This is a genomic window from Psychromarinibacter sp. S121 (assembly GCF_049801035.1).
Classification (GTDB): domain Bacteria; phylum Pseudomonadota; class Alphaproteobacteria; order Rhodobacterales; family Rhodobacteraceae; genus Psychromarinibacter.
The window spans coordinates 1-111,371 of the sequence record NZ_JBNAGE010000001.1 but is presented as its reverse complement, the minus strand read 5'-3'; the positions used below and the strand labels follow the sequence as shown (position 1 = coordinate 111,371).

The 111,371-nt window shown below is 66.3% G+C and carries 109 protein-coding genes and 1 riboswitch (1 of these 110 running past the window's edge); of the genes, 56 read left to right on the top strand and 53 right to left on the bottom strand.

All coding sequences use genetic code 11. The features are described from left to right. Both ACP156_RS00545 and ACP156_RS00540 read right to left on the bottom strand, forming a co-directional pair. On the bottom strand, positions 1-289 hold the 5' portion of the coding sequence (locus ACP156_RS00545; RefSeq protein WP_425049332.1) for a hypothetical protein. Its footprint begins 5 nt before the window's first position; the window shows 289 of its 294 coding nt (coding positions 1-289); its start codon is at positions 287-289; the stop codon falls past the left edge of the window. Next, on the bottom strand, positions 286-1,536 hold the full coding sequence (locus ACP156_RS00540; RefSeq protein ID WP_425049331.1) for a Zn-dependent hydrolase: 1,251 nt from the start codon (positions 1,534-1,536) through the stop codon (positions 286-288). Before ACP156_RS00540 ends, ACP156_RS00545 begins: the two co-directional genes overlap by 4 nt. A gap of 445 nt (positions 1,537-1,981) precedes the next feature. Between ACP156_RS00540 and ACP156_RS00535 the strand changes: the two genes are divergently transcribed. Next, a complete protein-coding gene (locus ACP156_RS00535; RefSeq protein ID WP_425049330.1) occupies positions 1,982-2,596 on the top strand; it encodes a TetR family transcriptional regulator C-terminal domain-containing protein in 615 nt (204 codons plus the stop codon). A gap of 223 nt (positions 2,597-2,819) precedes the next feature. Next, positions 2,820-3,221, top strand: coding sequence for a hypothetical protein (locus ACP156_RS00530; RefSeq protein WP_425049329.1), 402 nt, complete (start codon positions 2,820-2,822; stop codon positions 3,219-3,221). 69 nt (positions 3,222-3,290) lie between these two features. Here ACP156_RS00530 and preA read toward each other — a convergent pair whose 3' ends face one another. From preA to ACP156_RS00510, 4 genes are all read right to left on the bottom strand, one after another. Further along, a complete protein-coding gene (gene preA / locus ACP156_RS00525) occupies positions 3,291-4,595 on the bottom strand; it encodes an NAD-dependent dihydropyrimidine dehydrogenase subunit PreA (protein ID WP_425049328.1) in 1,305 nt (434 codons plus the stop codon). Positions 4,596-4,649: 54 nt separating this feature from the next. After that, positions 4,650-5,984 carry an NAD(P)-dependent oxidoreductase gene (locus ACP156_RS00520; protein WP_425049327.1) on the bottom strand — a complete coding sequence of 445 codons (1,335 nt, stop codon included), beginning with the start codon at positions 5,982-5,984 and terminating at the stop codon, positions 4,650-4,652. Between the two features lie 172 nt (positions 5,985-6,156). Then, a complete protein-coding gene (locus ACP156_RS00515; RefSeq protein WP_425049326.1) occupies positions 6,157-6,969 on the bottom strand; it encodes a hypothetical protein in 813 nt (270 codons plus the stop codon). Between the two features lie 4 nt (positions 6,970-6,973). Then, on the bottom strand, positions 6,974-7,807 hold the full coding sequence (locus ACP156_RS00510) for a glycosyltransferase family 2 protein (RefSeq protein ID WP_425049325.1): 834 nt from the start codon (positions 7,805-7,807) through the stop codon (positions 6,974-6,976). Between the two features lie 236 nt (positions 7,808-8,043). On the opposite strand from ACP156_RS00510, the gene accB reads away from it, so the two are divergent. From accB to aat, 3 genes are all read left to right on the top strand, one after another. After that, positions 8,044-8,547: an acetyl-CoA carboxylase biotin carboxyl carrier protein gene (gene accB / locus ACP156_RS00505; RefSeq protein WP_425049324.1), complete on the top strand. Its 504-nt coding sequence runs from the start codon at positions 8,044-8,046 to the stop codon at positions 8,545-8,547. 1 nt (position 8,548) lies between these two features. Next, complete coding sequence (accC, locus tag ACP156_RS00500) at positions 8,549-9,895, top strand: acetyl-CoA carboxylase biotin carboxylase subunit (protein ID WP_425049323.1); 1,347 nt, start codon at positions 8,549-8,551, stop codon at positions 9,893-9,895. Between the two features lie 203 nt (positions 9,896-10,098). Continuing rightward, the gene (aat, locus tag ACP156_RS00495; RefSeq protein WP_425049322.1) at positions 10,099-10,749 is read left to right on the top strand and encodes a leucyl/phenylalanyl-tRNA--protein transferase; all 651 of its coding nucleotides are present in this window, start codon (positions 10,099-10,101) and stop codon (positions 10,747-10,749) included. Here the strand turns inward: aat and ACP156_RS00490 are convergent. The 7 genes from ACP156_RS00490 to ACP156_RS00460 form a co-directional block, all read right to left on the bottom strand. Further along, positions 10,713-11,249 carry a DUF2155 domain-containing protein gene (locus tag ACP156_RS00490; protein ID WP_425049321.1) on the bottom strand — a complete coding sequence of 179 codons (537 nt, stop codon included), beginning with the start codon at positions 11,247-11,249 and terminating at the stop codon, positions 10,713-10,715. The genes aat and ACP156_RS00490 overlap by 37 nt on opposite strands. Then, complete coding sequence (gene mlaD / locus ACP156_RS00485; RefSeq protein WP_425049320.1) at positions 11,246-11,716, bottom strand: outer membrane lipid asymmetry maintenance protein MlaD; 471 nt, start codon at positions 11,714-11,716, stop codon at positions 11,246-11,248. Before mlaD ends, ACP156_RS00490 begins: the two co-directional genes overlap by 4 nt. 3 nt (positions 11,717-11,719) lie before the next feature. Then, positions 11,720-12,103: an NADH:ubiquinone oxidoreductase subunit NDUFA12 gene (locus tag ACP156_RS00480; protein ID WP_425049319.1), complete on the bottom strand. Its 384-nt coding sequence runs from the start codon at positions 12,101-12,103 to the stop codon at positions 11,720-11,722. A 138-nt stretch (positions 12,104-12,241) separates the two neighbouring features. Further along, positions 12,242-12,838 (bottom strand): 2-hydroxychromene-2-carboxylate isomerase, encoded by a 597-nt coding sequence (locus ACP156_RS00475; RefSeq protein WP_425049318.1) that lies wholly within the window; start codon positions 12,836-12,838, stop codon positions 12,242-12,244. Positions 12,839-12,955: 117 nt separating this feature from the next. Then, a complete protein-coding gene (locus tag ACP156_RS00470; protein ID WP_425049317.1) occupies positions 12,956-13,339 on the bottom strand; it encodes a RidA family protein in 384 nt (127 codons plus the stop codon). 4 nt (positions 13,340-13,343) lie between these two features. After that, entirely contained in the window at positions 13,344-14,609 is a 1,266-nt protein-coding gene (gene clpX / locus ACP156_RS00465) for an ATP-dependent Clp protease ATP-binding subunit ClpX (protein WP_425049316.1), read from the bottom strand. A 143-nt stretch (positions 14,610-14,752) separates the two neighbouring features. Beyond that, positions 14,753-15,391, bottom strand: coding sequence for an ATP-dependent Clp protease proteolytic subunit (locus ACP156_RS00460; RefSeq protein WP_425049315.1), 639 nt, complete (start codon positions 15,389-15,391; stop codon positions 14,753-14,755). A 157-nt stretch (positions 15,392-15,548) separates the two neighbouring features. Between ACP156_RS00460 and ACP156_RS00455 the strand changes: the two genes are divergently transcribed. The 5 genes from ACP156_RS00455 to ACP156_RS00435 all read left to right on the top strand — a co-directional run bounded on the left by ACP156_RS00455 (position 15,549) and on the right by ACP156_RS00435 (position 20,167). Further along, positions 15,549-15,881, top strand: coding sequence for an ArsR/SmtB family transcription factor (locus tag ACP156_RS00455; RefSeq protein ID WP_425049314.1), 333 nt, complete (start codon positions 15,549-15,551; stop codon positions 15,879-15,881). Continuing rightward, positions 15,878-16,372, top strand: a complete 495-nt coding sequence (locus ACP156_RS00450) for an SRPBCC domain-containing protein (protein WP_425049313.1) — start codon at positions 15,878-15,880, stop codon at positions 16,370-16,372. Before ACP156_RS00455 ends, ACP156_RS00450 begins: the two co-directional genes overlap by 4 nt. Positions 16,373-16,493: 121 nt before the next feature. Next, a complete protein-coding gene (deoC, locus tag ACP156_RS00445; RefSeq protein WP_425050797.1) occupies positions 16,494-17,486 on the top strand; it encodes a deoxyribose-phosphate aldolase in 993 nt (330 codons plus the stop codon). Beyond that, positions 17,483-17,806, top strand: coding sequence for a hypothetical protein (locus ACP156_RS00440; RefSeq protein WP_425049312.1), 324 nt, complete (start codon positions 17,483-17,485; stop codon positions 17,804-17,806). Before deoC ends, ACP156_RS00440 begins: the two co-directional genes overlap by 4 nt. 15 nt (positions 17,807-17,821) lie before the next feature. Then, a complete protein-coding gene (locus tag ACP156_RS00435) occupies positions 17,822-20,167 on the top strand; it encodes an aldehyde dehydrogenase family protein (protein ID WP_425049311.1) in 2,346 nt (781 codons plus the stop codon). A gap of 156 nt (positions 20,168-20,323) precedes the next feature. On the opposite strand, the gene ACP156_RS00430 is transcribed toward ACP156_RS00435, so the two are convergent. Further along, positions 20,324-20,572: a DUF167 domain-containing protein gene (locus ACP156_RS00430; RefSeq protein WP_425049310.1), complete on the bottom strand. Its 249-nt coding sequence runs from the start codon at positions 20,570-20,572 to the stop codon at positions 20,324-20,326. 72 nt (positions 20,573-20,644) lie between these two features. Between ACP156_RS00430 and ACP156_RS00425 the strand changes: the two genes are divergently transcribed. From ACP156_RS00425 to ACP156_RS00415, 3 genes are read left to right on the top strand one after another with little or no spacing between them, the layout of a single operon-like run. Then, positions 20,645-21,757 (top strand): class II histone deacetylase, encoded by a 1,113-nt coding sequence (locus ACP156_RS00425; RefSeq protein ID WP_425049309.1) that lies wholly within the window; start codon positions 20,645-20,647, stop codon positions 21,755-21,757. A gap of 49 nt (positions 21,758-21,806) precedes the next feature. Beyond that, a complete protein-coding gene (locus tag ACP156_RS00420) occupies positions 21,807-22,385 on the top strand; it encodes a nitroreductase family protein (RefSeq protein ID WP_425049308.1) in 579 nt (192 codons plus the stop codon). Then, positions 22,370-23,104, top strand: coding sequence for an EI24 domain-containing protein (locus tag ACP156_RS00415; protein ID WP_425049307.1), 735 nt, complete (start codon positions 22,370-22,372; stop codon positions 23,102-23,104). The genes ACP156_RS00420 and ACP156_RS00415 overlap by 16 nt, the downstream gene beginning before the upstream one ends. Here the strand turns inward: ACP156_RS00415 and ACP156_RS00410 are convergent. Next, the gene (locus ACP156_RS00410) at positions 23,037-23,330 is read right to left on the bottom strand and encodes a DUF1467 family protein (RefSeq protein ID WP_425049306.1); all 294 of its coding nucleotides are present in this window, start codon (positions 23,328-23,330) and stop codon (positions 23,037-23,039) included. The two genes, ACP156_RS00415 and ACP156_RS00410, sit on opposite strands and share 68 nt — an antisense overlap. Continuing rightward, positions 23,330-23,734 (bottom strand): methylmalonyl-CoA epimerase, encoded by a 405-nt coding sequence (mce, locus tag ACP156_RS00405; protein ID WP_425049305.1) that lies wholly within the window; start codon positions 23,732-23,734, stop codon positions 23,330-23,332. The genes ACP156_RS00410 and mce overlap by 1 nt, the downstream gene beginning before the upstream one ends. Before the next feature lie 214 nt (positions 23,735-23,948). On the opposite strand from mce, the gene ACP156_RS00400 reads away from it, so the two are divergent. Together ACP156_RS00400 and ACP156_RS00395 are read left to right on the top strand one after the other, a co-directional pair. Next, the gene (locus ACP156_RS00400; RefSeq protein WP_425049304.1) at positions 23,949-24,668 is read left to right on the top strand and encodes a response regulator; all 720 of its coding nucleotides are present in this window, start codon (positions 23,949-23,951) and stop codon (positions 24,666-24,668) included. Between the two features lie 79 nt (positions 24,669-24,747). Next, positions 24,748-25,224 (top strand): hemerythrin domain-containing protein, encoded by a 477-nt coding sequence (locus ACP156_RS00395; protein WP_425049303.1) that lies wholly within the window; start codon positions 24,748-24,750, stop codon positions 25,222-25,224. Positions 25,225-25,266: 42 nt separating this feature from the next. On the opposite strand, the gene ACP156_RS00390 is transcribed toward ACP156_RS00395, so the two are convergent. Beyond that, positions 25,267-25,977 carry a GNAT family N-acetyltransferase gene (locus ACP156_RS00390; protein WP_425049302.1) on the bottom strand — a complete coding sequence of 237 codons (711 nt, stop codon included), beginning with the start codon at positions 25,975-25,977 and terminating at the stop codon, positions 25,267-25,269. Between the two features lie 80 nt (positions 25,978-26,057). On the opposite strand from ACP156_RS00390, the gene ACP156_RS00385 reads away from it, so the two are divergent. Next, positions 26,058-26,234: a hypothetical protein gene (locus tag ACP156_RS00385; protein WP_425049301.1), complete on the top strand. Its 177-nt coding sequence runs from the start codon at positions 26,058-26,060 to the stop codon at positions 26,232-26,234. 9 nt (positions 26,235-26,243) lie between these two features. Here ACP156_RS00385 and ACP156_RS00380 read toward each other — a convergent pair whose 3' ends face one another. After that, positions 26,244-27,539, bottom strand: coding sequence for a flavin-dependent oxidoreductase (locus ACP156_RS00380; RefSeq protein WP_425049300.1), 1,296 nt, complete (start codon positions 27,537-27,539; stop codon positions 26,244-26,246). Between the two features lie 288 nt (positions 27,540-27,827). Between ACP156_RS00380 and ACP156_RS00375 the strand changes: the two genes are divergently transcribed. Beyond that, the gene (locus tag ACP156_RS00375) at positions 27,828-29,222 is read left to right on the top strand and encodes an amidohydrolase family protein (RefSeq protein ID WP_425049299.1); all 1,395 of its coding nucleotides are present in this window, start codon (positions 27,828-27,830) and stop codon (positions 29,220-29,222) included. Between the two features lie 20 nt (positions 29,223-29,242). Here the strand turns inward: ACP156_RS00375 and ACP156_RS00370 are convergent, their stop codons facing one another. Further along, a complete protein-coding gene (locus ACP156_RS00370; protein WP_425049298.1) occupies positions 29,243-29,635 on the bottom strand; it encodes a RidA family protein in 393 nt (130 codons plus the stop codon). Positions 29,636-29,859: 224 nt separating this feature from the next. Between ACP156_RS00370 and ACP156_RS00365 the strand changes: the two genes are divergently transcribed. From ACP156_RS00365 to ACP156_RS00320, 10 genes are all read left to right on the top strand, one after another. Beyond that, positions 29,860-30,852, top strand: a complete 993-nt coding sequence (locus tag ACP156_RS00365) for an ABC transporter substrate-binding protein (RefSeq protein ID WP_425049297.1) — start codon at positions 29,860-29,862, stop codon at positions 30,850-30,852. 84 nt (positions 30,853-30,936) lie between these two features. Then, entirely contained in the window at positions 30,937-31,722 is a 786-nt protein-coding gene (locus tag ACP156_RS00360; protein WP_425049296.1) for an ABC transporter ATP-binding protein, read from the top strand. Further along, positions 31,719-32,573 (top strand): ABC transporter permease, encoded by an 855-nt coding sequence (locus ACP156_RS00355; RefSeq protein ID WP_425049295.1) that lies wholly within the window; start codon positions 31,719-31,721, stop codon positions 32,571-32,573. Before ACP156_RS00360 ends, ACP156_RS00355 begins: the two co-directional genes overlap by 4 nt. Further along, entirely contained in the window at positions 32,573-33,832 is a 1,260-nt protein-coding gene (locus tag ACP156_RS00350; protein ID WP_425049294.1) for a cytosine deaminase, read from the top strand. The genes ACP156_RS00355 and ACP156_RS00350 overlap by 1 nt, the downstream gene beginning before the upstream one ends. Next, the gene (locus ACP156_RS00345; RefSeq protein ID WP_425049293.1) at positions 33,832-35,232 is read left to right on the top strand and encodes an FAD-binding oxidoreductase; all 1,401 of its coding nucleotides are present in this window, start codon (positions 33,832-33,834) and stop codon (positions 35,230-35,232) included. The genes ACP156_RS00350 and ACP156_RS00345 overlap by 1 nt, the downstream gene beginning before the upstream one ends. Before the next feature lie 34 nt (positions 35,233-35,266). Next, entirely contained in the window at positions 35,267-35,848 is a 582-nt protein-coding gene (locus ACP156_RS00340; protein WP_425049292.1) for an NAD(P)H-dependent oxidoreductase, read from the top strand. Positions 35,849-36,049: 201 nt separating this feature from the next. Further along, positions 36,050-36,676 (top strand): NAD(P)H-dependent oxidoreductase, encoded by a 627-nt coding sequence (locus ACP156_RS00335; protein ID WP_425049291.1) that lies wholly within the window; start codon positions 36,050-36,052, stop codon positions 36,674-36,676. Beyond that, positions 36,673-37,593: an isopenicillin N synthase family dioxygenase gene (locus tag ACP156_RS00330; RefSeq protein WP_425049290.1), complete on the top strand. Its 921-nt coding sequence runs from the start codon at positions 36,673-36,675 to the stop codon at positions 37,591-37,593. Before ACP156_RS00335 ends, ACP156_RS00330 begins: the two co-directional genes overlap by 4 nt. Beyond that, positions 37,590-38,381, top strand: a complete 792-nt coding sequence (locus ACP156_RS00325) for a creatininase family protein (RefSeq protein WP_425049289.1) — start codon at positions 37,590-37,592, stop codon at positions 38,379-38,381. The genes ACP156_RS00330 and ACP156_RS00325 overlap by 4 nt, the downstream gene beginning before the upstream one ends. A 116-nt stretch (positions 38,382-38,497) precedes the next feature. Further along, a complete protein-coding gene (locus ACP156_RS00320; protein ID WP_425049288.1) occupies positions 38,498-39,037 on the top strand; it encodes a cobalamin biosynthesis protein CobQ in 540 nt (179 codons plus the stop codon). Between the two features lie 7 nt (positions 39,038-39,044). On the opposite strand, the gene ACP156_RS00315 is transcribed toward ACP156_RS00320, so the two are convergent. The 3 genes from ACP156_RS00315 to ACP156_RS00305 all read right to left on the bottom strand — a co-directional run bounded on the left by ACP156_RS00315 (position 39,045) and on the right by ACP156_RS00305 (position 41,606). After that, positions 39,045-39,761 carry a FadR/GntR family transcriptional regulator gene (locus tag ACP156_RS00315; protein ID WP_425049287.1) on the bottom strand — a complete coding sequence of 239 codons (717 nt, stop codon included), beginning with the start codon at positions 39,759-39,761 and terminating at the stop codon, positions 39,045-39,047. After that, a complete protein-coding gene (locus tag ACP156_RS00310) occupies positions 39,762-40,775 on the bottom strand; it encodes a four-carbon acid sugar kinase family protein (RefSeq protein ID WP_425049286.1) in 1,014 nt (337 codons plus the stop codon). It lies immediately after the preceding gene. Between the two features lie 87 nt (positions 40,776-40,862). Beyond that, positions 40,863-41,606, bottom strand: a complete 744-nt coding sequence (locus ACP156_RS00305) for an SDR family NAD(P)-dependent oxidoreductase (protein WP_425049285.1) — start codon at positions 41,604-41,606, stop codon at positions 40,863-40,865. 205 nt (positions 41,607-41,811) lie between these two features. Here ACP156_RS00305 and carB point away from each other — a divergent pair, with 205 nt between their 5' ends. From carB to ACP156_RS00290, 3 genes are all read left to right on the top strand, one after another. Beyond that, positions 41,812-45,150, top strand: coding sequence for a carbamoyl-phosphate synthase large subunit (gene carB / locus ACP156_RS00300; RefSeq protein ID WP_425049284.1), 3,339 nt, complete (start codon positions 41,812-41,814; stop codon positions 45,148-45,150). Positions 45,151-45,235: 85 nt separating this feature from the next. Further along, positions 45,236-45,616 (top strand): hypothetical protein, encoded by a 381-nt coding sequence (locus tag ACP156_RS00295; protein WP_425049283.1) that lies wholly within the window; start codon positions 45,236-45,238, stop codon positions 45,614-45,616. Positions 45,617-45,624: 8 nt separating this feature from the next. Continuing rightward, positions 45,625-46,779 (top strand): DSD1 family PLP-dependent enzyme, encoded by a 1,155-nt coding sequence (locus ACP156_RS00290; protein ID WP_425049282.1) that lies wholly within the window; start codon positions 45,625-45,627, stop codon positions 46,777-46,779. Between the two features lie 196 nt (positions 46,780-46,975). Here ACP156_RS00290 and ACP156_RS00285 read toward each other — a convergent pair whose 3' ends face one another. Next, positions 46,976-47,539, bottom strand: coding sequence for a gamma-glutamylcyclotransferase family protein (locus ACP156_RS00285; RefSeq protein WP_425049281.1), 564 nt, complete (start codon positions 47,537-47,539; stop codon positions 46,976-46,978). A gap of 73 nt (positions 47,540-47,612) precedes the next feature. After that, a riboswitch (glycine riboswitch) is annotated at positions 47,613-47,700 on the top strand. Positions 47,701-47,842: 142 nt separating this feature from the next. On the opposite strand from ACP156_RS00285, the gene gcvT reads away from it, so the two are divergent. From gcvT to gcvP, 3 genes are all read left to right on the top strand, one after another. Next, positions 47,843-48,973, top strand: a complete 1,131-nt coding sequence (gene gcvT, locus ACP156_RS00280) for a glycine cleavage system aminomethyltransferase GcvT (protein WP_425049280.1) — start codon at positions 47,843-47,845, stop codon at positions 48,971-48,973. 16 nt (positions 48,974-48,989) lie between these two features. Beyond that, a complete protein-coding gene (gene gcvH, locus ACP156_RS00275; protein ID WP_425049279.1) occupies positions 48,990-49,349 on the top strand; it encodes a glycine cleavage system protein GcvH in 360 nt (119 codons plus the stop codon). A gap of 76 nt (positions 49,350-49,425) precedes the next feature. Continuing rightward, positions 49,426-52,275: an aminomethyl-transferring glycine dehydrogenase gene (gene gcvP / locus ACP156_RS00270; protein WP_425049278.1), complete on the top strand. Its 2,850-nt coding sequence runs from the start codon at positions 49,426-49,428 to the stop codon at positions 52,273-52,275. A 60-nt stretch (positions 52,276-52,335) separates the two neighbouring features. Here the strand turns inward: gcvP and ACP156_RS00265 are convergent, their stop codons facing one another. The 3 genes from ACP156_RS00265 to ACP156_RS00255 all read right to left on the bottom strand — a co-directional run bounded on the left by ACP156_RS00265 (position 52,336) and on the right by ACP156_RS00255 (position 57,134). Next, positions 52,336-54,525 carry a DEAD/DEAH box helicase gene (locus tag ACP156_RS00265; RefSeq protein ID WP_425049277.1) on the bottom strand — a complete coding sequence of 730 codons (2,190 nt, stop codon included), beginning with the start codon at positions 54,523-54,525 and terminating at the stop codon, positions 52,336-52,338. Between the two features lie 139 nt (positions 54,526-54,664). After that, on the bottom strand, positions 54,665-55,960 hold the full coding sequence (locus ACP156_RS00260) for a DUF2254 domain-containing protein (protein WP_425049276.1): 1,296 nt from the start codon (positions 55,958-55,960) through the stop codon (positions 54,665-54,667). Positions 55,961-56,093: 133 nt separating this feature from the next. Next, the gene (locus ACP156_RS00255; protein WP_425049275.1) at positions 56,094-57,134 is read right to left on the bottom strand and encodes a LacI family transcriptional regulator; all 1,041 of its coding nucleotides are present in this window, start codon (positions 57,132-57,134) and stop codon (positions 56,094-56,096) included. A 173-nt stretch (positions 57,135-57,307) separates the two neighbouring features. Here ACP156_RS00255 and ACP156_RS00250 point away from each other — a divergent pair, with 173 nt between their 5' ends. From ACP156_RS00250 to xylA, 10 genes are all read left to right on the top strand, one after another. After that, positions 57,308-58,537, top strand: coding sequence for an ABC transporter substrate-binding protein (locus ACP156_RS00250; RefSeq protein WP_425049274.1), 1,230 nt, complete (start codon positions 57,308-57,310; stop codon positions 58,535-58,537). A 92-nt stretch (positions 58,538-58,629) separates the two neighbouring features. Continuing rightward, complete coding sequence (locus ACP156_RS00245) at positions 58,630-59,595, top strand: carbohydrate ABC transporter permease (protein ID WP_425049273.1); 966 nt, start codon at positions 58,630-58,632, stop codon at positions 59,593-59,595. Between the two features lie 4 nt (positions 59,596-59,599). Next, positions 59,600-60,529 (top strand): carbohydrate ABC transporter permease, encoded by a 930-nt coding sequence (locus ACP156_RS00240; RefSeq protein WP_425050796.1) that lies wholly within the window; start codon positions 59,600-59,602, stop codon positions 60,527-60,529. Positions 60,530-60,647: 118 nt separating this feature from the next. Then, positions 60,648-61,733, top strand: a complete 1,086-nt coding sequence (locus tag ACP156_RS00235; RefSeq protein ID WP_425049272.1) for an ABC transporter ATP-binding protein — start codon at positions 60,648-60,650, stop codon at positions 61,731-61,733. Between the two features lie 69 nt (positions 61,734-61,802). Then, a complete protein-coding gene (locus tag ACP156_RS00230; RefSeq protein WP_425049271.1) occupies positions 61,803-62,549 on the top strand; it encodes a sugar phosphate isomerase/epimerase family protein in 747 nt (248 codons plus the stop codon). Between the two features lie 11 nt (positions 62,550-62,560). Next, on the top strand, positions 62,561-63,700 hold the full coding sequence (locus ACP156_RS00225) for a Gfo/Idh/MocA family protein (RefSeq protein ID WP_425049270.1): 1,140 nt from the start codon (positions 62,561-62,563) through the stop codon (positions 63,698-63,700). 4 nt (positions 63,701-63,704) lie between these two features. Beyond that, positions 63,705-64,754, top strand: coding sequence for an L-glyceraldehyde 3-phosphate reductase (mgrA, locus tag ACP156_RS00220; protein WP_425049269.1), 1,050 nt, complete (start codon positions 63,705-63,707; stop codon positions 64,752-64,754). Positions 64,755-64,854: 100 nt separating this feature from the next. Further along, positions 64,855-66,459, top strand: coding sequence for a glycoside hydrolase family 43 protein (locus ACP156_RS00215; protein ID WP_425049268.1), 1,605 nt, complete (start codon positions 64,855-64,857; stop codon positions 66,457-66,459). Between the two features lie 143 nt (positions 66,460-66,602). Further along, entirely contained in the window at positions 66,603-67,448 is an 846-nt protein-coding gene (locus ACP156_RS00210; RefSeq protein WP_425049267.1) for a LysR family transcriptional regulator, read from the top strand. 161 nt (positions 67,449-67,609) lie between these two features. Continuing rightward, a complete protein-coding gene (gene xylA / locus ACP156_RS00205) occupies positions 67,610-68,908 on the top strand; it encodes a xylose isomerase (RefSeq protein ID WP_425049266.1) in 1,299 nt (432 codons plus the stop codon). 3 nt (positions 68,909-68,911) lie between these two features. Here xylA and ACP156_RS00200 read toward each other — a convergent pair whose 3' ends face one another. Then, positions 68,912-69,880, bottom strand: a complete 969-nt coding sequence (locus ACP156_RS00200; protein ID WP_425049265.1) for an endonuclease/exonuclease/phosphatase family protein — start codon at positions 69,878-69,880, stop codon at positions 68,912-68,914. A gap of 209 nt (positions 69,881-70,089) precedes the next feature. Here ACP156_RS00200 and ACP156_RS00195 point away from each other — a divergent pair, with 209 nt between their 5' ends. The 4 genes from ACP156_RS00195 to ACP156_RS00180 all read left to right on the top strand — a co-directional run bounded on the left by ACP156_RS00195 (position 70,090) and on the right by ACP156_RS00180 (position 75,794). Continuing rightward, positions 70,090-72,288, top strand: coding sequence for a hypothetical protein (locus ACP156_RS00195; protein WP_425049264.1), 2,199 nt, complete (start codon positions 70,090-70,092; stop codon positions 72,286-72,288). A 141-nt stretch (positions 72,289-72,429) separates the two neighbouring features. Then, entirely contained in the window at positions 72,430-73,698 is a 1,269-nt protein-coding gene (locus ACP156_RS00190) for a lipopolysaccharide biosynthesis protein (RefSeq protein WP_425049263.1), read from the top strand. Positions 73,699-73,701: 3 nt separating this feature from the next. Beyond that, entirely contained in the window at positions 73,702-74,559 is an 858-nt protein-coding gene (locus ACP156_RS00185; RefSeq protein ID WP_425049262.1) for a sulfotransferase domain-containing protein, read from the top strand. Beyond that, entirely contained in the window at positions 74,553-75,794 is a 1,242-nt protein-coding gene (locus ACP156_RS00180; protein WP_425049261.1) for a hypothetical protein, read from the top strand. Before ACP156_RS00185 ends, ACP156_RS00180 begins: the two co-directional genes overlap by 7 nt. 7 nt (positions 75,795-75,801) lie before the next feature. Here the strand turns inward: ACP156_RS00180 and ACP156_RS00175 are convergent, their stop codons facing one another. The 11 genes from ACP156_RS00175 to ACP156_RS00125 all read right to left on the bottom strand — a co-directional run bounded on the left by ACP156_RS00175 (position 75,802) and on the right by ACP156_RS00125 (position 86,951). Then, positions 75,802-76,896, bottom strand: coding sequence for an acyltransferase family protein (locus ACP156_RS00175; RefSeq protein ID WP_425049260.1), 1,095 nt, complete (start codon positions 76,894-76,896; stop codon positions 75,802-75,804). Between the two features lie 4 nt (positions 76,897-76,900). Then, positions 76,901-77,686 carry a WecB/TagA/CpsF family glycosyltransferase gene (locus tag ACP156_RS00170; protein WP_425049259.1) on the bottom strand — a complete coding sequence of 262 codons (786 nt, stop codon included), beginning with the start codon at positions 77,684-77,686 and terminating at the stop codon, positions 76,901-76,903. Positions 77,687-77,879: 193 nt separating this feature from the next. Then, complete coding sequence (locus tag ACP156_RS00165; RefSeq protein WP_425049258.1) at positions 77,880-80,060, bottom strand: Wzz/FepE/Etk N-terminal domain-containing protein; 2,181 nt, start codon at positions 80,058-80,060, stop codon at positions 77,880-77,882. A 122-nt stretch (positions 80,061-80,182) separates the two neighbouring features. Further along, a complete protein-coding gene (locus ACP156_RS00160) occupies positions 80,183-80,506 on the bottom strand; it encodes an SH3 domain-containing protein (RefSeq protein WP_425049257.1) in 324 nt (107 codons plus the stop codon). Positions 80,507-80,622: 116 nt separating this feature from the next. After that, entirely contained in the window at positions 80,623-80,895 is a 273-nt protein-coding gene (locus ACP156_RS00155) for an amphi-Trp domain-containing protein (RefSeq protein WP_425049256.1), read from the bottom strand. A 15-nt stretch (positions 80,896-80,910) separates the two neighbouring features. Further along, entirely contained in the window at positions 80,911-82,227 is a 1,317-nt protein-coding gene (locus ACP156_RS00150) for a metallophosphoesterase family protein (RefSeq protein ID WP_425049255.1), read from the bottom strand. 27 nt (positions 82,228-82,254) lie between these two features. Further along, complete coding sequence (locus tag ACP156_RS00145; RefSeq protein ID WP_425049254.1) at positions 82,255-82,941, bottom strand: histidine phosphatase family protein; 687 nt, start codon at positions 82,939-82,941, stop codon at positions 82,255-82,257. Then, on the bottom strand, positions 82,934-84,007 hold the full coding sequence (locus ACP156_RS00140; protein WP_425049253.1) for an HprK-related kinase B: 1,074 nt from the start codon (positions 84,005-84,007) through the stop codon (positions 82,934-82,936). Before ACP156_RS00140 ends, ACP156_RS00145 begins: the two co-directional genes overlap by 8 nt. After that, the gene (locus tag ACP156_RS00135; protein WP_425049252.1) at positions 84,004-84,885 is read right to left on the bottom strand and encodes a GAK system ATP-grasp enzyme; all 882 of its coding nucleotides are present in this window, start codon (positions 84,883-84,885) and stop codon (positions 84,004-84,006) included. Before ACP156_RS00135 ends, ACP156_RS00140 begins: the two co-directional genes overlap by 4 nt. Beyond that, positions 84,878-86,509, bottom strand: coding sequence for an aminoglycoside phosphotransferase family protein (locus ACP156_RS00130; protein ID WP_425049251.1), 1,632 nt, complete (start codon positions 86,507-86,509; stop codon positions 84,878-84,880). The genes ACP156_RS00135 and ACP156_RS00130 overlap by 8 nt, the downstream gene beginning before the upstream one ends. Next, complete coding sequence (locus ACP156_RS00125; protein ID WP_425049250.1) at positions 86,496-86,951, bottom strand: NUDIX domain-containing protein; 456 nt, start codon at positions 86,949-86,951, stop codon at positions 86,496-86,498. The genes ACP156_RS00130 and ACP156_RS00125 overlap by 14 nt, the downstream gene beginning before the upstream one ends. A gap of 71 nt (positions 86,952-87,022) precedes the next feature. Between ACP156_RS00125 and ACP156_RS00120 the strand changes: the two genes are divergently transcribed. Then, positions 87,023-88,204, top strand: a complete 1,182-nt coding sequence (locus ACP156_RS00120; RefSeq protein ID WP_425049249.1) for a GAK system CofD-like protein — start codon at positions 87,023-87,025, stop codon at positions 88,202-88,204. 69 nt (positions 88,205-88,273) lie between these two features. On the opposite strand, the gene ACP156_RS00115 is transcribed toward ACP156_RS00120, so the two are convergent. Genes ACP156_RS00115 through acnA form a run of 4 tightly spaced genes read right to left on the bottom strand, consistent with a single transcriptional unit; the run spans position 88,274 to position 93,504 of the window. Next, on the bottom strand, positions 88,274-88,987 hold the full coding sequence (locus ACP156_RS00115) for an isochorismatase family protein (RefSeq protein ID WP_425049248.1): 714 nt from the start codon (positions 88,985-88,987) through the stop codon (positions 88,274-88,276). Positions 88,988-89,015: 28 nt separating this feature from the next. Continuing rightward, a complete protein-coding gene (locus tag ACP156_RS00110; RefSeq protein ID WP_425049247.1) occupies positions 89,016-90,380 on the bottom strand; it encodes a dihydroorotase in 1,365 nt (454 codons plus the stop codon). Further along, positions 90,377-90,781, bottom strand: coding sequence for a nuclear transport factor 2 family protein (locus ACP156_RS00105; RefSeq protein ID WP_425049246.1), 405 nt, complete (start codon positions 90,779-90,781; stop codon positions 90,377-90,379). Before ACP156_RS00105 ends, ACP156_RS00110 begins: the two co-directional genes overlap by 4 nt. Beyond that, the gene (acnA, locus tag ACP156_RS00100; protein ID WP_425049245.1) at positions 90,778-93,504 is read right to left on the bottom strand and encodes an aconitate hydratase AcnA; all 2,727 of its coding nucleotides are present in this window, start codon (positions 93,502-93,504) and stop codon (positions 90,778-90,780) included. Before acnA ends, ACP156_RS00105 begins: the two co-directional genes overlap by 4 nt. 133 nt (positions 93,505-93,637) lie before the next feature. Here acnA and ACP156_RS00095 point away from each other — a divergent pair, with 133 nt between their 5' ends. Both ACP156_RS00095 and ACP156_RS00090 read left to right on the top strand, forming a co-directional pair. Next, positions 93,638-94,318 (top strand): GntR family transcriptional regulator, encoded by a 681-nt coding sequence (locus tag ACP156_RS00095; RefSeq protein WP_425049244.1) that lies wholly within the window; start codon positions 93,638-93,640, stop codon positions 94,316-94,318. Next, positions 94,315-95,226: an isocitrate lyase/PEP mutase family protein gene (locus ACP156_RS00090; protein WP_425049243.1), complete on the top strand. Its 912-nt coding sequence runs from the start codon at positions 94,315-94,317 to the stop codon at positions 95,224-95,226. Before ACP156_RS00095 ends, ACP156_RS00090 begins: the two co-directional genes overlap by 4 nt. 95 nt (positions 95,227-95,321) lie before the next feature. On the opposite strand, the gene ACP156_RS00085 is transcribed toward ACP156_RS00090, so the two are convergent. The 3 genes from ACP156_RS00085 to ACP156_RS00075 form a co-directional block, all read right to left on the bottom strand. Next, complete coding sequence (locus ACP156_RS00085) at positions 95,322-95,507, bottom strand: hypothetical protein (protein WP_425049242.1); 186 nt, start codon at positions 95,505-95,507, stop codon at positions 95,322-95,324. A 213-nt stretch (positions 95,508-95,720) separates the two neighbouring features. Continuing rightward, positions 95,721-96,674 carry a tripartite tricarboxylate transporter substrate binding protein gene (locus ACP156_RS00080; RefSeq protein ID WP_425049241.1) on the bottom strand — a complete coding sequence of 318 codons (954 nt, stop codon included), beginning with the start codon at positions 96,672-96,674 and terminating at the stop codon, positions 95,721-95,723. Continuing rightward, on the bottom strand, positions 96,671-98,113 hold the full coding sequence (locus ACP156_RS00075; protein ID WP_425049240.1) for an FAD-dependent oxidoreductase: 1,443 nt from the start codon (positions 98,111-98,113) through the stop codon (positions 96,671-96,673). The genes ACP156_RS00080 and ACP156_RS00075 overlap by 4 nt, the downstream gene beginning before the upstream one ends. 309 nt (positions 98,114-98,422) lie before the next feature. Here ACP156_RS00075 and ACP156_RS00070 point away from each other — a divergent pair, with 309 nt between their 5' ends. The 3 genes from ACP156_RS00070 to ACP156_RS00060 are packed head-to-tail and all read left to right on the top strand — an operon-like array spanning position 98,423 to position 101,094. Then, the gene (locus ACP156_RS00070) at positions 98,423-99,145 is read left to right on the top strand and encodes an SDR family NAD(P)-dependent oxidoreductase (RefSeq protein ID WP_425049239.1); all 723 of its coding nucleotides are present in this window, start codon (positions 98,423-98,425) and stop codon (positions 99,143-99,145) included. Beyond that, entirely contained in the window at positions 99,142-99,588 is a 447-nt protein-coding gene (locus tag ACP156_RS00065; protein ID WP_425049238.1) for a tripartite tricarboxylate transporter TctB family protein, read from the top strand. Before ACP156_RS00070 ends, ACP156_RS00065 begins: the two co-directional genes overlap by 4 nt. A gap of 3 nt (positions 99,589-99,591) precedes the next feature. Beyond that, positions 99,592-101,094, top strand: a complete 1,503-nt coding sequence (locus ACP156_RS00060; RefSeq protein ID WP_425049237.1) for a tripartite tricarboxylate transporter permease — start codon at positions 99,592-99,594, stop codon at positions 101,092-101,094. Positions 101,095-101,116: 22 nt separating this feature from the next. Here ACP156_RS00060 and ACP156_RS00055 read toward each other — a convergent pair whose 3' ends face one another. The 3 genes from ACP156_RS00055 to ACP156_RS00045 are packed head-to-tail and all read right to left on the bottom strand — an operon-like array spanning position 101,117 to position 104,095. Beyond that, on the bottom strand, positions 101,117-102,625 hold the full coding sequence (locus ACP156_RS00055; protein WP_425049236.1) for a tripartite tricarboxylate transporter permease: 1,509 nt from the start codon (positions 102,623-102,625) through the stop codon (positions 101,117-101,119). 3 nt (positions 102,626-102,628) lie between these two features. Beyond that, a complete protein-coding gene (locus tag ACP156_RS00050; protein WP_425049235.1) occupies positions 102,629-103,105 on the bottom strand; it encodes a tripartite tricarboxylate transporter TctB family protein in 477 nt (158 codons plus the stop codon). 21 nt (positions 103,106-103,126) lie between these two features. Then, on the bottom strand, positions 103,127-104,095 hold the full coding sequence (locus tag ACP156_RS00045; RefSeq protein ID WP_425049234.1) for a tripartite tricarboxylate transporter substrate binding protein: 969 nt from the start codon (positions 104,093-104,095) through the stop codon (positions 103,127-103,129). 288 nt (positions 104,096-104,383) lie between these two features. Between ACP156_RS00045 and ACP156_RS00040 the strand changes: the two genes are divergently transcribed. After that, the gene (locus ACP156_RS00040; RefSeq protein WP_425049233.1) at positions 104,384-105,313 is read left to right on the top strand and encodes a dihydrodipicolinate synthase family protein; all 930 of its coding nucleotides are present in this window, start codon (positions 104,384-104,386) and stop codon (positions 105,311-105,313) included. A 144-nt stretch (positions 105,314-105,457) separates the two neighbouring features. Continuing rightward, a complete protein-coding gene (locus ACP156_RS00035; RefSeq protein ID WP_425049232.1) occupies positions 105,458-106,258 on the top strand; it encodes an IclR family transcriptional regulator in 801 nt (266 codons plus the stop codon). A 34-nt stretch (positions 106,259-106,292) separates the two neighbouring features. Here the strand turns inward: ACP156_RS00035 and ACP156_RS00030 are convergent, their stop codons facing one another. Next, on the bottom strand, positions 106,293-106,952 hold the full coding sequence (locus ACP156_RS00030) for an RraA family protein (RefSeq protein ID WP_425049231.1): 660 nt from the start codon (positions 106,950-106,952) through the stop codon (positions 106,293-106,295). Further along, the gene (locus ACP156_RS00025; RefSeq protein WP_425049230.1) at positions 106,952-107,677 is read right to left on the bottom strand and encodes a FadR/GntR family transcriptional regulator; all 726 of its coding nucleotides are present in this window, start codon (positions 107,675-107,677) and stop codon (positions 106,952-106,954) included. Before ACP156_RS00025 ends, ACP156_RS00030 begins: the two co-directional genes overlap by 1 nt. Positions 107,678-107,854: 177 nt before the next feature. Here ACP156_RS00025 and ACP156_RS00020 point away from each other — a divergent pair, with 177 nt between their 5' ends. Beyond that, complete coding sequence (locus ACP156_RS00020; protein ID WP_425049229.1) at positions 107,855-108,673, top strand: SDR family oxidoreductase; 819 nt, start codon at positions 107,855-107,857, stop codon at positions 108,671-108,673. A 76-nt stretch (positions 108,674-108,749) separates the two neighbouring features. On the opposite strand, the gene ACP156_RS00015 is transcribed toward ACP156_RS00020, so the two are convergent. The 3 genes from ACP156_RS00015 to ACP156_RS00005 form a co-directional block, all read right to left on the bottom strand. Further along, on the bottom strand, positions 108,750-109,358 hold the full coding sequence (locus ACP156_RS00015; protein ID WP_425049228.1) for an alkylhydroperoxidase domain protein: 609 nt from the start codon (positions 109,356-109,358) through the stop codon (positions 108,750-108,752). Positions 109,359-109,372: 14 nt separating this feature from the next. Further along, entirely contained in the window at positions 109,373-109,942 is a 570-nt protein-coding gene (locus ACP156_RS00010) for a CMD domain protein (RefSeq protein WP_425049227.1), read from the bottom strand. 18 nt (positions 109,943-109,960) lie between these two features. Continuing rightward, positions 109,961-111,371: aminotransferase class V-fold PLP-dependent enzyme (locus ACP156_RS00005; RefSeq protein ID WP_425049226.1), on the bottom strand; the 1,411-nt coding region annotated here is incomplete at its 5' end.

Sequence of the window (111,371 nt, the reverse complement as noted above, 5' to 3'; positions counted from 1 at the left end):
CCTTCGCCGTTGCCGGGAACAGCGCCGCCATGCGGGCGTATTCCTCAGGCACGCCGTTCACCATTGCGACCACCACGCCACCCAGCGCGACATGGCGCAGGACGGGCAAGGCGTCGGCGGACGCGGGGTGTTCTACAGCCAGCCCGGCATCCTGCCGATCCGCCAGTTCGGGCAGCACCTCTGCCATTCCCGGCAGAACCGCGCCCAGCATCAGCGCGCTGGCCATCTTCGCCCGCCGGGCGTCGGCCGCCGTGATCTGTACTTCTTCGAATTCGGGCTCGTCGCTCACTCGACTATCTCCGCCGTTTCAACGACCGCATGGAACAGGACATCTGCCCCGGCGCTTGCCCATTCCCGGCTGATCTCTTCCGCCTCGTTGTGCGACAGCCCGTCCACGCAGGGGCACATGACCATCGCCGTCGGGGCGACACGATTGATCCAACACGCATCGTGGCCGGCGCCGGAAATGATGTTTCTGTGCGAGTATCCAAGCCGTTCGGCCGCGTTACGGATCGCCGAAACGCAGGTTTCGTCAAATTCCACCGGGTCGAAACCGCCGGTCTTCTCGAACGCCACCTCAAGCTCCATCTCGTCGCAGATCTTCTTGGCGCCCGCTTTCATGCGGGCCTCCATGTCCTCGATCACCGACAGGTCCGGCGACCGGAAGTCCACCGTGAAGACTGCCTTTCCGGGTATGACGTTGCGGCTGTTGGGATAGATGTCGATATGACCGGCAGCACCGACCGCGTCGGGCTTGTGCGACCACGCAATCTCGTCGACCAGTTCCAGCACGCGCGCCATGCCAAGCCCCGCATTGCGCCGCATCGGCATCGGGGTCGAACCGGTGTGCGCCTCTTTGCCGGTGATCGTCACCTGCGTCCACGACAGTCCCTGCCCGTGGGTGACGACGCCGATATCCTTGCCCTCGGCCTCTAGGATCGGGCCCTGTTCGATGTGCAACTCGAAGAAGGCGTGCATCTTCCGCGCGCCGACGTTCTCTTCACCTTTCCAGCCGATCCGCTCCAGCTCTGCGCCGAAGGTCTTGCCCTTGGCGTCTTCCCGGCTGTAGGCCCAGTCCTGTTCGTGAATGCCTGCGAACACACCCGAGGCCAGCATCGCCGGGGCGAACCGGGTGCCTTCCTCGTTGGACCAGTTGGTCACGACAATCGGATGCTTGGTCTTGATGTCGAGGTCGTTCAGCGAGCGCACAACCTCCAGCGCGCCCAGCACGCCCAGGACTCCATCGAACTTGCCGCCGGTCGGCTGGGTGTCGAGGTGGCTGCCAACATAGACGGGCAGCGCATCGGGATCAGCGCCTTCGCGGCGGAAGAACATGTTGCCCATGGTATCGACGCCCATGGTCATTCCCGCCGCCTCGCACCATTTCTGGAACAGGGCGCGGCCCTCGGCATCCTCGTCGGTCAGGGTCTGGCGGTTGTTGCCGCCCGCGACGCCCGGACCGATCTTGGCCATCTCCATCAGGCTGTCCCAAAGCCGCTCGCCGTTGATGCGAAGGTTCTCTCCTGGTGCCGCCATGATTGTTTCCTTACTTCAAGCCTGCTGTCGGTTCAGCGCAATTTCGCGCCGATATTGTTCGTTTCTTCATGTTTCCGCAGCCGCTGCGCCCGATCCGACCGGCGCTGGGCCGACCCGCCTGAGGCGCGTTGACGAAGCCATGGCCACCAAGCCCCGCGCGCCCCAGGACTGTGCGGCGCCGGCCCTTGGTACGCGCCGCGTCCCGCAAACCATCGACGGCGGCGAACACACCCATCCGCCTAGCCCCGCACCGCGCGGCCCGCACGGATTTGCGGGGCGACGGTGGTGTCGGCTGTCGGGTCAGGCGCCACGGCGGATCTCCGAAACTGGCTGCAAAAGGTTTGACCAATTGGTCAGGAAGACGCTACCACGGCTTAATGGGACGTCAAGAACATTGCGGTGCGGCATCTGGCCGTCGCAAACCTGCCCAGAAAAAAGGATAAAAATGGACGGAAAAGCGCCCCGGACGCGCATCCAGGAAAAGAACACCGCGGCGATCCTTGAAGCCGCGCTCGAAGTCTTCTCGCAAGCGGGGTTCCGAGGCTCCACGCTCGACCAGATCGCGAAGACGGCCGGGCTGTCGAAACCGAACCTGCTTTACTATTTCCCGTCCAAGGAAGCCATTCACGTGGCGCTTCTGTCCGGCATGCTGGACCTGTGGCTGGGTCCGCTGCGCGCGGTCGAGGCCAGCGGCGATCCGGTCGAGACGATCCTTGGCTACGTGCAAAGCAAGTTGCAGATGGCTCGCGAATTCCCCCGTGAAAGCAGGCTGTTCGCCAACGAGATCGTGCAGGGCGCGCCGCGCGTGCTGGGCATCATCGAAGGGCCGCTGAAGGAACTCGTCGACGAGAAAGCCGTGCTGATCCGGGGCTGGATCGCCGCCGGACGACTGGCACCGGTCGACCCGCATCATCTGATCTTCTCGATCTGGGCGACGACCCAGCACTATGCGGATTTCGACGTGCAGGTGCAGGGCATTCTCGGCCCCTCCGAAGCCCGCTTCGACGACGCCGCCGCCTTCCTCGACCACCTGTACCGCAGCGCGCTAACGCCTCGTTAACCACCCTCACGGTTTCATCTTGCTGTTAACGATTTCGGGCGGCCACCCGTCGTATAGTCATGCCTGATCGTAATCCGAGTGCAGGAGCAACAAGATGGGTGAATTTGCCCCGATACACGCGCTGGGAGGGGGCGTCATACCAATCCGGGCGCACCACGCAGTGAGCGTCAACGCGCTCGCCCCGGTAGAATCGTCATCAGGCGGCCGCGGTGCGCAGGCGCGCATGGATGCGGACCCGCAGACCGTTCGCCTTGCGGGCCGCGCCAGCGGTCGCGATGGGGGCGAGCCGGAAAGCGGCCCCGCCTACCGCGAACGGCCCGAGATCGACGACTTCACGCTGATCGGGCCGTCCCCGGCGTTTCAGGCGAACGTGCTGGAACTGGAACGCGACCTTCGCCGCGCCATCGAACGGCTGGAAAGCGAACGCAGCCGGGCCGAGGCAGAAGCCGCGCTGAAGATCGAAAAGGCCGAAGCGCAGGTCGAAGCCGCCGAAGACGCGAAGGCGGACGCCGAGATCGCGACGCGGGCGCTCGACACCGCCGCGCCCGCCGCACCGGTTCCGGCAGAAGCCGAAATCGCAACACCTGAACCGCCGGAACCGGCCACAGAAACAACGGCCGCCTAAGCGCAGCGCGCCAGACGGCCGTGGTCTTTCCCGGCCGGGACCGCCTTTGCGACCCGACCCAATGACGACTTATTCCGCGGCGGTTGCCGCCGGATTGTTCGGATGCGTCGTCCAGTTGGCATAGTCGGCTTCGACGGTCTTGCCGGTCCGCTCGTCCACCGCACCCGGCGCAAGCTGCTCCATGGTGATGCAATCCTCGACCGGGCAGACGTTGACGCACAGATTGCACGCCACGCATTCGTCGTCCTTCACCTCGAACACACGGCCCGGCTTCATCGCGATGGCCTGATGGCTGGTATCCTCGCAAGCCGCATAGCAGCGACCGCACTTGATGCAGGCCTCCTGATCGATCCGCGCCTTGGTGATGTAGTTGAGGTTCAGGTGCTGCCAGTCGGTGACATTCGGAACCGCCTTGCCGATGAAATCCGAGGTCGAGCTATAGCCCTTCTCGTCCATCCATTGCGACAGGCCCGAAATCATCTCTTGCACGACCTTGAAACCATAGGTCATCGCCGCCGTGCAGACTTGGACGTTGCCAGCCCCCAACACCATGAATTCCGCCGCGTCGCGCCAGGTGGTCACACCGCCGATGCCACTGATCGGCAGGCCATACGTCTCGGGATCGCGGGCAATTTCCGACACCATCGACAGCGCGATGGGCTTCACCGCCGGACCACAATAGCCGCCGTGTGACCCTTTGCCGTCAATCGTCGGCTCGGGGCACATGTCGTCCAGATCGACCGCGGTGATCGAGTTGATCGTGTTGATCAATGACACCGCATCCGCCCCGCCGTTCTTCGCCGCCCGCGCCGGCTTGCGGATGTCGGTGATGTTCGGCGTCAGTTTCACGATCACCGGCTTTTCATAGTACTGCTTGCACCACCGCGTGACCATTTCGATGTACTCGGGCACCTGCCCCACGGCCGAGCCCATGCCCCGCTCGCTCATGCCGTGCGGACAGCCGAAGTTCAGTTCGATCCCGTCGGCGCCGGTCTCGGCCACGCGTGGCAGGATCGCTTTCCACGAGGCTTCCTCGCACGGCACCATGATCGAGGCGATCAGCGCGCGATCGGGGTAATCCGCCTTTACCCGCGCCATCTCTTCAAGGTTCGTCTCAAGCGGGCGGTCGGTGATCAGTTCGATGTTGTTCAGACCCAGCAACCGCCGGTCCGCGCCCCAGATCGCGCCGTAGCGGGGGCCGTTGACGTTGACCACCGGCGGCCCTTCTTCGCCCAGCGTCTTCCAGACGACGCCGCCCCACCCCGCCTCGAAGGCGCGGCGAACGTTGTATTCCTTATCGGTCGGCGGCGCAGAAGCCAGCCAGAAGGGGTTCGGGGACTTGATTCCCAGGAAGTCCGTGCTGAGGTCAGCCATGCGGCATCTCCTTGCTGGTAGAGTTCGGGGAGGGTCGAAGGTACGGTTTCATCGTCATGCGCTCAGGGCCGCATGGATGTCCTCTGCGGCATCGCGGCCTTCGGCGACCGCCGTCACGGTCAGGTCGTCGCCACCCGAGGCGCAGTCACCCCCGGCCCAGACCCCGCCAAGGCTGGTGCGGCCCGCGCCGGTCACGGCGATCTTGCCGCCGTCCAGCGTCAGCCCGTCCGGCGCGCCCTCCAGCCTCTGGCCAATGGCGCGGAACAACTGGTCGGCGGGAAGGCGGAAGGTCTCTCCCGTCGGCTCCAGCCCGTTGGGACCATCCTTGGTGTATTCGAACTCCACCTCGCGCACAGCGCCGTTGCCGATGACCGCTTTCGGCATCGCATGCGTCACGATGCGGACGCCCTTGGACGCGGCGAGTTCCTGCTCGTACTCCGAGGCGCTCATGCGGTCCTGACCACGGCGGTAGACCATGGTGACGTTCTCGGCCCCCAGAAGCTTCGACTGCACCGCCGCATCGACGGCAGTCATGCCGCCGCCGATCACAACGACGTTTCGGCCGATCTTCAGCGCGGACAGATCACCCGCCTGCCGCAGCTCTGCGATGAAATCCACCGCGTCCGCGACATTGCCGGTATCCTCGCCCTCGGCCCGCAAACTGTTCACGCCGGACAGACCGATCCCAAGGAACACGGCGTCATAGTCGGCCTTCAACCCGTCCAGCGACAGCCCGTCGCCCAACGCCTTGCCGGTCTCGACCGTGATGCCGCCGATCTGCAGCAGCCAGTCGACTTCCTTCTGGGCAAAGCTGTCCACCGACTTGTAGCTGGCGATCCCGTATTCGTTCAGCCCGCCCGCCTTTGCGCGTGCGTCGAAAACAACGACATCGTGCCCCTTCATCGCCAGCCGGTGCGCGCAGGCAAGGCCAGCGGGACCGGCGCCGACGACGGCGACCGTTTTGCCGGTTGGTTCCGCACGGGTGAAAGGATGCCAGGACGCCGCCATCAGCGTGTCGGTGGCATAGCGCTGCAAGCGACCGATCTCGACCGGCTTGCCCTCGGCCGTCTCGCGCACGCAGACCTCTTCGCACAGCGTTTCGGTCGGGCAGACGCGGGCGCACATGCCGCCAAGGATGTTCTGATCGAAGATCGTCTTTGCCGCCGCTTCGGGCGTACCGGTCGCGATCTGGCGGATGAACAACGGGATGTCGATCGAGGTCGGGCACGCCTCCATGCACGGAGCGTCGTGACAGAAATAGCATCGGTCGGCGGCAACGACCGCTTCGTGATGTTCAAGAGGTGGGTGTAGGTCGCCGAAATTCGTGGCTAGGTCCTTTGCCGGCAACCTGCCAGCAGCCAGACCGGGCGTGAAGGGGCTGTTGCCCATGACGGTCTCCCTGTCTTGTCGGTAGGGAAAACTGTGCCACAGGCAAAAATTTTATCAACTGGTAAATTTTTTAAATCGACGTGAAGGCGCGAAACAACGGGCAAACGCCTAAATGCGCGTCATTCACAGGGAGAACGCTGCACGAAACCGCCGGTGCGGCGGCAAGCGGTACTTAGCGCCAGATACCGAAGCGCGCGCGCGCATACTCGACCGCCCGCCGGTTCGCTTCGTCGCGGCGCACACCGCCGACATCGGACCGGCACAGTGGGTCCTGCACCTCTGCCTCGGTGTCGGTCGGGTCGCGATAGCCGCCCTCGACCCAGATCGGGACATCGTTCTTCGCCACGCAGGCGGACAGCCAGACGTCGTCCACCGCCCATGCCTCTTCGGGCACGTCGAAGACCTCGGGGCCGAAGAACTCTGGCCGCACCAGAACGCCGCCACGCCCCTCGAACACGTCCGCGTATCCCGACCGCTTCACCACCCGCCGCCCCGGCGCGGGAAGACCCCGGCCCTTGGTCCAGTCCTGCCAGAGATAGCGCAGTTGGAACTCGACATCGGTGATCCGCCAGCGCCGCGTCATACGCGGTTGCAGCGGCCGCGACGCCTGCGCGTCCTCGTCCACCTGCATACCCAGCATCGCGATGGCCGCTTCGGGCCGCGCGTCGGTAAGGCGCAGATAGCGCGCGGCCCAGTCGGGCGCGTAATACTGGTCGTCGTCGCAGAACAGGATGCGCGTACCCGGTTCGGACCACGCCGCCAGCGCCCCCAACAGCTTGGTCGCGGGGCCCCAGTCCTCGGCCGTCCTGCGGATCGTCACGCCCTCGGGCACCTTGGGCAGCGTGCCGTCCCAATCCGGGAACCGGCGGTAGGACTGCGGGATCTGAAGCTCGACCACGTCCGCGCCCTGCACCGCGAGCGACTCCAGCGTCGCGCCGATCTTGTCGAAGCGGGACGGGACAGAGGAGAGCGAGACGATCAGCATCGGCTCAGGGCCAGATCCCGTAGGTCTCGCGCAGGTAAGCGATGCAGCGCTTGTTGGCCTCGTCGCGGTCGGCGCCCTCGATCTCGGCCATGTACAGGGCGTCCGAGATGCCGGCGGGGGTGTGCTGGGTGTCGTGCTGGTCGGCGATGATCCAGATCGGCACGTTCATCCGCGCAAGGTGGCCGGACAGCCAGACGTCGTCCACGGTCCAGACCACCGGCGGGATGTCGAAAGCCTCGTCGTCGAAGAACTCGGGCCGCACCATCGCGCCCGCGAAGCCCTCGAAGCAATCGGCATAACCGGACTGGCGGAACAGGCGGCGGGTCGGTTCGCGCAGGTACCTGCGTTCGACCGGCGGGAAGATGAACTCCCACGCCATCTTCAGCTGAAAGCCCCAGTCCATGCCACGGCTGCGCTTCTTCGCGCGCGGCTGGATGCGGTTCTTCATCTGCGACTGGCCGTAGCGGTCGGCCTCGAACCCGGCGATGGCAAGGCAGCAGTCGGGATGGTCGCGGCGCGCGTCGATGTAGGTCTGCGCCCAGTGGGGTTTATAGCGCCGGTCGTCGTCGCACAGGATGATGTCGACGTCCTGACCGCGATGCGCCTTGGCGGCAAACAGAACCTTCGTCGCGGGGCCCAGGTCTTCCTCGACCCGCACGATCTCGACGCCCTTCGGCACCTCGGGCAGCACGCCGTCCCAGTCGGGAAACCGGCGATAGCGGTGCGGGATGTAAAGCTGGATCGCGTCGATCGCCGCCTCCTGCCGCAGAAGGCAAGTCAGCGTTGGCTCCAGCTTGTCGAACCGGCTGGGGATCGAGGACAGCGAAATGATGGTCACGGGCGGTCCCCTGAGGAAAGTTGCGCGGACCCATGGGTGAAGCGGTCGGTGCGACACCGCCCCGACCCGCGGGTTGCTGCGGCTTCCGGTTGTCCTTGGCCCCGTCCGCGATGTCAAGCCGACCGCCCCCGGCAGGCGGAAACAGACTTTTATGTCCGGATTCGGTAGCCTATAAGGCGCCAGCACCGCGCATGTCACTCACCTGCGCGGTCATGAGGATTCCGAGGCGAGTACAAATGGCGAAACCGACGAACGATGATGATGTGGCCTTTGTTCAGGCAATGGCCGAAATCCTGCGCAGCAACGATCTTGCGGAACTCGAGGTCGAGCGCGGAACCAAGGACACCGGCAAGCTGACCCTGCGCCTGAGCCGCGTGGCGCGTTCGGCCCCGTCGCCGATGTTCCACCAGCAGGCCGCCGCCGCACCGGTTGCCGCCCCTGCCCCTTCGGCCGCCGCCGAAGCGTCCGCAGATACGGCCGCGCCCAGCGACGATCCGGCCAGCCTGCCCGGCGCCGTGACCTCGCCGATGGTCGGCACTGCGTACCTGTCGCCCGAACCGGGCGCCGCTGCCTTCGTGAAGGTTGGCGACACCGTCTCGGAAGGTCAGACGCTGCTGATCGTCGAGGCGATGAAGACGATGAACCAGATCCCGTCGCCGAAAGCCGGCACGGTCAAGCGCATCCTCGTCGAGGACGCTTCGCCGGTCGAATACGGCGCTCCGCTGATGGTCATCGAGTGATATGTTCGACAAGATCCTGATCGCCAACCGGGGCGAGATCGCCCTGCGCGTCGTCCGCGCCTGCCGCGAGATGGGGATTGCCAGCGTCGCGGTGCATTCGACCGCCGACAGCGACGCCATGCACGTGCGCATGGCGGACGAGGCGATCTGCATCGGCCCGCCGTCGGCCACGCAGTCCTATCTCTCGGTTCCCTCGATCATCGCCGCCTGCGAGATCTCGGGCGCGCAGGCCATCCACCCCGGATACGGCTTCCTGTCCGAAAACGCGGCCTTCGTGCAGATCGTCGAGGACCACGAGATCACCTTCATCGGCCCCTCTGCGGAACACATCCGCCTGATGGGCGACAAGATCACCGCCAAGGACACGATGCGGAAGCTGGGCGTGCCCTGCGTGCCCGGATCCGACGGCGGCGTTCCGGACGTCGAGGCCGCCAAGGCCATCGGCACCGAGTTCGGCTATCCGGTGATCGTCAAGGCCACCGCTGGCGGCGGCGGGCGCGGCATGAAGCTGGCGCGCTCCGAGGCCGAGATGGAGACCGCTTTCCGCACCGCGCGGTCCGAGGCGAAGGCCGCCTTCGGCAACGACGAGGTCTATATCGAGAAGTACCTCGGTAACCCGCGCCACATCGAGATCCAGGTCTTCGGTGACGGCAAGGGCAACGCGGTGCACCTTGGCGAACGCGACTGCTCCCTGCAGCGGCGTCACCAGAAGGTCTTCGAAGAGGCCCCCGGCCCCGCGATCGACGCCGAGACCCGCGCCCGCATCGGCAAGGTCTGCGCCGACGCCGTGGCCGAGATCGGCTATTCCGGCGCGGGCACCATCGAGTTCCTGTACGAAGACGGCGAGTTCTACTTCATCGAGATGAACACCCGCCTTCAGGTGGAACACCCGGTGACCGAGGCGGTCTTCGGCGTGGACCTCGTGCGCGAACAGATCCGGATCGCCGCCGGACATCCGCTGTCCTTCACGCAGGACGACCTGCAGGTGAACGGTCACGCCATCGAGGTCCGGATCAACGCCGAGAAGCTGCCGAACTTCGCGCCCTCGCCGGGACGGATCACGCAGTACCACGCCCCCGGCGGGCTGGGCGTTCGGATGGATTCCGGCCTGTACGACGGCTATTCGATCCCGCCCTACTACGACAGCCTGATCGGCAAGCTGATCGTCCACGCACAGGACCGCCCCGCCGCACTGGCGCGGCTGCACCGGGCGCTGGGCGAGCTGATCGTGGATGGCGTCGACACCACGGTGCCGCTGTTCCACGCGCTGCTGGAAGAACCGGCGGTGCAGAAGGGCGACTATTCGATCCACTGGCTGGAAAAATGGCTGGCCGAGAACCTGGGCTAGGGGTTTCGCCGCGCTGAGGCGCGGCGCCCCCGCGGGGGGGGGGGGGGCGGGGCCCCCCCGGGGGTGTGGTGGCCCCCGCGCCCGGGCCCCCGCCACCCCGCGGGGGGCGCCGCCCCCCGCACCCCCCGAGGTATTTCCCAAGAGAAGAAGCAGGCGGAGCGGCAGGACTGGACTTGCCGTTCGCGAGACCTCATTTTCTGTTCATGCATCCGCAAGCCCCCTCGATCACGCCGGAGACCCTGCTGCGCGCCTATGCCGCCGGGATCTTTCCGATGGCCGAGACGGCGGAATCGGACGAGATCTTCTGGGTCGATCCGCGGCGGCGCGGGGTGTTTCCGCTGGAGGCGTTCCACATCTCGAAGTCGCTGGCGCGCGCGATCCGGCGTCAGGACTACGAGGTCACGCTGGACCGCGATTTCGAGGGCGTGGTCCGCGCCTGCGCCGACCGCGAGGAAACATGGATCAACGGGACGATCTTCTCGCTTTACATGGCGCTGTATCGGCGCGGGAACGCACATTCCATCGAGGTGTGGCGGGACGGCGCGCTGATCGGCGGCGTCTATGGCGTGACGCTGGGGGGCGCGTTCTTCGGTGAGAGCATGTTCTCACGCGCGACGGGCGGCTCGAAAATCGCGCTGGCCTACCTTGTCGCACATCTGTCGCGCTGCGGCTTCGCGCTGTTCGACACGCAATTCCTGACGCCGCATCTGGCGTCGCTGGGCGCGGTCGAGATCAGCCGGCGGGCCTATCACCAGAAATTGCAGGCGGCGTTGGAGAAGCAGGCGGATTTCCGGAAGTTCGCGGCGGCGCCGCGGGCTCAGGACATATTGCAGCGCAGGACCCAGACGTCGTAGCGCGGATGGTCGAGCGCGTTCAGCGCCGGCGAGGACGCCACCATCCAGCCTTCGAACACCGGCACCTCCTCGCCCGCCTCGCGGATCACGAGATAGGCGTAGGCGTCACCCGACGGGTTGTCCTCGGGATAGCGGCAGCCGCCGAGCGTGACCTGCAATTTGCCGAGGCCCTGCGTGTCGCCGTTCCCCATCTCGATGTCGACCACCTGGTTCGCGGTGCGGTCCAGCACGCGCACCACGCCGCCAGAGGCGGTGACGGCGCGGACCGGCGGCGCCACGGGTTCGACGTCGTCCGGAATGAACTCAAGGTCCAGGTCGGGTTCCAGAAGCGAGCCGTCGTCCATCCGTTCCAGCACGGTGCCGTCCTGCAGGCGCTGGCCCGGGGGGATGATGTTGCCGTCCTGCTCGGGCGGGACGATCAGCACGCCGTTGCCCTGCTGTGCGGCCACGGCCACGGCCGACAGCGCAAGACCGGCGGCCAACGCGAGGATGCGGATCATTCGGTCGCCTCTCCGGCGCCATCACCGCCGCCGCCTACGAATTTCAGCAGCAGGCTGATCAGGCTGACCGAGCTTTGGGTGTCGTAGATTTCGTCCCCGGGTTCGTATTCCTCGAACATGCCGCCCGGCACGATCTCGAGGAAGCTGCCGCCCAGCAGCCCTTCGGAACTGATGGCGACCGCGGTGTCCTGCGGCAGGCGGATGCTGTCGTCGACCGTGAACACGGTCTCGGCCCGGAAGGTGGTGGGATCAAGCTGCATGCCCGTCACGGTGCCGACCTTCACGCCGGCCATGCGCACGTCGGTGCCGACCGACACGCCTTCGACCGAGCGGAACGAGGCGTGGTATTCCGCCAGTTCGCGGCTGCCTCCCATGACGCCCGAGACTTGCCCGGCGTACACGAGAAACACGGCGGCGACCGCCAGCACGGCGCCGCCAACGATCACTTCGGTTGCACGTTCAGCCATGGATCACTCCGGCTGCCAAGCCTCGTAATCGGACCGCTCCACCGGCTCTGGGCGGCGGATCGAGCCCGGCGGCGCATAGGCCAGCATGGTGCCCGTAAGGTTTTCCTGATGCGGCTTTTCCCACGCCTTGTGCTTCAGCGGCGCCTCGGTCGGGGGGGCGTCGAAGGTGTGGTGCAGCCAGCCGTGCCATTCGGGGCTCACGCGGCTTGCCTCGGCCTCGCCGTTGTAGATCACCCAGCGGCGCTTGCCGCCTTCGGACTGGTAGAAGACATTGCCTTCCGCGTCTTCACCGACCTTGGTGCCGTGACGCCAGGTCCAGAACTGGGTGTTCAGCGTCTGACCGTTCCACCAGGTCACCGCCCGCAGCAGCGTGTTCAGAATGCCCATCGGCACCTCCGGAAATTGCTGGCCCCGGTATGACCCATGCGCGCGCGGAGGTCCAGTGACAAGGCCGCGCGCGGCAGCGGGTCGCCGGGCCTGCGCTATCAGGAAAGGGTGAAGGGAAGCTTGCAGCGCGCGGGGGCGTCAGAGATGGCCCGAAACCGCCCAGGCCAGCGCGTCGTCCAGCCGGTCGTCGCCCCAGAACACCTCGCCATGCACGACGAAGCTGGGGGATCCGAAGACGCCCATCGCCTTGCAGGCCTCGGTCTGCGCGGCGAGGTCGGCACCTGCGGCGTGACCGCGGGCCTCTTCCAACACCGCGTCCGGGTCCTGATCCGCCAGCCGCAGCGCTTCCGAGATGTTCGGCTCGCTGCCAGCGGGAAGGCCGTCCTGAAACCACATGCGATAGCTTTCGACCGTGAAAGCCTCGGCCCAGCCCTGCTCCACCCCCAGCAGGGCGACGCGGTTGGCGAGTTCCAGCCCCTCCAGCGGGTAGGGCGCCGGCAGCCGCGCGGGCAATCCGTACATCGCCGCGCGCCGTTCGATGTCGCGCCACATGTAGGCGGTCTTCACCGGCTTGTCCTTGAACGGGATATTGTTCTGCGCGACCATGATCTCGCGCACGTTGAAGGGACGCCACCTGAGATCCACACCGGTCGCCCAGGCGACGTCCCGGATGCGCATGACGGTCAGGTACGAATACGTACTGCCGATCGAATACCAGAAGTCGATACGTTCCATGACTTCTCCGGGCTGGCTTACCCCCACCCTAGACCTCTGACGCCCGCCGCTCAATCCGTGGTCTGATTTTTCCGCAGAACGCCTGTCAGCAGGAACCGGCAGACCGGCCCCGGCAGGTCAGCGGGCCGAGGGATCGAGGGCCATCAACTCGATCTCGATCTTCATCGCGGGATGGATCAGGCCGGAAACAATCATGGTCGCCACAGGCGGATTGTCGCCGAATGCTCCGCGCAGAAGCGGCCAACAGGGCTCGAAGTCATCGGGATTCGGCAGGATGTACCGCACCCGCACCGCATCCGCGAATCCCGCGCCGACCTCTTCCAGCGCGGCGCCGATGCGGGCCAGCGTGTTGCGGCACTGGGTGACGACGTCGTCGGGCATCTCGCCGGTTTCGAGGTCGGCCCCGGTGGTCCCCGCAACATGCACAAAGCCGCCCGCGAGGACGGCTCTGCAGTATCCGATCTTTGCCTCGTAAGGCGAGCCGGAGAAGACGCGTTTCACGGGATCAGCCCGCGCTCGCGCCTTCCTTCTTGGTATCCGCGTAGATCATCAGCGGCGCGCTTTCCGAAGAGGTCACGGCGTCTTCGTTGACCACCACTTCCTCGACCGACTCCATGCCCGGAAGATCGAACATGGTATCCAGCAGGATGTCTTCCATGATCGACCGCAGGCCACGGGCGCCGGTCTTACGCTCGATCGCGCGCTTGGCAATCGCGACCAGTGCGTCGTCGGTGAAGGTCAGCGTCACGTCCTCAAGCTCGAACAGGCGCTGGTACTGTTTGACCAGTGCGTTCTTCGGCTCTGTCAGGATGGTGACAAGCGCTTCCTCGTCGAGATCCTGCAGCGTCGCGATGACAGGCAGACGACCGACGAATTCCGGGATCAGGCCGAACTTCAGAAGGTCTTCCGGCTCCAGCTCGGTGAACATGTCGCCGATGGTGCGGGACTCTTCGTCCTTCACGTCGGCGCCGAAGCCCATGGCAGAGCCACGACCGCGCTGGCTGATGATTTTCTCAAGCCCTGCAAAGGCGCCGCCGCAGATAAACAGGATGTTCGTGGTGTCCACCTGCAGGAATTCCTGCTGCGGATGCTTGCGGCCGCCCTGCGGCGGAACCGACGCCACGGTGCCTTCCATGATCTTCAGAAGCGCCTGCTGCACGCCCTCGCCCGACACGTCGCGGGTGATCGAGGGGTTGTCGGACTTGCGGGTGATCTTGTCGACCTCGTCGATGTAGACGATGCCGCGCTGCGCCCGCTCGACGTTGTATTCCGACGCCTGCAGCAGCTTCAGGATGATGTTCTCGACATCCTCGCCCACGTAACCGGCTTCGGTCAGCGTGGTCGCATCCGCCATGGTGAAGGGCACATCCAGAATGCGCGCCAGCGTCTGCGCCAGCAGCGTCTTGCCGCAGCCCGTGGGGCCGATCAGCAAGATGTTCGACTTCGCCAGTTCGATGTCGGATTTGCCCGCGTGGTTCAGTCGCTTGTAGTGGTTGTGAACCGCCACCGACAGCACCCGCTTCGCGTGGAACTGGCCGATCACGTAATCGTCCAGAACCTCGCAAATCTCCTTCGGCGTCGGAACGCCGTCCGACGACTTCAGGCCGGAGGATTTGGTTTCCTCCCGGATGATGTCCATGCACAGCTCGACGCACTCGTCGCAGATGAACACCGTGGGCCCTGCGATCAGCTTGCGCACCTCGTGCTGGCTCTTTCCGCAGAAGGAGCAGTAGAGGGTGTTCTTGCTGTCGCCCGATGAATTGTTCGCCATAATCTCAAACCTCTGAGCCCGATAGCTCCACGGCCTTACCGACCGTGTCGAACTTCAACGTACCTGCCTTGCCCCAAAGCCTAGGACAGACCCCAAGGGGGTACAACGCAAAACTTGTCACGCGCAGGTCACGTTTTCCGTGCTCACTTGTCCCCTTCGGGCTGGGCGCGGCTTTCGACGATCTCGTCGAGATGGCCCCACTCCAGCGCTTCCTGCGGCGACATGAAGTTGTCGCGCTCCAGCGCCGCTTCGACCGCCTCGACCGGCTGACCGGAGTGCTTCGAGTAGATCTCATTCAGGCGCTGCTTCAGCTTCTGCGTCTCGTTGGCGTGGATCATGATGTCCGTCGCCTGGCCCTGGTAACCGCCCGAGGGCTGGTGAACCATGATGCGGGCGTTCGGCAGCGCGAACCGCATCCCGGCGGCGCCGGAGCAGGCCAGCAGCGAGCCCATCGAGGCCGCCTGACCCACGATCAGCGTCGACACCGGCGGGCGGACGTACTGCATGGTATCGTAGATCGACAGCCCCGAGGTCACGACCCCGCCCGGGCTGTTGATGTACATCGAAATCTCTTTCTTCGGGTTCTCGGACTCGAGGAACAGAAGCTGCGCCACGATGAGCGAGGCCATGCCGTCGTGAACGGGACCGTTCAGGAAGATGATCCGCTCCTTCAGGAGGCGCGAGAAGATGTCGTACGCACGCTCGCCACGGCTGGTCTGTTCGACCACCATCGGGACGAGGTTGCTGGTGAAATCGTTGAACTGGTCGATCGGGTCTCTCATCGTGCCTGCCTTTTCCCTGCACCGGTCTACCCGGTGATGCGTCAAGAGAGTCTTATTCACGCCCGGGGAGGCCTGCAAGGGCACCCCGGACTGTTGGTAACCGAATCGAGGCTAGCATGCACTTGACAGAAGCGTAAGCCACGACTTACGGTAAGCCATGTCTTACGAAACGACCCTTACCGCGCTCGCCGATCCGACCCGGCGCCACCTGCTGGAACGCCTGCGGGACGGCCCGCTTGCGGTCAGCGCTCTGGCCCGCGACCTGCCGATCAGCCGGCCGGCGGTATCGCAGCATCTGAAGGTGCTGTCGGACGCGGGCCTGTTGCTGGTGGAACCCGCCGGGACCCGCCGCCTGTATCGCCTTGCGCCCGAGGGTCTGGACGACCTTCGCGCATGGCTCGACCGCCTGTGGGGCGACGCGCTCGACAGCTTCGCCGCCCGCGCACACGACATCGCCCGAGAAATCGCCCGAAAGGAGACGCCCCAATGACCGCCGCCGCGAAGACCTCGCCCGCCCCGCTTGCGCCTATCGTGAAAACCGTCACCGTGCCGCTCGACCCGCGCCGCGCCTTCCGGCTGTTCACCGACGAGATGTCGGACTGGTGGCCGCTCGACAGCCACTCGCTGTCGGCGCAGGACGGCGCGCCCGCCCGCCGCGTGACCGTCACCCCTGCCGAGGGCGGTCCGGTGTTCGAGACAAAGCCCGACGGCACCACCGCGCCCTGGGGCCGCGTCACCGAATGGAAGCCGGGCGAAAGGTTCGGCATGACATGGCACGTCGGCCAGCCCGAAGAGACCGCAAGCCACGTCAGCGTCAGCTTCGACGTGGTGGCCGACGGCACCAAGGTGACGCTGGTCCATGACAACTGGGAGGCGCTTGCCGACACCGCCGCCGCGCGGCACACCGGGTACGAGACAGGCTGGAACATGGTCTTCGTCACCCGCTACGGCACCGCCGCCCGGATGCTTGTCACGGCCTGACCGGAAAACGGGGCAAGGCGCCGCCACCTGCGCCTTGCCCGTCTTGTCTTCACCACCGCCCCATGCGACTTTCGCCGCTGACAACAGCGCGAACGGAGGAGCCGCGGTGAAACAGTCCACCATCCGCGAAGTCGGCCGTGACGAAACGACGTCTCACCTGCCGCAGGTTCACGAAGCCCGCAATCCGGGCATGGCGCTCGACCTCGACTGGGTCCTGTCGGCCCGCGCCAACACCTCGGCGATCGAGCGGCGTGCCGCCACCCTGCCCGGCCGCCGGTCGGTGAAGAAAGAGTATCAGGCCGCATGGCTGCTGAAGGCGATCACCTGCATCGACCTGACCACGCTGGCCGGTGACGACACCCCCGGCCGTGTCCGCCGCCTGTGCGCCAAGGCGCGCCAGCCGGTGCGTCAGGACCTCCTGGACGCGCTTGGAATGGGGCCGATCCACACCGGCGCCGTCTGCGTCTATCACGACATGGTCCCCACCGCCGTCGCCGCCCTGGAGGGCACCGGCATCCCAGTCGCCGCCGTGTCCACCGGGTTTCCGGCGGGCCTGTCGCCCCTGCCCCTGCGCATCGCCGAGATCGGCGAAAGCGTGAAGGCAGGCGCCCGCGAGATCGATATCGTCATCTCGCGTCGCCATGTGCTGACCGGCAACTGGCAGGCGCTGTACGACGAGATGAAGGCGATGCGCGAAGCCTGCGGCGACGCCCATGTGAAGGCGATCCTTGCCACCGGCGAACTGGGTTCGCTGCGCAACGTGGCCCGCGCCTCGCTGGTCTGCATGATGGCGGGGGCGGATTTCATCAAGACCTCGACCGGCAAGGAATCGGTGAACGCCACCCTGCCGGTGTCGCTGGTGATGATCCGCGCGCTGCGGGATTACTTCGACGAGACCGGCTATCGTATCGGCTACAAGCCCGCGGGCGGCATTTCCAAGGCGAAGGACGCGCTGACCTACCTTGCGCTGATCAAGGACGAGCTTGGCAACCGCTGGCTTCAGCCCGACCTGTTCCGCTTTGGCGCGTCGTCGCTGCTGGGCGATATCGAGCGCCAGCTGGAACACCACGTGACCGGCCGCTACTCGGCCAACTACCGGCATGCGATGGCATGAGGCAGGCATCTGCCATTCTGATCTCGCAGATGTTCGTAACAACATGTTACGCGCAGGGTGCAACCTCGGCCTTCCCGGACGAAGTCCTCGGCATCTCGAGCTCAAACATCTGGCATTCCAATGTCGGAATTCAGAGTGCGGATCTGGCTGCTAATGGCTGGGCTCTGATTGCGGCCACCACAGTTGGGGTCGATCAGGGACAGTACGTTGTCACGTTTTGGCGCAGCCAGAATGGGTCGACGGCGCGATGTCTCGACGAGACCAATGAGGGCGGCTTTCTAGATCGCTACGATTATTGCCAGTTTCCGGGCACGAAATAACAGAGGTCGGACAAAATGAACGTACCCGAGATCTTCGACAGCATGGATTACGGTCCCGCCCCCGAAAGCGCCGCCGAGGCGCTGGCGTGGCTGGTCGACGGCGGTGACCGCTTCGGCCATTTCATCGACGGCCACATGACCGACCCGGGCGACGGTTTTCCGTCGAAGAACCCCGCCACCGGAGAAGTCCTCGCCACCCTCTCCCAAGCCACGCAGGCCGACGTCGACGCCGCCGTCGCCGCTGCCCGCAAAGCCCAGCCGAAATGGGCGAAACTGCCCGGCCACGCGCGAGCGAAATACCTCTACGCCCTCGCCCGGCTGGTGCAGAAACACGCGCGCCTGCTGGCGGTGCTGGAGACGCTCGACAACGGCAAGCCGATCCGCGAGAGCCGCGACATCGACATCCCGCTGGTCGCCCGCCATTTCTACTATCACGCCGGCATGGCCCAGCTGATGGAGGCCGAACTGCCCGGCCGCGAGGCGCTTGGCGTCTGCGGCCAGATCATCCCGTGGAACTTCCCGCTTCTGATGCTGGCGTGGAAAGTCGCGCCCGCCATCGCGATGGGAAACACGGTGGTGCTGAAACCGGCGGAATACACCTCGCTGACCGCGCTGCTGTTCGCCGATCTGTGCCGCGAGGCGGGGCTGCCGAAAGGCGTGGTCAACATCGTCACCGGCGACGGCGCGGTGGGCGAGATGATCGTGACCCACGACGACATCGACAAGATCGCCTTCACCGGCTCGACCGAGGTGGGTCGCGCGATCCGCAAGGCGACTGCCGGGTCCGGCAAGGCGCTGACGCTCGAGCTTGGCGGCAAGTCGCCCTACATCGTCTTCGACGACGCCGACATGGACAGCGCGATCGAAGGGCTGGTGGACGCGATCTGGTTCAATGGCGGACAGGTCTGCTGCGCAGGCTCGCGCCTGCTGGTGCAGGAAGGCATCGCCGACCGTTTCCACGAGAAGCTGAAACGCCGCATGGACGGGCTGCGCCTTGGCGACCCGCTGGACAAGTGCATCGACGTCGGCGCCATCGTGGACCCGGTGCAACTGGACCGCATCGCCTCGCTGGTGAAAGGCACCGCGGGCGACGTCCACCATGCCTCCTGCGCGATGCCCGAGGGCGGGTGCTTCTATCCGCCGACGCTGATCTCGGGGCTCGAGGCCGCGGATCCGCTGATGCAGGAAGAAATCTTCGGCCCGGTGCTGGTGTCGACCACCTTCCGCACGCCGTCGGAAGCGGTGCAACTGGCGAACAACACCCGCTACGGGCTGGCCGCGTCGGTCTGGTCCGAGAACGTGAACCTCGCGCTCGATGTCGCGCCCAAGCTGGTGGCGGGCGTGGTCTGGGTGAACGGCACCAACATGTTCGACGCGGCCGCCGGGTTCGGCGGCGTGCGCGAAAGCGGCTTCGGGCGTGAAGGCGGCTGGGAAGGGCTGATGGCCTATACCCGCCCCGCGACCGAGACCAAGGCGCTGAAACCCGTCGCCGCCGTCGCCGCGCCGAAGGACGCAGGCGTCGACGGGCTGGACCGCACCGCCAAGCTGTACATCGGCGGCAAGCAGGCGCGGCCCGACGGCGGCTATTCCCGCCCGGTCTGGTCGCCCAAGGGCAAGCTTCTGGGCCACGCCCCCATCGGCAACCGCAAGGACCTGCGCAACGCGGTCGAGGCCGCCCGCGGCGCTTCGGGCTGGTCGAAATCCACCGGGCACCTCAGGGCGCAGATCCTCTACTACCTCGCCGAGAACCTGTCGGCCCGCGCCGACGAGTTCGCCGGGCGGCTGCACGACATGACCGGCGCTAGCGCCAAGGCGGCAGACGCCGAGGTCGCGGCCTCGGTCTCGCGGCTGTTCTCCAGCGCGGCCTGGGCGGACAAGTACGACGGCGCCGCCAAGGGAGTGCCCCTGCGCGGCCTCGCCGTCGCGGTGAACGAACCGGTGGGCGTGATCGGCGCCTTCTGCGCCGACGACGCGCCGCTTCTGGGGCTGGTCTCGGTGCTGGGCGCAGCGCTGGCGATGGGCAACCGGCTGGTCGCGGTGGCGTCCGAGCCCTACCCGCTGGCCGCCACCGACTTTTACCAGCTGCTCGAAACCTCCGACGTTCCCGCCGGCGTCGCCAACATCGTCACCGGCAGCCACACCGAACTGGCCCCGCAGCTTGCGGGCCACATGGACGTGGATGCGGTCTGGAGCTTCTCGTCCTCCGACCTCTCGGGCGTGATCGAGCGCGAGGCGGCGGGCAATCTCAAGCGCACATGGGTCAACAACGGCCGCACCACGGACTGGAGCGCAGCAGAGGGCCGCAGCTGGCTCGCCGCGGCGACCGAGGCGAAAACCGTCTGGGTTCCCTACGGCGAGTAAGACCCGAGTGGCGCCAGGGGGCTCTGCCCCCCACGCGCTTCGCGCGCTCCCCCCGAGGTATTTCGGAAGAGAAGAAGAGCGCGGACGCCTGTTTTTCTTCTCTTTGAAAATACCTCGGGGAGCGCGAGGGGCTGGCCCCTCGCTTCGCCGCCCGCGTCACGCGATGCGGAAGACCTTGTCGCGCGACGTTTGTCCCCGGATCAGGTCCAGCCGTGATTTCGGGACCCCCAGCGCCTTGGCCAGCAGCTTCTGCACCGCCGCATTGGCCTTGCCGCCCTCGGGCACCGTGGTGACATAGACGCGGATCTGCCCGTCTTCTTCGATGACCGTATTGCGTGACGCTTTGGGCGTCACGCGCACCGGGATCTCGGCGCCGGTTTCGGCAAGGTGGGACAGGTCGGTCATCGGGTTGGAACCTCCGCGCCTCCGTTCTAGTGTCCCGCCGACAGGACCGACAATACCGACTTGGGGGACGCGATGCGCCGGACGGGATTTTTCTGGGACGAAAGCTGTTTCTGGCATTCGGGCGGGAATTACGCGCTGACCTTCCCGGTCGGCGGGCTGGTGCAGCCGCTGGCGGCGGGCGGGCTTCCCGAAAGCCCCGAGACCAAGCGCCGCCTGAAGAACCTGCTCGACGTCACCGGACTGATGCGCGACCTGCATCCGCAGTCCGCGGCCCCGGCGACGCGCGAAGATCTCGAGCGGGTGCATCCGGCGGATTTCCTCGACCGGTTCAAGGAAACCTCTGACGCGGGCGGTGGCGAGCTTGGGCTGCGCACGCCGTTCGGCAAGGGCGGATACGAGATCGCGGCGCAATCCGCCGGTCTGGCCCTCGGCGCGCTGCAGGCGGTGCTGAAGGGCACGTTGGACAACGCCTATGCCCTGTCCCGCCCGCCGGGCCATCATTGCCTGCCGGACTGGCCCAACGGGTTTTGCCTGCTCGCGAATATCGGCATCGCCATCGAGGCCGCCCGCGCCGCGGGACTGGCGAAGAAATTCGCGGTGGTGGACTGGGACGTGCACCATGGCAACGGGACCGAGGCGATCTTCCTGTCCGACCCCGACGTGCTGACGATCTCGATCCATCAGGAACACAATTATCCGCTCGACACCGGGGACATCGACGTCACCGGCGAGGGTGCCGGCAGGGGGGCGAACATGAACATCCCGCTGCCGCCCGGCGCGGGCCATCACACCTATCTCGAAGCGATGGAGCGGCTGGTCCTGCCCAAGCTGCATGCGTTCGAGCCGGAGGTGATCATTGTCGCCTGCGGTTTCGACGCTTCGGCCTTCGACCCGCTGGCGCGGATGATGTGTACGTCGGACACGTTCCGCCAGATGACTCGCCTGATGATGGGCGCCGCCGACCTGTTGTGCGGCGGCCGCGTCGTGATGGTGCACGAGGGCGGTTATTCCGAGGCGCATGTGCCGTTCTGCGGCCATGCCGTGCTGCAGGAACTGTCGGGCAGCACCATCGACGCTCCGGACCCGCTGGCGCAGGCGCTTGAGATCAGACAGCCCAATGTGCGGATGCGCACGCATTATTCGGATTACCTGACTGAACTTGTCGGCTATTTTGGGATCACTTGACGTCGGCCCCTCTCGGGACGACATCCCACTGACCACACACGGAGTATCCATGCCCGACCGCAATCAGGCCGCCCTCGACTTCCTGCTCAGCCGCCGGTCCCGCCCCGCCAAGACGCTGACCGGCCCGGTGCCGGACCGCGACACGCTGATGACGCTGCTGACCGCCGCCGCCCGCACGCCCGATCACGGCAAGCTGGAGCCGTGGCGGTTCATCGTGCTGGAGAAGGCCGCGCTGGCCCGACTTGCGTCGCTGGTGCCGGTACATGGCGAACGGCTGGGAGAGCCCGAGGACCGCATCGCCAAAAGCCGGGCCCAGTTCGCAGACGCCGAGCTGGCCGTCGCGGTGATCTGCAGCCCGAAGCCGTCCGAGAAGATCCCCGAGATCGAGCAGGTCTATTCCGCCGGCGCCGTCTGCCTTGCGCTGCTGAACGCCGCCCTTGCCGCGGGCTGGGGCGCGAACTGGCTGTCGGGCTGGCCGTCGCACGACCGGGGCTTCATCTCTGAAGGGCTGGGCCTTGCAGACACCGAGACGGTTGCCGGGTTCATCCACCTTGGCACCGAATCCAGCGCGCCGCCCGAGCGTCCGCGCCCGGATCTCGACGCGATCACCACATGGGTTTCCGCGTGATCCTGTCCGATTTCCTGAAGGCGGTGGGGCAGCTGGGCGACCGGAGGTTCCGCCGCGTGCTCTGGCTGGGCCTTGCCCTGACGCTCGCCCTGCTGTTCGGGTTCTACGCGGTGTTCCTGTACGGCATCCAGTGGATTACGCCCGACACGGTGACGATCCCCGTGATCGGCGAGGTGACATGGGTCGACGACCTGCTGTCCTGGGGGTCGATCCTGCTGATGCTGCTGCTCAGCTTCTTCCTGATGATCCCGGTGGCCTCGGCCTTTACCGGCCTTTTCCTGGAAGACGTGGCGCAGGCGGTGGAGGACCGGCACTATCCCGGCCTGCCCCCCGCCTTGAAGATCCCGTGGACGGATGTGCTGACCGACACGCTCAGCTTTCTGGGCCTGCTGATCGTGGTCAACATCGTGGCCTTCGTGGTGGCGCTGTTCTTCGCGCCCTTCTCGCCATTCATCTTCTACGGCGTGAACGGCTTTCTGCTGGGGCGCGAGTATTTTCAGGTCGCCGCCATGCGCCGCATTGGGCGCCAGGGCGCGCGCGAGGCGTTCCGGGGAAATGTCGGTCAGATCTGGCTGGCGGGGGGCCTGATGGCCCTGCCGCTGTCAGTGCCGGTGCTGAACCTGATCGTTCCGATCCTCGGCGCGGCGACGTTTACGCACCTGTTCCATCGGGTACAGGGCAATTCCCGCGCCCGAACCAGTCCAGATCGCAGACCGTGATGATCCCCGACAGGATGATGGCCGCGATGATCGACCAAAGCACGACCGTGATGACGGTCACGATCAGGAACTTGCGCTTGAGGTGATGCACCTCGGGCGAGCCGGCCATGGTGCCCGGTACGATCTCTCCGACATCGCCCTGCGTCTTCAGGCGCAGCGGCAGGATGACGAAGAGGGTCATGAACCAGATGACCGCGAACAGGACGATTGCAGAGGTAATCCCCATCAGACCTGCTCCAGCTCGATCAGGCTGCCGTTGAAATCCTTCGGGTGCAGGAACAGCACCGGCTTGCCATGCGCGCCGATCTTCGGCTCGCCGTCGCCCAGCACCCGCGCGCCAGAGGCCTTCAGCCGGTCGCGCGCGGCGATGATGTCGTCGACCTCGTAGCAGATGTGGTGGATGCCGCCCGCCGGGTTCTTTTCCAGAAACCCGTTGATCGGGCTGGCGTCGCCCAGCGGATAGAGAAGTTCGATCTTGGTATTCGGCAGTTCGATGAACACGACCGTCACCCCGTGGTCGGGTTCGTCCTGCGGTGCGCCGACGACGGCGCCCAGCGTGTCTCGGTACTGCGCGGACGCGGCTTCCAGATCGGGGACGGCGATCGCGACGTGGTTCAGGCGGCCAATCATGGCGGACTCCTTTGTTCCAACGGCCCCGCAATGCCAAAGGCCGCGGGAAATTGCCAGCGCCGCAAGGTCGCAGCCCGGAAAACCGAAGCGCATTCGGCCGTTGCGCGGGAAAGGCGCGGTTGCGCGCAGGGCGTTCGCGGTATTGGCGTGTTTCTTAACCGTGGATTCATCCTTCCCGACCTAGGCTGAAACGGCCAGTTGAAAGGATGATCCGATGCCTTCGACCCTCGCCTACCCCGCCTATATGCCTGCCGCCAGCGCAGAACGTCCGCTGGCCGGCCTTACCGTCCTGATGATCGAGGACAGCAGATTCGCCTCGGAAGCGGTGCGCCTTCTGTGCCTGAAAAGCGGCGCGCGGATCCGGCGCGCCGACAGCCTGTTGGCGGCGCAGCGGCACCTGACCGTTTATCTTCCCAGCGTCGTGATCGTCGACCTCGGCCTGCCCGACGGGTCGGGGCTGGACCTGATCCGCAGCCTTGCCACCGCGTCGCAACGCATCCCGGTGATCCTTGCCACCTCTGGCGACGACAGCCGGCTGGCGGAAGCTGCGGACGCCGGCGCGGACGGCGTGCTGTCGAAACCGATCGAAAGCCTCGCGGTGTTTCAGAAGGCGGTGCTGGACCGCCTGCCGCCGGCGCAATGCCCGGACGGACCGCGCCTTGTCCCGTCCGAAATCGTGGCGCCCGATCCGGTCGCCTATCACGACGATCTTGCCCATATCGCCGAGGTTCTGAACGGGTCCGAGGATGAGCCGACGCTTGATTATGCCGCCCGGTTTCTGGCCGGCGTGGCGCGGTCGGCCCATGACGACGTGCTGGAACAGGCGGCGGAACGGCTGGCATTCAGCCGCGAGACCGGGCGAAGCTTCGGGCCCGACCTCGCCCGGCTGGCCGGACTCTTGCAGGAACGACTTGAAAGCCGCGCGGTGATCTGACGAACAGACCAGCCGGCATCTGGACCGGGCGTTGCGCGGCGCTACCTCTGCGTCAACGCAATGTTTCTGGAGCGACCCAATGCCGGACATCTACACCGCCATCAAGGAAGACCACGACAAGCACCGCGAGATGATCGAGGCGATCAAGAACACGCAGGGCGACAGCCCGGAACGCCGCAAGGCATGGTTCGAGTTCTATCACGAGGTCAAATCGCACGCCGCCGCCGAGGAAGAGACGTTTTATTCCAAGCTGATCTCGAAAACCTGGGGCCAGGACGCGGCGCGCCATGCGGTGCACGAGCACAAGGAGCTCGACGACCTGATGGACGAGTTGAACGAGATGGACATGTCCAGCCCCGGCTGGCTGAACAAGTTCAACACGCTCGAGCACGACTACCTGCACCATATCGACGAGGAAGAAGAAGAGGTCTTCAACCGCGCCAAGCAGGAAATCGACGACGCCGAGATCGAGGATTTCGGCACCCGCTTCCTTAAGCGGAAGACGGAAGAGCGCAAGCTGGTCGAAAAGAAGCTCGAGGATCACCTCGAAGACTGAAGACAGGCGCCGGTTCCGGATGACCGGGACCGGCGCGATAACTTACAGCAGCGGGTCTGACGCCACCCGGATCGGGGCCGTCAGGTCGGACAGGCTTTGCCGCTGCCTCCCCGCGCCGTCGAAATTCTCGGGCGCAAGCCAAGTCTCGAACGCTTCGCGCAGGGCGGGCCATTCCTTGTCGATACAGGCGAACCATGCGGTATCGCGGTTCCGCCCCTTCACGACGCCCGCCTGCCGGAACACGCCTTCAAAGCTGAACCCCAGCCGCTGCGCCGCGCGGCGCGACCCCATGTTCAGCGCATTGCACTTCCATTCATAGCGGCGATAGCCCGCCTCGAAGCACCAGCGCATCAGCAGGTACATCGCCTCTGTCGCGGCGCGGGTGCGCTGAAGGCGGGGCGAAAAGTTGATGTGTCCGACCTCGATTGACCCGGCTTCGGGCGCGATCCGCATCAGGCTGGCCACGCCACCCCAGTCGCCCTTCTCCTTGTCGAAGATCGCGTGAAACCGCGGGTCCGGTCCGGCGGCGACGCTGTCGACCCAGTCGGCATAGGCGCTTTCCGAGGCGAAGGGGCCATACGGCATCCAGTCCCAGATCGCATCGTCCGCGACATTGGCGGCGTGCAACGCCGAGGCATGGTCGCGCGTCAGAAGCTCCAGCCGGGCATAGCGACCGTCGAACGCCGTCGCGTCCGGCCAGCGCGGGGGCTGCCAGTTACCAAGGTTTTCACCACTATCCACCGATTGTTGCACCGCTTTCACCTTAATCGCGCCCGAATCTGGCGGCACCGTGCACCTCGGGGAAGGTAAGACCAATAGGGGATGTTGGGAAAATGAAGGCTCAAGCTGCCGTTGCAAGCCGCATCGAATCCACGATGGACTGGACCATCTTCGCCATCGGCGTGTTAAGCCTGTCGACCGCCATCGCCGCGACTGTCGCCGTCAAAGTGCACGAGATCTTCGCCGAAAGCCCGGTCGAAATCACCGAACAGACCACCGTCATCGGCTGACGCCGCGCCTCAGGCCTCTTCGACCAGCGAGACCTTCGCCCCCGCCGGAATCGTCGCCGGCGCCGCATTCAGCGCCTCTTTCGCAAAGCCCGCAGCAGCCTGATAGGCTTTCATGAAGGCCGCGCGCTCGTCCGGCGGGATCACGTCGTCGATGTTCTCGAACTCGCCGCCACAGCGGTCGTCGACCATGTTCAGCAGACCGAAGGGCCCGGCCCCCCTGTTCCGCAGGATCACTTCCGAGATCGGGCCACACAGCTTCGCGTCGAACGCCGCCAGCGCCTCGGGGCGGACCCCGTGTTCCAGCAGGCAGGCGCCCAGCACCCGCGCGTCGATCACCGCTTGGCTCGCGCCGTTCGATCCCGTCGGGTACATCGCGTGCGCCGAGTCGCCCATCAGCACGACCGGGCCGTCCTGCCATGTCGACACCGGATCACGGTCGATCATCGGGTTCTCATAGGCCACCTCGGCCCCGCGGATCAGGTCCGGGACATTCAGCCAGTCCCATTCCCAGCCATCGAAATGATGCGCGAAGTCGTCGATCTCGACCGGCTTGAACCAGCCGCTGTCGCGCGCGGCGGGGTCGTCATAGGTCACCTCGGCGATCCAGTTGACCTGCGCCAGTCCGGTGTCGGGATCGGGATGCGAGATCGGGTAGATCACCATGCGGTGCTTGTGCGTCCCCAGCCCGACGAAGCTGGACCCGGTGCGGATCGGCGTCGTCTGCGTGGTGCCACGCCACATCACCGCGCCGCCCCAATGGATCGGCGGCTGGTCGGGGTGCATCTGCGCGCGGATCGCGGAATGGATACCGTCCGCGCCGACCAGCAGCGTGCCGGTCTCTTCGGTGGTGGTGCCGTCCGCCCGCTCGATCAGCGCCGTAACGCTGCCGTCGGAATTCTTGCGATAGCCGGTCACGCGGTGGCCAAGCCGCACCGCGTCCGCCCCGGCGCGCGCCACGAAGGTATCGTGCAGCATCATGTGCAGCTTGCCACGGTGGACGGCATATTGCGGCCAGTCATAGCCCGCCAGTTCACCGCGCGGTTCGGAATAGATGTCGTTGCCGTTCAGCCCGACCAGCGCCCACTCCTTTGCCGGAACGCCGACCCGGTCCAGAACATCGGCCCCGATGCCAAGGTCATAGAGTTCGCGCACCGCGTTGGGCTGAAGGTTGATCCCAACGCCCAGCGGCTTCAACTCGCGCACCGCTTCGAACACGACGCAGGGCACGCCGATCTGCTGAAGCGTCAGCGCCACCGACAGACCGCCGATCCCGCCGCCCGCAATCATGACCAGGGGTTTCGTCATCCCGCATCCCTCCACCAAGGTTCGACGGTCTTACCAAGCTGGCCGGGCGTTTCAATCTCCGAATCGCCGCAGCCCCCGGCAGGACCGCGCCGTCGGCGCTCAAGAAATGGGCAGAAGGCGTAAGATGCATCACCTGCTCACGGAATCCCATGACATCGCCGGGCTGCGCCGCGATTGATGGCGACCGAGTAGAAGCGGCGGACCGGTACTTTGCCCGGTCCTGATCATTGCTCATCTGACCCCGGCCACGGTCCCGCGACGGGCCGCAAGCAACCACAGATGACCCGAATGACCGACTCCGCCTTCCTGATCGCCAACATCCGGCACGGCCTTACCGGCGACGCCGCCGGGACCCGGCTGCCGCAGGCGATCCGGGTGCGCGACGGGATCATTGTCGAGATGGGCGATCTGGAACCGGCTGAGGACGAAACGGTCGTCGACGCCACCGGGTGCGCGGTAACGCCGGGGCTGGTGAACACGCACCACCACCTGTTCCAGTCGATCCTGAAGGGCCTCGCGCTAAACGACGGGCTGGACGACTGGCTGCGCGAAGTGCCCTACACGTGGTGGCCGCTGATCGACGAGACGGCGCTGCGGATCTCGGCCACCATCGGGCTGGCCGAACTGGCGCTGACGGGCACCACCACGGTCGCCGACCACCACTATGTCTTCTCTGACCGCTACGACTATGACCCCGCCGAGGTGCTGTTCGACACCGCGCGCTGTTTCGGCCTGCGGTTCATGCTGGCGCGTGGCGGCGGCACGCGGGGCCGCGCCTTCGACGACCCGGCGATCCCGCCGTCGCCGGTCGAGCCGCTGGACAGGTTCCTGCAAGGCATCGAGCGGGCCGCCGACCGTTGGCACGACCCCTCGCCTTTCGCGATGGCGCGCGTTGCGGCCGCGCCCACCACGCCGACCTTCAACCTGGCGCCGGTGGAACTGGCCGAGGTGGCGCAGACAGCCCGCGCGCGCGGCCTGCGCCTGCATTCGCACCTGTCCGAGAACCGCGCCTACGCCCGGTTCACGCTGGAGAAATACGGCAAACGCCCTGTGGAATGGCTGGCCGAACATGGCTGGCTGGGCCGCGACGTCTGGTTCGCGCATCTGGTGGACTGCGACCCGGCAGAGGTCTCGCTGCTGGCAGAGACAGGCACCGGAATGGCGCATTGCCCGCAGGCGAACGCCCGGCTTGGCTCTGGCATCGCGCCCGCGGACGAGTTGCAGGCCGAGGGCGGCGCGGTCTCGCTGGCTGTCGATGGCGCGGGCGCGAACGAGGCGGCGGACATGGGCGCGGCGATGTATTCCGCCTTTGCATTGCACCGCGCGTCGAAGGGCGTGGCGGCGGTGCGGCCCGAGACGGTGCTGCACTGGGCGACCGAGGGCGGCGCCAAGGTGCTGGGCTGGAACGGGATCGGGCGGCTGGCTCCGGGCATGGCCGCCGACATCGCGATGTTCGACGTCACGACGCCCCGCGCGCTTGGCCTGCACGACCCGGCGCTTGCCCCCGTGCTGACCGGCGCCGCGCCGGTGCGGCACAGCTTCGTGGCGGGCCGTCCGCTGGTGGTCGACGGACGCATTCCGGGGCTCGACCTTGAAGACCTTTCCGAGAATGCGCTGCGCACCACCGAGCGGATGATGCGCAAGCAGCGCGAAGCGGCCGCAGGCCGGACGGTGCGGGCATGACGGGCCGGTGCGGTCTGACCTTAGCCCGCGTCCGGCAGCGCGGCGGTGACCTCGATCTCGACCACGAACTCGGGGCGGGTGAAGCCCGACACGATCACCAGCGTCGAGGCGGGCAGGTGCGAGACATTCTTCAGCCACGCATCGCGCGCCGCCATGTAGCCCGCCATGTGGGCACGGTCGGTCACGTAGGCGTTGATCCGCATCACGTGTTCGCGGTCGGTCCCGCCTTCGGCGAGGATGGCGTCGATGTTGGCAAGGATCATCGTGGCCTGCGCTTCGGCCCCCTCGGGAACGGTGCCGTCCGCGCCCAGCGCAAGCTGGCCCGAGGTGACGACGATGCCCGCCCCGGCGACGCCGTGGGCATAGCGGGCAAAGGGCGGTGCGATGGTGTCGGGGACAAGGCTTTTAAGCATGGATCGGGGCTCCTGTTCTGCCCCTCTGTTGCCCCGCCCGCCGGCTGGCGCAACCGAGAAAGCGCCGCGCCGCGATCCGGTTTCCGAATTGCCTTCGTTTCAGGCGTCACCGCCTTCGCTTTAGGCAGAGACCCGGAACGACGGCACGACTCCCACGACCAATTCTGTCCTTCGCCGCAGCGGAGACCGATGCTGGACAACAACGACCCAACAAGGAGAGACCCATGAAACGCACTCATCTTCTGGCGTCCGCCGCGACGCTGCTGTTCGCTGGCGCCGCCAGCGCTCAGGACCTGACCGAAGTCTCGTTCGGCACCAACTGGCTGGCTCAGGCCGAGCACGGCGGCTTTTATCAGGCCGTGGCCGACGGCACCTACGAGGCTTGCGGCCTGTCCGTGACCATCGTCCCCGGTGGCCCGCAGGTGAACAACCGCGCGCTGATGCTGGCCGGCCGTATCGACTATCACATGGGCGGCGACCTGCTGCAGGCGTTCAACGCCGTGAAAGAAGGCGTCCCGGTCGTGTCCGTCGCGGCGATCTTCCAGAAGCACCCGCAGGTGATCATCACCCACCCCGGCAAGGCAGAGACCTTCGAGGACCTGAAAGACCTGACCCTGCTGATCGGCGACAACGGCTATCAGTCCTATTACCAGTGGATGATCGCCGAGTACGGCTTCACCGCCGAACAGCGCGAGCCCTACACCTTCAACCCCGCGCCGTTCCTTGCGGACGACACCATGGGCATGCAGGGCTACCTGTCGTCCGAGCCGTACCTCGTCGAGAAGGAAGGCGGCTTCACCCCCGACATCTTCCTGATCGCCGACGCGGGTTATTCGACCTACGCCACCACGATCGAGACGATGGCCGACACCATCGCCAGCAAGCCCGAGGAAGTGACCTGCTTCGTCGAAGGCTCGATCAAGGGCTGGTACACCTATCTCTACGGCGACCACTCGGCGGCTGACGAAATGATCATGGCCGACAACCCCGAGATGACGCAGGACAAGATCGACTACGCGATCGAGAAGATGCTGTCCGAAGGCATCGTCGACTCGGGCGACGCGGAAGAGATGGGCATCGGCGTCATGACCGAAGCGAAGGTCGAGGACTTCTACACCAAGATGGTCGACTCGGGCGTGATCGACGCCGACATCGACTGGCAGGCGGCCTTCACCACCGATTTCGTCGGCAATGGCGTCGGCATGGACATGAAGTAAGCTGAACGGACGGGCGGGGCCGGTGCCGGTCCCGCCCGATCGCACTAGACGAACAAGACCAAGAAGAACCGACCGGAGACGATCATGCTCAAGCCCAGAGCCCCCCTCGGCCAGCGCAACGCGCTGCTGAAGATGAGCCACGTCGAAAAGACCTTCCGCGGTGACGTGGTGGCGCTCAAGGACATGAACCTGACGGTGAACGAGGGCGACTTCATCTCGCTCCTCGGCCCCTCGGGCTGCGGCAAGTCCACCGCGCTGCGGCTGATCGCCGGTCTGATGAAGCCCACCACCGGACGCATCGAGTGGACCGGCGGCCAAAGCGCCGGCGACCTTGGCGTGGTGTTTCAGGAACCGACGCTGATGCCGTGGGCGCGGGTGCAGGACAACGTCTGGCTGCCCTTCCGCCTGCGCGGCAAATCCTACAGCGAAGTCAAGGACGACGTGCTGGAGGCGCTGAAGCTGGTCGGGTTGGAGAAGTTCCAGCGCGCCTTCCCGCGCGAATTGTCGGGCGGCATGAAGATGCGCGTCTCCATCGCCCGCGCGCTTGTCACCAAACCGCGCCTGATCCTGATGGACGAACCCTTCGCCGCGCTGGACGAGATCACGCGCCACAAGCTGAACCAGGACCTGCTGGCCCTGCGCGAGGCGATTGGCTGCACCGTCATCTTCGTCACCCACTCGGTGTTCGAATCCGTTTTCCTGTCCGACCGCATCGTGGTCATGGCCGCCCGCCCGGGCCGCGTGATCCGCGAACTCGAGGTCGACGCCCCCTACCCGCGCACCGAGGAATTCCGCACCTCGGCCGAATACGCCGCGCATTGCCGCAACGCGTCGGACGCGCTGCACGAAGCCATGGGAGAACCGGCATGACCCTCGCCGACACCGCCCCCGCCCCGCATATCGACGCCGAGGAACTGGCGCAGGCCCGGCGCGAGAAGCTGATGAAGATCGCCCGCTGGTTCCTGCCCTCGCTGGTGCTGGTTCTGGCGATCCTCGCGTGGCACCTCTACGTCACCATCGGCGAGGTGCCGCATTACATCCTGCCCGGCCCCGTTCTGATCGCTCAGAAGATGGTCGAGGACTGGTCGATCCTGTGGCCTGCGATCCTGATCACCGGCCGCCTGACGATCCTTGCGCTGATCATGGCGGTGATCGGAGGGGTGACGCTCGCCGTCGCCTTCACCCAGTCGAAATGGATCGAGATGTCGTTCTTTCCCTACGCCGTCATCCTGCAGGTGACGCCGGTGGTCGCGGTGGCACCGCTGATTAAGATCTACGTCGACAGCGCCTTCATGTCCGCCCTGCTGTGCGCATGGATCGTGGCCTTCTTCCCGATCCTGTCCAACACGACGATCGGCCTGAAGTCGGCAGACCACAATCTCGAGGACCTGTATTCCATCTACGGCGCCTCGCGCTGGCAAAAGCTGCGCTATCTCTACGCCCCGACCGCGCTGCCCTTCTTCCTCGGCGGCCTGAAGATCGCCGGCGGCCTCGCCCTGATCGGCGCGGTGGTGGCCGAGTTCGTGATCGGACGCTCCGGCACCGGCCTCGGCCTTGCCTCGACGCTGCTCGAGGCGTCATATCGCTTCAACTTCGGACGGCTCTTCGCCGCCCTCATCCTGATCTCGCTCATGGGTGTGGTGATCTTCGCCATCATGAGCACGATAAGCTACCTCGCGCTGCACAAGTGGCATGAAAGCGCGATCAAACGAGAACGCTAATGGACTTCAAATCGCTACCCGAGGGTCGCTTCACCCTGCGTGACGTGACCGTTCCCGCCTGCCTGATCGGCGCGCCCGGCCACCTTGTCCGGACCGACATCGGCATCGACGGCGGCCTGATCGCCAATCCCGGCGGCACCGATGTCGCGATGGGCGGGGCGATGGTGCTGCCCTGCTTCACCGACATGCACACGCATCTGGACAAGGGCCACATCTGGCCGCGCGCGGCCAACCCCGACGGCACCTTCATGGGCGCCCTGACCACAGTGCGCGAGGATCACGCCAACTGGACGCCCGACGACGTACGGGCGCGGATGGATTTCGGCCTGCGCTGCGCCTACGCCCACGGCACGAAAGCGATCCGCACCCACCTCGACGCCGCCAACGGCCAGTTCCGCCGCAGTTGGCCCGTCTTCGCCGAGATGCGCGAGAAATGGGCCGAAAAGATCGAGCTGCAGGGGTCCAGCCTCGCCGCCTGCGACACCTTCACGCCGGACGGCGATTTCCGTGAACTGGCCGACACCGTGGCCGCCAACAAGGGCACGCTGGGGCTGGTCACCTATCCCGTCGACGGGCTGGCCGACATTCTCCTGGGCTTCTTCGCCATGGCCGCGGAACGTGGCCTGAACGTCGACTTCCACGTCGACGAGACGATGGACCCGACCTCCGAGACGCTGCGCACCATCGCCGAGGTGGTGATGGAAACCGGCTTTGCCGCGCCGGTCGTCGTGGGCCACTGCTGTTCGCTGTCCACGCAGGACGTCGCGCGGGCGATGGACACGCTAGACATGGTCGCCAGGGCCGGGCTCAACGTGGTCAGCCTGCCGATGTGCAACCTCTACCTGCAGGACCGCGAACCGCACCGCACGCCGCGCGGGCGCGGCGTCACGCTGGTTCACGAGATGAAGGCCCGCGGCATCGCGGTCTCCTTCGCCTCGGACAACACGCGCGATCCGTTCTACGCCTACGGCGATCTCGACATGCTCGAGGTGCTGCGGCAGGCCACGCGCATCGCGCATCTCGACCACTCGGACACCGACTGGGTGCAGTCCTGTATCGCGAACCCTGCCGCTTCCTGCGGCTTCGCGGTGCCGACCCTGACCCCCGGCGCCCCCGCCGACATGACCATCTTCCGCGCCCGCGAATGGACCGAGCTGTTCGCGCGCCCGCAATCCGACCGCATCGTCCTGCGCGGTGGCTCTGCCATCGACCGCACGCTTCCGGACTATGCCGAACTCGACGACCTGATGAGGCTCTGATGAAAGACAACGTCGCCGCCGCGAAAGCCGCCCTCGCCCACCTCGACATCGAAGAACGCGAGGCCGCCATCAAGACCGCCTCCCGCGACTTCTTTTGGTATTCGCCCGTGCTAAAGGCGCGGCTGGACCACGTGCTTGCCGATTTCGTGGTGCGCCCGCGGAACGAGGCCGAGGTGATCGAGATCCTCAAGACCTGCTACGCCCACGACGTGCCCGTCACCACCCGCGGCGCGGGCACCGGCAACTACGGTCAGGCGATGCCGCTTGCGGGCGGCTGCGTCATGCACCTCAAGCACATGGACAAGGTGAAAGAGATCGCGCCGGGCCGCGTGATCTGCGAGCCGGGCATCCTGCTGAAGGACCTCGACGCTCAGACGAAAGAGGCTTCGGGACAGGAACTGCGCATGTTCTCGTCGACATGGGCCACCGCCACCGTCGGCGGTTTCATCGCGGGCGGTTCGGGCGGCGTCGGCTCGGTCCACTGGGGCTCGCTGCGCGACCTCGGCAACATCATACGCCTGCGGGTGGTAACGATGGAGGAAGAACCCCGCGTGCTGGAATTCCGCGGCGAGGAACTGGCCCGCGTCAGCCACGCCTACGGCACCAACGGGATCATCACCGAACTGGAACTGCCGCTGGCCCCCGCCTACGACTGGACCGGCCTGTTCGTCGGCTTCGAAGACTTCGGCGACGCGATGGCCTTTGCCGACGACCTCGCCAACGAGGACGGCATCCTGCTGAAGATCGCCAGCGTCTACGAGGCGCCCACGGCGCATGCCTATTTCCAGCGGGTGAAGCCCTATGTCGACGAAGGCACCCACCTTGTCGGCCTGATGGTCGCGCCGCAGTCGATGGACGGTTTCCTGACCTTCCTTGGCCGACGCCCCGCGGCGAAACTGATCTACCGCTCGGACGACAACGACTGGGCCCGCGATCCCGGCCCGATCTTCGAATACGGCTGGAACCACACCACCCTGCGCGCGCTGAAGGTGGACCCGTCGATCACCTACCTTCAGGTCCGCTACGCCTTCCCCGAACACCGTGCGCTGGTCGAGAAGATGCGCACCGAGTTCTCGCCCGAAGTCCTGCAGCACCTCGAAGCGATCCGGATGAACGGCAAGGTCGCTTTCGCCGGTCTCTCGATGGTCAAGTTCACGACCGAGGAACGGCTGGACGAGATCATCGGCCTGCACGAGGACGCGGGCGCGCTGATCTTCAACCCGCACCGCTACACGCTGGAAGAAGGCGGCCGCCAGCACACCGACGACACCCAGCTGTCCTTCAAGCGCGAGGCCGATCCCAAGGGCCTTCTGAACCCCGGCAAGATGATCTCGTGGGACGACCCGGACTGGAGCTACGACCGGATGTACGCCTACCCGCACCTTCAGGTGGCGGAATGAGCCCGTCACGCGCCCCGGTTCCGGACCCGGCCCGATGACCCGCGCCCTTGTCCTCTTCGCCCACCCATGCCCCGAAAGCTTCAACGCGGCGGTGCATTTCACCGTCGTGGACACGCTCACCACGCGCGGCTGGGAGGTCGACGACTGCGACCTGAACGCCGAGGGGTTCTTCCCGGTCCTCACCGAACTGGAACGCCGGGGCTACCACGACCAGCCCGCCAACATCGAGCCGGTGAAGGACTACGTCGAACGGGTCCGCGCCGCCGATGCGATGGTCATGGTGTTCCCGGTGTGGAACTTCGGCTACCCGGCGATCCTGAAGGGCTTTCTCGACCGCGTGTTTCTGCCCGGCGTCAGCTTCAAACTGCAGGATGGCGGCGTGCGCCCCGGCCTGACCAACATCAAGAAGCTCGCCGCCTGCACCACCTACGGCGGCACCCGGATGCGGGCGAGGCTGAACGGCGACCCGCCGCGCAAATGCGTCACCCGCGCCGTCTGGTACGCCTGCGGGATGCCCAAGAAGCGCTACGTCGCGCTGTACGACATGAACAACAACACGGATGCACAGCTCACCGCCCACCTCGCCCGCGTGAAGCGCGAGATGGAAACCCTCTGATGCCCGCCCCTTCTTCTCTTTCCAAATACCTCGGGGGAGTCGCGCGACAGCGCGGCGGGGGCGGAGCCCCCACCGCCCCTTTCCATGCGCACCTACGGTGCGACGGGGGCAGAGCCCCCACCACCCCTTTCCATGCGCACCTGCGGTGCGACGGGGACAGAGCCCCCTCCGACACCGCCGCCCGACCGAGACCCTGACCCCATGCGCGCACTCGTCATCTACTGCCACCCCCGCGAGGGAAGCTTCACCGCTGCGGTCCGCGACAAGGTGCTTGAACGCCTCAAGACCCATGGCGCCGACGTCCGGCTGCGCGACCTTTATGCCGAGGGGTTCGATCCCGTCATGTCGGCCCACGAACACGAGATCTACCTCGACGAATCCCTGAACCAGAAAGGGCTCGAGGATCGCATTGCCGACCTGCAGTGGTGCGACACGCTTATCTTCGTCTATCCGACATGGTGGTACGGGCTGCCCGCGATGCTGAAGGGCTGGCTCGACCGGGTTCTGGTGCCCGGCATCGCCTTCAAGATGCCGCAGGCCGAGAACGAGACGATCCGCCCCGGCATGACCAACATCACCCGGCTGGGCGTCTTCACCACATGCGGCGCAAGCTGGTGGCTGACCCGTTTCGTCGGTGCGCCCGGCCGCCGCACCCTTCTGCGCGGGCTGCGGCTGATCTGCGCCAAGCGTTGCAAGACCGCCTTCGCCGCCCACTACCTGATGGACAGTTCCAGCGACAAAAGCCGCGGCATTCACCTTGCCAAGGTGGAAAAGCAGATGGACCGCTTCCTGCGCGGCAAGACCGTAAACGAGGAGACGACAGCATGATCCCGGTACTCGACTGGTCGACCTACGCGACCGATCCCGAAAGCTTCACCAGCGATCTCGGCAAGGCCTGCCGCGACACCGGCTTTTTCCTGCTGAAGGGCCACGGCGTTCCCGAGGACCTGATCGCCGGCGTGTTCCTTCAGGCCGACGGCTTCTTCGCCAAGCCCGATGCCGAGAAACAGCCGCTGTCGATCTCGAAGAACCCGCACAACCGGGGCTGGGCGCGGATCGGGTCGGAAAGCCTTGACGACACCTCCGGCCAGATCGACAGCAAGGAAGCGTTCAACGTCGGGCTGGACCTGCCTGCGGACGATCCCCGTGTGCTGTCCAAAGAGCCGTTTCGCGGCGTGAACGTCTGGCCGGATCAAGTCGGGTTCCGCGACACCATGCTGGCCTATTACGACGCGGTCTGGAAACTGGGCGTCGACCTGCACCACGCCATCGCGGCCGACCTCGGCCTGCCTGCGGACTATTTCGCCGAACACTTCACCGCGCCGCTCGCCACGCTGCGCATCCTCGCCTACCCCGAGGCGAAAGGCACCGAGGGCGAGATCGGCGCGGGCGCGCATACCGACTACGGCTCTGTCACGCTGCTGATGACCGATGGCGAGGCCGGGTTGCAGGTGAAGCCGCGCGGCGGCGACTGGACCGACGTGCCGCACGTGCCGGGCGCCTACGTGGTGAACATCGGCGACTGCCTTATGCGGTGGTCGAACGACATCTACGTCTCGACCCCGCACCGGGTGCTGCCGCCCAGGCGCCGCCGCCGCTCGGTCGCCTTCTTCCTCGACCCGAACCCCGACAGCGTGATCCGCGCGCTGCCCGGCACGGGCGAGGCCAAGTATCCCCCCGTCACCGGCGCGGACTATCTGCGTTCGCGCCTCGACGCCACCTACACACCGGATCCCGTGGAATGACCGACAGATACGACTGGGCTGAACGCCGCGCCCCCGAATTCGCCAGCATCGACGCCGACAAGGCAATCGCCATCCTGCCCACCGCCGCGATCGAACAGCACGGGCCGCATCTGCCCGTGGGCACCGACACGATGATCGCGAACGGGATGCTGGACCGTTTCCGGGCCACCTGTCCGGACGATCTGGACGTGGCGATCCTGCCGGTGATGGCCGTGGGCAAGTCGAACGAACACCTGTGGGCCAAGGGCACGCTGACCCTGTCCGCCCCCACCGCGCTGGCGGCCTGGACCGAGATCGGCCTGTCGGTCGCGCGCGCCGGCTACCGCAAGATCGTCATCGTCAACTCGCATGGCGGCAACCTCGATCTCGTGTCCATCCTGTCACGCGAGTTGCGGGTCGAGGCCGGGATGCTGGCGGTGAAGTGCCAGTGGGGCAACTTCGGCCAGCCCGAGGGCATGTACACGGACCATGAACGCCAGTACGGCATCCACGGCGGCGACGTCGAAACCTCGCTGATGCTCGCGTTCCAGCCCCAGTGCGTCGACATGTCGAAGGCGATCAACTTCCGCAGTCAGGCCGAGATCGACCCGGTGCCGCCCACCGGCCCGATCAGCCGGGGCTGGATCGCGGCGGACATGAACCCCGACGGCACCGTGGGCGACGCCTCGCTTGCGACCGCCGAAAAGGGCGAGGCCACCTGCGCCCATCAGGTCGCGGGCTTCATCGAGCTTCTGCGTCAGTTGCGCGACATGCCCCTGCCCTCGGTCGAGGCGCGCCCTTACGACTGACGGACCCGGTCCCCGCGAAAGCGGGGGCCCCTGCGCCGGGCGCCCGCTGACGCCAGCGCCCCCTTGCACCGAAGCGCTTCGCGTGGTCCCTCCCCCGTGACCGAAGGGAGCGCCCGATGAACACCCCCGCCCACATGGCCCTGTCCCTTGCCGCCCTTGGCCGCCGCGCGCGGAAGGGCGACATCTGGTGGATTCTGGGCGGAGCGCTGCTGCCGGACCTGTTCCTTTATGCCGAGCACTTCCTTGGCCGGGGCGCGAGCGGTCTGCTGGTCGACCTGTTCAACTCGGTCCCGCTATATGCCGCGCTGCTGGTCGGCGCGCTTGCCACCAATCGCAGGCGGCTGGTCCTGCTGGCCGCCTCGGCACTGCTGCATATCGCCTTCGACCTGCCATTCCACGCAGGCGACGCGCACGCGCATTTCTGGCCCTTCACCGACCGCGCGTATCACAGCCCCGTCTCGTTCTGGGATGCCGATCATCACGGCCGCGTGTTCGGACTGCTGGAGGCCGCGCTGACGGCGGTCTGCCTATGGGTCCTGTGGACCCGCAAACGCGCGCAGCGTGTCGCGGCGGTGGTGCTGGGCGTTCTGTACCTGAACGCCTTCGTACACTTCGTGGGCCACGCCTTCGCGGACAGCCACTGGGCACTGTGGTGAGGCAGGCCTAGCCCCGCCGGCCGTCGAACAGCCGGTCGCGCGAGCCCATGAGGTGCGTGCGCATGAGGTCGCGCGCCCGGTCGGCGTCGCGGTTGGCGATGGCCTCGGCGATGGCCTTGTGTTCGCCGTAGACATGCGCCAGCCCGTCGGGCGTCACCTTCAGCGACGCGCCGTGGAACTGCATGCCCACCGCGATATGGTCTTCCAGCGCCTCCATCGCAGTCGCGAAATATCCATTGTCCGAGGCGCGGGCGATGGCGAGGTGAAAGGCAAAATCCGCATCTTCGCGGTGCCGGTTGCGATCCGTCGCCTCGCGCATTTCGCGCAGCGCCGTCTCGATCCCGGCCATCCCTTCGGCATCGTGCCGCCAGGCCGCTGCGGCGGCGGCTTCGGGTTCCAGCGTGATGCGGAATTCATAGCAACGCTCAAGATCCGAGATGCTGGCGACCTGCCCGAAGCCAAGCGGCTCTTTCAGGCCCGACTGCCGCACGAAGCTGCCCGCGCCGCGGCGGGAATAGATCAGCCCGTGTTCGCGCAACCGCCGCAGCGCCTCGCGCACCACGGGGCGGGACACCTGGAACTCGGCGGCAAGGTCGTGCTCGGTCGGCAGGCGTTCGTCGGCGCCATAGGCCCCGGACTTGATCGCCCTGTTCAGGCGCTCGAACACCACGTCCGCCAGACTCCGGCGCTGCGCCACGCTCTTTTCCGCTTCCTGCCCCATCATTTATCCTTCCGCCCCGATCGCCGCCGGCGCGAGGCGAAGTAATGCGTCCTCGGCGCCAAATCCACCGGATTTCGTCACGATCACCCGTCCGCCGGCGCGACATAACGGCAGCCCCGGCAGCGCTTCTCCCGCCACCTTCAGGCAGTCGATCCCCGCCGCGTCCAGCACCGCCTCTGCCGTTGCGCCGCCCGTCAGCAACGCGCCGCGCGTCGCGGCAAGCCACGGGCGCACCCCGTCGGCCAGCGCGGCGGCGACGGCGACCGGACGCGTCTCGGCGCCTGGCTCTGCCATGATCACGGTGATGCCAGCCGCAGGCTCTTGCGCCGGCACCAGCCCGCCCGGCGCGGACACGACCCGCACATCGTCCCGCGCGGCGCTGAGGGCCGCGACCTGCGCCCGGGTGATCGGGTCGGTCGAACCCACCACGATGCAGGCCGGCGCGGGCAGACCGCCCGCGGCCACCGGTCCAAGGCCCCAGCTGGCCGCCAGCGCCTGCGCCAGCCCCCGCGCGCCGACAAGCGCGCCCTCTGCCGAGGCGAGCGCCCGCGCCATGTCCGCGTCCGTGGCCACGTCGGGCACGACCGCGCGACCGGCCGCCGCGCCCAGCGCGTCCAGCACCGGAAGCGGCGTCTCGACGCCGAAACCCTGAAGTGCGCCGTCCATCACGATACGACCGAATTCCGGAATGGCGGGCAGCACCGTCAGCGGGCCCCGAACCGGGTCCAGTTCGGCGGCAAGGTGGCCTTTCAGCCGAGAATCGATCTTCTTGAAGATCCGCACGTCCGGCCCGAGGGCAGCTAGCGCCGCCGCCACCCGGCCACGCGCCTCTTTCGCCGGGATCTCGCGCGAGCGGGTCGAGACGGCGACCACGCCGCCCCCGGCCTCCAGCGCGGCGGGAAGCGCCATCAGATGGGTCGCCACGACAACGCCGCCATCGATACCGGCGAAGGGAGCGGCGCTGTCCAGCGCGCCCGTCAGATCGTCTGCAATGATCGCCAGCCGCGGTCCCGCCATCGCCCGAACTCCCTAAAAGTTGTTCAAGCTAAACCCGGCATCCCTTTGCAGTCAACGATTTCATCGCATTTACAAGTTTACATTAACTTAGTTCATGTAGGTACCGCCATTGGCGTTCACCGTCTCTCCGGTGATGAAGTCTGACCCCGGACCGGCCAGGAAAACAACCGTCTCGGCGATCTGCTCTGGCGTTCCGAGCCGCCCGATGGGGACGCCCGCCAGCACCCGTTCGCGATAGGCTTCGTCCCACTGGGCGGTCATGTCGCTTTCCACCGGGCCGGGGCAGACCGCGTTCACGAAGATACCGTGCGGCGCCATCTCGCGGGCAAGATGCTGCGTCAGATAATTAACCGCCGCCTTCGAGGCGCCATAGGCCGGAGCCGCGTTCTTGTGCGGCGTCTTGGCGGTGGTGGACGACACGTTGACGATCTTGCCGCCGCCCTGTGCGATCATGCCCGGCAGCACGGCGCGGCAGAAATGCAGCGTGCCGTTCAGGTTCACGTCCATCACCCGCTGCCAATCGTCCAGCGCCATGTCGAGCGTCGAGGATCGAGTATTGATCCCGGCGTTGCAGACCAGGATGTCGACGCCGCCGAACGCCTCTGTCGCCTGTGCGACCGCCTCCTGCGCCGTTTCGGGCGCGGCCACGTCGCCCGCGATCCACGCAGACCGCACCCCCAGCGCCGCGATCTCCTGCGCCAGCGCGTTCAGCGCCTCGGCATTGGTGCCGTGCACCATCACATCGGCCCCGGCTTTCGCCAGACGCAGCGCGATTGCCCGCCCGATGCCCCGGCTGGCACCGCTGACGATGGCCCGCTTTCCCTGCAACATTTCCGCCTCCCGTTTCGTCTGCCGCATCTGCTGCCAAATCGCGCACCGGTCGCGCAAGCCTTTCCTTGTCGTGAACGCGTGTCGGACATGCGCGCGGCGTTTCCCCGTTGGGGGTTGCAGCGGACCCGGAGGGGCCGTAAACCCGCGCCAATTTTGCGCGCGACTCTGCTCGTCACGCGCCCGCTGTCATGCCCGGGGAAACGCCATGCCGAAGAGAACAGACATCCAGTCCATCATGATCATCGGCGCGGGTCCCATCATCATCGGGCAGGCCTGCGAGTTCGACTATTCCGGCGCACAGGCCTGCAAGGCGCTGCGCGAGGAAGGCTACCGGGTCATCCTGGTGAACTCGAACCCCGCGACGATCATGACCGACCCCGGCCTTGCCGACGCGACCTATATCGAGCCGATCACCCCCGAGGTCGTCGCCAAGATCATCGAGAAGGAACGCCCCGACGCGCTGCTGCCGACGATGGGCGGGCAGACCGGGCTGAACACCTCGCTGGCGCTGGAAGAGATGGGCGTGCTTGAGAAGTTCGGCGTCGAGATGATCGGCGCCAAGCGCGACGCCATCGAGATGGCCGAGGACCGCAAGCTGTTCCGCGACGCGATGGACCGGATCGGGCTGGAAAACCCGAAGGCGACCATCGTGACCTCTCCGAAGATGGAGAACGGCAAGCGCGACATCGCCGCCGGCATGAAGGACGCGCTGGACGCGCTGGAACACATCGGCCTGCCTGCGATCATCCGCCCCGCCTTTACCCTTGGCGGCACCGGCGGCGGCGTGGCCTACAACCGCGAAGACTATGAACTGTACTGCCGTTCGGGCATGGAAGCCTCGCCCGTGGGGCAGATCCTTGTCGACGAAAGCCTGCTGGGCTGGAAAGAGTTCGAGATGGAGGTCGTCCGCGACAAGGCGGACAACGCGATCATCGTCTGCGCCATCGAGAACGTCGACCCGATGGGCGTCCACACCGGCGACTCGATCACCGTCGCCCCGGCGCTGACGCTGACCGACAAGGAATACCAGATCATGCGCAACGGCTCGATTGCAGTCCTGCGCGAGATCGGCGTGGAAACCGGCGGGTCCAACGTGCAGTGGGCGGTGAACCCGGAAGACGGCCGGATGGTCGTGATCGAGATGAACCCGCGTGTGTCGCGGTCCTCGGCGCTGGCGTCGAAAGCCACCGGCTTCCCCATCGCCAAGATCGCCGCGAAACTGGCCGTGGGCTATACGCTGGACGAACTGGACAACGACATCACCAAGGTCACGCCCGCCTCGTTCGAGCCGACCATCGACTATGTCGTCACCAAGATCCCGCGTTTCGCCTTCGAGAAGTTCCCGGGCTCCAAGCCCGAACTGACCACCGCGATGAAGTCGGTTGGCGAGGCGATGGCCATTGGCCGCACGATTCACGAATCCTTGCAAAAAGCGCTGGCTTCGCTGGAAACCGGCCTGTCCGGCTTTGACGAAATCGACATTCCGGGCGCCGACGGCACGCCGGACGAGGCCGCCATCATCAAGGCGCTGTCGGCCCAGACGCCGGACCGCCTGCGGATGATCGCACAGGCGATGCGGCACGGTCTGGACGACGACACGATCCAGCACGTCACCAAGTTCGACCCGTGGTTCCTTGCCCGCATCCGCGAGATCGTAGACGCCGAGGCTGGCGTGCGTGAAAACGGCCTGCCGCAGGACGAGACCGGCCTGCGCAAGCTGAAGATGCTGGGCTTCACCGACGCGCGCCTTGCCAAGCTGTCCGGACGGACCGAGGCCAGCGTCCGCGCCGCGCGGCTGGCCCAGGGCGTGACCGCCGTGTTCAAGCGCATCGACACCTGCGCCGCCGAATTCGAGGCGCAGACGCCCTATATGTACTCGACCTACGAAAGCCCGGTGATGGGCGACGTCGAGGACGAGGCCCGGCCGTCCGACAAGAAAAAGGTCGTGATCCTCGGCGGCGGCCCGAACCGGATCGGTCAGGGGATCGAGTTCGACTACTGCTGCTGTCACGCCTGTTTCGCGCTAAGCGATCAGGGCTACGAGACGATCATGATCAACTGCAACCCCGAGACCGTGTCGACCGACTATGACACCTCGGACCGGCTGTACTTTGAACCGCTGACCTTCGAACACGTGATGGAAATCCTCCGCGTCGAGCAGGAAGCGGGCACGCTGCATGGCGTAATCGTACAATTTGGCGGGCAAACGCCGCTGAAACTGGCCAATTCCTTGCACGAAGCCGGCATTCCGATCCTCGGCACCACGCCCGACGCGATCGACCTTGCCGAGGACCGCGAGCGGTTCCAGTCGCTTCTGCACAAGCTGGACCTGAAGCAGCCGAACAACGCCATCGCCTCGACCGACGCCGAAGCGCTGGCAGCCGCCGAACGGATCGGTTTCCCGCTGGTGATCCGTCCGTCCTACGTTCTGGGCGGCCGCGCGATGGAGATCGTGCGCGACATGGCGCATCTCGAACGCTACATCAACGAGGCCGTCGTCGTCTCGGGCGACAGCCCGGTGCTGCTGGACAGCTACCTGTCGGGCGCGACCGAGGTCGACGTCGACTGCCTGTCGGATGGCGAGAACGTCCACATCGCGGGCGTGATGCAGCATATCGAAGAGGCCGGCGTCCACTCGGGCGACAGCGCCTGTTCGCTGCCGCCGCATACGCTGCCGCGCGACATCGTCGAGGAACTGGAACGTCAGGCGGTCGCGCTGGCCCGCGCCCTGAACGTCGTCGGCCTGATGAACGTGCAGTTCGCGGTGAAGGACGGCGAGGTCTACCTGATCGAGGTGAACCCGCGCGCCTCGCGCACCGTGCCCTTCGTCGCCAAGGCGACCGACTCGGCCATCGCGTCCATCGCCGCTCGGCTGATGGCGGGCGAGCCGCTGTCGACCTTCCCGACGCGGCCGCCCTACACGCCCGGCATGAGCCCGGACGACCCGCTGCCGCTGGCCGACCCGATGACGCTGGCCGATCCGAACATGCCGTGGTTCTCGGTCAAGGAAGCCGTGATGCCCTTCGCCCGCTTCCCGGGCGTCGACACGCTGCTTGGCCCGGAAATGCGGTCCACCGGCGAAGTCATGGGTTGGGACCGCTCTTTCCCGCAGGCCTTCTACAAGGCCCAGCTTGGCGCAGGCACCGTGCTGCCCGAAGGCGGCACCGTGTTCCTGTCGATCAAGGACGAGGACAAGTCGCCCGAACTGATCGAGACGGCGCAGATCCTTGCCGACCTCGGCTTTGACATCCTCGCCACGCGCGGCACCGCGTCGTTCCTGAAGGAACAGGGCATCGCGGCCGAAGTGGTGAAGAAGGCCTACGAGGGCCGTCCGAACATCGTCGACATGATGAAGGACGGCGGCGTGGCGCTGGTGATGAACTCTACCGAGGGCGCGCAGGCTGTCGAGGACTCGCGGTCGATGCGCAACGTCGCGCTGATGGACAAGATCCCATACTTCACCACGCTTGCCGGAAGCCACGCAGCCGCTCTGGCGATGAAAGCGCGGCAGGAAGGCGAGATCGGCGTCCGCTCGCTTCAGTAAGCGCCAGCTTTTTGCGCGGCGCGGCGACTTGCTATCGCTGCGCCGCTGGCACACACTCGGCCCTGTCCAGACAGGAGCCCCCCGCATGACCACCCGTCGCCTGTTCACCGCCGGCCTGATCGTGCTTGCCGCCCTTCCCGCCTTCGCACAGGAAGGCAAGAAAGGCAGCGGACCGAACACCGCCCCCGCCCTGATCGAAATCGCCGGCACCTACAGCTCTCGCGGGCTTAACGCCGATGGCACCGAGTACATGGGCCGTGCGCAGATCGTGCAGCAAGGCGAAGCGGTCGAGTTCACGTGGTTCGTCGGGAACGACACGTTCCGGGGCCGGGGCGCCATCGACGGGCGGCTGGTGGCCGTGGACTGGGGCGCGGAAAGCCCGGTCGTCTACGTGGTGATGCCCGACGGCGAACTGCACGGCACATGGGACGACGGCCGCGCGCTGGAGAAACTCACGCCCAACTGAGGGACCCGATGAAAGATCTGCAAGACCTCGTGGTGGGGTACGACATCCCCGCCGCGCCCGGCATGGCGGCCAGGGACATCCAGACACCCGCCCTCGTGCTCGATCTCGACGCGCTGGAGCGCAACATCCGCAAGCTGGGCGACTACGCCCGCGCGCATGGCATCCGGCACCGGGCACACGGAAAGATGCACCGGTCGGTGGACGTGGCGAAGCTGCAGATGGAGCTTGGCGGCGCGGTTGGCGTCTGCTGCCAGAAGGTGGCCGAGGCCGAGACCTTCGTGCGCGGCGGCGTGACGGACGTGCTGGTGACCAACCAGATCGTCGACCCGGCAAAGATCGACCGGCTGATGACGCTGCCGTCGCTGGGCGGCACTGTCTCGGTCTGCGTCGATGACGCGGGCAACGTGGCGGACCTGTCGGCCGCCGCCGAGCGGCACGGCGTGACGCTGGATTGCCTTGTCGAACTGGACTGCGGCATGCGCCGCTGTGGCGTCGGCACGGCGGACGAGGCGGTGGCGCTGGCGAAGGCCGTGGACGACGCGCCGGGCCTGCGGTTCGCCGGCATCCAGGCCTATCACGGCTCGCTTCAGCACGTGCCGACCCACGCCGAGCGGGCCGAAATCTTCGCGGGTCTGCACACGTTGCTGTCCGGGGTGCTGGACGCCCTGAAGGACGCGGGCCTGCCGGCGGAAACGGTGACCGGTGCGGGCACCGGCAGTTTCGAGTTCGAGACGGCCTCGGGCCTCTATACCGAGATCCAGTGCGGGTCCTACGCCTTCATGGACGGCGACTATGGCCGGGTGCTGGCCGAGGACGGCAAGCGTCTGGACACGGGGACCTGGGAGAACGCGCTGTTCCTGCTGACACAGATCCTCAGCACCGCCCAGCCCGGACGGGCGGTCTGCGACGCGGGGCTGAAATCGACCACGTTCGAGTTCGGCGTGCCGCATGTCTTCGGGCGGACCGACGTAACCTACATCCAGCCCTCGGACGAACACGGCACCATCGAAGACACGGGCAACGTGCTGACGCTGGGCGAGAAACTGAAGCTTGTGCCCAGCCACTGCGATCCGACCTGTAACCTGCACGACTGGTACGTCGGTGTGCGGAACGGCGTGGTCGAGGTGTTGTGGCCGGTCTCGGCACGCGGGCGGAGTTACTGACGGCGGAATGGCGCTTTGCCCCGTCGCACGAAAACTGCGCATGAAGAACGAATGGGGGCTCCGCCCCCGTCACGCCATGGCGTGACTCCCCCGAGGTACTTGGAAAGAGAAGAAGGTGGCGCGGACGAGGCTGCTTCTTCTCTTTTGAAATACCTCGGGGAGCGCGAGGGGCTGGCCCCTCGCTCCGACGCCAAAATCAGGCGATGACCCGCGCGTCCACTTCGCGCAGCCAGTCGTTGACCAGCGTGCGTTCGTCGTCGCCCAGCACCTGATGGCGGCTGTAGACCGGCGCCGCGCGGTCGTCGCGGATCGGGGCATCCCAACCGCCGGTGGTATGGAAGAACCGGGCGACGCCCGCCTCGCCGTATTCCCGCAGATAGCCCTGCACCACCACGTCGAGATAGCTGAGCAGCACCGGATGCGCCTCGTCCGGGACCCCGTGCTTTCCGTCCGGGATCGAGTAGACCTGCACCTCGATCGCGCGGGTGACGGGGTGGCCGATGCGGTCGGTCACCACCGTGCGGTCATAGGCCGCCTCGCGCTCGTCCAGCGAAACCCAGTCGTCGCCGGGCACATGGGCGACCAGACCCTCGATCTCGACCCCGTCGGCGGGCTCGGCTGTCAGGAAGGCCACCGGGCGCAGGCGCGTGTGGCGCCAGACCCGCCGCCAGCCTTTCAGCGTTGCGGGGTGCGCGTCGGTGAAGACGTGCGTGTTGCGGTTCACAAGCGAGCCGTAGCCGAAGAAGAAGGGATCAGACATGCCTGACAGGTCGCCTGTCCGCGCCCCGAACACAACCCCTTGCCGCACCGCGGCGCTTCGCGTAGCGTGAGCGCAGCCGACCCAGGGAGAACCGGTTCAGACCGGTGCCGAAGGAGCAACCGCCCCGGTAAACTCTCAGGCAACAGGACCTGCTGGTCGGTCAGAAACTCTGGAGAGAGGCGCGATGGGCGTCCGCCGAAGGGATAACGATCTCAGGCGAAAGGACAGAGGGGGCATCGTGCGCGGGAGTGACCGCGTTCTTCGGTGCCGGCATCGTTTCCGGCGAGCTATGAAAGGGGCGGCATGGCCGAGTTGAAACGGACCTGTCTGTACGATCTGCACGTGGAGCTTGGCGCGAAGATGGTGCCCTTTGCCGGCTATGACATGCCGGTGCAGTACCCGCTGGGCGTGATGAAGGAGCACCGGCACTGCCGCGCCGCCGCCGGGCTGTTCGACGTAAGCCACATGGGACAGGTCCTGCTGACCCCGCTGGACGGCGATGTCGCAAGCGCCGCCGCGGCGCTGGAGACGCTTGTGCCGCAGGCGATCCTCGGGCTGAAAGAGGGCCGCCAGCGCTATGCCCTGTTCACCGACGCGGCGGGCGGCATCCTGGACGACCTGATGGTGGCGAACCGGGGCGATCACCTGTTCCTTGTCGTCAACGCCGCCTGCAAGGAGGCCGACATCGCCCACCTGCGCGCGCATCTGTCGGACCGTTGCCGCATCGAAGAGATCACCGACCGCGCGTTGCTGGCGCTACAGGGCCCCGCCGCCGAAGCGGCGCTATCGGCACTGGTGCCCGGCGCGGCTGAGATGACGTTCATGGACGTCCTGGTGACGGACAGCGACTGGGGCGCGCTGTGGATCTCGCGCTCTGGCTACACCGGCGAGGACGGATACGAGATTTCGGTCCCCGAAGCGCAGGCCGAGGCATTTGCCCGCGCGCTGCTTGCCGGCGATGCGGTCGAGCCCATCGGTCTTGGCGCGCGCGACTCGCTGCGGCTGGAAGCGGGGCTGTGCCTGTACGGCAACGACATCGACACCACCACCAGCCCGGTCGAAGCGGCGCTGGAATGGGCGATCCAGAAGGCCCGCCGCACCGGTGGCGCGCGCGAAGGCGGATTCCCCGGCGCCGCGCGTGTTCTGGACGAGTTGGAGACCGGCGCCACCCGCCGCCGGATCGGCCTGCTGCCCGATGGCCGCGCACCTATGCGGGCGGGAACCGAGATTTTCGCCGCAGCCGAAGGCGGCGCGCCGATCGGCGCCGTGACCTCTGGCGCGTTCGGCCCGTCGATCGAGGGTCCGATGTCGATGGGCTATGTCGACATCGCCCATGCCGCCGACGGCACAGAGCTTTTCGGAGAGGTGCGCGGCAAGCGTCTTCCCGCGCGCGTCGTGCCGATGCCATTCCGCCCTTCAACCTACAAAAGATGACCAACAGGAGACCCCGATGAAATTCACCGAAGAACATGAATGGCTGCGGCTTGAAGGCGACCTGATCGTGGTGGGCATCACCGAACATGCCAGCGAGCAGTTGGGCGACGTGGTGTTCGTGGAACTGCCCGAGGCCGATACCACCGTGTCGAAGGATGACGAGGTCGCGGTGATCGAATCCGTGAAGGCCGCGTCCGACATCCTCGCGCCGCTGGATGGCGAGATCGTCGAGGTGAACGAAGCCATCGTCGCCAACCCCGGTCTGGTGAACGAAGACCCGATGGGCGACGCATGGTTCTTCAAGATGAAGATCGAGGACCCCAGCGCGCTCGACGATTTCATGGACGAGGGCGAGTACAAGGACTTCATCGGCTAGCCCCTGCCCCACCGCTTTTCCGAGCCCCCCTTGCCGGGGGTCTCGTCCCGCCCTTGCCCGTCACCGAGGACACCAGATGCCTTTCACGCCCGACGACTATAATCCGCACGACTTCGCCAACCGCCGCCACATCGGCCCGTCTCCTGCCGAGATGGAAGAGATGCTGAAGGTGATCGGCTGCGACAGCCTCGACGCGCTGATCGACGAGACCGTGCCCGCCTCGATCCGGCAGGCGGAGCCGTTGTCGTTCGGGCCGCCGAAGTCAGAGCGCGAGTTGATCTGGCACATGCGGGAGGTGGCGAAGAAGAACCGCGTGTTGGTGACGATGATCGGTCAGGGCTATTACGGCACGGTCACGCCGCCGGCGATCCAGCGCTACATCCTTGAGAACCCGGCCTGGTACACGGCTTACACGCCGTACCAACCCGAGATCAGTCAGGGCCGGCTGGAAGCGCTGTTGAATTACCAGACGATGATCTGCGACCTGACGGGGCTGGATATCGCGAACGCCTCGCTGCTGGACGAATCCACCGCCGCCGCCGAGGCGATGGCGATGGCGCAGCGGGTGGCGAAGACCAAGGCGATGGGCTTCTTCATCGACGAGAACTGCCATCCGCAGAACATCGCGGTGATGAAGACCCGCGCCGAGCCGCTGGGGTTCGAGGTCATCGTCGGCGCGCCCGAAGACATGCCGTCCGAAGGGTTGTTCGGCGCGATCTTCCAGTATCCCGGAACCTATGGGCACGCGCGGGACTTCACCGACGAGATCGCGGCGCTGCATGCGCAGCAGGCGCTAGGCATCGTCATCGCCGACCCGCTGGCGCTGACCGTGCTGAAGGAACCGGGCCAGATGGGCGCCGACATCGCGGTGGGCTCGACCCAGCGGTTCGGCGTGCCGATGGGTTATGGCGGGCCGCACGCTGCCTACATGGCGTGCCGCGACGCGCACAAGCGGGCGATGCCGGGCCGTATCGTCGGCGTGTCGGTCGACGCGCGCGGCAACAAGGCCTATCGGCTGTCGTTGCAAACGCGCGAGCAGCATATCCGCCGCGAGAAGGCGACGTCGAACGTCTGCACCGCGCAGGCGCTGCTGGCGGTCATGGCCTCGTTCTACGCCGTGTTCCACGGGCCGGTCGGGCTGAAGGCCATCGCGCAAGAGGTACACCGCAAGACGGTCCGCGTGGCCGAAGTATTGCAGTCGGCAGGCTACGCCGTAGAGCCCGAGGCGTTCTTCGACACGATCACGGTCGAGGTCGGCGCGCTGCAGGGCGCCATCCTGAAGGCCGCCGCCGCCGAGGGGATCAACCTGCGCCGGGTCGGCCGTACCAAGCTGGGCCTTTCGATCGACGAGACCACCCGCCCCGCCTCGGTCGAGGCGTTGTGGCGTGCGTTCGGGATCGAGGAAACCTACGGCGCAAAGTCGGCCAACGTCTGCGTGCCGGACGCGTTGATCCGCACGACCGACTACCTGACGCATCCGGTGTTCCAGATGAACCGGGCCGAGACCGAGATGATGCGCTACATGCGCCGCCTTGCCGATCGCGACCTTGCGCTGGACCGGGCGATGATCCCGCTGGGGTCCTGCACGATGAAGCTGAACGCCGCGGCCGAGATGATGCCGATCACCTGGCCCGAGTTCTCGAACATCCACCCCTATGCGCCTGCCGATCAGACCGAGGGCTATGCCGAACTGGTCGGGGACCTGTCGGCCAAGCTGTGCGAGATCACCGGCTACGACGCGATGTCGATGCAGCCGAACTCTGGCGCGCAGGGGGAATACGCGGGGCTGCTGACCATCGCCGCCTATCACCGCGCCAACGGCGACACCCAGAGGACGGTCTGCCTGATCCCGACTTCGGCGCATGGCACCAACCCCGCCTCGGCGCAGATGTGCGGCATGAAGGTGGTGGTGGTGAAATCCGCCGCGAACGGCGATATCGACCTGGAGGATTTCCGCGCCAAGGCCGAGGCGGCGGGCGACACGCTGGCCGCCTGCATGATCACCTATCCCTCGACGCACGGCGTGTTCGAGGAGACGGTGCGCGAGGTTTGCGAGATCACCCACACGTTCGGCGGGCAGGTCTATCTGGACGGCGCGAACATGAACGCGATGGTCGGGCTGTCGAAACCGGGCGAGCTTGGGTCGGACGTATCGCACCTGAACCTGCACAAGACCTTCGCCATTCCGCATGGCGGCGGCGGTCCCGGCATGGGGCCGATCGGAGTAAAAGCGCATCTTGCGCCCTACCTGCCCGGCCACCCTGAAACCGGGGGCGCGGAAGGCCCGGTGTCCGCCGCGCCGTTCGGATCCGGGATGATCCTGCCGATCTCGTGGGCCTATATCCTGATGATGGCGGGCGAGGGCCTGACGCAGGCGACCAAGGTCGCGATCCTGAATGCCAACTATATCGCGAAGCGGTTGGAGGGCGCGTATGACGTGCTGTTCAAGGGCAAGACCGGCCACGTCGCGCACGAGTGTATCCTTGAAACCCGTCCGTTCGAGAAATCGGCGGGCGTGACCGTGGACGACATCGCCAAGCGTCTGATGGACAACGGCTTTCACGCGCCGACCATGTCCTTTCCCGTGGCGGGCACGCTGATGGTGGAACCGACGGAATCGGAAACCAAAGCCGAGCTTGACCGCTTCTGCAACGCGATGCTGGCGATCCGGGACGAGATTGCGGACATCGAAGCCGGCAAGATCGACGCGGCGAACAACCCGCTGAAGCATGCGCCGCACACGGTCGAGGATCTGATCGGGGAATGGGATCGCCCCTATTCGCGCGAGCAGGGCTGCTATCCGCCGGGCGCGTTCCGGGTCGACAAGTACTGGCCGCCGGTCAACCGGGTCGACAATGTCTATGGCGACCGGCACCTGATCTGCACCTGCCCGCCGCTAGAGGCCTACGCGGAAGCCGCCGAGTAGCGGCGCGCGTTCTATCGTCGAAAAAACGAAGCCTGCGGAGTGTCCCCCGCAGGCTTTTTCCTAGCTGTCGCGCCGCTTGGGCCGGGCGTCGCCGCCGAAGGGCTTCTTGCCGCCCTTGGGGCCACCCTTGAACCCGCCTTTCGGGCCGCCTTTGCCACCGGGTTTGCCGCTGGGCTTACCACCGGGCTTGCCGGGCTTGGCGCCCGCACGGTGCGGCGGCTCGAAGCGTTTCGAGGTATCGGACGCGCGCGCGCGATCCTCGGCCTTCGGCTTGCCCTTGAATGCGGGCTTGTCGCCGTCGCGGCCACGCGGCTTGTCGCCATCGCGGCGTTTGGGCTTGTCGCCATCGCGGAAGCGCGGCTTGCCCTCTCCGTCGCCAAAGCGGCCCTTGGGACCAGACGGTTTGCCGCCGAAGGATTTCTTCGGGCCCGGCTTGCCGGTGTCGCCCGACCGGCGGTCCGTCGCCTCGCGCGGTTTGCGGGGGCGGTGGACTTCGTCGTCGCGGCGCGGGCGCGGGGCCTCTTCCCGAACAGGTTCGGTCCTCGGCGCGTCCGACGCCTCGGACGCGGTCTCTTCTCGCGCGGGCTTGCGCGGCGGGCGGCTGTCGGACCGCGCGTCATCACGCGGACGCGGCGGGCGCTTGTCGCGGTTCGGCGGCGGGCCACGGCGGTCGTCCTCGGGCGGGCCGTCGGCGGCGCGGGCTTTCACGCCGCGTTCCAGTTCACCGCCAGCGTTCAGGCCGCCAAGGAAGCCCTGCAACGCGGGTTCCGAGATTTCCACGAAGGTCTCGGTCGGGCGGATGCGGATCGCGCCGATCTGGTCCTTGTCCAGACCACCGGCGCGGCACAGCATCGGCAGCAGCCAGCGGGGTTCGGCCCGGTCGTTGCGACCCACCGACAGGCTGATCCACGCGGACGGACCAAAGGGCGCCCGCTCGCGCGGGGCGGGACGGGTATCGGGATCCGACAGTTCCTCGGGTGCGGAATGGCGCGAGCGGAACAGGCGCAGGTAGGCGGCGGCGATCTGCTCGGGCGATTGGGCGTCCAGCAAGCGCGCGGCGAACTCGGCCTCGTTTTCGGTGATGGGTTCGGACCACGCAGGATCGGACAGCAGCCGTTCCTCGTCGCGGCGCAGGATCTCTTCCGCGGTGGGCGCGGTGGTCCACTCGGCGGTGATCTTGGCGAACTTCAACAGGCGCTCGGCCTTCTTGACGAACTTCGGCGGCACCACCAGCGCCGACGTGCCTTTGCGCCCGGCCCGACCGGTCCGGCCAGAACGGTGCAGCAGGGTTTCCGAGTTCGACGGCAGTTCGGCGTGGATCACCAGTTCGAGGTTCGGCAGGTCGATGCCGCGCGCCGCGACGTCGGTGGCGACGCAGACCCGCGCGCGCCCGTCCCGCATCGCCTGAAGCGCGTGGCTGCGCTCGGTCTGGCTGAGTTCGCCCGACAGCGACACGACCGAGAAGCCCCGGTTCGCGAAGCGCGCGGTCAGGCGGCTGACGGTAGCGCGGGTGTTGGCGAATACGATGGCGTTCTGCGCCTCGTGATAGCGCAGGACGTTGATGATCGCGTGCTCGGCATCGGCGTCGGCCACGCGCAGCGCCTGATAGGTGATGTCGGCGTGCTGGCGGGCTTCGCCCAGCGTCGTGACGCGCACGGCGTCGCGCTGGAACTGTTGCGCCAGCTTGGCGATCATCGGCGGCACGGTGGCCGAGAACAGCAAGGTGCGGCGTTCGGCGGGCGCCTCGCCCAGCATGAATTCCAGATCCTCGCGGAAGCCGAGGTCCAGCATCTCGTCCGCTTCATCCAGCACCACGGCGCGAATGTCGCCAAGTTCCAGCGAGCCGCGCTTGATGTGGTCGACCAGACGGCCCGGCGTGCCGACAACGATATGCGCGCCGCGTTCCAGCGCGCGGCGTTCGTCGCGCATGTCCATACCACCCACGCAGGTCGAAACCCGCGCGCCCGCCCCGGCATACAGCCAGCCCAGTTCGCGGCTCACCTGAAACGCCAGTTCACGCGTCGGCGCGACGATCAACGCCAGCGGCGCGGCGGCGGGGCCGAAGGTTCCGTCTTCTTCCAGCAGGGTCGGACCGATCGCCAGACCGAAGCCCACGGTTTTGCCTGACCCCGTCTGCGCCGAAACCAACAGGTCCGAGCCTTCAAGCTCGGGGTTCGTCACGGCCTCCTGTACGGGGGTCAGCTTGTCGTAGCCGCGCTCGGACAGCGCATTGGCGAGGGTCTGGATCATCCGGGGTTCGTTCTGTATCTGGGACGCGTCGGCGCGTCGTGATCTGCCGTCGCGGCAGCTTGGAAGCGGCAGGCTCTAAACCAAATCCGCGCCCATGTATACAGCGCAATTCGAATGCCCGGCATTACGCCGCAGCAGGTCACGCCTTGCGGATGACCATCGGTTCCTTCTCTTCCTCGCGCCCGAAACCGCCCCACCCTTCCACAGCCGCATGCAGGCGTTTGAGATCATGCTCGCGGTCCAGCGCGACCTCTGCCGCCGCCAGCGCGTATTTGGCCAGTTCCCGCGCGGCTGCGGAAAGTTCGGGGTCGCGGCCCCGCGCCAACCGTCGAAGCGAGCCCAGCAGGCGTGACGACACCTCGACCATGCCCGCGCCGTCACGGGCGATCATCGTGAAAGCCTCGTCGATCAGGTCGGCCTCGGACAGGCGGCGGACGCGGATCTGGTCATAGCCCGGTTCTTCTGCGGTCACCTTGTCCGGCGAATAGCGGGTCAGCAGCCGTTCCATCCGCGCAAGCACCTCGATCGCGGTGCCCGGATCGTTGATGCCCGGAGACAGCGCGCGTTCCGCGACCTCGGCGATGACGAACAGGCCGAAGCGCGGGTCTTGGTCGAAGTTCCGCAGCGGCGAGAACACGTAGGCCTCGCGCACGGCGTCCGCCACCGGTTCGCTAGCGCGGTCGAGATAGCCAAGCGCCTCGTTCTCGCCGACCCAGTCGCCGGGGATCGCGTGCAGCCAGATCCGGCAGTCTTCTTCCTCGGCGCGGGTCTGAAGCGCGGCGACGTCGATGTGGCGGACGTATCCGCCTTCTTCTGCGGGGATCGGGACGGCGCCGGTCGGGATCTTGTCGCCGTCCTCGTAGCATTTCGCACCAAGGCCGGGCCACTTGCGGTGGTTCTCCATCGTGCGGCGGACGCGATCTTCGAGCATCTGCATGGTTTCGTCCATGCTGCCCAGTCGCGACAGGTGGGCGATCCAGCGCAGGATGGCGATGACCACCAGCGCAATCACCAGCACCGTGAAAGCGAAGATCACGACCGAGGCATGGCCGCCGTAAAATCCGGCCCGGAACAGCACCAGCGCCAGCAGGGCGAAGATGAACGCGCCAAGGAACGTGGCCAGCACGGTTTGCGTCGTTGTGTCTTCCAGCAGCAGACGGTGAGCGCGTGGCGTGACCTGGCTGGAGGCAGCCTGAAACGACGACACCATGACAGAAAGCGAAAAGGTGACGACCGCCAGCATCGAACTGGCCAGCACGTTCAGCACGGGCAGCACCGCCTCGACCCCCAGCCGGTCGGCGATCTCGTCGGGGATAAACCGGCCAAGGAAGGACGAGGCCGCCACCGCGACGACGGCAAGCAACGCGATCAGCGTGGTGCGGACCCAGATCTTCCGGGACAGCTGGATAAGCTTCCAGAGACGTTTCGACAGCATCGTGCCCTCCGACCTTTCGCCAAGCAGATAGCACGTTGCCGCCCCGTGGCTATTACGAGAGCGAGGAAGTTGTGGAAGACGTACGGTGCGCGGCGGATCTTGCGCCGCAAACGGTCCGGCCCTTGCGGGTCAGTCAGGATGCGGGCGCAGACAGCAGCCCGCCGGTGCGGAACGAGTCCCGGTCCGGCACCTCGAGCCCCTGCATCGGCGGCGCGTCCGGATGTTCGACGGCGCGGATCGCGGCCTTGGCGAGAAAGTCGCCCGCGCGGGTTACGTCCTCGGTCAGTGCCAGCATCTGCGGGCGGAACAGCGTCAGGAAATTCACCGCCTCTTTCGCGATCACGTCGACATCCTTGCCCAGCACCCGGCCCCGCGCCTCCAATGTCGCCACCACGGCCATCGCCGCGGTCGTCGACGCACAAAGGATGCCGTCGACGGTCGGATCCCGGTCCAGCAGCGCCGAGATCGCGACGGCGATCCGGTCGGTGCTGTCGTCGCTGGTCGCATCCTCGGCCAGCCGCGCACTGATCCCCGCCGTGCGCGCCGCGCGGGCGGTGCCGGCGGCGATGTCCTGTGCGTAGTTCTGGGCGATGGGCGGCGCCACGACGACAACGTTGCGGCGTCCCCGTTCCGCCAGACGTGAAACGGCGAGGAAGGCGAAGGCCTCGTTGTCATAGTCGAAATAGGCGTGCCGCTCGCGCCATGCGGACCGGCCGTGCGTGGCGAAGGGGAACTCCTCTTCGAGCAGGTACTTCACGCGCGGGTCCTCTGGCTGGATCTGGTTCAGGATCACCGCGTCGGCCGACCGGTTCTCGACCACATAGCGGACGGGCACCATAGGGTCGTCCTTCGGGAAATAGGGCGTCACGTTCAGATGGTAGCGCGTCCCGCTCAGCCCCCCGGCGATGGCCGAGATCATCCGCGCCGTGTGGTTCAGGATCTCGTGCTCGGTCGACAGGATCAGGGCGATGACGTTCGTCTTCCCGGTCTTCAGACGCACCCCTGCCCGATTCGGCACATAGCCGATCTCGGCCGCGATCCGGCGTACCCTTTCCTTGGTTTCGGCACCGATGTCGGGGGCGTCGTGCAGCGCTCGGCTGACCGTCGGAATCGCCAGACCGGACAATTCCGAGATCGTCTTGAGCGTCGGCTTCTTGCGATCCCTTGCAGCCATCCTGTTGTTTTCCAATCGTCTCCGCGGTGCGGCATACGCCCCTGTGACCCCCCCGTCCAATCGCGCCGCAAGCAATTAATTGCAAGTCGTTTAATGTCGCATGTCAACGCTTGATCGAAAAATCTAAAACGTTATAGGCTTCACGTAAACGATTTAGCCAAAGGGAGGACTCTATGAGAAAACTGGCTAGTCTGTTTGCGGCAACCGCCCTGACAAGTGTCAGCGCACAGGCCGCGGACCTGGAAGTCACGCATTGGTGGACCAGCGGAGGGGAGGCCGCTGCCGTCGCCAAATTCGCCGAGGCGTTCAACGCCTCGACGGACAACACGTGGGTGGATGGCGCCATCGCCGGCTCTGGCGGCACCGCCCGCCCGATCATCGTCAGCCGCATCATCGGCGGCGATCCGATGGGCGCGTTCCAGTTCAATCACGGCCGTCAGGCCGAGGAACTGATCGAGGCCGGACTGCTGCGCGACATGACCGCGGTGGCCGAGGCCGAGGGCTGGACCGACATCGTCAACCCGCCCTCGCTGCTGGACGCCTGCACGGTCGACGGCAAGATCTACTGCGCGCCGGTCAACATCCACTCGTGGCAGTGGCTGTGGCTGTCCAATGGCGCCTTTGAAAAGGCCGGCGTTGACGTACCGACCACCTGGGACGAGTTCGTCGCCGCCGGTCCCGCCCTGCGCGAGGCGGGTATCCAGCCGCTCGCACTGGGCGGTCAGCCGTGGCAAAGCTCGGGCCTGTTCAACGTGCTGATCGTGGCGCTTGCCGGGCCTGACGTGCTGAAGTCCGTCTACGGCGATCACGACACCGACCTTGCGGCGGGCGAGGAAATGGCGCGTGTCTTCAAGGCCGCCGCCGACGCCCGCGAAATGGCCGAGGGCAGCGCCGTGCAGGACTGGAACCAGGCCACGAACATGGTCATCACCGACACCGCCGGCGGACAGGTGATGGGCGACTGGGCGCAGGGCGAGTTCGCCGTCGCGGGAGAGACCGCGGGCGAGGACTATTCCTGCCTTCCGGGGCTCGGCGTGAACGAGGTCATCTCGACCGGTGGCGACGCGTTCTATTTCCCGGTGGTCGACGACCCCGAGATCACCGCGGCGCAGGACGAGCTTGCGAAGGTGCTTCTGTCGCCGGAAACGCAGGTGTCGTTCAACCTTGCGAAAGGTTCGCTGCCGATCCGGGGTGACGTGAACCTCGATACGGCGAACGACTGCATGAAGAAGGGGCTGGAGATCCTTGCCGCGGGCAAGACCCTGCCGGACGTCAACATGCTCAATACCGAAGACACGAACAACCAGCTGAACGACCTGTTCGTGGAGTTCTTCAACGACAAGAGCATCACCCCGGAGGCCGCGCAGGAACGGTTCGTCTCGATCATCGAGAACGCCGACTGACGCGACACCCGACGGTGTGACCAGACCGGCCGGCGCCCTGCGAAACGGGGCGCCGGTTCCCTTCACGCAACTTCAAGGACCCGGGGACCCGCATGGACACCACCGGACGCCCGAACCCGCTGTTCAGAAATCTCAGCGCCAAGATCGCGGCCATCCCGATGATCCTGACCGCGCTGGTGATTTTCGTCGGCGGTACGGCATGGACCGTCATCTATTCCTTCACCAGCTCGAAGCTGCTTCCCAAGAAGCTGTTCGAGTGGACCGACATCATCAACATCGGCGACTGGTCGCTTTCGATCCCGACCGGCATCGTCTGGAAAAGTTTCGTGGGATTGCAGCAGTACGAGCGTCTGTGGAACACGAACCGCTGGATGGTCTCGATCGAGAACCTGTTCATCTACGGCCTGTGCTCGCTGGTGCTGTCCTTCATCATCGGCTTCGTCCTCGCGGCGCTTCTGGACCAGAAAATCCGGTTCGAGAACACGTTCCGCACCATCATCCTGTACCCTTTCGCACTGTCTTTCATCGTCACCGGCCTTGTCTGGCAATGGCTGCTGAACCCCGATTTCGGCATCCAGTCGGTGATCCGCGGCATGGGCTTCGTCGGCTTCACCTTCGACCCGCTGTATAACGCCGACATCGTGATCTACGGCGTGCTGATCGCGGGGCTGTGGCAGGGCACCGGTCTGATCATGGTGCTGATGCTGGCGGGGCTGCGCGGCATCGATCAGGAGATCTGGAAGGCCGCGCGCGTAGACGGCATCCCCGCGTGGAAAACCTATCTGTTCATCGTGATCCCGATGATGCGCCCGGTGTTCATCACCACGCTTGTCATCATCGCCTCGGGGATCGTGCGGATCTACGACCTGATCGTCGCGCAGACGTCCGGCGGGCCCGGCATCTCGTCCGAGGTGCCCGCGAAATACGTCTACGACTACATGTTTCAGGGCCAGAACCTTGGACAGGGCTTCGCCGCCTCGACCATGATGCTTCTGGCCGTCGCCATCGTCGTGATCCCCTGGGCCTACCTCGAATTCGGGAGCCGGAAACGTGGCTGATCCGATGACCCTGTCCACCGCCATCGCGGGCGCCGACGCCGTTGCCTCCCGCCTCGAGGGGCCGCAGGGCCCAAAGCCGCGCAAGCGCTTCTCACGCCGCAATATCTTCATCTACGGCACGCTGATCGTCGTGGCGCTGTACTATGCGCTGCCGCTGTATGTGATGATCGTCACCTCGCTGAAGGGGATGCCCGAGATTCGTCTGGGCAACATCTTCGCACCGCCGGTCGAGATCACTTTCGAGCCGTGGGTCAAGGCATGGTCCGAGGCCTGTACCGGCCTGAACTGCGAGGGGCTGTCGCGCGGTTTCTGGAACTCTGTCCGGATCACCGTGCCGTCGGTCTTCCTGTCCATCGCCATTGCCAGCGTCAACGGCTACGCGCTGGCCAACTGGAAGTTCAAGGGCGCCGAGGCATTCTTCACCATCCTGATCTTCGGGGCCTTCATCCCCTATCAGGTGATGCTGTACCCGATCGTGATCATCCTGCGGGAAATCGGCCTGTATGGCACGCTGTGGGGTCTGGTCCTCGTGCACTCGATCTTCGGGATGCCGATCCTGACCCTGCTGTTCCGCAACTATTTCACCTCGCTTCCCGAGGAACTGTTCAAGGCGGCGCGGGTGGACGGAGCGCGGTTCTGGGGGATCTACTTCCGGATCATGCTGCCGATGTCGCTGCCGATCTTCGTGGTCGCGATGATCATTCAGGTCACCGGCATCTGGAACGATTTCCTGTTCGGCGTCGTCTACACCAAGCCCGACACCTATCCGATGACGGTTCAGCTGAACAACATCGTCAACTCGGTGCAGGGGGTGAAGGAATACAACGTCAACATGGCGGCGACGATCCTGACCGGGCTGGTGCCGCTGACGATCTACTTCGTCTCGGGCAAGCTGTTCGTGCGCGGCATCGCCGCGGGGGCGGTGAAGGGATGAGCAGCGCTTTTGGGTCGGCAAAGAGAGGGGGCTCTGCCCCCATCGCCTGCGGCGATTCCCCCGAGGTATTTGGCAAGAGAAGAAGCCGGGGACGGAAGCGCCCCGGTGCAGGGAGGATGTGCTGGTGACAGCGAATTCGGTAGAGATCCGCGGCCTGGATCTGGCGTTCGGCGCGGTGGAGGTCCTGAAGGACCTGAACCTGGAAATCCCCGAGGGTGAGTTTCTTGTCCTGCTGGGCGCGTCCGGCTGCGGCAAGTCCACGCTGTTGAATTGCATCGCGGGACTGTTGGACATCACCGGCGGGCAGATCTTCATCAAGGACCAGAACGTGACCTGGGCCGAGCCCAGCCAGCGCGGCATCGGCATGGTGTTCCAAAGCTACGCCCTGTACCCGCAGATGACGGTGAAGGGGAACCTGTCCTTCGGACTGAAGAACGCCCGGTTCGCCAAGGCCGAGATCGAGGAGCGCGTCGCCCGCGCCGCCGAGATCCTGCAGATCCAGCCGCTGCTGGATCGCAAGCCCGCCGCCCTGTCCGGCGGCCAGCGGCAACGCGTCGCCATCGGCCGGGCGCTGGTGCGCGACGTGGACGTGTTCCTGTTCGACGAACCGCTGTCGAACCTCGACGCCAAGCTGCGCGCGGACCTGAGGGTCGAGATCAAGCGGCTGCACCAGAAGCTGCGGAACACGATGATCTACGTCACCCACGACCAGATCGAGGCGATGACGCTGGCCGACCGCATCGCGATCATGCGCAGCGGCGCGATCCAGCAGCTTGGCTCGCCCGACGAGATCTACAACCGCCCGCGCACCAAATACGTGGCCGAGTTCATCGGTTCGCCCGCGATGAACTTCATCGACGGTGTGGTCGCCGAACGCGGCTTCGCCGCCGGGGACACCACGATTCCGCTGGACGGGTACCTCTGGGCCGATGGGCCGAAGCAGGGTCCGGCGTGGCTTGGCATCCGCCCCGAGCACGTGGCCACCGGCGAGTTGGCGCAGGGCAAACCGTTCCGGCAGGAGATCACCGTCGAGCTGTTCGAGCCGATGGGCGCCGACACGCTGGTCTGGACCACGCTGGCGGGGCAGCCGTTCCACTTCAACCTCGATGGTCAGCACAAGGTGGCCACCGGCGACCGGATGACCATCGGCTTCGACAGCGCCCGCGGGTCGCTGTTTGGCAAAGACACCGAATTGCGGCTGTGACGTCAGCCACTTAACACGCTCAAGACACCGGGCGGCACGGCCGCGCCGGTCCCAGGAAAGGATCGCTTGATGACCGATTTCTCGTACCAGCTTTACTCTTCGCGGAACTATCCGCTGTCCGACACGCTGAAGATGCTCTCGGGCCTGGGCTATACCCAGGTCGAGGGCTTCGGCGGCATTTTCGCCGAGGCCGATATCGCCGAACTGAAGGCCGAACTGGACGGCAACGGGCTGACCATGCCGACCGGCCATTTCAGCCTTGAGATGGTGCGCGACCAGCCCGGACGGGTGCTGGAAATCGCGACCGTGCTTGGGATGAAGGGCCTGTTCGTGCCCGCTGTCGGCCCCGAAGACCGGGTGAAGGATGCCGCCGGATGGGCGGAACTGGGCCGTGTGCTGGCCGAGGTCGGCAAACCCGTGCAGGACGCCGGCCTGACCTTCGGCTGGCACAACCACGCCTTCGAATTCGCCGAGATCGACAGCGCCGAGAAGCCGCTGGACCTGATCCTGCAGGGCGGCCCGCTTGCGCTTGAATTCGACGTCGCGTGGGCGGTCGTCGGCGGGCAGGATCCGCTGGCGTGGATCGAGACCTACGGCGACCGGCTGTTCGCGGCGCACGTCAAGGACATCGCGCCCGAGGGCGAATGCGCGGACGAGGACGGCTGGGCCGATGTCGGCCACGGAACGATGGACTGGCCGGCGATCATGGCCGCGCTGCGCAAGACGCCGTGCCAGTATTTCGTGATGGAGCACGACAATCCGAACGACCACGAGCGCTTCGCCCGCCGCTCGCTGGAAACCGCGAAGACCCTGTAAGGACCCGACACATGAGCAAGCTTGGCATCGGCATCGTCGGATGCGGCAACATCTCGACGGCCTATCTTCGGTTGTCGCCCCTGTTTCACGCGCTGGAGGTCCGCGCCGTCGCGGACATCAACACGGAGGCTGCCCGCCTTCGCGCCGACGAATTCGGCGTGAAGGCGCTGTCGGTCGAGGATTTGATGGCCACGGACGAGGTGGACGTGATCGTCAACCTGACCATCCCCGAGGCGCACTTTGCGATCTCGAAACAGGCGCTTCAGGCGGGCAAGCACGTCTATTCCGAAAAGCCCTTCGTGTTGACGCTGGAGGAAGGCGAGGACCTGCGCGCCATCGTCAATACCGCCGGGCTGCGCGTGGGCTCGGCGCCCGACACGTTCCTTGGCGGAGCGCACCAGCTGGCGCGGGCGCGGATCGACGAGGGGCTGATCGGCGAGATCACCGCCGGGTCGGCCGCCGTGATGAGCCACGGGATGGAGCACTGGCACCCGAACCCCGACTTCTTCTTCCTGCCCGGCGCGGGGCCGGTCTTGGACGTGGGGCCGTATTACGTGACCAACCTGATCCAGCTTCTGGGTCCGGTGAAGCGCGTGGCGTCGCTGGCGACCTCGGCGACGCCGACCCGCACGATCCTGACCGAGGGCCCGCGCCAGGGCGAGGAGATCCCGGTCAAGACGCCGACGAACATCCACGCGCTTCTGGATTTCGCGAGCGGCGCGACGATCACCTTCTCGGCCAGCTGGGACATCTGGGCCCACCGCCACAAGCCGATGGAGCTGTATGGCACCGAGGGGTCGCTGTTCCTGCCCGACCCGAACTTCTTCGGCGGCACCGTCGAGCACGCGGGCCGTGACGGGGAGATCGCGCCGCTCGATGCGTGGGAGCACCCGTTCGGCAAGCCGAACCAGGAGCATCCGAGCCACGGGCCGCTGGCGAACTATCGGGCATCGGGGCTTGCGGACATGGCCGAGGCGATTATGGATGGGCGGGACCACCGCTGTTCGCTCGACCTTTCGCTGCACGCGGTGGACGTCATGACCTCCATCCTTCGCGCGGGCGAGTCCGGCCAGTGGGTCGATCTGACCACCACCTGCACGCGCCCCGACGCGCTTGGACCGGAGGCTGCCGCAAAACTGCTGAAGGACTGATCCCATGAGCTACCGCCCCTCCGAGACCCGCTATGACCGCATGGTCTATCGCCGCTGCGGCGCGTCCGGCCTGAAACTTCCCGCGATCTCGCTGGGGCTGTGGCACAACTTCGGCCATGACACGCCGCATCAGACCAAGCGCGACATTTGCCGGACCGCGTTCGACAACGGGATCACGCATTTCGACCTCGCCAACAACTACGGCCCGCCTCCGGGCAGCGCCGAGGAAGCGTTCGGCGACATCCTGAAGACCGACTTCGCGGGGTATCGGGACGAGCTGATCATCTCGTCCAAGGCGGGTTACCTGATGTGGGACGGCCCCTATGGCGAATGGGGATCGCGCAAATACGTGATGGCATCCTGCGACCAGTCGCTGAAACGGCTGGGCGTGGACTATGTCGACATCTTCTATTCCCACCGCTTCGATCCCGACACCCCGCTGGAGGAAACCATGGGTGCGCTGGACGCCATCGTGCGGGCGGGCAAGGCGCTGTACGTCGGGATCTCGTCCTATAATTCCGAGCGCACGCGCGAAGCGGCCGCGATCCTGAAAGACCTTGGCACGCCCTGCCTGATCCACCAGCCCAGCTACAACATGCTGAACCGCTGGGTCGAGCGGGACGGGCTGAAGGACACGCTGACCGAACTGGGCATCGGGTCGATCGCCTTTACCCCGCTGGCGCAGGGGATGCTGACGAAGAAATACCTGGGCGGCGTTCCCGAAGGCTCGCGCGCCACGCAGGGCAAGTCGCTGAACCCGAACATGCTGTCCGAGCATGCGATCGAGAACATCCGCAAGCTGAACGAGATCGCGGAGTCGCGCGGCCAGACGCTGGCGCAGATGGCGATTGCGTGGGTGCTGCGCGGGGGCGGGATCACCTCGGCGCTGATCGGGGCGTCGAAGCCGTCTCAGGTGGAGGATTGCGTCGGCGCGGTGGGGAACCTCGAGTTCACGGAAAGCGAGCTGAAGCTGATCGACGAATACGCCGACGAAGAGAAGATCAACCTTTGGGCCAAGTCGTCGGAAACCACGGAGGGCGCGGCGGAGCGCTGAGGTAAGGCCGCGCGTCCAGCGAGACTTGCCCCAAGAACAAGCGCGTCACGGTCCTTCCGGGGATCGTGCCGCGCTCCGGTCAAAGCGTGAGGAGGCGCGAATGATCCGAAACCCGATCCTGCCGGGCTTCAACCCGGATCCGTCGATCTGCCGGGTGGGCGACGACTATTACATCGCCACCTCGACCTTCGAATGGTACCCCGGCGTGCAGATCCACCATTCGCGCGATCTGGTGAACTGGACGCTGGTGTCTCGTCCGCTGAACCGCGCCGCGCTGCTGGACATGCGCGGCAACCCGGACAGCTGCGGAATCTGGGCGCCCTGCCTCAGCCATGCCGACGGGCGGTTCTGGCTGGTCTATACCGACGTCAAACGGCACGACGGCTCGTTCAAGGACGCGCCGAACTATATCACCACCTGCGAGACCATCGACGGGGCGTGGTCCGATCCGTGGTTCGTCTGCAACCACGGCTTCGACCCGTCGCTGTTTCATGACGAGGACGGCACGAAGTACTTCATGGTGCTGCAATGGAACCACCGGGGTGCGGGCACCGGGGGCAATCCGAAGCACGCGAGCTTCGACGGCATCCTGTTGCAAGAGTGGACGCCGGAGGACGGCCTGAAGGGGCCGATGCGGAAGATCTACGACGGCACCGACCGCGGACTGACCGAGGGACCGCACATCTTCAAGCGCGACGGTTGGTACTATCTTACCGTAGCCGAGGGCGGCACCGGCTATGATCATGCGGTGACGATGGCGCGCAGCCGCGACATCTGGGGGCCGTACGAGACCCACCCGCAAAAGCACCTGATTTCGACCCGCGATGCGCCGGACCACCCGATCCAGCGCACCGGGCATGGGCAATATGTCGAGACGCCGGACGGTCGGGGCTATCACACCTTCCTTATGGGGCGGCCCATCGCGGGGCCGGACGGATCGGGCCGCTTCTGCACCCTTGGCCGGGAGACTGGGATCGAGCGTGTGGTGTGGCGGGACGGCTGGCTGTGGCTGGAGGACGGCGGGATGCTGCCGCGCACCACCCTGCCCGGCCCGACCGATTTGGAGCCCGCGCCGCCCGCTTCGTCGGAGACCGACTTTGCGGGACCCGACCTTCCGCCCGAGTTTCAATGGCTGCGGACGCCCGATAGCGACAGGATCTTCCGGCTGGACAATGGCCTTGTCCTGATCGGCCGGGAAAGCCCCGGTTCGTGGTTCGAGCAGGCGCTGGTGGCGCGGCGGCAAGAGCACCACGCGTATTCTGCCGAGACCACTGTCACGTTCGACCCGCTGACCTATCAGCAGAACGCCGGTCTGACGACCTACTACAACCGGTTCAAGTTCCATGCGTTGCTGGTGACGCAGGACCCGGACGTGGGCCGCGCGCTGGTTATCATGTCCTGTCCCGGCAAATACCCCGAGGCCGGTGTCGAGATGATCGGCGCTCCCGTTCCCATCGGGGACGGTGCGGTAGAGCTGCGGGTGGACGTCGACCACGCGGCGCAGCAGTTCTTCTGGCGGCAGGGCGTCGACTGGATACCCATCGGCCCGACACTCGACGCCACGGCGATCTCGGACGAGGCCGCGCGGGGGGCGCATGGGTCTTTCACGGGTGCTTTCGTGGGGATGATGGCCTTCGATATCAGCGGCCTTGGAAGGGAAGCTCGATTCGGGCGATTCTCGTACAACCCGAAGTTGTCAAGATAGAGCCACCGTCCCGTCACATTCAAAATCGCCAAAAACCGCCCCCTCGGCGGATTGTTGCGCATTATCTGCAACTCGATGGGTAATTTGCCGCCTATACGTTGCAACTCTTGCAACGACAGGCACGCGACGCCTATCGCAGAGTCATGCAACACGATTGGCTTGAAGACGTAGTGGCAGTGCTTGATACCGGCTCCTTTTCTGGGGCGGCGGACCGGCGCTGCGTGAACAGGTCCACCTTCACCCGGCGCATCGCCGCCATTGAGGACCTGCTTGGTGTGGAGCTCTTTGACCGGGGCTCCAAACCCGTTGCCCTGCGGCGCGCGCTGCGCGAGCAGGAGACGCAGATGCGCCGCCTGATGGCGGAGATGCGCTGCCTTCGCGAGACGCTTACGCGTCCCGTGCTGTCGAACACGCGGGCGATTACCGTGGCTTGCCAGACCGATCTGGCGGCCAGCATCGCGCCGCAACTGACCAAGGATCTGGGCAAGCGCGGCTTTGGCCCTGTGCGCCTGATCGCCTGCGACAGGGACGGCGGCCTGCTGGATCTGCTTTCGCAGAAGGCCGACCTTCTGGTCGCCTACGATCAGGCCGGGGCGGACGCCCGCGCCGGGTTCCTTGCGCGCACCATCGGGCACGAGACCTTCGCGCCGGTATGCACGCCCAGCCACCTGACGCGGCCGGGCTCGCCCCGCGTGATCGAATATGCGCCGGACACCTTCCTTGCGGGCGCGCTGTTCCGCAGCGGCGAGCGGCCGAAGTCGGTTCCGATCGCGGAAACGGCGGACGTCCAGACGGCCTATTGCCTTGCCACACAGGGCATGGGTGTCGCGTGGCTTCCGCTGTCGATGGTCGAGACCGACCTGCGCGCCGGCCGCCTTGTGCAGCACGCGGGCGCGGGTCCGCTGATGGAGCTGGATATCCGGCTTCTGCGGCTGAAGGATGCCGGCGACCGTGTCGTTCCCGGGGCATGGGATGCGCTGGCCGGGTAACGCCCGGCCGGCCTTTGCCCTCCTCTTTGAGAAAGGGCCAGAAACGGTTTGACGCTCCCGCGCCGCCACGTCAGGCTTTGCGCGGGAGGACGTCACGACATGCTGCCGCACAGCGCGGTTGGCACGGCTTCTCCCGACGGAATCGATGGAGGACCCCGAACATGACCACTGGATTTTTCGGGGACGCCGCGCCCCTGACCTATGACCCCGACGCGACCGGTCTGGCCTATCGCCACTATGACCCGGACGAGGTCGTGATGGGCAAGCGGATGGAAGACCACCTTCGGTTCGCCGTCGCCTATTGGCACAGCTTCGCATGGCCCGGCGGCGACCCCTTTGGCGGCCAGACATTCGACCGTCCGTGGTTCGGTGACACGATGGAAGGCGCGCGGCTGAAGGCAGAGGCGGCGTTCGAGATGTTCGACCTGCTGGGCGTGCCGTTCTTCTGCTTTCACGACGCCGACATCCGCCCGGAAGGCGCGAGCTTTGCCGAAAGCCGCAAGAACTTCGAAGAGATCATCGGCATCTTCGAGCGCAAGATGGCGACGTCGAAGACACAGCTTTTGTGGGGCACCGCCAACCTCTTCTCGCACCGCCGCTTCATGTCGGGCGCCGCGACCAACCCCGACCCGGACGTGTTCGCGTGGTCGGCAGCGACGGTGAAGACCTGCATGGACGCGACCCACCGACTGGGCGGCCAGAACTACGTTCTGTGGGGCGGGCGCGAGGGCTACGAGACCCTGCTGAACACCGACCTGAAGGCCGAGATGGACCACATGGCCCGCTTCCTGTCGATGGTCGTCGACTACAAGCACAAGATCGGGTTCAAGGGCACCATCCTGATCGAGCCGAAGCCTCAGGAACCCACCAAACACCAGTACGACTATGACGTCGCCACGGTGTTCGGCTTCTTGCAGCGGTACGGGCTGGAGACCGAGGTGAAGGTGAACATCGAGCAGGGTCACGCGATCCTTGCCGGGCACAGCTTCGAGCACGAGATCGCGCTGGCCAACGCGCTGGGTGTGTTCGGGTCCATCGACATGAACCGCAACGACTATCAGTCCGGCTGGGACACCGACCAGTTCCCCAACAACGTGCCCGAGGTTGCGCTGGCCTATTACGAGATCCTGCGTGGCGGCGGGTTCAAGACCGGCGGCACCAACTTCGACTCCAAGCTGCGGCGGCAGTCGCTGGACCCCGAGGATCTGCTGGCCGCCCATGCCGGTGCGATGGATGTCTGCGCGCGCGGCCTGAAGGCGGCCGCGCGGATGCTGGAAGACGGCGCGCTGGAAGCCGCCCGCCGCGAACGCTATGCCGCTTGGAAGACGCCCGCGTCGACCGAGTTGCTGTCGTCGGACCTTGCCAGCATCGCCGAACGTGTCGAGGCAGAGGGTCTTGACCCACAGCCCCGGTCGGGCCGGCAGGAAGTGCTGGAGAACCTCGTTAACCGCTACGTCTGACGGCTACTCTGTCCGGTTCTGCAACTGGACGGAGGCCATGATGCCCATGTGGTTCGAGCCATACCCGGCCCACGTGACGTAGTCGGTTATGGCGACGCCCTCGCTGGCGAGCACGTGATCGATTGGCAGGCCCGCCGGCCCCATGGCGACGGGCCAGGTTGGCTCTGGCCAGCGCCAGTGCCGCAGGTTGTGGCGTTTCTCCATGCGGCGCAGGCGGGCGCTCCACGGGGCGGCGTTCAGGTCGCCCACAAGGATGTAGGGCACCTGATCGCGGCGCAGGATCGCACGCCACACGGTGGTTTCGTCGCGCAAGCTCATCGCGACGATCCACGGCTTGATCATGTGCGCCGCGATGACGTCGATCGGGCCCTCGGCGGTCTCGACCCGGATGCGGGCCAGACGCTCGGGGCCCATCGACATCGGCTGCATGTCTGCGGCGTCCAGCGGTTCCTTGGACAGGACCATCAGGTTGCAGTCTTCGGGGTCGACATCCTGACACCCCATCCGGTGCGGGTAGACGTCCGCGACCAGCGGCGGCAGGTCCATCGCCGGTTCGGCCTCGGCCAGGATCACCATGTCCGCGCCGCTTGCCCGGACCCCGTCAGCAAAGGCGCTGACGTCCAACTCGTTGAATTTGAAGACGTTGTACCACAAGATCGTCAGGTCCGCCCGCTCGCCCACCGGGGCGATGCGGGACCGGTAGTCGACCGCCAGAAAGCCAAATCCCACGACTGCGGCGACCGTGACCGCAGCGGCGATCCAGCGCACGCCGAGGATGGCAAGGCCAAGGGCAAGGATCACCGACAGCCCAAGCAGATGAACGCGCGCGCTGTCCGTCATGCGCGCCAGCGTACCCAAAAGCGGGTCTGCGGACGGGAAAACATGGCTGAACAGGCCAAGCGCCAGAACGGCGGTAGTCCCGGCAAGCCAGACGCCGATTAGCCTTTCCTTCCAGATCCTTGCCGTGGTCATTCCGCACGCCCCAACCATTCCCGCGCAGAAAATCAGATTGGGGTGCCGGGCGACAGTCCGGAAATGCCGCCCCGGACCCGCGCGGGCCATGGGCGGGCACCGCGCGGTGGTTTCGGGCCAAATTAACGAAGGCTGAACCATCTTTGCCCCCGCACCGACGCTGCACGACATCCATCCCCGGCCGAGGGGACAACGCGGGAAGACCAAGCATGGGACAGCTGAACCCCAACGATCCAAGCCAGATTGCCTATTACCCCTCTGCCGTGCCTTCGGCGCGGCTGTCCGTCTACATCGCCGGGACGGACACGCTGGCGCAGCTGTTTCGCGATGCGGACCTGACCGCCTTGCTGGCCAATCCGCTGCGCGCCGACGCGGCGGGTACGTTCGAGCGATGCTTTCTGGTCGACGGCGATTACCGCGTCGTGATCCGGTCCCGCTCCGGGGACGTGATCGTGGAACAGGACGATGTGGTGATCCGCAGCGACAGCGGCGACGTCGTGCGCAGCTTCCGGCGCCTGCCCGACCTGCTGGCGGACCGGTCGCTGTCGTATGACGGAGGAACCGGGCGGCAGAAGATCCGCGAGGGCGATCTTGTCGAGGTGAAGGAAGGCGGCTTCGTCTACGCAGTCACCGGCAGCGGCGCCGCCAGCGATTGTGCGACATTGGGCGGCATCAAACTGGAAGCCGCTGCGAACGGGGCGAACCGGATCTCGGTCGCGCAGTTCGGTCCGGCGCTGGACGGCGTGACGGATGACAGCGCGGCGATGCAGAAAGCCATCGACCGCGCGGCCGCGTCGGGTGGCGGGTTGGTGCTGCTTCCGCCCGGGCCGATGGTCGTGGGCGACATCGTGGTTCCCGACGATGTCTGGATCGACGGCACGTTGTATTCTTTCTACGAGAACGTAACCACGAACGGGCGCACCCGCCTGATCCGGAGGGGCGATGCCGGCACGATGTTCACCGTCGGCAGCCGCGTCCGGCTGACCAACTTCGACATGGACGGCAACGGCGGCACCGACGCAGGCGCGGGCAACGGGATCGAGGCCGAAGGTTCCAGCCGGCTAGAGATGCAGGGGGTCAAGATTCTTGACTTCAACTACGGCATCAACGGCGGCGTGGGGTCGCCCTTGGGCGGTCTCGACATGCGGTTCTGCGTGGTGCGCAACAACGCGTGGGGGCTGCGCAACTGCAAGGACAGCTTCCTGCTGCGCTCGACCTTCTCGGCGAACCGCATCCGGGCGCTTTACCTGAACGGCGGTCAGGTCACGGTGCAGACCTGTTTCATCGAGTTCCAGCGGTCTGGCGCGAACCTCGACGAGGCGGCTTACGGCATCTACCTTGGACGGAACGCCAACGAGATCCTGATCGCCAACTGCACCTTCGACCGCAACGCCGGCAACGACATCTATTTCGAGCGTTCGGGCACCGACAAGCCGCGCCATATCAACGTCTGCGGGAACATCTTCAAGGGCGCCGGATGGGGCGCGGACCTGACGCCGGACGGTCGCCGGTCGATCAACATGCTGGGGTCGAGTTGTTCCAGCCTGACCAACAACGTGTTCCAGACTCGCTCGTCGAAGCCTTCGCCGTCGAAGGGCGCGCCGTCGCCGCTGATCGCCGCCAGTTGCGAACAGCACGACGGCCTTGTCTGGCAGGGCAACAACGTGACCGGCATCCTGCCGGTGATGGACCTGCGCGAACCGGACTTCGCCGACATCTACGCGTGGGCCCCGTCCGGCAGCGGCACGGACGAGTACTACCTGCGTGACAACAACGACTATGGCGAAGGGACGGACCCGTTCATCGATGGACCGGACGGGGTGCTGTTCGAGGCGGGCGACCTTGGCGCGGGCACGCCGGGAACGCTTTCGGCGGGGCAATGGGCGTTCGGCGACAACGATGGGCTGGGCTTCCAGACGGTCTATGTCCGGCTGCCCACTGGCTCGCCGACGATGCAGACCGACCTGCGCATGTACTACAACAAGGACGGGGTGCGGTTCGACAACGCGGGCGACGTCGCGACCGACGCCTATCGCTGCGCCATCGCGCGCGACACGCTGAGCGGCGGACAGACACGGACCTATACGCTGAACCTGCGCGACGCCGCGATGCAATCCAGCACCTACCTTCGGTCGCACGTGAAGCTCGCGCTAAGCCTGCGTCAGGCCACCACCAACGCCGACGCCTATGTCGAGGTGCCCGTTTTGCTGCGCCGCGACGGAGGGGCGTCGACCTCTGCCGTCATCGGCACCGTGACCACGCATGATGCGGGTCTGACCGTGGGAACCACCGGCACGGATATCGTCCTGTCGATCGCCAGCGTCGAGCCCTTCGGGCACGCGCTGACCCTTTCGGTCGAAAACACCGGAGCGCACTCGGTCAAACTCGTGGGCGGCTTGCTCTGGTAGCGGTTTCGGTAACGGTTTCTTAAGCAATCCGAACGAAGGTTTAAGGGCTCGTCCGGCGCGCCGCATTCGCTTCAATCATTCTTGAGATAAAAGGCGTCGCCGCATCGCAACCGAAAGGCCGCGCCCGTGCGAACAGGTCATTTGCTGAAAACCACCCTGCTCGCCGCCCTTCTGAAGCTGGCCGGGATCTGCCTTGCCTTCCTGTTCCTGCTGGTTGCCGCCCGCGCCTCGACGGATGCCGAGTACGGCATCTTCGCGGCGGTCTTCTCGCTGGCGACGATCCTTGGCTTCGCTTTCACCGGCGGGCAGCACCTTGCCGTGCTGCGGTTCTGGCCCGCCTATGACGAGGCCTATGGACGCGGCTATGCCGAAGCCGCGTTGCGATGGTCTTTGCTGCGGGCCGTGGCGGCCTGCATGGCCGGAAGCGGCGCCCTTGCGCTGGTCTGGCTGATCCTTTCATTCGTGCAACCTGCCACGCCGTTGGTGCTGCAGGCGCCGCTGGCGCTGGTGGCCATGACGCTCGCCTTCGCGCTGAGCGAGGTCGCGCAGGCCGCGCTTCGGGCGCAGAGCGCGGTGGTGACGGCGCTGGCCGGGCGCGAGGTTCTTTGGCGGTGTCTGGCGATCAGCGCGGTGTTGATCGCGGGCGGGTCCTCTGGCGTGTCGCTGATCTGGCTGGCGGCGGGTACGCTGGGCGTCGTGACGCTGGCGCAGTTCGCCAACCTGTCAGCGCGGCGGGTCAAGCCGCAGATCCTTCCGACGTGCGACAGGCAACAGATGACCCAAACCTCGGTCTGGCTTTGGGCAGGCGCGACGGCGGGCCCGCTGGGCAGTCACTCGGGCACCATCGTCGTGGCTTTGGTGCTGGGCCCGGCGGCTGGCGGAGCCTATTTCGCCGCCGACCGGATCGCCAAGCTTCTGTCGATTGCCCTGATCGCGGTGAACCAGGTCGTCGCGCCGGTTCTGTCGCGCGACTTCCACGCCGGTCGGGTCGAGGCCGTGCGCCGGGTGATGACCCTTGGCGCGCTGATGGCCGGCGGCATCGCGGTCGGCGGCGGGCTGATCCTTGCCGTGGCAGGGCCTTTCGCGCTTGGCCTGTTCTCGGACAGCTACCGTGCGGCGGCCCCGGCGCTGACACTTCTGATCCTCGGGCAGGTCGGCAACACGCTGTGCGGGCCCAACGCGATGCTGCTGAACATGGCCGGACTTGAAAAGGCAGCGACCTTCGTGATGGGCGGGTGGAGCGTGGCGACCCCTGCCCTTGTCTGGCTGGGCGCAACGATGGGCGGGCTGACCGGGGCCGCCGCAGGCGCGGCCGCTGCGATGATCGGCTGGAACCTCAACGTTCTGTGGGTCTGCCACGCGCGGCTTCGCATCCTGCCGTGGTCCTTCCGGCGGCTTCGGGCGGGCTGAGCGATGGACACGGTCGCCCGCAAGGTCCTGCCGCAGACGGTCCGCAACCTGATCCGGCCCGAGGTGTACCTTGCCCGGCGGGGCGTTCAGAAGCTGCGACAGTTGTCCGGGCAGACCGGGCGGCTGCCGGACTTCCTGATACTGGGCGCGCAGAAGGCGGGCACCACGACGCTGTATGACCTGATCATGCGCCATCCCGGAACCGCTGCGGCGCGCACCAAGGAAATCTCGTATTTCGACCGTTTCCATCGATGGGGGCCGGATTGGTATCGGTCCAACTTTCCGGACGGCACCGCCCTCACGGGAGAGGCGACACCGTGCTATCTTTTCGTGCCAGAGGCGGCGCGGCGGATCGCGGACACGTTGCCTCCGACCACGCGGTTCATCGTCCTGCTGCGAGATCCCGTGGACCGGGCGATTTCGCACTATTTCCACGAAAGGCGGCTTGGCTACGAACCCCTGACGCTGGCAAAGGCGCTGGACGCCGAGCCGCGGCGCACCGGCCCGGACGCCGGGGTCTTGCTTGGCCGCAGGCACGAGCATCGGACGCAGGGGCAAAGCTTTGCCTATGTCGGTCGCGGACGATACGCCGAGCAGTTGAAGCGGTACTTCGCCCTCTTCCCGCGCGAGAACTTCCTGATCGAGACCAGCGACAGGTTCTTCGCCGAACCGCTTGCCGTTCTTGCCGAGGTGCATGCCTTTCTCGGCCTTCCGCCGCACACGCCGCCTCGGGTCCGTCCGCGCAACGTCGGCGTCTATGCCGGCCGTGTTCCGCCGGAAATTCTAGTGCGGCTCAGCACGACCTTCGCACCAGAGAACGCCCGCCTTGCCGATCTGCTGAACCGGCCGCTGCCATGGTGAGCGTCCGCGCCGGGACGCTGGTCTATGCTGCCGTGACCGTGCTGACCTTCCTGCCGCGCACCGCGCTGAGCTATCCGGCCTACAGCCTTGCGCCGCTGGCCCTTGTCCGCTGGCGGGACTGGGTGCCAGCGCAAGTGCCGGTGCTTTTGTTCCTGACCGTCGCCTTCGCGGCGAACGCGATGACGGCGAATGTGTCGGGCACCGTCGCGGTGCTGGAATACGCGCTGTGCTTCGCATTCCTGCTTGGGGCTTTCGGCGCCGGACCGGATCGCGAATGGATTGACCCGACAAGGCTGATCCGCCTGTTTCAGGTCGTCATCGCGGCGACCAGCCTTGTCAGCCTGATCCGCATGGGCTTTCCGCTGAAGCTCCCGTACGTGCATTTCCTGCCCGACTATTACTATGCCACCTTCGGCCTTGGCGGCGCGCGGATCGTCACTCTGTTCGGCTTCGTAGGTATCGTGTGCGAGCTTCGTCAACGCGGCCTCGGCGGTCGCGCCAGGCGTGGGTTCCTGCTTCTGTCCGTCATCAACTTCCTGATGCCGAACTACCTGATCGGCATCCTCGCCGGGGTCGCGGGGTTGTCATGCTATGGTCTGCGCCGACCGGTGAAATCAGCTCTCGCGTTGGCGGTCCTGACGGTGCTGATCGGGTCCTACCTGTCTTACCGGATCGAAACGGTATCGACCGTCTTCGCGCAGGTCTTCGGGCTGCATCCGAAGGTCTACCAGTTTGCCCTGATCGCCCGCATGTTCGACGACGCCCCGCTGAACTTATGGATCGGCGGCGGCATCGGGCAGTACGGCGGGCAGGCCGCATTGTGGACCAGCCACCTGACGGCAGAGTTGTCTTCGTTCACCGTGCCGGATCTTCCGGGCATGTTCACGCCAGAGTACCACGAGCGCTATTTGCAGACGGTGATGGCAACCTTCCTGCAGGACATCTGGGCGATCAGTTCCAGTTCCAACAAGCCGTATTCCAGCGTCTCGGTCATGCTTGCCGAATTCGGGTTGCCCTTCACCGCGCTGGTCCTTGCGATGCTGGTCTATCGCTTCGTGATCGCGCCACGCGATCTGTCCATGACGGCGTTCGGTCTGTTCGCGCTGACGCTGATGCTGGTGGACCGGGTCCACGATCTGCCGTGGTTCGGCCTGCTTCTGATCATCGCGAACGGGCTGGCGGTGCCGCAGAACCGGCCGGCCACGCTGTTGCGGTTGGCGCGCGCACCGGTCTAGGGAGCAGCTAAGCTGCCAGCCGGACGCGGGCGCGCGTGGTGGCCATCGGGCGTTCGACCAGAAGCACGACCAAGGCCGACAAACCCATGACCAAGGGAAGGGCGAGCACGGAATAGATCCGCTCGCGTTCAGGGCCGAAACCGCCCGAGCCGCCGAACAGCGCGGTGACCAGCACCAGAACCGGCCAGTGCAGCAGGAAGATCGGGTAAGACAGGTCGCCGCAAAAGGCCGAAAGCCGCGCGGCGCGGCGGCTTTGTTCGTTTGCCCCGGGGGTCGGCGCCAGCGACAGCATCAGCGACGCGGCGGCGAAGGGCACGATCAGCAGAACCAGCCAGAAGGCGTCCACGATCCACAGCCGGGCCTGCACCTCGGCCAGCGACAGGCCCCGGACGGCGTAAAGATACGCGCCAATCGGTTCGGGCCAGAACACGAACACCGCGAAAGCCGCTAGGCTTCCCACGAAAACGCGGAGGATCGGGGCGCCGTGCAGCGCACGGAACACCCGGCCGCGATGATGGTACAGCATTGCGCCGGTCGCGAAGCTGATCGACGGGCTGACGAACGAGAAATAGTGCCGGTCGATATCCCCGAACACGCCATAGCCCAGCGCCACCGCCAGCGAAGCCCACCACCACGCGGTGCAGACCGCAAGCGACCGCCCCAGCAGCCCCGCGATCAGGATGTAGTAGACCAGCTCGACATTCAGGCTCCACACGACGGGGACGAACAGGGCGTCGGCCTTTCCTGCCGGGGTCAGCGCGCCAAAGATCAGACCCTGCGGCAGCCAGCCCGTCAGGCCGTCCGGCACGTGCATGTAGGGCGAGATCCGCGCCGCCACGTCCGGCGCGTGCAGGATCACCGCAAGCGAGAACAGCGACGCGGCGATATAGGCGGGATAGATACGCAGGACCCGGTTCACAAGGAACGCGGCGAAGCCCCGGACACCATCGGAATAACGGCCGCAGGTCACGGCCGTTATCAGGTACCCCGAGACGAGGTAGAAGCTGAACACCGCGTATTTGCCGGTGTTTCCGATGTTCGGGAAATAGTGCGCATAGACGACCAGCGCCGCCAGAAACAGACGGAACCAGCCTTGGTACATGCGCTCAGGTCCCGCGCGATCCGGTCTGCGTCAGCAACCGCCATGCGCTGACCGTGTTGGTCACCAGATAGCGGCGCATCAGGCGCTGCGGCTCTTGCACCAGCCGGAACAGCCACTCCAGCCCCGCGCGCTGCATCCATTTCGGCGCGCGGGCGGCGTCGCCGGTCAGGTAGGAATACAAACCGCCGCAGGTCTTGATACAGCCGACGCCGTGCAGGCGGCCCCGGTTCGAATGGCTCCATGTTTCCTGCAGGGGTTTGCCCAGCCCGACCCACAGAACATCCGTTCCCGCCTCGACGATGGACCGGCAAACCGCCGCGTCCTCATCGCGGCCGAAATAGCCGTTCCTGCGGCCGACGATCCGCAGTTCGGGATACAGCGACAGCATCGCATGGACGGCGCGGCGGTTCTGATCCTCGGTGCTGCCGAGGACATAGAAGTTCAGCCCGTTCGCCACCGCATCGCGCGCCACGTCGTGAAACAGGTCGGTCGTCGCCGAGCGTTCTCGGATCGACGTCCGCGCGAGCAGGCGCGAAGCCATCACCACCGACATTCCGTCGGCATGCACCACGTCCGCCGCGCGCATGGCCCGGTCAAAATCCGCGTCCCGCCCGCGCAGGGCGATGCCCTGCCCGTTCGACGAGAACACCATCGCCGGCGGAGCGTCCGCCGTTCGTCGTTCCAGACATTGTTCGGTGATCCAGGCGGAGAGTTCCTTTCGGTCCGCAGTAACGGTTTCGTAGCCGCCAACATTTATACGATCCACGGTCAGTTCCTCGAAACAAGTCACCCCTGACTCCGTCAGCGATCACAGGTTTGAGGCCGAAGATTTAATAGGCGGTTAATGTTAATCTTTTTCCGCCGGCCCGAGCGTTCAAGCCAAGAAAAACAGGGCTTTCAGCCTCTGCCAGAGGATCCGATTTTCGAGACATAAGCGGTCGCGGCGCGCGGTCTGGACACAGCGCGCCTGCGCCCGCAAAGCGTCAGGCGCCGCTGTCGTAATAGCCCTTGCCATAGGACGAATAGGCGCCATGCCGACTGCCGTATCCGTATCGCCGCATCCCCTTCGGATCGACCTGCGACAGGACCAGACCGGTGATCTTAAGATGCACCGACGACAGCATGCGCAGCCCGGCGGTGACCTGCTCTTTCGAGGTTCTGTCCCACTGAACCGAATAGACGATCGCATCGGCGTATTTCCCAAGCACCCGCGCATCCGGCACCACCAGAACCGGCGGCGTGTCGATCACCACGTAGTCATAGGCATTGCGCGCCGACAGGATGAACCGCCGGAAGCTATCGGACGAGAATATGTCCGCCGCGTTCACCGAGGAACGGTCCCCCATCAGCACGTCGATCTCGAGCGCCGGGTCGGACACCACCGCCTCGGCCAGCGTCAGCGTGCCCGAGACCACCTGGACAAGGCTACCCGGCGGATCGGCGAGCAGATACTGGGTGAAGGTGCGGCGGCGGATATCGCCTTCGACCAGCAGCACGCGTTGCCCCAGCCCCGCAAGGTTCTGCGCCAAGGCGATGGACTGCGTCGTCTTGCCCTCGCCGGGGATCGACGAGGTCGACATGATGACCCTTGGCGGCCTGTCGACATCGGACAACAGAACCGAGGTCCGAAGGTTGCGGATCGCCTCTGCCGCGGCAGAGGTCGGCTTGCGCCGCAAATAGTCCAGCACCCCGCGCCGCCGCCGCACGGGGATACGGGGGATCTGGCCAAGGACCGTGTAGCCGGTCGCTTCTTCAAGGTCGTCCACCGTCCGGAACCCGCGGTTCATGTACTGCCGCAGCAGGATGATCCCGACGCCCAGCACCGCGCCCAGCATCGCGGCCACGGCAAGGATCATCGCGCGGCGCGGCGCGACCTCTTCCCCGGGCACCGCACCGGACAGGATGCGGCTGTCGGCCTGCTGCAGCCCGATCTGGATCGAGGTCTCTTTCAGCCGCGCCAGAAAGGTCTGGTACAGCACCCGCGTGGCGTCGGCATCCCGGACCCGCTGGGTCAGGTCCTGCCGCAGCGCGTCCTCGGCGTCGATCCGGTCGACCAGCGCGGCGTGGGCGGCGCGCTCGGCGGCGACGTCCTCTGCCGCTGCGCGCGCGTCATCACGTCGGTCCCGCAAGACCGCGCGCAACCGTTCCAGCGCGCCCGCCCCGTCGCCGATGTCGAGCAGCGCGAAGGCTTCCGCATCGCGGGCCAGGTCCAACGCGCCGCGCAGGTCCCCTTCCGCCAGGGCCGCAGCGAGACCGGCTGCTTCGCGCGCCGCCCGGTCCGCCGCGTCTTCCAGCAGGGCGATCCTGCCCTGCGCCTCTCGCTCGCGGCTTTTCAACGCCTCCAGCGACGCCTCGGGCATCAGAAGCGAAACCGAGCTTAGCTCCAGCACCGCCTCTTCCTTCTGTTTCAGTTCAAGCTCCAGCTCGGTCACCCGCTGCGACAGCCAGTCGACCGCGTATTCCGTCGCCGAGAACTTGGTAGATATCTGTTCGTCCAGGTAAATCCCCGCCAGACGGTTCGCGATCAGCGCAGATTTCCCCGGATCTTCGGTCCTGACGCGGATGCTGAAGACATAGGAATAGGGCTCGATCCGGACGAATATCGCCTCGGCCAGCGCATCCACGGTTTCCAGCAATTCCTCTTGCTCGGTGCGCGGCGTCCCGTCGACCAGCGGCAAGCCCAGCCAGCCCCGGACAAGGTCGACCATCCAGATGGCGGACAGCGGGCGTGCCGGGACGAGACCCGCGTTGAACTCCGGGTCGTTCGTCAGGTCCAGTTCATGCACCAGAAGTTCGAGGATCGTGCGCGACGTCATGACCGACATCTCGGTGTTCAGCGACGCCTCGTCCGTGCCCCGGCCCGAGATCACGCTTTCAAGATCGACGACGGTCTGGTCCCGGGCTTCCATGACGATGCGCGCTTCGGCGGTGTAGTTCGGCACCGCGACGAACAGCAGGTAATAGCTGGCAAGCCCGACCGTCAGCACGATGCACACAGCGATCAGCCACAGGCCGCGCCACAGGGCAGAGGCAAGGTGGCCAAGATCCACCAGCGCGTCCGCGCTTGCGCCACGGGTCGGCACGATGCCGGGCGACAGCGGCCGGACGACCGTGTCTTGCACTGTCCGGCCTGCCGCCTGCACAACGGTTCCGATCTCGGCCATCCCTGCCCCGCCAACTGAGAAACGGCCCGGACCAGCGACCAAGGCCGGTGCGGGCAACCACCTGAAGTGGAAGGGTTAAGGGTTAATTATTGATTAAGCCGGCTTGTACGGACGGCTTGCCGTCACGGATAGAACTGGCACCACGCGGTGTAGATCCAGCCGCGGAACCGTGCCTCGCGCCCGTTCAGTGCGCCGTTCTCGACATAGCACCACTTCCCCTGACACTTGCGCAGATAGGCGGCGTCGCCGTTGTGCAGGCTGCCGATCTGGGAATAATTCGTGCCCGGACCCGCGCGCAGGGCAAGGAAACCGTCGCCATTCGGGTCGAGCCCCTGAACAAGGCAGCCGGTGTCGGTGATATAGGGACCGGCGGGCGTGACGATCTGCTGGGCGTGGGCTGCGGTCGCGAATACGGCGACCGCGATGAAAAAGAGAAATCTGGGCATCGAAACGACCTTTTGCGAACTGCGCGGCGGGAAGGCGACCGCGCCCGAAGGCAAGGCTAACAGCGGACCGGCACCCTGTCATTCCCGGACCGGCCCGGTTGCCCGGAACCCGCCCGTCAGCTTTCGATCCGGGGCTTGCCCTTGCTGGCGACCGGTGCGGCGGGGTCCGACCAGCGGACGCGCAGGCTGAACTCGCACCGACCGTCCTCGCGTTCTCCCTTGATGCGGACGTTCATCAGGCCGTCGACTTTCAAGACAAGCTCTTCATCCTCGTCGCCCAGCGTCATCTCGCCCTTCGAGAAGCCCTTGGACAGCGCCGTCAGCAGCGTTTTGATCGTCTTGGCATCCTGCAAGGACTCGTGCCGGAAACGCGCGTTGTCGTCGCTCATGCGGTGCCTCCTGCGTCAGCTGATCCGCGGGCTTATCCGTTCCGGGGCAAAGTGCTTGGCCCACGGAAAGTCACGGCTCAAGCCGATCACATCTCCGGAGGGAAAGATCAAGGTCGCACCGGCCCCGATGCCGTCCAGCCCTTCCAGCGCCCGCGACGCGCGGTCCAGCGTCACGTCTGCCTCAAGGTGCAAGAGACCGCGCTTGGCCAGCAGGCGCTGGCCTTCGTGGTTGTTGACGTGCCCTTGCACGACCATGTGGATGCCTGCGCGGTGCAGGGCGCCGACGCCCGCGTCCGTCAGTTCACAGTCAGAGTCGCGATACTTGGTGCGGACAAGGTTGGCGAGCGGTCCGAAGTAGAACCCGAGCGATGCATGTTCCGCCGCTTCGCGGTAACGGGCGTTCACGCCCTCGGTTCCCTCTGCGACCAGCGCCGTACACATGCTGTCGCACAGGCCTGCATGCACGAACAGCAACGAGCCGACCTGCGCCACCACGTCCATCGTGTCGTAGAACCATGCATAATGCCCGCCGGGCTCGAAGAAGATGTCGTGGCACTTCAGGGCGGCGGCCAGGATTTCGCGGCAGGTCATCCCGGACCGGCGACGCTCTTTCTCGAACTTGGCAAGTTTTTCGTTCAGCTTGCGGATTTCCTTGGCGATGACCTTGCGGCGCAATTCGCCCTTTGCGGCGGCCGCGAAGCGGTCGGGCCAGTCGGTGCGGGGCGTCAGGCGCGCGCGGCAGGCGGCCTCGTCCGGCAGCGCGGCAAGTTCGGCGGGCGTCACGAACCGGTCCAGCACTTCGCGCAGCGCGGGCAGGATCTTGCGCCCCATCCGCACGAACAGATGTTCGTTCAGCGCGGTGCGCGGACCGCAAAGCGCGGCGACCGCCATCCGCATGCGCAGATCGTGGTTGCCTGCAAGGATGTGCACATCGGCTCCGGCGGCCCGGACCGCCGCGATGGCATCCAGCAAGCCAAGGTTGCTGGGCCCCTTGTCGAGACTGTCGCCCCCGAGGATGATCCGCGCCTGCTGGCCGAAACCGGTCAGCACCACCTGCGCGCCGTCGCGCCGGATCGCCCCGGCGGCGGTCAGCGAGCGCAGAAAGCCCTCGGCATCGGCATGCGGGTCAGAGATGAAGATGATCGGCTGGGTCGGCCAATGCCATCCGCCGTTCTGCCTCGCGCGTTCAAGGCAACCGGCGATCTGCGGGTGGCTGTCGGCGCCGGGCCATGGCTCGACGGTGCGGGGAAGATCGGCCAGGACAGCGGCGGTATCGAACACCTGTGGCAGCGCGGGGCGACCCGATTGTAGGATTTCGGAAAGTTTGCTCACGTGCCGACCCCGATGCCTTGTCAGGGATCAATCCTTCGGCTCGTCCTCAGGTTCCCTGATTTTCCATGCTCCGTCCAAGTGTTGCCAGCTACCATCCGGTTCATGACAGATCAGTGACGGTTGGGCATGAAACATGGATAACGCTGCGATCTGTGCTTTTTCGAGAATACCGAGACAGCAGCAGGCATGCCGGAACGAGGCGCCGTGGCCCACGTGGATTGTCACCAGACCCGGCTGGGTGGTCGCCTCGATATGCCGCGCGACCCGCTGCCCCGCGTCCATCAGGCTTTCGGCACCTTCCAGCAGCAGGCGATAGTCGCTGTCGGATTTCCACCCCACGGGCGGCGCGCCGTATCGCGGATCGTCGCGCAGCACGCTTTCGATCTCGTCCACCGTCAGGTTCGCGGCGCTGCCAAGGCCGCGCTCTGCCAGGGCCGAGGTCTGTTCGATCCCGTCCACCCTATGCCCGAGCGACCGAAGCCGGTCCGCCACCGCGTCAGCGGTCTGCCACGCCCGCAACTGCCGTGAACTGTAGATCACCGGCGCCAAGGTCAGCCCATGCGCCGCGACCATCGCCGCCAGCGCATCCGCCCCGTCCGCCGCCTGCCGCAGTCCCTTTTCGGTCAGCGGATAGGGCTGCCGTGCCGAGGGCGCGCCCGCGCGTTGGCGATAGTCGCCGTGCCGCAGGAAGGCGACGTAGCCACGGTCAGCCATCGAGAAGCTGCCGCCCCATACGGGCAATCGCGTCGAAGTCGACGCCGCCCGACACCTCGCAGACGCGGACGCCCTTCAGCGCCCGCAGATACGGCGCCGGGTCGGGTGCGTTGCCGTTCGGCTCGAAGCTGCCGTCGTTGTGCTGGTAGAACGGACCGGGGCTTTTCATGATCGCGCCCAGAAGGTCCGGCCGGTCCTTCAGCGAGACTTCGGTCACCTGTGTGGCCGCGTCGTTATCCCGCCTCCAGTTCAGCACCCAGAAGTCGGTGAGCGGACCTTCGTAGCGCACCCGCTTGGGACCGTAGACCTGTGAAATGATCAGGTCGTGCTTGTCCTCCAGCGACCAGAGGTCGGCCGGCGGCATCGCTTCGAGTTCCGCGATCCGCGCGGGCGTCAGCATCCCCCGCAGGCGCGGGTTGCCAAGGATCGTGCCGGGATTGATGCGCGGATGTTTCGGGATGCCCAGCGCGCGGGGCGGATCGCCGGCGCGGATCAGCACCCGGTCGTTGCTGAGAAAGCCCGCGCCTTCGATATCCATCAGCCGCAGCACCGAGGTCGACTTGCCGCCACCGGACAGCCCCGACACCGCCAGCGTCCGCCGCCCACGGGTCACCGCCGCCGCATGGGCAAGCTGCCAATCATCGCGCAGGCAGATGTTCAGGATCTGCGTGTTGATGAAGTTGATGACGGTGCTTTCGTTCTCGACCAGCGGGCCGAAGGCGACAGCGTATTCCGGCGATTGCAGGAAGGTCACGCCGCTGCGAACCTTGCGGACAAGGCGGGCGTCTTCAAGGTCGCAGACCGCGTCCTTCCGCCCCGCCTTGCCAGCCTCTCGCCGCCACTCGGTCCATTCCGGCTCGGGGACCAGCGCCTGCCCCGGCAGCAGATGCACGGTGATGTCGCCGGGCACGTCCGTCACGGCCTCGCTGAAATACGAGACGAGCGCAGCGCGCAGCGGCTCGGGGCAAAGCACTGTCACCCCCACCGGGCCCACCGTCAGGTGAAACGGGTCCGACTCGAGCGCGGGCGACAGGTCGAGGCGTGACAGGATCGCGGCGGCGTTCATGGCGACACCTCGGCCAGCACATGCTCGGCCACCAAAGCGGCGGCGTCGATCCCGCAACCTTTCAGCGCGCCGCTATAGCCGCCAAAGGCAGACACCTCGAACACGATGGGACCGTCCGGCGTCAGCGCGATATCGACCGTGGTGAAGGTCAGTCCGAACGGGGCCTGCGCCTTGCGGCCAAGCTCGATCAGCTCCGCCGACGGTGCGTATGGCGCGTATTTGCCGCCGGAATGGATCGTGGTGTTCCAACTGCCCGTCTGGCTGACGCGGGCGTAGGTGCAGACATATTCGCCCGCAAGGAACACCATGCCAAGGTCGTGGCCCGACAGGTCGGCCTTCTGCTGGATATACATCATCGGGTTCGCGGCCTTGAACGTCTGGATCTGCGCGGCGGCGTCCGGCGCATCGTGGTCCAGCAGCACCATGCCCCGCGCCTTGGTCGAGAACAGCGGCTTGAACACCGCCGAGCCGAAGCGTTCCAGCGCGGCACGCGCGGCGTCGACATCCTCGGTGATCGTGGTCGGCGGCATCGGGATGCCCGCGTTGGCCAGCGTCACGGTGCAGGCGAGCCGGTCCATTAGCCGGATCACCTTTTCCGCCGGGCTGAAGACCCGCACCCCGCGCGCCTCGGCGACGCGCAAAAGCTCCAGCCGGTCAAGCGCGTCGGGACTGTAGTCCTCGGCCACCTTCTTCAGCACCAGCCCGTCGAGTTCGCACAGGTCGGTGCCGTCACACAGCAAGCGCCTGGTATCCAGTTCCAGCGTGACGTGGGCCATGTCGATCACCTGCCGATAGCCTGTCCGCGCCTCGAAGGCATCCGCCAGTGCTTCGGTCGACCATTTTCCGGGGGTTCCGATGACTCCGATTTTCTCAGTCACTGAACAGCATCCTTACAGGCAGCCGGAACCGCGCCTCTTTCCCCGCAGGCACCGCAAGCGCGCTTTCCAGAATGTACCGGGCGCGCAGGATCATCCGCCGCGCGTGGCTCTGATCGACGACGAAGCGCGTCGAACTGGCGAAGGACCGGGCGAGACCCAGCGCAAGGCGATATTCGAAAGTCGGATCCTTCTCGCGTCGGGAGAACTTGGCGGCCATCGCGTGCATATCGGCCGCCACCCCCGCGATCCGTGCGCGCGTTCCGGCGTCAAGCACCTGAAGCCGATAGTTCGACACCATGAACACGGATACGTCCTGCACGTAGTCCATGTACCGCGACCGGTGCAGGTCAATGAACCGGATCTTCTTCGCCACCGCGTCGTAGATCACGTTGTCGAGGTTGAAGTCGCCGTGAATGTAGACCGAGAACGGCGCCTTCAGCTTCGCCTCGCGGGCGGCGGCGGCGGCGATCAGGTCATCGAGGCTGGCCACCGTGACGCCGTTGATGGACTCGGCGCCACGGTCGAAGCGCTTGTGCAGGCGGTAGACGTCTTTCATCCGCTTGCCCAACTGGTCCATCGCCTTCATCTCGGCGGGCTCGTCGGTGCGGGTCTGCCGCCAGATGTCGCGCACCGTCTTGTGCAGCGCCGCCTGCGCCTCTGCCAAAGCGTCGTCGGAGCCGCCCAGCACGATATCCTCGAAGGTCTCGCCCTCGAGATGCTCGATCAGCAGCGCGGCGGATTCGCCGCTTTTCTCGTAGTACAGGATTTCCGGCGCGAGGCCGGGATAGACCGAGTTCCAGCTTTTCACGCCGACCCGTTCTTCCTTCACCTTTCGGCGGTCCCCGTCCTTGAAGACGGCCGAGACGGTCTTGCCCTTCGCGTCCCGCAGGCTGACGCTTGAAATGGCGCTGCCCGACCGCGTTTCCGCCAGCGGCTGAAGTGAGATGTCCTCGTCGCGCGAGACCCCGGCCAGCACGCTGCGCAGCGTGAAATAGCGTTCGAACTGAACCGACTGGCCGATGTTGATCGACAGGATCGCCTCGCTGATCGCCTGCAACGCCTCTCCCATGCGGGTGATCTCGTTCAGCGTCAGCAGGGCATAGGCCAGATCTCCGGCATGCTTCGTTCCCTGCATGTCGCGGGTGTAGGTGCGAAAGAGCCTGTCGTTGAACACGCCCAGCTCGGCGCGGGTCTGGCCGATCTGCACCGCCATCTTGCTGTCGCGGTCGTCCAATGCCGCTTGGATGCGGGCCACCGTCTTCCGCACCATCTTCAGCGGCGTGACGTAGGTATCGGCACGCAGCACCTTTTGCCGGTCCATCCGTTCCGCCTGTTCCACGGCGCGGCGCCCCAGCCGGGAAATCAGGTCGAGGTTCCGCGCGATGGTGTCGGTCCCCTGCAGGCGAAGCTGTTTCGTCTCGGACGTCTTGCCCCGCATCATGCCGGACAGGCAGGCCTTGCGGACACGCGCCGACAGGTTGTGCGAATAGCCCGCCCGCTGGATCAGTTGCAGCGCCGTTTCGGTGCGCGGCGCGTCGAAATACGAGATCAGCCGTGTCAGCTGTCCGTCGAGTTCGGCCAGCAGGAACGACATGTTCTCGGTGATCGGATCAGGGGACGGCATTGTCGAGCCTTCCCAGGTACACCGGCGCATCGTCACGCGACAAGAAGCGGTCGTAGCGCGGGAAGAACTTGGCCTCGGGCGCGGCGGGGTCGGTCCAGATGGTCTGGATCTGCCGCCGGTCGGGGCGTTTGCCCAGCCGGGGTTTGTAGTCGTCGGGCACGGTGCAGGACAGCAGGATCTCGACCAGGTGGCGCTTGCCGTCCTTCCGGGTGCGGAACACGTCGGCGACATGCAGCACGTCGCCCACCACCGGCGCGACGCCGATCTCTTCGACGCATTCGCGCACCACGCAGTCCGCGACCGTCTCGCCATACTCCAGCCGTCCGCCCGGCAGGGTCAGATAGCGTTTGCCCGACGGCGATTGCTTGACCTGCACGAGAACGAGATTCCCCTTCCGGATGACAGCACGGACTGTCGGACGTATGACATCTTCTGCGTTCATGCTGCCATATGCGCCTCTGGTAACATGGATGCAAAGATCGAATCCGGTCGGTGCAAGGGGACAGCGGGAAAATGACCTCGATCCATGTCGCGCGCGAAGTGACGCTTCCCGACGACCTGCGGGTCGCTCGGGCCGAAAGCGCGCCGCATCTCGGGCCGCGCATCCTGTTCTTCAGCGGCGGCAGCGCGCTGAACGGGATCTCGCGGCGGCTGAAGCACTACACCTTCAACTCGATGCACCTGATCACCCCGTTTGACAGCGGCGGCAGTTCGCAGGTTCTGCGGCAGGCCTTCGACATTCCGGCGGTGGGCGACCTGCGCTCGCGGCTGATGGCGCTGGCGGACGAGACGGTGCTGGGTCAACCGGACGTTTATGCGCTGTTCAGCCACCGCCTGCCGAAGGACGGCGACCAGAAGGCGCTGAGGGCCGAGGTCGCCCGGATGGTGCAGGGCAAGCACCCGCTGCTGTCGGCCATCGCCAAGCCGATGCGGCAGCTGATCCAGACGCAACTGGCCCGCTTCGCGGACGAGGTGCCGGATGATTTCGACTATCGCAACGCGAGCATCGGCAACCTGATCCTTGCCGGCGGTTACCTCGGCAACGGGCGCGCGCTGGAGCCGGTGCTGTTCCTGATGTCCAAGATGGTCGACGTGCGCGGCACCGTCCGCGCCATCGTAGACGAGAACCTGCAGCTTGGCGTAGAGCTGCAGGACGGGCGGCGGATCGTCGGCCAGCGCCAGATCAGCGGCAAAGAGGTCGCGCCTCTCGACAGCCCGATCGCGCGGCTGTTCCTGAGCGACGGCGACACCGAGTTGTCAGCGGACGCGGTGCCCCTGCCGAAGCGGAACCGCAGGCTGATCGAGCAGGCAGAGGTGATCTGCTATCCGCCCGGCAGCCTGTTCTCCAGCGTGATCGCGAACCTGCTGCCCGCGGGCGTGGGCCGCGCGGTCGCGAAGCGGCGGGTGCCGAAGGTCTACCTGCCAAGCCTCGGCAAGGACCCCGAGGCACTGGGCCACGACCTTGCCGGGCAGATCGGCGCGATCTTGACGCCGCTGTTGCGCGACGCCGGGCCGAAGGCCAGCCCGCGCGACTTGGTCAGCCATGTTCTGTGCGACACCTCGCTGCCGCCCGACGACTGCGCCAAGGTCGAGAAGGTGCACGGCATCCCCTGCGTCCGCCTGCCGCTCGCCGCAGAGGGCGAGACCCGCTACGACGTCGACGCCGTGTCGCGGGTACTGGTGTCGCTGAACTGACGCTGCACCAGAAACGCGAACGCGGCCGCCCTTAGGCGACCGCGTTCGGTTGGCGTATAGTGGTGTGTCTCAGGCTTCGCGGACCGGCAGGCTTTCCATGTAGGCGGCGACCTCGTCGGTCGGGATCACATCCGCATACTTGCAGTTCAGGTCGAACAGGTTGATCGCGTGGCTCGCCTCGAACCGGTCGAAGGCGGTCTCTTCCGGGATCACGACCTTGAAGTTGAACGAATAGGCGTCGACCGTCGTCGCCCGCAGGCAGCCCGAGGTGGTGCAGCCCGTCATGATCAAGGTGTCCACGTCAAGGAAGTTGAGGTGGCTCATGAAGATCGTGCCGAAGAAGGCCGAGGGCTTGCGCTTGCCGATCAGGATGTCCTGCGGCTGCGGCGCCAACGGCGCGACGGTCTGGGTCGCGTGGCTGCCTTCGGTCGAGGTCTTTTCGTGGCCGCGGTGGCTTTTGCCGACCTGCACACCGCTGTCGATCATGTCGGGGCGGCGTTCGGAGACGGTGTAGAACACCGGCAGGTTCTTCTCGCGCGCGATCTTCAACAGCCGCTCGATATGCGGCACGGCCTTCCAGCCGGCCTCGCCACAATGCGTGCGGTATTTCTTGACGCCTTCTTCCTGATCCTCGCCCGGTTCGTCGCCGGTGAAGTTGTACTGCACGTCGATGATGAACAGCGCCGGGCGTGTGCCGAAGCCACCGCGTTTGCCGTAGCCGGCCAGCTGGTAGATCCGCTTGTCTTTCTCGGTCAGGAACTTGTCCCAGATGCGTTCGCTCATGTGTCTCTCTCTTCTAAGCGGATAGGGCTCAGTTGGCCCGGAACAGGTACTTGCCGGCAGGCGCGGCATCGACACCCTCGGCCAGCGCGCCGTTTTCGGACAGAAGCATCCCGCGCAGGACCGTGTGGGTCACAGCGCCACGGAACGTCATGCCTTCGTAGGGCGAGTAGTCAGAGTGCGACGGATAGTCGGTGTGCCGCACGGTCGTTTCGCCCTCGGGGTCGACGATCGCGAAATCGGCGTCGTAGCCCGGCGCGATCCGGCCCTTGCCGGACAGGTTGTACAGCTTCGCGACGTTGCGGCTGGTGGCGGCTGACAGCGTCTCGATCGGGATGCCGCGCTTGTGGAAGCCCTCGGACACCAGCACCGGCCAGATCTGCGCCATGCCCGGAAACCCCGCCGAGGCCTGCCAGATGTCCGGCCCCTTGGTTGCGCGCTTGCGGGCCACGTGGTCAGAGCCGATGGTCTGCACCGCGCCGTCGCGCACGCCTTCCCACAGGGTGTCGGCGTCCGACTGCGAGCGCAGCGGCGGGTTCACCTTGCCCAGATCGCCGATGCCGCTGTCGCGGGTCAGGGCGAGGTAATGGATGCAGGTTTCGACGTTGATCGCCGGGCGGTCCGGACGGCGCATGCGGCGCACCAGTTCAAGGCTTTCGCCCGCCGACATATGCACGATGTTCACCGGGCAGCCCGCCTTCTCGCCGAAATAGGCGACGCGGAACACGTTCTCGGTCTCAAGGAAACCGGGGCTCTGGTCGTCCCACGCGCCAAGATCCATCCGACCCGAGGACTTCACGGGCTCGCGGAACACCGGGATCACCTCGGTGTTCTCGCAATGCACGCCGACGACGCCGCCCCTGACGGTCGCCGCCGCCTGTAGCGCCTGAAACAGCAGCGCATCGTCCACCTCGGTGAACCCCTTCGCGCGGCCGGTCTCGCCCTTGTACATCAGGTAGACCTTCAGCGAGGTCACGCCATACTTGGCGGCCACCTTCGGGAACTCCTCGACATGCCGCCGGGCTGTGACGCCGAAGTGAAAGCCGAAGTCGATCACCGACCGCGCCTCGCCCGCGTCGCGCCATTCAGGCGTCGTCTTGTCCAGATCCTCGGACCGCCAGAAGGTCATCAGGCCGGTGACGCCTTGCATCGCGGCGGTGCGCGTCTCGGTCGTCCAGTCGTCTTCCTTCGCGCCGAAGCCCACGTGGGTATGCGGGTCGATGGCGCCGGGCAGGATCCAGCGGTCGGTGCAGTCGATAACGCGCGCCGCCTCGGCGGTCTGGCCGGGTTGCAGGATCGCGGCGATCTTGCCGCCCTTCACCGCGACCGAGCCACGGGTCACGCCCTCGCCCGGAAACACGATCTCGCCGTTCTTCAAAATCAGATCGTAACTCACACGCCCGTCCTCTTGTTCATCTCCAGCAATCTCTCGCCGGTGTCGTTCCAGACCTCCTGCCGCACGATCAGGCCATCCCGCATCTCGAACAGGTCGATGAAGCGAATGCCGTCGAAGGCGGTTCCGTCCGGCCATTTGCCGTAAAGCGTTCCGGTGATCATCACCCGCTCGGTGCCGTCGATCACCCAAGACTGGCAGTCGCTGATGTGCTTCTTCACCACCTCGTAGCGCCCGGCAGAGTTGCCGCGGATCTCTTCGAGGCTGCCAAAGCGCTTGCCGCCGGGAAACACCAGCGTCAGGCCGTCGCTGGCGACATACCGGCGCGCAAGGTCCAGGTCTCGGTCCTGCATCGCCGCAAGATAGGCGACGGCGCGTTCGATGGCGGTGCCGTGAAGCGTCATGCCGACGCCCTCCCCTGCTTTGCGCCGACCGCGGCCTTGAGGATCTCGGCGAAGATACCGCCCTCGCGCAGCAGATCGGTTTCGTGGGTGCTTGCAACGTCAAGCCGCGCGTCGAACGCTGTCACCGAACCATCGGCCGCCTCGGCCCGGACCGCGACCGCCGAGCCGTCGTCAACCGCCGCCAGCAGACCGGAAAAACGGAACGTCTCGAACCCGGTCAGCCCGAGGCTGTCGATGCACTGACCATCCGCGAACACCATGGGCACGATCCCCATGCCGATCAGGTTTGCGCGATGAATCCGCTCGAAGCTTTCGGCCAGCACAGCCGCGACGCCCAACAGTTTCGGCCCCTTCGCCGCCCAGTCACGGCTGGAGCCCATGCCATAATCCTTGCCCGCCAGAACGATCGGCAGTTGCCCCGCATCCCGCATGGCCTGCGCTGCATCGTAGATCGTCACAACCTCGCCTTCGGGTGACAGCCGGGTGAAACCGCCTTCGATCCCTCCGGCGAGGCGGTTCTTCATCCGCTGGTTGGCGAAGGTGACGCGGGCCATGAACTCGTGGTTGCCGCGCCGCTGGGTGACGGCGTTGAAATCGGCGGGCGCAACGCCTGCGTCGACCAGGTACTGACCGGCCTGCGTGTCTGGCAGGATCTCTCCGGACGGGGTCACGAAATCGGTGGTCAGCGAGTCCCCCGCGACGACCAGCGCACGGGCATTGCCCAGCACATCGGGCAAACCATCGCTGCCAAGTTCGATGAACGGCGGGCGTTTGATGTAGGTCGAAGCCGGATCCCACGCGAAGACGGGGCCGCGCGGGCTGTCCAGATCGTCCCACAGCGACGCGCCGTCGAACAGCGTGCGATAGACCTTGCGGAACCGGCCCGGCGTCTGGCTGTCGCGTTCCAAAGCGGCGACCTCGTCGCGGTCGGGCCAGATGTCGGCCAGCATGACAGGGTTGCCTTCGGCATCCGTCCCCAGCGGTTCGGTCGCGAAGTCGATATCCACCCGCCCCGCCAGCGCGAAGGCCACCACCAACGGCGGCGAGGCGAGGTAAGAGGCGCGCGCCGACTTGTGGATGCGCCCCTCGAAATTGCGATTGCCCGACAGCACCGCCGCGCAGACAAGGTCGTTCTCGGCCACCGCTTCGGAGAGGCCCGGCGCCAGCGGGCCGGACTTGCCGGAACAGGTGGTGCAGCCGATGCCGACCACGTGGAAGCCAAGCGTTTCCAGCGGCGCCATCAGGCCCGCGTCGGCCAGGTAGTCCTCGACCAGACGCGAACCCGGCGCGAGGGATGTCTTGACCTGCGGCGGCACGTTCAGGCCCCGCGCCACCGCGTTTCGGGCCAGCAGACCGGCGGCCAGCATGACGGTCGGGTTCGACGTGTTGGTGCACGAGGTGATCGCCGCGATGGTCAGGCTGCCGTGGCGCAGGGTGACGGGCGTGTCGCTCACCGTGACGTGTGCCTCGGCGGTCAGGGCGTCCTGGGACAGGCCGAAACCACCCGGCCCCACGGGCGCGGTCAGCGCTTCGCGGAAGGCGGGCGCGATGCGATCCAGAGGCACCCGGTCCTGCGGGCGCTTGGGACCGGCGACGCTGGGCACGATGGAGGACAGGTCGATTTCGACCATCTCCGACACTTCCGGCAGCGGCGCGTCCGGCTCGGCCCACATGCCGCTGGCGCGGGCATAGGCCTTGACCCCCGCAACGTGATCCGCGTCGCGCCCCGAGGCGGACAGATAGTCGATGGTCCGCGCGTCGATCGGGAAGAAGGCGCAGGTCGCGCCATATTCCGGAGCCATGTTGGCGATGGTCGCGCGGTCCGGCACCGACAGGCTTGCAGCCCCCGCGCCGCAGAATTCCACGAAAGCGCCCACGACGCCGACCTGACGCAGGCGTTCGGTCACCGTCAGCACGAGGTCGGTCGTGGTCGAGCCTGCCGGCATCTCTCCGGTCAGTTGCACGCCGACCACGCGCGGGATCCGCACCTGATAGGGAAGCCCCAACGCCGCCGCCTCGCCATCAATGCCACCGACACCCCACGCCAGCATGCCAATGCCGCCGACCATGGTGGTGTGGCTGTCGCAGCCCAGCACGAACTCGGTCGTCGTCACCGGCCCGTCCGGCAGGTCGCGCGTCGCGGCGACCTGCGCGATGCTTTCAAGGTGGACCTGATGAATGATGCCGGAGCCCGGCGGCACGACCTTCAGGCGATCGAAAGCCTGCTCGGCCCATTTGAAAAAGGAATAGCGCTCGGCGTTGCGGCGGTATTCGCTGGCGATGTTCCGGGCGCGGGCGTTCGGGTGCCCGGCAACGTCCACGATCAGCGAATGGTCGATCACCAGCGTGACCGGCACCGCCGGCTCGACGCCCTTGGGGTCGAGCCCACGGTCCACCAGCGCGTCCCGCGCGGCGGCTAGGTCCATCAGCGCAGGCAGGCCGCTGCTGTCGGGCAGCATCACCCGCGACACCGAAAGGGGCACGGCGATTTCGCCGGTCTCAGCCGACCAGTTCGCCAATGCGGCGATTTCCGCCGCCACGTCGCGTCCGTCCAGCGCCTGAAACGCAAGGTTCTCAAGCACGACGCGAAGCGATTTCGGAAGCGGCCGGGCGCGATGGGCAAGCAAAGGGGAAATGTCGATGAAACGGCCCCCTCGGGCCGCCGTCACCGGAAGATCGGCAACGCCGATCGCTGCGGAATCTGTCGGCTGCGCGTCCTGCATAGATTCTGGATAGGCCCCGGACCAAAAAGTGTCAACAGTATTGCCCGCCAAACCTTGTGCCGGGCGATCTTCTCGTTTACTTTCGCGCAGAACTCGGTAAGTTTCCCAAAAGTGTTGACAGAATGGGGAAGGAATGACCGGCCAGCAGCGCACACGCGTCGACACCGTCTTCGATGCCATCTTCCAGTTGATCCTGAGCGGTGAGATCCCGCTCGGCGGCGTCGTCAACGAGGCCGCTCTTGCCGACCGGTTCGGCGTCAGCCGTGGCCCCGTGCGGGAAGCGGTCAAGGCGCTGCAGGGGCGCGGCCTTGTCACCAAGGAGCCGTACTTCAAGGCGCGGGTCGTCGATCTGTCCGTACACGACATGATAGAGATCTTTCAGCTTCGCGAAAGCGTCGAAGGCATGAGCGTCAAACTCGCCACCCTCGCAATGAGCGACGAGGCGATGCAGCGCCTGCTGGACGACTTCGAACAGGCGGGCGGCAACGGCCGCGTTCTCGACCTGCACGTGCGCATCGCAGAGGAAAGCGGCAACAGCCGCATCCAGTCGCTGCTGTGCGACGAACTCTATTACCTGCTGCGCCTTTACCGGGCCCGTTCGGGCTCGACCCCCGGTCGTCACGACAACGCCTCGGCGGAACACTGGCAGATCCTGCGCGCCATGAAGGCGCGCGATGCCGAACTGGCCGAGTCGCTTATGCGGGCGCACATCGCCCGCGCCACCGAGGCGCTGCAGCGCCTTCTGGATACGGAATCCGCCCAGCCGCCTCCCGAGGCTGCCAAGGGGCGGCGAAGAAAGGAAACCGAAGCGTGAAACCCACAAAGCGCATGCGCGAACTTCTGGCCGGGGACGACATCCTCGTGTCGCCCGGCGTCTATGACGGCTACAGCGTGCGCCTCGTCGAGAAGATGGGGTTCAAGACCGCCTGCACCACCGGCGCCGGGCTCGCGAACTCGCGCATGGGGATGGAAGACGTCGGCATCATGGGGATGACCGACAACCTTGACGCCTGCCGCATGATCGCGGGCAGCGTGTCGATCCCGGTGATGGCCGATGCCGACACCGGCTATGGCAACCCCGCGACCGTCTGGCACGCCGCCCGCCGTTTCGAAGACACCGGCGTCGCCGGGATCAACATCGAGGATCAGGTCTCGCCCAAGCGCTGCGGTCACATGGCCGGCAAGGACGTGATCGACATGCGCGAGATGGCCCGCAAGATCGAGGCCGCCTGCGACGCCCGCCGCGATGACGACTTCGTCGTGCTGGCCCGCACCGACGCCATCGCCCTTGAAGGGCTTGACGGCGCGATCCGCCGGGCGAAGCTGTACGAGAAGGCGGGCGCCGACCTGATCTTTGCCGACGCCATCAAGGGCGAGGACCAGATCAAGGCGCTGGTCGACGCGGTCGACATCCCGGTCTCGGTCAACATGGGCTTCGGCCTGCGGTCGCGGCCCACCACGCCGCTGATCCCGATCGCCCGCATGAAGGAACTTGGTGTGCGCCGCGTCACGCTTCCCCGCATGCTGCCCGCCGCTGCGCTGAAGGCGATGGAGACGGTGCTGGCCACCCTCCAAGAGGCGATCCCGACCGGCGAAGTCGTCGACCGTCCGGACCTCATGGCCTCGATCGACGATATCTGGGGCCTGATGGGGTTCAACGAGTTCCGCGACCTTGAGGCGCGGTTCAACGATCTCGACGGCGTGGAAATTACGGCGGGCTGAGGTCCGGCACACCACTCACGGTGAAACGGGGGCATGTGGCATGACCGCATGCCCCTTTTTCGTTCTCGCACCGCCGCCCGGACAGCAAACCGGGGCTACTTGAGGCCAGAGATGACCCGCGTCGGCTTGCCCGAACCGCCAGTGATGCCGAACACGGCTGTGCCGGTGAAGGTGATGCCGGGCTCGGGAAGATCCTTGCCCTGATTGGCCGCGTTGCCGTCGACGTCGCAGCCGGACAGCGCGACGGTGAAGCCGATCAACAGCGACAAAGCACGAACCATCAGTGACCTTCCTTCCGGCGGACAGCCAGCGTTGCGCCGGCGCGGCCGGACGCCGCCGCATCGGCCCCGCACCGCCTGAATCCGCCTCATCGGAAGATCGATGTCAAGCGCCGCGACCGCGCACCAAGCGACGGCCAATGGCACGAAAAAAGGAGCGGACATCGCTGTCCGCCCCTCGGTCCGTTCATGCGTGAAGAGGAACGCGCGTCTGGATCACTCCATGTTCAGCGTTGGCAGAAGCTCGGCGAAGAACGCGTCTTCGGCCTTCAGAACTTCGGTGAACGCTGCCGAGTCGGCATAGTCCACGGCGGTCAGACCGCTGGTGGTGAAGGTGGTGAAGCTCTCGCTGGCGGCAGCCGTTTCGACCGCGGCAGACAGGGTGGCGATCACGTCCTCGGGGGTGCCCGCCGGGGCCCACAGGCCGGTGTTGGGCGGCAGCGCCAGATCGACGCCGCTTTCCATCAGCGTGGGCGTGTCGGGGGCGACGGCGGTGCGTTCGGCGCTCAGCTGCGCCAGCGCAACAAGGTTTCCGCCTTCGTCCTGCGGCAGGATCGCCGACGCGAAGCCCAGAACCAGATCGACGTCACCGGCCACGGTCGCCGCGACCGCCGGGGTCACACCGTTGAACGGGATGTGGAACAGCTCGATCCCCGCCGCGCGGGCGAAAGCCTCGGCCGCGATGTGGGTCGCGCCGCCGGTGCCGGCAGAGCCATAGCTCACCGCGCCCGGATTCTCTTTCGCGAAGGCCACCAGCTCTTCGATGGTCGAGAACGGCGCGCCGTTGCGGGCGGCCATCATGTTCGGGCCGACGGCGACACGCGCCACCGGGGCGAGATCGTCAAAACCGTAAGGCAGTTCACGCTGGTGCGGCGCGACGGTCTGAACCGAGGATACGGCGAACAGCAGGGTGTAGCCGTCGGGATCGGCGCTTGCCACGGCGGCGCCGCCCACGGTGCCACCGGCGCCCGGACGGGTCTCGACCACGACGGGCTGACCCAGTTCCTTCGACATCTCCTCGGCCAGCGTGCGGGCCATGGTGTCGGTCGACCCCGGCGAGTAGGGCACGATGATTGTGATCGCGCGCGACGGATAGTCCTGCGCGGCGGCGGCGGTGGCGCCCAGCGCCAGCGCGGCACCGGCGAGCAGCCCGGTGATTGTCTTTTTCATGTCATTTCTCCTTGTTGAACTGTTTCCGTTTCTTCGCCGACCGGCGCAGCGGCTTCCGCCGCCGCACTCCGCCCGGCAATAAGCCCGAGCCCGAGCGCCGACAGCAGCCCGTTGCCCGAAACATATCCGTCGCCGCCCTCGCGGCCGCTGATCCCGGTGGCGGCCCCGCCGCCGGCATAAAGGCCGGGGATCGGTGCGCCGCCGACCCCGACCACCCGCGCGTCATCGTCGACGGCAAGCCCGCCCTGTGTGTGGAACAGCGCGGGCGTGATCCGCGTCGCGCGGTAGGGCGGCTGCAACGCGCCAAGACCCCAGGCCATGCGTCCATGCGCATCGGCTTTGCCTTCGGCGGACGCCGCGGCGGCGTCGAGGGTCGCCGCCAGCGCATCGCCCGGCACGCCGATCGCGTCGGCCAGATCAGCCGCCGTCGCCCCGGCCACCGCATCACCCATGCGGGCGACCTCGGCGAACTCGGGCTGGCCCTTGGCCACGTCGGCCTCGATCCGTTCATCATATATCATGTACAGCGGCCCGCCCGCCGCCAGTTCGACACCGGCAAAGGCGGAATAGCCCAGCGTCTCGTCACCGATCCGCTTGCCGTCGGCGCCGACGATGAAGCCGCCGCGTTCGACCACCGTCCACGTCACCAGCACACCGCTGCGCGCGGCAAGGCCCGCGTGGCCCTGATAGGCGCCAAGGTTTCCGGTCCGCGCGCCCAGCGCCCTGCCCCATCGCAGCGCCTCGCCCGTCGAGCCGGTCGAGCCCGCGTAGGTCGCCGCTTCGGCGCCGGGGCACAGTTCGGCGACAAGATCGCGCGCGCCGCCGAAGCCGTTGGTCGCAAGGATCACCGCCTTCGCGCCGATGCGGCTTTCGCGACCGTCGGCGTCGCGGGCAAGCGCGCCGGTCACGCGGCCATTCGCGACCGTCAGTTCCACCACCGGCTGACCGGGCGCGACGGGGATGCCCCGCCGGTCGGCTTCCGCCTCCAGATCGGCCATCAGTTCGGCCCCGGTCCGCGAGGGCGGAGCGTGCAGGCGGGTCACCGAATGGCCGACGTGGCGATAGCCGGCAACGAGGGTCAGACCGACATGCGCCTCGTCGATCAGCCACTCGACCAACTCGGCCGAGATCCCGGCCAGCCGCTCGGTCAGGTGATCCGCGTCATGCGTGCCGCTGACCCGCATCAGGTCGTCGCGAAACAGATCGGGCCCGTCATCGACACCGGCCGCGGCCTGTAGCCGCGTGCCCGCACCGGGGATCGAGCCGCTGGACAGCGACGTGTTGCCGGCGAGACGAGACTGTTTTTCCAGCACGGCGACGGAAGCGCCCGCCGCATCCGCCGCAATCGCGGCGACCAGCCCACAGCCACCGGCGCCGACGACAAGAACGTCGACCTCGATATCGGGTGTCTGCGGCGATGAAGCAGTCGGCTGGGTCACATTCGCACCTCTTCAAAGTGTCAACACTATGCGCATCGACGCGCCAGAGGTCAACGCCTTCCTTGAAGAAGCCTTACTTGCAGGGTTGCAGGCGTCATTCCGCGGTTTTTCCGTACATTCCGGTGCGCGAAACGGCATTAACCGCAATCAATTTCGGCAAAATCAACATGCGTTCCGCGCCTTCCGATACCCATACTGTTGACAGTTGGTCGCTCTCTTGCCATTCCAGACGAAGCTTAATCGACAGGTACACATGCCTTCGCGACTCGCGTTACATCCCCTTCCCGTCCGCCGCGTCCGGATCGCCCCGTGACCGGAACCGCACCTCTTGCCGTGGTGACCGGCGTCGCCTCGGGCATCGGTCGCGCGGTGGCAAAGCGGCTTGCAGCCGACGGCTGGTCGGTCCTTGGCCTCGACATCGCAGCCCCGCCCGCCGACACGCCGCTGGTCCGCATGATCCGCGCCGATCTTGCGACGGTTGCGGGCATCGACGACGCCATGGCGCAACTGGCCGGGGTAACCGCCAGCGCGTTCGTCCACGCGGCGGGCATCATGCGGGCGGACAATGCAGAGACGGATGCCGATGCGGGAGTCGCGCTTTGGACGCTGCATGTCGGCGCGGCGCACCGCCTGTCGCGCGCTTTGACCCCCGGCATGCCGGATGGCCGTGGCCGCGTGGTGTTCCTGTCGTCGCGCGCCGCGCAGGGGCGGCCCGGCCGTGGCTACTATGCCGCCAGCAAGGCCGCGCTGGATGGGCTTGCCCGCTCGCTTGCCGGCGAACACGTCGCCCGCGGCATCACGGTCAACGTCGTGGCGCCCGCCGCCACGGACACCCCGCAGCTTCGCGACCCCGCCCGCGCCGACGCGCCGGTGCGCCCGCTTCCTTTCGGGCGTGTCATCCGCCCCGAAGAGGTCGCGGCGACGGTCGCATTCCTGACCTCGGTGGACGCGGGCGCGATCACCGGGCAGACCATAACGCAATGCGGCGGCGCCTCGCTCGTCGCGTCCCAGCCAGAGAGGTCGCCCAAATGAAGCGCCCCGAACACAACCGGCAGGAAATCGCGGCGGGCCTTGTCTGGGCCGCCATCGGACTTGCCGCAATCTTCATTGCCGGAGACTACGCCTTTGGCACCATCGTCCGCATGGGTCCGGGCTTTGTCCCCATCGCGCTGGGTGTGCTGCTGGTCGGTCTTGGACTGGTCGCCGCGTGGCAGGGCAGACTGGCCGAACGGATAAACCTGGACCTGCGCTTCCGCCCGTTCGCGATCATCATGGGCGGTATCATCGTCTGGGTCCTGCTGGTCGACCGCGCGGGCTTTGTCATCTCGACCTTCGCGCTTGTCGCCATCGTCTCGCAGGCCGAGCGCGAGATCACGCTGCTGGAAACCGTGCTGCTGGCGGCGGGCGTGACGCTTGTCGGCTACCTCATCTTCATTCGTGGCATCGGCATCCCGATCGCCGTCTTCGGGAGCTGACCCATGGACCTGCTATCCGGCATCGCCCTCGGGCTTGACGTCGCCATCACCGGCGAAGCGCTGCTGTTCTGCCTGATCGGCGTCTCGGTCGGCATGTTCATCGGTGTGTTGCCCGGCATCGGCCCGCTGGCCGCCGTCGCCATGACGCTGCCGATTACCTACCACCTCGAGCCGATGAGCGCGCTGATCATGCTGGCGGGCATCTTCTATGGTGCGCAATACGGCGGCTCGACCGCGTCGATCCTGCTGAACCTGCCCGGCACATCGACCACCGCCGTCACCGCGCTGGACGGCTATCCGATGGCCAAGCAAGGCCGGGCGGGCGTGGCGCTGTTCATCACCACGATCACCTCTTTCGTCGGCGGCTGCTTTGCCATCGTTCTGGTGATGAGTTTCGCCCCGGCACTTGGGAAGATGGCGCTGAAGTTCTCTTCTGCCGAGTATTTCTCGATCATGCTGCTGGGCCTCGTCGCCGCCGCGACGATGTCGCTGGGGTCGCCGGTGAAGGGCCTGATCAGCGTGGTTGCAGGGCTTCTGCTGTCGACGGTCGGGATGGATCCGACCTCGGGCACGATCCGCTACACCTTCGGCATCCTCGAACTGCAGGACGGCCTGAACCTTGTCGCGATGGCTATGGGCCTGTTCGGCGTGGCCGAGATCCTGAAGAACGCGGGCAAGCCGCGAGACCTTGCCCCGCAGAAGGTCCGCCTGCGCGAACTGATGCCGACGAAGCAGGACATGAAAGAGACGTGGAAGCCCACCGTGCGCGGTTCGATCATCGGGTCCTTCGTGGGCATTCTGCCCGGTGCGGGCCCGACGCTGGCGGCCTTCCTTGCCTATGCCTTTGAAAAGCGCGTGTCGCGGACGCCCGAGAAATTCGGGCGCGGCGCGATCGAGGGGATCTCGGCCCCCGAGGCCGCCAACAACGCCTCGACCCAGGCAGCCTTCATCCCGACGCTGTCGCTGGGCATTCCCGGCGACGCGGGCATGGCGGTGCTGCTGGGCGCGATGATGATCCACGGGATCACGCCGCGGCCCGAGTTCTTCACCACCAACGCCGACCTGTTCTGGGGACTCGTCGTCAGCTTCTGGATCGGCAACCTGATGCTGCTGGTCCTGAACATCCCGCTGATCGGGTTCTGGGTACGCATCCTGACGGTGCCGCAGCGACTGCTGTTCCCGGCGATCCTGTTCTTCATCTGCATCGGCGTCTACTCGGTCAACAACAGCCCGTTCGACGTGATGACGGTGATCGTCTTCGGCATCGTCGGCTACCTGATGAACGCCTACGGCTATCCGCCCGCACCGATGCTGATGGGCTTCATCCTTGGCCCGATGCTGGAGCAGCACTTCCGCCGCGCGTTGCTGTTCTCGCGCGGGGACATCACCACCTTCATCGACCGCCCGATCTCGGCCGCGTTCCTTGTGCTGACGGTGCTTCTGGTGGCAAGCATCGCGATCCCCGGCTACCTCGCGCGGCGGCGCACGCGGCTGGCCGAGGACTGAAGCGCCCCGGCCTGACCGCGCCTCATGCGGTCAGGCTTTCGGCGTCCCGCTTGCGGCGGCGCGCCAGAACGACCGCCGAGGCGATCACCATCGCCCATATTCCAATCGTCGCGATACCCAGCACCGCCGCCACCGGCCGTTCGAAGAACGCCAGCAGATCGCCGCGTGCGATCATCATCGAGGTGGTGAAGTTGGTTTCCAGCAACGGCCCCAGCACGATGCCAAGGATGATCGGCGCGACCGCGAAGCCGTGCGCTTCGAGCACATAGGCGACAAGCCCGAGCACGATCATCACCCAGACGCCGAACATCGAGTTGTTGATGGCGTAGGAGCCGACGATGCAGAACAAGAGGATCGCGGCGTTGAGGTAGGCGCGCGGCACGCTGAAAACGTAGCGCGAGGCCTTCGCGGCCGCAAAGCCGAACGGCAACAGCAGCAGGTTGGCAAGGAAGAACACCAGCAGCACCGCGTAGAAGTTCTGCGGGTTAAGCGTCAGCAGTTGCGGGCCGGGGTCCATCCCCTTCATCACCAGAACGCCGACCGCGATGGCGGTCACGGCGTCGCCGGGGATGCCGAAGACCATCGCCGGGATCCACGCGGAACTGAGCGCGGCGTTGTTGGTCGCGCCCGCCTCGACCAATCCCTCGGGATGGCCCTTGCCGAATTTCTCCGGCGTCTTGGACGTGCGCTTGGCCAGTGCATACGTGACCCACGCGGCAAGGTCGCCGCCGACACCCGGCAGCGCGCCGATCACCGCGCCGATCCCGGCGCCGCGGAACAGGTTCTTGCGAAACTTGAACAGCACGCCGCCGACGCCTTTGAACGGATTGCCGACGCGGGCCTGTTCCTTGAACGTCGCGCCCGCACGTCCGTTGCGCAGGATCTCGGCCAGCGCGAACATCCCGATCATCGCGGGGATGAAGCTGATCCCGCCGGCGAGTTCGCCCGACCCGAAGGTGAATCGCGGCTGGGCCATCAGCGGATCCAGTCCGACCTGCGCGATGAACAGGCCCAGCAGCAGCGACAGCAGGCCCTTCGCCACCCCGCCGCCCGACACGAGCGCGGCGCAGCTCAGGCCCAGAAGCGCAAGCCAGAAATATTCGAAGCTTGAGAAACCCAGCGCGAATTTCGCAAGGAACGGCGCGGCGAACAGGATCAGCAGCGAGCCGACAAGCCCGCCGATGGTCGCCGAGGTGATGCCGACACCGATGGCAAGGCTGGCCTTGCCGTTCTTGGTCATGCCGTAGGAGTCCTCGACATAGGCGGCGGATGCCGGCGTGCCGGGGATCCGCAGCAAGGTGCCCGGCAGGTCGCCCGCCGTGATCGCCATCGCGGTGCACGAGATGATCGCGGCGATCGCCGGGACCGGGTCCATGTAGAAGGTGATCGGCACAAGGATCGCGGCGGCCATCGTTGCGGTCAGGCCGGGCATCGCGCCCACGAACAGCCCGAAGGCCGAAGCCAGCAGGATCACCAGCAGCGTGTCGGCGGTGAACACCAGCGCGGCGGCGGAAAGAAGCGACTCGATCATGGCTTACGTTCCCAGAAGCCCGCGCGGAAGCTGAACGCCAAGGCCGTGTACGAAGACCGCGTACAGCGCGAAGGTCATGCCGAGGCCGAACAGTGCGCTGCCGATCCAGCCCGCTCCGCCCAGACGGCAGACAAGCGCCGTGAAGACGACACCGCCCAGCAGGAAGCCGGTCGTCGGCAAGATCGCGGTCAGCACGATCAGCCCCACGAAAACGGCGATGGAATAGCCCGACAGCGCGATACCGGTGCCGCCGATGTCCGACCGGCTTCCGGTTTCCCGTCGCAACGCCCGTGCGGCGCTCCACGCCAGCATCAGTCCGAACAGGACCATCAACGCGCCGGTGATCTTCGGGAACAGTCCCGATCCGACGGCCATGCCCGGCATCGAGCGCAAGCCGGCGGCGTGGACGTATATGCCCACGCCGCCGAGCGCAAAGGCCAACCCGATGACGAGTTCGCCGTATGAATTGGCCTTTGTCATGCTCTTACCCGTGGTCCGGCGTTACTGGTTGTCCAGACCGGCAGACGAAATGGCGTCGCCGAAGGCTTTGCCACGCTGCGCGAGATACTCCATGAAGTCGTCGCCGCCTTCCCAGACAACGCCGTAGTTCAGCTTGCCCATCGCTTCGTTGAAGCTGTCCGACTGCACGATGCCGTCCAGCGCCTCGACCAGTTTCGCGGTGATCTCGTCAGGCAGACCGGCCGGGCCAGCCAGACCGCGCCAGCCAGCGATGGCAAAATCGACGCCCAGCGCGTCATTGACCGTGGGCACGTCCGGGAAAGCCGCGTTCGGTTCGCTTCCAAGATAGGCCAGCGGACGGATCTCGCCCGCTTCGATCAGGGCCTTCGCTTCGGGAAACTGCGCGACGACCACGTCGATGGCGCCCGAGACCAGAAGCTGCAGCGAGGGTGCGCCGCCATCGGTCGGCACCCAGTTCACCGCGCTGGCCTCGCCGCCGAGACCCTGCACGAGGCTGATCCAAGACAGGTGGTTCAGGCCGCCGAAGTTGGCGCCGCTGGTGCTAAGCGCACTGACGTCCGCCTTGATGGCCTCGGCCAGATCCTCGATGGTCTCGAACTCTGAATCCGCCTTGACGAAGATCGCCGAGGGGTCGGCGTTGTAAAGGCCGACAAGGCTGTAGTCCTCGTAGGTCAGTTCGGACGAGCCGACGGCGCTGTACATCGAAAGTTCGGTCGTGATGATGCCCAGCGTGTAGCCGTCGGGATCGGCGTCGGCCAGCGAGGTGTGGCCGACGATGCCGCCACCGCCGGTGCGGTTCACGACGTTGACCGGCTGGCCCAGCTCTTCCTCGAGTTGCCCGGCGATAAGGCGGCCGGTCGCGTCGGTGCCGCCGCCTGCGGACCATGGCACGATCAGCGTGATCGGGCTTTCGGGGTACTCGGCCCAGGCTGCGCCGGACGCGGCGATGACAGTAGCAGCGGCCAGTGCCGCGTTCTTGAGAATTCCCATGAGTTCCTCCCTAAGGGTCGTTCCGGCGCCTCCACGCCATTCCGTATACCGGGATTATCATCCCAAATATTTTCGTTCAACAGGCAATTAAATGGCGTTTTCGTAGGTGACTTCGATCACTTCACCTATGCGAGAAGCCATTTGACAAGAAAGAGTCTCCCTTCTATTCCTGATTTCCAGATTTGCATTCCGCATACCGGGATTCAATTTCGAGAAGATACCGAATACCGCACCCCGGCGCCCGACAGGCCTGACAGCCCGCGCCAACCCCATAGGAGGAGATGGAACATGCCGAACGAGATCGCCCTTTCGGTTCGCGACACACTGACGGGCATTCTGCCGCCGCTGGCGATGCCCTTTGACGACGACAGCAAGCTTGTCGCCGACGCCATCGGCCCGCAGATCGACATGATGATCGGCTCTGGCGTGCGCGGCGTCGTGGCCGGTGGCTCGACCGGCGAGGGCCATACCCTGTCGCACAGGGAATTCGTCACCGCGATGACCGAGGCGCATTCCGCCACCGCCGGCCGCGTGCCGTTCGTGGCAGGCCTCATCGTCAACTCTACCCGCGACGCAATCGAGCGGGTCGAGATGCTGGGCGACATCAAGATCGACGCCCTTCAGGTCACGCCGGTCTACTACCTGTTCAAGACGAGCCTGAAAGCCACGATCAAGCACTTCCGCGAGATCTGGGAAGCCACGCAGATCCCGATCCTGATCTACAACGTGATCCCGTGGAACTATCTCAGCGTCGACGACATGATCACCATCATGGACGAGGTGCCGGGCGTCGTTGGCATGAAGCAAAGCTCGGGCGACCTGAAATCCGTCACCGACCTTCTGCTGCGCGCCAAGCCCGAGAACCTTGTTCTCAGCGGTATCGACGCGCTGCTGTACCCTGCCTTCTCGATGGGTGCGCACGGCGCGATCAGCGCGCTGACCTGCGCGGTTCCCGGCACCACGGTCGCCCTGTTCGATGCGGTCCAGCGCGGCGAAGACGCCGTGGCGCGTGACCTGCACTTCAAGCTGAACGCCCTGTGGAACGCCATGCCCCACGACCAGCTTCCGGCTTGTGTGAAATACGTCCAGTCGCGTCAGGGCCTGCCCCTGTTCCACCCGCGCGCGCCGATGGAGAAGGTCGACGCGGACCGCAAGCGCATGATCGACGCGGCGCTGGACCCGGTGCTGGCCGCGACCGAGGCCGCGAAAGCCGCCTGATCCGGCAACTGACGTTACGGCGTGGCGCGGGTCCCTGAAACCGCGCCCGCCACGGGCGCATTGCCGCCTCGGGGCCCGGACGGGTATACGGGGTAAGGGCAGCCGCCGCCCGGCCCGCCCCGGAATGAAAACGAGACCGCCAGCATGGATACTCCTGCGCAGCCCGCCAAACCGCCCCGCAAGTCGGGCGAAGACAGCCTCAAGTCTCTGAACAAGGTTGCGAAGATCCTCGACTGCTTCAACCTGAACCGCCGGTCGTTGTCGCTGGCCGAGATTTGCGAGATCACCGGCTTCCCGCGGTCGACCACGCACCGGCTGGCCGCCTCGATGCGCGAGATCGGGTTTCTCGAGCAGGAACACGAACGCGACGCCTACCGGCTGGGCCTGCGGCTGTTCGAACTGGGCTCGACCGTTCTGGCGAACCTCGAACTGCACCGCGAGGGCGCATCCATCGTCAACGCGCTGCACCAACTGACGAACCGCACGGTCCACCTTGCCGTGTTCGACGGACAGCGCGCGGTGGTGATCCAACGGACCGAGGCCAGCAAGGACGGCCTTGCCCCCGGCAGCTTCGTCGAGAATTCGCCCGCCTATTGCACCAGCGTCGGCAAGGCCATTCTTGCGCATCAGGACGACGAGACGGTCGACCGCGTCATCGCTCTGGGGCTGAAACCCCTGACCGACACCACGCTGACCGATCCGGACGCCTTGCGCGCCGACCTCGCCGCCACCCGCGAGCGCGGCTATGCGATCGACAACGGCGAACACCAGCCGGCCCTGCGCTGCGTCGGCGCACCGATCCGCAATGCCTCGGGCAAGGTCTTCGCCGCGATCAGCGTCAGCGCCCCGGTCTGGGAACTGGGCCAGACCGAGATCGAAGGCTTCAGCCAGGTCGTGACCTACCACGCCAACCTCATCTCGCAGCGGCTGGGCTTTCAGCGCTGACGACACGAGGGACTGGCGGGCAGGTTCCATCCGTTCACACCGGCCAGACCGCTTGCAGCTTCTCGCCCGCAAGGATGCGGTCGCGGGCGCTGGCTTCGTTCTTGCCAAGCGCGTCCGCCTGATCCGCCACCGCGACGAGATGCGCGCGCGGAATGCAGACCACGCCGTCCACATCGCCAAAGATCAGGTCGCCGGGCGAAACCGTTGTGCCGCCCAGCGTGACGGGCACCTGGCTTTTCATCGGTTCCTTCTTGCCGGTCACGCCGACCGGGCTGGGCGCGGTGCCGAACAAGGGATACCCCAGCGCCCGTACCTGCGCGAGATCGCGGACCGTGCTGTTGACGATGGTCGCCGCCGCGCCCGCGGTTTTCGCGCCGGTGCTCATCAACTCGCCCGAGCACGACCCCGCCGCACAGGAGGCATCGACCACAAGGATGCCGCCCGGAGGCACGTTGTCGATCGCATTGTGGTAGACGTCCTGCGGCTCTCCGGTCCGCTCGGACGGCTCGAACAGGACAGTGACCGCCGGTCCGCAGACCACGTCGCCGTCCGCCAGCGTGCCCAGCAACGAAATCCCGTCCAGATGCCCCCACAGCCCCAGCGCTTCCATGCTGTCGTGGATGTCGCCCGAATACCATTTGGACAGACGGTCCATGGCATCCTTCTCGGCGGGCGAATAGTCGTAGTCGAACATCAGTCTTCCTTTTTCTGTGCTTTCGCGATGGCGACGCGAAGGTAATCTGCGCTGCGGTCGATCTGCGCCCGCATCAGGGCCTGCGCGCCCGCTTCGTCGCGGTCGCGGATGCAGGCGAAAATCTCGGCATGTTCGGCGTAGGCCTCGTCCAGCGACTTGGTCGGAACACGGCTGGACAGCTGGATCATCTCGCCGATCAGATTGGCGAAATTGTCGTACATGATCGCAAGGATGCGGTTGCCGGACGAATGCACCAGCGCGAGGTGAAAGGCAGCGTCCGCGACGACGAAGCCGGAGAAATCGCCCTCGTCCCGCGCGATCCGCATCCGGTCCAGCGCCACCTCGACATCGGGGGTCACGCTGGGCTCGCGGGTCATCAGCAGTTCGATCGTCTCGGTCTCGATCATGCGACGCGCCTGCATCAGCTGTTCAAGATAGCCGGGATCGGCCGCAAGCTGCTGGCGCACGGTGACGGCGAGGGTGCCGATGAACTCGGACACGTCCTGCCGGACAACGGTGGTGCGGCCACCATGACGGCGGCGGACAAGACCCTTGGTCTCGAGCGTCTGGATTGCTTCGCGCACGCTTCGGGTGGAAACGCCGAATTCGTCCGCGATGGCGCTTTCCGAGCCCAGCTTGTCCCCGACCTTCAGGTCACCACCAAGGATGCGATCCTCCAGCACCGAAGACACGGTCGTATGCAGCTTGTCCCTGCTCGGGCTCATCGCTCCCCCCTTTGGCTCGGCCACGCAATCGTCGTGCGGTTGACGCCCCTGCGGCCTGTGGTTATCCATACTCATGACATAAGTCATATGTCAACACTTGCCGCGACCACCGAAGTGCGCCACCCGCCAGCCGGACCGCCCTTCGCAGGATGGAATGACCAGGGAGGAACCACGCGCATGCAGGACTTTTTCAATATCGAAGGACGGGTCGCGATCGTGACGGGCGGGCTGGGGCAGCTTGGGACGCAGTTCACCAAGCAGCTTGCAGGGAACGGGGCGAAAGTGGCGATCTTCGCCCGCCGCACGCGCACGAAGGACGAGATCGAAGCGCAGTTCCCGGGCCTTTCGGAGAACGTGCGCGTCTACGAGGCGGACGTGAAGGACAAGGACAGCCTGATCGCCGCGACCGATCAGGTCACCGCCGACTGGGGCGTGCCGCATGTGCTGGTGAACAACGCGGGTATCGACAGCAAGCCCGACGGCGACGCCGACCAGAACGCCCCGTTCGAGGTCTATCCGAAGAAATACTGGGACGACATCATCGAGACCAACCTGACCGGCTGCATGCTGTGCAGCCAGGTGATCGGCACCCGCATGGCCGAAGCCGGGCGCGGCTCGATCATCATGGTCGGTTCGATGTACGGCATGGTCTCGCCCAATCAGGCGCTTTACGCGTATCGCGAGGAACGCGACGGCAAGCCTTTCGTGAAGGCGATCAGCTATGCCGCGTCGAAGTCGGGGCTGTTGAACATGACCCGCTATCTGGCGACCTACTGGGCCAAGAAGGGCGTGCGCACCAACCTCGTGACCTTCGGCGGGGTAAAGACGGGATCCTTCGACAAGGAATTCATCGACGCCTTCCTGCAGCGCGTGCCGATGGGCCGGCAGGCCGAAATCGAAGAGTTCGGCCCCATCGTCCAGTTCCTCGCCTCGGACGCGTCGTCCTACATGACCGGCGCCAACCTCGTTCTGGACGGCGGCTTCACCGCCTGGTGAGGCAGGGACAGACTGAAAAGCAAAACGCGGCGCCCGAGAGATCGGACGCCGCGTTTCACGTTGTGGGGCGAAAGGATTACTTCGCCTCTCCCGGCGTGGTTGGTCCGAGGGAGAGCATCAGCCGGTTGGCCCAGTTGAAGAACGAGATGGCGTAGATGGCGTCGGCGATGGCCTGGTCGTCCATGCCGGTGGCGCGCAGCGCTTCGATGTGGTCGGGGCCGAAGGTCATCGGGATCGAGGTCAGGGCCACGGCGGCGTCAGTGATCGCGTCCCAGCGCGGGTCGATGCGGGCGGAAACACCCTCGTCCAGCAGCTTCTGCACCTCGTCCTTGCGCTTGGAATGCTGCGTGGCGAAGCGCGAATGCACCGAGGCGCAGTAGATGCAGCCGTTGTAGCGCGAGGTCGCGGCGGCGGCCATCTCGCGGTCGGCGCGCGGCAGGCCCGCGTCCGGGTTGTAGAAGATGTCCATGTCGGTGCGCGTCCGATATTCAAGGATATCCGGATCGCGGGCCAGCAGCATGAAGTACGGCATCTTGGACCGCCCCTTCTGGACCAGCGCGGTCCAGTGGCGCTCGGTCAGGTCGGCCTCGTCCATCGGCGGCAGCCACGGCTCCCAGCCCAGCATGTCCTGGGTGAAGACGTTGGGCTCGTCGGGGTTCTCGTGCGTAAGTACGGTCTCGGTCATCGGTGCGGTTCCGGTCAGCTGGCCGCCGCCAGAACCCGCAGGCCGGCGCCGGCGCGGATCTGGAAGCTGAGGAAGGAAATCATCTGCGACAGGGTGACGATATCGGTGGCGCTCCACCCGGCCCCGGTCAGCGCCACGATGGCGTCGCGGCCCGCGTCGCGGGGGTGGAACACCAGCATATGCGCATGCTCGAAAGCGGCGGCGAGGCGCGCGCCCAGGGCGTCGGCGTCGGCCTTGAACACCATGCCCGGCGTGTCCTCGGCGCTCAGCGGACCGGCCGGGAACGCGCCGTAGGGCCCTTCGGTCCGGCCCGCCGCGACCGCGGCCGCGATGGCGTCCGACAGGCCGGCGGCGTCGCTCTCGGCCAGCAGCCTCGCGTAATGCTCCATCGCCGGCGCGTCGCCGTGCAGCCCGGCCACGAAACACGTCACCGCCAGCCGCTCGCCCACCGGCATCAGCCCTTCGCGCACCGAGACGAACAGCGCCTCGTAGCTCTTTTGCGCGTATTCCCGCGCCGTGGGCCGCGCCGCGCGCAGCTCCGACTCGGGCGGCAGCCCCGCCAGCGTGTCGATCACGTCCGTCATGTCATCCTCACCAGTTGGTTATCCGTTCACGGTCACCGCGGCCGGCGCAAAGCGCGCCGTCGCCGGGTCCCCGACATAGCGTTCCGCGACACCCGCGGCGGTCTGCGCCAGTTCGGCCACGGCCAAGATCACCCGGTCCGCCTGCGCGTCGCTGAAGAGATAGCTGAAGTTCAGCCGCACCCAGCCCGGCCGGTCCAGCTCGCACCCGGCGTCCAGCTGCGCCGTCACCGCCTGCGAGGCGGGCCGGTCGAGATCCAGCAGGCGGTGCGCGTAGGGCCCGGCGCAGGCACAGCCGCCCCGCGCCTGAATGCCGTACATGTCGCTCAGCATGCGGGTGAACAGCTGGTGATGCACCAGCCCGCCCTGCCCGTCCCGCACCCGGAACGAGAACACCGGCAGCGCCCGGGCGCCCGCGCGCTGGCCAAGGATCTCGATCTCGGGGACCTTCGACCACGCGTCCAGCGCCCGAAGGCGGAACGCCTCGTCCCGCTCGGCGATCCGGTCGCAGCCCACCGCGTCCTTCACCAGCAGCGCCAGCGCGGCGCGGATGTCGCCGACCACGTTCGGCGTGCCCGCTTCCTCGCGCGCCTCGAGGCTGGAGGAATACAGGTGGTCCCAGGGCGAGACGAACCGCACCGAGCCGCCGCCGGGCGCGGTCGGGGTCGCGCGCCAGCCGATGCCGTCGCGGACGACCAGAACGCCCGTCGCCCCCGGCCCGCCGGGGAACTTGTGCGGCGAGAACACGATGGCGTCCTTCGCCGTCTCGCCCGTGCTCATGTCGATCGGGATGTAGGGCGCGGCGGCGGCATAGTCCCAGACCGCCAGCGCGCCCGCCGCCTTCAGCACCCGCGTCACCGCGTCGGTGTCGGTCAGGATGCCCGTGACGTTCGAGGCCGCGGCGAATGTGCCGATGACCAGATCGTAGCCTTCGACCTGCCGCAGCGCCTCGGCCAGCGCCGCCATGTCCGGCCCGCCGGTCGCGGCTTCGGCGATCTCGATCACCTCCACCCCGCTCTCGCGCCACGGAAGGATGTTCGAGTGATGCTCGTAAGGCCCGGTCAGCACCGCGATGCGCGCGCCGCCCGCCACCCGCGCCGCCAGGTCCAGCCCCGCCACGATCCGGTTCAGCGCGCCGGTCGCGCCCGATCCGGTGAAGATCACGTGGCAATCCGGCCCCGCGCCGGTCAGCCGCGCCACCTCGGCCCGCCCCGCCTCGCGCAGCCGCGTCATCACCCCGCCGCAGAACGAGGCCTCGGTATGCGTGTTGGCGTAAAACGGCAGCACCTGCTCGGACACGAAGCCTTCCACCTGCCGCAACGCGCGACCCGAGGCGGTGTAGTCGGCATACAGAAGCGACTGCGGCCCAAACCCCGCATCAAACACCACGCCATCCCCGATCAGACCACCGCGGAGGTCAGAGACGGGGTCG

What these genes read in the sequence shown, in the direction of transcription:
- carB (WP_425049284.1), top strand. Translation starts at nt 41,812, where the DNA reads ATGCCGAAGAGAACAGACATCCAGTCCATCATGATCATCGGCGCGGGT.
- ACP156_RS00440 (WP_425049312.1), top strand. Translation starts at nt 17,483, where the DNA reads ATGAGGCAGGCATCTGCCATTCTGATCTCGCAGATGTTCGTAACAACA.
- ACP156_RS00330 (WP_425049290.1), top strand. Translation starts at nt 36,673, where the DNA reads ATGATCCCGGTACTCGACTGGTCGACCTACGCGACCGATCCCGAAAGC.
- ACP156_RS00365 (WP_425049297.1), top strand. Translation starts at nt 29,860, where the DNA reads ATGAAACGCACTCATCTTCTGGCGTCCGCCGCGACGCTGCTGTTCGCT.
- ACP156_RS00435 (WP_425049311.1), top strand. Translation starts at nt 17,822, where the DNA reads ATGAACGTACCCGAGATCTTCGACAGCATGGATTACGGTCCCGCCCCC.
- ACP156_RS00165 (WP_425049258.1), bottom strand. Translation starts at nt 80,060, where the DNA reads ATGGCCGAGATCGGAACCGTTGTGCAGGCGGCAGGCCGGACAGTGCAA.
- ACP156_RS00425 (WP_425049309.1), top strand. Translation starts at nt 20,645, where the DNA reads ATGCGCCGGACGGGATTTTTCTGGGACGAAAGCTGTTTCTGGCATTCG.
- ACP156_RS00385 (WP_425049301.1), top strand. Translation starts at nt 26,058, where the DNA reads ATGAAGGCTCAAGCTGCCGTTGCAAGCCGCATCGAATCCACGATGGAC.
- ACP156_RS00255 (WP_425049275.1), bottom strand. Translation starts at nt 57,134, where the DNA reads ATGGCTGCAAGGGATCGCAAGAAGCCGACGCTCAAGACGATCTCGGAA.
- ACP156_RS00045 (WP_425049234.1), bottom strand. Translation starts at nt 104,095, where the DNA reads ATGGGAATTCTCAAGAACGCGGCACTGGCCGCTGCTACTGTCATCGCC.
- ACP156_RS00175 (WP_425049260.1), bottom strand. Translation starts at nt 76,896, where the DNA reads ATGTACCAAGGCTGGTTCCGTCTGTTTCTGGCGGCGCTGGTCGTCTAT.
- ACP156_RS00295 (WP_425049283.1), top strand. Translation starts at nt 45,236, where the DNA reads ATGACCACCCGTCGCCTGTTCACCGCCGGCCTGATCGTGCTTGCCGCC.
- ACP156_RS00095 (WP_425049244.1), top strand. Translation starts at nt 93,638, where the DNA reads ATGACCGGCCAGCAGCGCACACGCGTCGACACCGTCTTCGATGCCATC.
- ACP156_RS00535 (WP_425049330.1), top strand. Translation starts at nt 1,982, where the DNA reads ATGGACGGAAAAGCGCCCCGGACGCGCATCCAGGAAAAGAACACCGCG.
- ACP156_RS00480 (WP_425049319.1), bottom strand. Translation starts at nt 12,103, where the DNA reads ATGGGCATTCTGAACACGCTGCTGCGGGCGGTGACCTGGTGGAACGGT.
- ACP156_RS00430 (WP_425049310.1), bottom strand. Translation starts at nt 20,572, where the DNA reads ATGACCGACCTGTCCCACCTTGCCGAAACCGGCGCCGAGATCCCGGTG.
- ACP156_RS00035 (WP_425049232.1), top strand. Translation starts at nt 105,458, where the DNA reads ATGGATACTCCTGCGCAGCCCGCCAAACCGCCCCGCAAGTCGGGCGAA.
- ACP156_RS00305 (WP_425049285.1), bottom strand. Translation starts at nt 41,606, where the DNA reads ATGTTGCAGGGAAAGCGGGCCATCGTCAGCGGTGCCAGCCGGGGCATC.
- ACP156_RS00350 (WP_425049294.1), top strand. Translation starts at nt 32,573, where the DNA reads ATGGACTTCAAATCGCTACCCGAGGGTCGCTTCACCCTGCGTGACGTG.
- xylA (WP_425049266.1), top strand. Translation starts at nt 67,610, where the DNA reads ATGACCACTGGATTTTTCGGGGACGCCGCGCCCCTGACCTATGACCCC.
- ACP156_RS00085 (WP_425049242.1), bottom strand. Translation starts at nt 95,507, where the DNA reads ATGGTTCGTGCTTTGTCGCTGTTGATCGGCTTCACCGTCGCGCTGTCC.
- acnA (WP_425049245.1), bottom strand. Translation starts at nt 93,504, where the DNA reads ATGCAGGACGCGCAGCCGACAGATTCCGCAGCGATCGGCGTTGCCGAT.
- ACP156_RS00375 (WP_425049299.1), top strand. Translation starts at nt 27,828, where the DNA reads ATGACCGACTCCGCCTTCCTGATCGCCAACATCCGGCACGGCCTTACC.
- ACP156_RS00160 (WP_425049257.1), bottom strand. Translation starts at nt 80,506, where the DNA reads ATGCCCAGATTTCTCTTTTTCATCGCGGTCGCCGTATTCGCGACCGCA.
- ACP156_RS00015 (WP_425049228.1), bottom strand. Translation starts at nt 109,358, where the DNA reads ATGACCGAGACCGTACTTACGCACGAGAACCCCGACGAGCCCAACGTC.
- ACP156_RS00415 (WP_425049307.1), top strand. Translation starts at nt 22,370, where the DNA reads ATGGGTTTCCGCGTGATCCTGTCCGATTTCCTGAAGGCGGTGGGGCAG.
- ACP156_RS00340 (WP_425049292.1), top strand. Translation starts at nt 35,267, where the DNA reads ATGACCCGCGCCCTTGTCCTCTTCGCCCACCCATGCCCCGAAAGCTTC.
- ACP156_RS00400 (WP_425049304.1), top strand. Translation starts at nt 23,949, where the DNA reads ATGCCTTCGACCCTCGCCTACCCCGCCTATATGCCTGCCGCCAGCGCA.
- ACP156_RS00200 (WP_425049265.1), bottom strand. Translation starts at nt 69,880, where the DNA reads ATGACCACGGCAAGGATCTGGAAGGAAAGGCTAATCGGCGTCTGGCTT.
- ACP156_RS00215 (WP_425049268.1), top strand. Translation starts at nt 64,855, where the DNA reads ATGATCCGAAACCCGATCCTGCCGGGCTTCAACCCGGATCCGTCGATC.
- ACP156_RS00040 (WP_425049233.1), top strand. Translation starts at nt 104,384, where the DNA reads ATGCCGAACGAGATCGCCCTTTCGGTTCGCGACACACTGACGGGCATT.
- accC (WP_425049323.1), top strand. Translation starts at nt 8,549, where the DNA reads ATGTTCGACAAGATCCTGATCGCCAACCGGGGCGAGATCGCCCTGCGC.
- ACP156_RS00230 (WP_425049271.1), top strand. Translation starts at nt 61,803, where the DNA reads ATGACCGATTTCTCGTACCAGCTTTACTCTTCGCGGAACTATCCGCTG.
- mce (WP_425049305.1), bottom strand. Translation starts at nt 23,734, where the DNA reads ATGATTGGCCGCCTGAACCACGTCGCGATCGCCGTCCCCGATCTGGAA.
- ACP156_RS00060 (WP_425049237.1), top strand. Translation starts at nt 99,592, where the DNA reads ATGGACCTGCTATCCGGCATCGCCCTCGGGCTTGACGTCGCCATCACC.
- ACP156_RS00250 (WP_425049274.1), top strand. Translation starts at nt 57,308, where the DNA reads ATGAGAAAACTGGCTAGTCTGTTTGCGGCAACCGCCCTGACAAGTGTC.
- ACP156_RS00515 (WP_425049326.1), bottom strand. Translation starts at nt 6,969, where the DNA reads ATGCTGATCGTCTCGCTCTCCTCTGTCCCGTCCCGCTTCGACAAGATC.
- ACP156_RS00055 (WP_425049236.1), bottom strand. Translation starts at nt 102,625, where the DNA reads ATGATCGAGTCGCTTCTTTCCGCCGCCGCGCTGGTGTTCACCGCCGAC.
- ACP156_RS00140 (WP_425049253.1), bottom strand. Translation starts at nt 84,007, where the DNA reads ATGAACGCCGCCGCGATCCTGTCACGCCTCGACCTGTCGCCCGCGCTC.
- clpX (WP_425049316.1), bottom strand. Translation starts at nt 14,609, where the DNA reads ATGGCGAACAATTCATCGGGCGACAGCAAGAACACCCTCTACTGCTCC.
- ACP156_RS00010 (WP_425049227.1), bottom strand. Translation starts at nt 109,942, where the DNA reads ATGACGGACGTGATCGACACGCTGGCGGGGCTGCCGCCCGAGTCGGAG.
- ACP156_RS00125 (WP_425049250.1), bottom strand. Translation starts at nt 86,951, where the DNA reads ATGAACGCAGAAGATGTCATACGTCCGACAGTCCGTGCTGTCATCCGG.
- ACP156_RS00355 (WP_425049295.1), top strand. Translation starts at nt 31,719, where the DNA reads ATGACCCTCGCCGACACCGCCCCCGCCCCGCATATCGACGCCGAGGAA.
- ACP156_RS00245 (WP_425049273.1), top strand. Translation starts at nt 58,630, where the DNA reads ATGGACACCACCGGACGCCCGAACCCGCTGTTCAGAAATCTCAGCGCC.
- ACP156_RS00180 (WP_425049261.1), top strand. Translation starts at nt 74,553, where the DNA reads ATGGTGAGCGTCCGCGCCGGGACGCTGGTCTATGCTGCCGTGACCGTG.
- ACP156_RS00080 (WP_425049241.1), bottom strand. Translation starts at nt 96,674, where the DNA reads ATGAAAAAGACAATCACCGGGCTGCTCGCCGGTGCCGCGCTGGCGCTG.
- ACP156_RS00210 (WP_425049267.1), top strand. Translation starts at nt 66,603, where the DNA reads ATGCAACACGATTGGCTTGAAGACGTAGTGGCAGTGCTTGATACCGGC.
- ACP156_RS00460 (WP_425049315.1), bottom strand. Translation starts at nt 15,391, where the DNA reads ATGAGAGACCCGATCGACCAGTTCAACGATTTCACCAGCAACCTCGTC.
- ACP156_RS00020 (WP_425049229.1), top strand. Translation starts at nt 107,855, where the DNA reads ATGCAGGACTTTTTCAATATCGAAGGACGGGTCGCGATCGTGACGGGC.
- ACP156_RS00380 (WP_425049300.1), bottom strand. Translation starts at nt 27,539, where the DNA reads ATGACGAAACCCCTGGTCATGATTGCGGGCGGCGGGATCGGCGGTCTG.
- ACP156_RS00290 (WP_425049282.1), top strand. Translation starts at nt 45,625, where the DNA reads ATGAAAGATCTGCAAGACCTCGTGGTGGGGTACGACATCCCCGCCGCG.
- mlaD (WP_425049320.1), bottom strand. Translation starts at nt 11,716, where the DNA reads ATGGCTGAACGTGCAACCGAAGTGATCGTTGGCGGCGCCGTGCTGGCG.
- aat (WP_425049322.1), top strand. Translation starts at nt 10,099, where the DNA reads ATGCATCCGCAAGCCCCCTCGATCACGCCGGAGACCCTGCTGCGCGCC.
- ACP156_RS00540 (WP_425049331.1), bottom strand. Translation starts at nt 1,536, where the DNA reads ATGGCGGCACCAGGAGAGAACCTTCGCATCAACGGCGAGCGGCTTTGG.
- preA (WP_425049328.1), bottom strand. Translation starts at nt 4,595, where the DNA reads ATGGCTGACCTCAGCACGGACTTCCTGGGAATCAAGTCCCCGAACCCC.
- ACP156_RS00105 (WP_425049246.1), bottom strand. Translation starts at nt 90,781, where the DNA reads ATGACGCTTCACGGCACCGCCATCGAACGCGCCGTCGCCTATCTTGCG.
- mgrA (WP_425049269.1), top strand. Translation starts at nt 63,705, where the DNA reads ATGAGCTACCGCCCCTCCGAGACCCGCTATGACCGCATGGTCTATCGC.
- ACP156_RS00370 (WP_425049298.1), bottom strand. Translation starts at nt 29,635, where the DNA reads ATGCTTAAAAGCCTTGTCCCCGACACCATCGCACCGCCCTTTGCCCGC.
- ACP156_RS00450 (WP_425049313.1), top strand. Translation starts at nt 15,878, where the DNA reads ATGACCGCCGCCGCGAAGACCTCGCCCGCCCCGCTTGCGCCTATCGTG.
- ACP156_RS00240 (WP_425050796.1), top strand. Translation starts at nt 59,600, where the DNA reads ATGACCCTGTCCACCGCCATCGCGGGCGCCGACGCCGTTGCCTCCCGC.
- ACP156_RS00315 (WP_425049287.1), bottom strand. Translation starts at nt 39,761, where the DNA reads ATGATGGGGCAGGAAGCGGAAAAGAGCGTGGCGCAGCGCCGGAGTCTG.
- ACP156_RS00265 (WP_425049277.1), bottom strand. Translation starts at nt 54,525, where the DNA reads ATGATCCAGACCCTCGCCAATGCGCTGTCCGAGCGCGGCTACGACAAG.
- ACP156_RS00475 (WP_425049318.1), bottom strand. Translation starts at nt 12,838, where the DNA reads ATGGAACGTATCGACTTCTGGTATTCGATCGGCAGTACGTATTCGTAC.
- ACP156_RS00115 (WP_425049248.1), bottom strand. Translation starts at nt 88,987, where the DNA reads ATGAGCGAACGCATCTGGGACAAGTTCCTGACCGAGAAAGACAAGCGG.
- ACP156_RS00120 (WP_425049249.1), top strand. Translation starts at nt 87,023, where the DNA reads ATGACCTCGATCCATGTCGCGCGCGAAGTGACGCTTCCCGACGACCTG.
- ACP156_RS00530 (WP_425049329.1), top strand. Translation starts at nt 2,820, where the DNA reads ATGGATGCGGACCCGCAGACCGTTCGCCTTGCGGGCCGCGCCAGCGGT.
- ACP156_RS00310 (WP_425049286.1), bottom strand. Translation starts at nt 40,775, where the DNA reads ATGGCGGGACCGCGGCTGGCGATCATTGCAGACGATCTGACGGGCGCG.
- gcvP (WP_425049278.1), top strand. Translation starts at nt 49,426, where the DNA reads ATGCCTTTCACGCCCGACGACTATAATCCGCACGACTTCGCCAACCGC.
- ACP156_RS00145 (WP_425049254.1), bottom strand. Translation starts at nt 82,941, where the DNA reads ATGGCTGACCGTGGCTACGTCGCCTTCCTGCGGCACGGCGACTATCGC.
- ACP156_RS00520 (WP_425049327.1), bottom strand. Translation starts at nt 5,984, where the DNA reads ATGGGCAACAGCCCCTTCACGCCCGGTCTGGCTGCTGGCAGGTTGCCG.
- ACP156_RS00410 (WP_425049306.1), bottom strand. Translation starts at nt 23,330, where the DNA reads ATGGGGATTACCTCTGCAATCGTCCTGTTCGCGGTCATCTGGTTCATG.
- ACP156_RS00395 (WP_425049303.1), top strand. Translation starts at nt 24,748, where the DNA reads ATGCCGGACATCTACACCGCCATCAAGGAAGACCACGACAAGCACCGC.
- ACP156_RS00345 (WP_425049293.1), top strand. Translation starts at nt 33,832, where the DNA reads ATGAAAGACAACGTCGCCGCCGCGAAAGCCGCCCTCGCCCACCTCGAC.
- ACP156_RS00335 (WP_425049291.1), top strand. Translation starts at nt 36,050, where the DNA reads ATGCGCGCACTCGTCATCTACTGCCACCCCCGCGAGGGAAGCTTCACC.
- ACP156_RS00490 (WP_425049321.1), bottom strand. Translation starts at nt 11,249, where the DNA reads ATGATCCGCATCCTCGCGTTGGCCGCCGGTCTTGCGCTGTCGGCCGTG.
- ACP156_RS00065 (WP_425049238.1), top strand. Translation starts at nt 99,142, where the DNA reads ATGAAGCGCCCCGAACACAACCGGCAGGAAATCGCGGCGGGCCTTGTC.
- ACP156_RS00420 (WP_425049308.1), top strand. Translation starts at nt 21,807, where the DNA reads ATGCCCGACCGCAATCAGGCCGCCCTCGACTTCCTGCTCAGCCGCCGG.
- accB (WP_425049324.1), top strand. Translation starts at nt 8,044, where the DNA reads ATGGCGAAACCGACGAACGATGATGATGTGGCCTTTGTTCAGGCAATG.
- gcvH (WP_425049279.1), top strand. Translation starts at nt 48,990, where the DNA reads ATGAAATTCACCGAAGAACATGAATGGCTGCGGCTTGAAGGCGACCTG.
- ACP156_RS00025 (WP_425049230.1), bottom strand. Translation starts at nt 107,677, where the DNA reads ATGAGCCCGAGCAGGGACAAGCTGCATACGACCGTGTCTTCGGTGCTG.
- ACP156_RS00225 (WP_425049270.1), top strand. Translation starts at nt 62,561, where the DNA reads ATGAGCAAGCTTGGCATCGGCATCGTCGGATGCGGCAACATCTCGACG.
- ACP156_RS00325 (WP_425049289.1), top strand. Translation starts at nt 37,590, where the DNA reads ATGACCGACAGATACGACTGGGCTGAACGCCGCGCCCCCGAATTCGCC.
- ACP156_RS00030 (WP_425049231.1), bottom strand. Translation starts at nt 106,952, where the DNA reads ATGTTCGACTACGACTATTCGCCCGCCGAGAAGGATGCCATGGACCGT.
- ACP156_RS00360 (WP_425049296.1), top strand. Translation starts at nt 30,937, where the DNA reads ATGCTCAAGCCCAGAGCCCCCCTCGGCCAGCGCAACGCGCTGCTGAAG.
- gcvT (WP_425049280.1), top strand. Translation starts at nt 47,843, where the DNA reads ATGGCCGAGTTGAAACGGACCTGTCTGTACGATCTGCACGTGGAGCTT.
- ACP156_RS00260 (WP_425049276.1), bottom strand. Translation starts at nt 55,960, where the DNA reads ATGCTGTCGAAACGTCTCTGGAAGCTTATCCAGCTGTCCCGGAAGATC.
- ACP156_RS00130 (WP_425049251.1), bottom strand. Translation starts at nt 86,509, where the DNA reads ATGCCGTCCCCTGATCCGATCACCGAGAACATGTCGTTCCTGCTGGCC.
- ACP156_RS00185 (WP_425049262.1), top strand. Translation starts at nt 73,702, where the DNA reads ATGGACACGGTCGCCCGCAAGGTCCTGCCGCAGACGGTCCGCAACCTG.
- ACP156_RS00285 (WP_425049281.1), bottom strand. Translation starts at nt 47,539, where the DNA reads ATGTCTGATCCCTTCTTCTTCGGCTACGGCTCGCTTGTGAACCGCAAC.
- ACP156_RS00455 (WP_425049314.1), top strand. Translation starts at nt 15,549, where the DNA reads ATGTCTTACGAAACGACCCTTACCGCGCTCGCCGATCCGACCCGGCGC.
- ACP156_RS00155 (WP_425049256.1), bottom strand. Translation starts at nt 80,895, where the DNA reads ATGAGCGACGACAACGCGCGTTTCCGGCACGAGTCCTTGCAGGATGCC.
- ACP156_RS00320 (WP_425049288.1), top strand. Translation starts at nt 38,498, where the DNA reads ATGAACACCCCCGCCCACATGGCCCTGTCCCTTGCCGCCCTTGGCCGC.
- ACP156_RS00195 (WP_425049264.1), top strand. Translation starts at nt 70,090, where the DNA reads ATGGGACAGCTGAACCCCAACGATCCAAGCCAGATTGCCTATTACCCC.
- ACP156_RS00050 (WP_425049235.1), bottom strand. Translation starts at nt 103,105, where the DNA reads ATGACAAAGGCCAATTCATACGGCGAACTCGTCATCGGGTTGGCCTTT.